108 protein-coding genes, 1 tRNA gene and 1 other RNA gene (2 of these 110 only partly in view) are annotated in these 113,589 nt (G+C 63.7%); 49 read left to right on the forward strand and 61 right to left on the reverse strand.

Translation table 11 applies throughout. The features are described 5' to 3' along the window. The 11 genes from pnp to rimP all read right to left on the reverse strand — a co-directional run. A protein-coding gene (gene pnp, locus XB14_RS17325; RefSeq protein ID WP_077962790.1) for a polyribonucleotide nucleotidyltransferase crosses the window boundary here: on the reverse strand, positions 1-1,085 show its 5' portion. The gene continues 1,069 nt to the left of window position 1, outside the view; only the first 1,085 of its 2,154 coding nucleotides appear in the window; its start codon is at positions 1,083-1,085; its stop codon lies off the left edge, out of view. A gap of 355 nt (positions 1,086-1,440) precedes the next feature. Continuing rightward, the gene (gene rpsO, locus XB14_RS17330; RefSeq protein WP_029742369.1) at positions 1,441-1,710 is read right to left on the reverse strand and encodes a 30S ribosomal protein S15; all 270 of its coding nucleotides are present in this window, start codon (positions 1,708-1,710) and stop codon (positions 1,441-1,443) included. A gap of 169 nt (positions 1,711-1,879) precedes the next feature. Then, entirely contained in the window at positions 1,880-2,263 is a 384-nt protein-coding gene (locus XB14_RS17335; RefSeq protein WP_143348418.1) for an SH3 domain-containing protein, read from the reverse strand. Further along, positions 2,253-3,962, reverse strand: a complete 1,710-nt coding sequence (locus XB14_RS17340) for a sensor histidine kinase (protein ID WP_179119603.1) — start codon at positions 3,960-3,962, stop codon at positions 2,253-2,255. The genes XB14_RS17335 and XB14_RS17340 overlap by 11 nt, the downstream gene beginning before the upstream one ends. 183 nt (positions 3,963-4,145) lie before the next feature. Further along, on the reverse strand, positions 4,146-5,081 hold the full coding sequence (gene truB, locus XB14_RS17345; RefSeq protein ID WP_077962792.1) for a tRNA pseudouridine(55) synthase TruB: 936 nt from the start codon (positions 5,079-5,081) through the stop codon (positions 4,146-4,148). Between the two features lie 8 nt (positions 5,082-5,089). Then, positions 5,090-5,497: a 30S ribosome-binding factor RbfA gene (rbfA, locus tag XB14_RS17350; protein WP_077962793.1), complete on the reverse strand. Its 408-nt coding sequence runs from the start codon at positions 5,495-5,497 to the stop codon at positions 5,090-5,092. Positions 5,498-5,577: 80 nt separating this feature from the next. Then, positions 5,578-6,030, reverse strand: coding sequence for a hypothetical protein (locus tag XB14_RS17355; protein WP_077962794.1), 453 nt, complete (start codon positions 6,028-6,030; stop codon positions 5,578-5,580). Continuing rightward, positions 6,030-8,729, reverse strand: coding sequence for a translation initiation factor IF-2 (gene infB / locus XB14_RS17360; RefSeq protein ID WP_077962795.1), 2,700 nt, complete (start codon positions 8,727-8,729; stop codon positions 6,030-6,032). Before infB ends, XB14_RS17355 begins: the two co-directional genes overlap by 1 nt. 105 nt (positions 8,730-8,834) lie before the next feature. After that, entirely contained in the window at positions 8,835-9,542 is a 708-nt protein-coding gene (locus tag XB14_RS17365; protein WP_077962796.1) for an RNA-binding protein, read from the reverse strand. 5 nt (positions 9,543-9,547) lie between these two features. Then, a complete protein-coding gene (nusA, locus tag XB14_RS17370) occupies positions 9,548-11,167 on the reverse strand; it encodes a transcription termination factor NusA (protein WP_077962797.1) in 1,620 nt (539 codons plus the stop codon). Positions 11,168-11,212: 45 nt separating this feature from the next. Next, the gene (gene rimP / locus XB14_RS17375) at positions 11,213-11,833 is read right to left on the reverse strand and encodes a ribosome maturation factor RimP (RefSeq protein ID WP_077962798.1); all 621 of its coding nucleotides are present in this window, start codon (positions 11,831-11,833) and stop codon (positions 11,213-11,215) included. A gap of 272 nt (positions 11,834-12,105) precedes the next feature. Between rimP and XB14_RS17385 the strand changes: the two genes are divergently transcribed. After that, positions 12,106-13,740 (forward strand): MFS transporter, encoded by a 1,635-nt coding sequence (locus tag XB14_RS17385; RefSeq protein WP_077962800.1) that lies wholly within the window; start codon positions 12,106-12,108, stop codon positions 13,738-13,740. Between the two features lie 166 nt (positions 13,741-13,906). Here the strand turns inward: XB14_RS17385 and XB14_RS17390 are convergent, their stop codons facing one another. The 5 genes from XB14_RS17390 to ffs all read right to left on the reverse strand — a co-directional run bounded on the left by XB14_RS17390 (position 13,907) and on the right by ffs (position 18,574). After that, positions 13,907-15,172 carry a lytic murein transglycosylase gene (locus tag XB14_RS17390; RefSeq protein ID WP_077962801.1) on the reverse strand — a complete coding sequence of 422 codons (1,266 nt, stop codon included), beginning with the start codon at positions 15,170-15,172 and terminating at the stop codon, positions 13,907-13,909. A 211-nt stretch (positions 15,173-15,383) separates the two neighbouring features. Beyond that, positions 15,384-15,989: a recombination mediator RecR gene (gene recR / locus XB14_RS17395; protein ID WP_043611817.1), complete on the reverse strand. Its 606-nt coding sequence runs from the start codon at positions 15,987-15,989 to the stop codon at positions 15,384-15,386. Between the two features lie 210 nt (positions 15,990-16,199). Further along, positions 16,200-16,523: a YbaB/EbfC family nucleoid-associated protein gene (locus XB14_RS17400; protein ID WP_029742357.1), complete on the reverse strand. Its 324-nt coding sequence runs from the start codon at positions 16,521-16,523 to the stop codon at positions 16,200-16,202. Between the two features lie 39 nt (positions 16,524-16,562). Next, the gene (locus tag XB14_RS17405; RefSeq protein ID WP_077962802.1) at positions 16,563-18,431 is read right to left on the reverse strand and encodes a DNA polymerase III subunit gamma/tau; all 1,869 of its coding nucleotides are present in this window, start codon (positions 18,429-18,431) and stop codon (positions 16,563-16,565) included. 45 nt (positions 18,432-18,476) lie between these two features. Next, an RNA gene (ffs, locus tag XB14_RS17410) (signal recognition particle sRNA small type) lies at positions 18,477-18,574 on the reverse strand. A 111-nt stretch (positions 18,575-18,685) separates the two neighbouring features. On the opposite strand from ffs, the gene XB14_RS17415 reads away from it, so the two are divergent. From XB14_RS17415 to XB14_RS17430, 4 genes are all read left to right on the forward strand, one after another. After that, positions 18,686-19,090 (forward strand): HIT family protein, encoded by a 405-nt coding sequence (locus XB14_RS17415; protein ID WP_077962803.1) that lies wholly within the window; start codon positions 18,686-18,688, stop codon positions 19,088-19,090. A gap of 2 nt (positions 19,091-19,092) precedes the next feature. Continuing rightward, complete coding sequence (gene nudC / locus XB14_RS17420; RefSeq protein ID WP_077962804.1) at positions 19,093-20,073, forward strand: NAD(+) diphosphatase; 981 nt, start codon at positions 19,093-19,095, stop codon at positions 20,071-20,073. A gap of 22 nt (positions 20,074-20,095) precedes the next feature. Continuing rightward, complete coding sequence (locus tag XB14_RS17425; RefSeq protein WP_077962805.1) at positions 20,096-20,803, forward strand: helix-turn-helix transcriptional regulator; 708 nt, start codon at positions 20,096-20,098, stop codon at positions 20,801-20,803. Positions 20,804-20,882: 79 nt separating this feature from the next. Next, a complete protein-coding gene (locus XB14_RS17430; protein ID WP_077962806.1) occupies positions 20,883-21,251 on the forward strand; it encodes a VOC family protein in 369 nt (122 codons plus the stop codon). Between the two features lie 63 nt (positions 21,252-21,314). Here XB14_RS17430 and XB14_RS17435 read toward each other — a convergent pair whose 3' ends face one another. The 3 genes from XB14_RS17435 to XB14_RS17445 all read right to left on the reverse strand — a co-directional run bounded on the left by XB14_RS17435 (position 21,315) and on the right by XB14_RS17445 (position 23,536). Continuing rightward, the gene (locus XB14_RS17435; protein WP_064817013.1) at positions 21,315-21,452 is read right to left on the reverse strand and encodes a DUF1127 domain-containing protein; all 138 of its coding nucleotides are present in this window, start codon (positions 21,450-21,452) and stop codon (positions 21,315-21,317) included. 450 nt (positions 21,453-21,902) lie between these two features. Beyond that, positions 21,903-22,754, reverse strand: coding sequence for a prephenate dehydratase (locus XB14_RS17440; RefSeq protein WP_077962807.1), 852 nt, complete (start codon positions 22,752-22,754; stop codon positions 21,903-21,905). 26 nt (positions 22,755-22,780) lie between these two features. Then, on the reverse strand, positions 22,781-23,536 hold the full coding sequence (locus XB14_RS17445; protein WP_077962808.1) for a 3-deoxy-manno-octulosonate cytidylyltransferase: 756 nt from the start codon (positions 23,534-23,536) through the stop codon (positions 22,781-22,783). 156 nt (positions 23,537-23,692) lie between these two features. Between XB14_RS17445 and XB14_RS17450 the strand changes: the two genes are divergently transcribed. Next, on the forward strand, positions 23,693-24,364 hold the full coding sequence (locus XB14_RS17450) for a c-type cytochrome (RefSeq protein WP_077962809.1): 672 nt from the start codon (positions 23,693-23,695) through the stop codon (positions 24,362-24,364). A 147-nt stretch (positions 24,365-24,511) separates the two neighbouring features. On the opposite strand, the gene XB14_RS17455 is transcribed toward XB14_RS17450, so the two are convergent. Then, a complete protein-coding gene (locus tag XB14_RS17455; protein ID WP_077962969.1) occupies positions 24,512-25,456 on the reverse strand; it encodes an AEC family transporter in 945 nt (314 codons plus the stop codon). 243 nt (positions 25,457-25,699) lie between these two features. On the opposite strand from XB14_RS17455, the gene XB14_RS17460 reads away from it, so the two are divergent. The 4 genes from XB14_RS17460 (at position 25,700) to XB14_RS17475 (ending at position 29,308) form a co-directional block, all read left to right on the forward strand. Continuing rightward, positions 25,700-25,981 carry a BON domain-containing protein gene (locus XB14_RS17460; protein ID WP_077962810.1) on the forward strand — a complete coding sequence of 94 codons (282 nt, stop codon included), beginning with the start codon at positions 25,700-25,702 and terminating at the stop codon, positions 25,979-25,981. Between the two features lie 253 nt (positions 25,982-26,234). Further along, the gene (gene cml / locus XB14_RS17465) at positions 26,235-27,431 is read left to right on the forward strand and encodes a CmlA/FloR family chloramphenicol efflux MFS transporter (RefSeq protein ID WP_077962811.1); all 1,197 of its coding nucleotides are present in this window, start codon (positions 26,235-26,237) and stop codon (positions 27,429-27,431) included. A 103-nt stretch (positions 27,432-27,534) separates the two neighbouring features. Beyond that, a complete protein-coding gene (locus tag XB14_RS17470; protein WP_077962812.1) occupies positions 27,535-28,341 on the forward strand; it encodes a MerR family transcriptional regulator in 807 nt (268 codons plus the stop codon). A gap of 37 nt (positions 28,342-28,378) precedes the next feature. Next, entirely contained in the window at positions 28,379-29,308 is a 930-nt protein-coding gene (locus XB14_RS17475; protein ID WP_077962813.1) for a hypothetical protein, read from the forward strand. 279 nt (positions 29,309-29,587) lie between these two features. On the opposite strand, the gene XB14_RS17480 is transcribed toward XB14_RS17475, so the two are convergent. The 4 genes from XB14_RS17480 to XB14_RS17500 form a co-directional block, all read right to left on the reverse strand. Then, positions 29,588-30,211 carry a dihydrofolate reductase family protein gene (locus XB14_RS17480; protein WP_077962814.1) on the reverse strand — a complete coding sequence of 208 codons (624 nt, stop codon included), beginning with the start codon at positions 30,209-30,211 and terminating at the stop codon, positions 29,588-29,590. Positions 30,212-30,223: 12 nt separating this feature from the next. Beyond that, on the reverse strand, positions 30,224-30,700 hold the full coding sequence (locus tag XB14_RS17485; RefSeq protein ID WP_077962815.1) for an SRPBCC family protein: 477 nt from the start codon (positions 30,698-30,700) through the stop codon (positions 30,224-30,226). Position 30,701: 1 nt separating this feature from the next. Further along, positions 30,702-31,034 (reverse strand): ArsR/SmtB family transcription factor, encoded by a 333-nt coding sequence (locus XB14_RS17490; RefSeq protein WP_077962816.1) that lies wholly within the window; start codon positions 31,032-31,034, stop codon positions 30,702-30,704. 197 nt (positions 31,035-31,231) lie between these two features. After that, positions 31,232-31,585: a MerR family transcriptional regulator gene (locus tag XB14_RS17500; RefSeq protein ID WP_077962817.1), complete on the reverse strand. Its 354-nt coding sequence runs from the start codon at positions 31,583-31,585 to the stop codon at positions 31,232-31,234. 105 nt (positions 31,586-31,690) lie between these two features. Between XB14_RS17500 and XB14_RS17505 the strand changes: the two genes are divergently transcribed. Continuing rightward, positions 31,691-32,506 carry an aminotransferase class IV family protein gene (locus XB14_RS17505; RefSeq protein WP_077962818.1) on the forward strand — a complete coding sequence of 272 codons (816 nt, stop codon included), beginning with the start codon at positions 31,691-31,693 and terminating at the stop codon, positions 32,504-32,506. Positions 32,507-32,552: 46 nt separating this feature from the next. Here XB14_RS17505 and XB14_RS17510 read toward each other — a convergent pair whose 3' ends face one another. The 3 genes from XB14_RS17510 to XB14_RS17515 all read right to left on the reverse strand — a co-directional run bounded on the left by XB14_RS17510 (position 32,553) and on the right by XB14_RS17515 (position 34,635). Next, on the reverse strand, positions 32,553-33,191 hold the full coding sequence (locus XB14_RS17510) for a class I SAM-dependent methyltransferase (RefSeq protein ID WP_077962819.1): 639 nt from the start codon (positions 33,189-33,191) through the stop codon (positions 32,553-32,555). Between the two features lie 295 nt (positions 33,192-33,486). Then, a complete protein-coding gene (locus XB14_RS33945; RefSeq protein WP_143348420.1) occupies positions 33,487-33,759 on the reverse strand; it encodes a hypothetical protein in 273 nt (90 codons plus the stop codon). Between the two features lie 786 nt (positions 33,760-34,545). Next, positions 34,546-34,635 (reverse strand) — tRNA-Ser (locus XB14_RS17515). A 383-nt stretch (positions 34,636-35,018) separates the two neighbouring features. Between XB14_RS17515 and XB14_RS17520 the strand changes: the two genes are divergently transcribed. The 3 genes from XB14_RS17520 (at position 35,019) to XB14_RS17530 (ending at position 37,326) form a co-directional block, all read left to right on the forward strand. Beyond that, positions 35,019-35,336: a hypothetical protein gene (locus tag XB14_RS17520; RefSeq protein WP_077962820.1), complete on the forward strand. Its 318-nt coding sequence runs from the start codon at positions 35,019-35,021 to the stop codon at positions 35,334-35,336. A 38-nt stretch (positions 35,337-35,374) separates the two neighbouring features. After that, entirely contained in the window at positions 35,375-36,028 is a 654-nt protein-coding gene (gene msrA / locus XB14_RS17525) for a peptide-methionine (S)-S-oxide reductase MsrA (RefSeq protein ID WP_077962821.1), read from the forward strand. Positions 36,029-36,333: 305 nt separating this feature from the next. Then, on the forward strand, positions 36,334-37,326 hold the full coding sequence (locus XB14_RS17530) for a BMP family lipoprotein (protein ID WP_077962822.1): 993 nt from the start codon (positions 36,334-36,336) through the stop codon (positions 37,324-37,326). A gap of 81 nt (positions 37,327-37,407) precedes the next feature. Here the strand turns inward: XB14_RS17530 and XB14_RS17535 are convergent, their stop codons facing one another. After that, positions 37,408-37,617, reverse strand: coding sequence for a SlyX family protein (locus XB14_RS17535; protein WP_077962823.1), 210 nt, complete (start codon positions 37,615-37,617; stop codon positions 37,408-37,410). A 78-nt stretch (positions 37,618-37,695) separates the two neighbouring features. Then, entirely contained in the window at positions 37,696-38,427 is a 732-nt protein-coding gene (locus XB14_RS17540; protein WP_077962824.1) for a sulfate transporter family protein, read from the reverse strand. 194 nt (positions 38,428-38,621) lie between these two features. Here XB14_RS17540 and XB14_RS17545 point away from each other — a divergent pair, with 194 nt between their 5' ends. Genes XB14_RS17545 through XB14_RS17555 form a run of 3 tightly spaced genes read left to right on the forward strand, consistent with a single transcriptional unit; the run spans position 38,622 to position 41,622 of the window. Continuing rightward, on the forward strand, positions 38,622-39,983 hold the full coding sequence (locus XB14_RS17545; protein ID WP_077962825.1) for an amidase: 1,362 nt from the start codon (positions 38,622-38,624) through the stop codon (positions 39,981-39,983). After that, on the forward strand, positions 39,980-40,891 hold the full coding sequence (locus XB14_RS17550) for an ROK family protein (protein WP_077962826.1): 912 nt from the start codon (positions 39,980-39,982) through the stop codon (positions 40,889-40,891). The genes XB14_RS17545 and XB14_RS17550 overlap by 4 nt, the downstream gene beginning before the upstream one ends. Further along, positions 40,888-41,622, forward strand: coding sequence for a copper homeostasis protein CutC (locus XB14_RS17555; RefSeq protein WP_077962827.1), 735 nt, complete (start codon positions 40,888-40,890; stop codon positions 41,620-41,622). Before XB14_RS17550 ends, XB14_RS17555 begins: the two co-directional genes overlap by 4 nt. An 89-nt stretch (positions 41,623-41,711) precedes the next feature. Here XB14_RS17555 and nagA read toward each other — a convergent pair whose 3' ends face one another. The 4 genes from nagA to XB14_RS17575 are packed head-to-tail and all read right to left on the reverse strand — an operon-like array spanning position 41,712 to position 45,567. Then, a complete protein-coding gene (nagA, locus tag XB14_RS17560) occupies positions 41,712-42,872 on the reverse strand; it encodes an N-acetylglucosamine-6-phosphate deacetylase (protein WP_077962828.1) in 1,161 nt (386 codons plus the stop codon). Then, positions 42,869-43,891 carry an SIS domain-containing protein gene (locus XB14_RS17565; RefSeq protein ID WP_077962829.1) on the reverse strand — a complete coding sequence of 341 codons (1,023 nt, stop codon included), beginning with the start codon at positions 43,889-43,891 and terminating at the stop codon, positions 42,869-42,871. Before XB14_RS17565 ends, nagA begins: the two co-directional genes overlap by 4 nt. 30 nt (positions 43,892-43,921) lie before the next feature. Further along, the gene (locus tag XB14_RS17570; protein WP_043626596.1) at positions 43,922-44,686 is read right to left on the reverse strand and encodes a GntR family transcriptional regulator; all 765 of its coding nucleotides are present in this window, start codon (positions 44,684-44,686) and stop codon (positions 43,922-43,924) included. Further along, entirely contained in the window at positions 44,683-45,567 is an 885-nt protein-coding gene (locus XB14_RS17575; RefSeq protein WP_077962830.1) for an N-acetylglucosamine kinase, read from the reverse strand. Before XB14_RS17575 ends, XB14_RS17570 begins: the two co-directional genes overlap by 4 nt. A gap of 198 nt (positions 45,568-45,765) precedes the next feature. On the opposite strand from XB14_RS17575, the gene XB14_RS17580 reads away from it, so the two are divergent. From XB14_RS17580 to XB14_RS17620, 9 genes are all read left to right on the forward strand, one after another. After that, positions 45,766-46,662, forward strand: a complete 897-nt coding sequence (locus XB14_RS17580; RefSeq protein WP_077962831.1) for an N-acetylmuramic acid 6-phosphate etherase — start codon at positions 45,766-45,768, stop codon at positions 46,660-46,662. A 56-nt stretch (positions 46,663-46,718) separates the two neighbouring features. Beyond that, the gene (locus XB14_RS17585) at positions 46,719-47,978 is read left to right on the forward strand and encodes an ABC transporter substrate-binding protein (protein WP_077962832.1); all 1,260 of its coding nucleotides are present in this window, start codon (positions 46,719-46,721) and stop codon (positions 47,976-47,978) included. Between the two features lie 343 nt (positions 47,979-48,321). Beyond that, entirely contained in the window at positions 48,322-49,272 is a 951-nt protein-coding gene (locus tag XB14_RS17590) for a carbohydrate ABC transporter permease (RefSeq protein WP_034804869.1), read from the forward strand. A gap of 11 nt (positions 49,273-49,283) precedes the next feature. Further along, positions 49,284-50,123, forward strand: coding sequence for a carbohydrate ABC transporter permease (locus tag XB14_RS17595; RefSeq protein ID WP_077962833.1), 840 nt, complete (start codon positions 49,284-49,286; stop codon positions 50,121-50,123). Continuing rightward, positions 50,120-51,184: a Gfo/Idh/MocA family protein gene (locus XB14_RS17600; protein WP_077962834.1), complete on the forward strand. Its 1,065-nt coding sequence runs from the start codon at positions 50,120-50,122 to the stop codon at positions 51,182-51,184. Before XB14_RS17595 ends, XB14_RS17600 begins: the two co-directional genes overlap by 4 nt. Before the next feature lie 13 nt (positions 51,185-51,197). Beyond that, positions 51,198-52,199 carry an ABC transporter ATP-binding protein gene (locus XB14_RS17605; RefSeq protein ID WP_077962835.1) on the forward strand — a complete coding sequence of 334 codons (1,002 nt, stop codon included), beginning with the start codon at positions 51,198-51,200 and terminating at the stop codon, positions 52,197-52,199. A 256-nt stretch (positions 52,200-52,455) separates the two neighbouring features. Continuing rightward, the gene (locus XB14_RS17610) at positions 52,456-53,679 is read left to right on the forward strand and encodes an efflux RND transporter periplasmic adaptor subunit (protein ID WP_077962836.1); all 1,224 of its coding nucleotides are present in this window, start codon (positions 52,456-52,458) and stop codon (positions 53,677-53,679) included. 9 nt (positions 53,680-53,688) lie between these two features. Further along, positions 53,689-56,829, forward strand: a complete 3,141-nt coding sequence (locus XB14_RS17615) for an efflux RND transporter permease subunit (RefSeq protein ID WP_077962837.1) — start codon at positions 53,689-53,691, stop codon at positions 56,827-56,829. A 51-nt stretch (positions 56,830-56,880) separates the two neighbouring features. Beyond that, complete coding sequence (locus XB14_RS17620) at positions 56,881-57,525, forward strand: TetR family transcriptional regulator (RefSeq protein WP_077962838.1); 645 nt, start codon at positions 56,881-56,883, stop codon at positions 57,523-57,525. A gap of 61 nt (positions 57,526-57,586) precedes the next feature. Here XB14_RS17620 and purU read toward each other — a convergent pair whose 3' ends face one another. After that, the gene (gene purU / locus XB14_RS17625; protein ID WP_077962839.1) at positions 57,587-58,441 is read right to left on the reverse strand and encodes a formyltetrahydrofolate deformylase; all 855 of its coding nucleotides are present in this window, start codon (positions 58,439-58,441) and stop codon (positions 57,587-57,589) included. Between the two features lie 237 nt (positions 58,442-58,678). After that, positions 58,679-61,687 (reverse strand): DNA polymerase I, encoded by a 3,009-nt coding sequence (polA, locus tag XB14_RS17630; RefSeq protein WP_077962840.1) that lies wholly within the window; start codon positions 61,685-61,687, stop codon positions 58,679-58,681. 528 nt (positions 61,688-62,215) lie between these two features. Here polA and XB14_RS17635 point away from each other — a divergent pair. The 3 genes from XB14_RS17635 to XB14_RS17645 all read left to right on the forward strand — a co-directional run bounded on the left by XB14_RS17635 (position 62,216) and on the right by XB14_RS17645 (position 65,774). Then, complete coding sequence (locus XB14_RS17635) at positions 62,216-62,659, forward strand: MarR family winged helix-turn-helix transcriptional regulator (protein ID WP_077962841.1); 444 nt, start codon at positions 62,216-62,218, stop codon at positions 62,657-62,659. Between the two features lie 281 nt (positions 62,660-62,940). Then, positions 62,941-64,335 (forward strand): M20/M25/M40 family metallo-hydrolase, encoded by a 1,395-nt coding sequence (locus XB14_RS17640; RefSeq protein ID WP_143348421.1) that lies wholly within the window; start codon positions 62,941-62,943, stop codon positions 64,333-64,335. 479 nt (positions 64,336-64,814) lie between these two features. After that, positions 64,815-65,774 (forward strand): lysylphosphatidylglycerol synthase transmembrane domain-containing protein, encoded by a 960-nt coding sequence (locus tag XB14_RS17645; RefSeq protein WP_077962842.1) that lies wholly within the window; start codon positions 64,815-64,817, stop codon positions 65,772-65,774. A gap of 45 nt (positions 65,775-65,819) precedes the next feature. Here XB14_RS17645 and XB14_RS17650 read toward each other — a convergent pair whose 3' ends face one another. Continuing rightward, positions 65,820-66,308: a hypothetical protein gene (locus tag XB14_RS17650; protein ID WP_077962843.1), complete on the reverse strand. Its 489-nt coding sequence runs from the start codon at positions 66,306-66,308 to the stop codon at positions 65,820-65,822. A 559-nt stretch (positions 66,309-66,867) separates the two neighbouring features. Here XB14_RS17650 and XB14_RS33275 point away from each other — a divergent pair. The 5 genes from XB14_RS33275 to dnaJ all read left to right on the forward strand — a co-directional run bounded on the left by XB14_RS33275 (position 66,868) and on the right by dnaJ (position 73,298). Next, positions 66,868-67,014: a hypothetical protein gene (locus XB14_RS33275; protein WP_179119604.1), complete on the forward strand. Its 147-nt coding sequence runs from the start codon at positions 66,868-66,870 to the stop codon at positions 67,012-67,014. A gap of 72 nt (positions 67,015-67,086) precedes the next feature. Beyond that, positions 67,087-67,218: a hypothetical protein gene (locus tag XB14_RS33780; RefSeq protein WP_268802288.1), complete on the forward strand. Its 132-nt coding sequence runs from the start codon at positions 67,087-67,089 to the stop codon at positions 67,216-67,218. Between the two features lie 236 nt (positions 67,219-67,454). Then, positions 67,455-69,725, forward strand: a complete 2,271-nt coding sequence (locus XB14_RS17660; RefSeq protein ID WP_077962845.1) for a transglycosylase domain-containing protein — start codon at positions 67,455-67,457, stop codon at positions 69,723-69,725. Between the two features lie 261 nt (positions 69,726-69,986). Continuing rightward, entirely contained in the window at positions 69,987-71,909 is a 1,923-nt protein-coding gene (dnaK, locus tag XB14_RS17665; RefSeq protein WP_077962846.1) for a molecular chaperone DnaK, read from the forward strand. Positions 71,910-72,161: 252 nt separating this feature from the next. Continuing rightward, positions 72,162-73,298 (forward strand): molecular chaperone DnaJ, encoded by a 1,137-nt coding sequence (dnaJ, locus tag XB14_RS17670; RefSeq protein ID WP_077962847.1) that lies wholly within the window; start codon positions 72,162-72,164, stop codon positions 73,296-73,298. A gap of 63 nt (positions 73,299-73,361) precedes the next feature. On the opposite strand, the gene XB14_RS17675 is transcribed toward dnaJ, so the two are convergent. The 3 genes from XB14_RS17675 to XB14_RS17685 form a co-directional block, all read right to left on the reverse strand. Beyond that, complete coding sequence (locus XB14_RS17675; protein WP_077962848.1) at positions 73,362-74,237, reverse strand: DUF2182 domain-containing protein; 876 nt, start codon at positions 74,235-74,237, stop codon at positions 73,362-73,364. A gap of 5 nt (positions 74,238-74,242) precedes the next feature. Continuing rightward, positions 74,243-74,878, reverse strand: a complete 636-nt coding sequence (locus XB14_RS17680; RefSeq protein ID WP_077962849.1) for a DUF1326 domain-containing protein — start codon at positions 74,876-74,878, stop codon at positions 74,243-74,245. A 210-nt stretch (positions 74,879-75,088) separates the two neighbouring features. Then, positions 75,089-75,838, reverse strand: a complete 750-nt coding sequence (locus tag XB14_RS17685; RefSeq protein WP_077962850.1) for an SDR family oxidoreductase — start codon at positions 75,836-75,838, stop codon at positions 75,089-75,091. A 133-nt stretch (positions 75,839-75,971) separates the two neighbouring features. Between XB14_RS17685 and XB14_RS17690 the strand changes: the two genes are divergently transcribed. Continuing rightward, a complete protein-coding gene (locus XB14_RS17690; RefSeq protein WP_077962851.1) occupies positions 75,972-76,871 on the forward strand; it encodes a LysR family transcriptional regulator in 900 nt (299 codons plus the stop codon). 141 nt (positions 76,872-77,012) lie between these two features. Further along, a complete protein-coding gene (locus XB14_RS17695) occupies positions 77,013-78,404 on the forward strand; it encodes a serine hydrolase (RefSeq protein WP_210190025.1) in 1,392 nt (463 codons plus the stop codon). Between the two features lie 49 nt (positions 78,405-78,453). On the opposite strand, the gene XB14_RS17700 is transcribed toward XB14_RS17695, so the two are convergent. Then, entirely contained in the window at positions 78,454-79,458 is a 1,005-nt protein-coding gene (locus tag XB14_RS17700; RefSeq protein WP_077962852.1) for an inorganic phosphate transporter, read from the reverse strand. Next, positions 79,458-80,102: a DUF47 domain-containing protein gene (locus tag XB14_RS17705; RefSeq protein ID WP_077962973.1), complete on the reverse strand. Its 645-nt coding sequence runs from the start codon at positions 80,100-80,102 to the stop codon at positions 79,458-79,460. The genes XB14_RS17700 and XB14_RS17705 overlap by 1 nt, the downstream gene beginning before the upstream one ends. A 202-nt stretch (positions 80,103-80,304) precedes the next feature. Here XB14_RS17705 and recF point away from each other — a divergent pair, with 202 nt between their 5' ends. From recF to XB14_RS17720, 3 genes are read left to right on the forward strand one after another with little or no spacing between them, the layout of a single operon-like run. Further along, positions 80,305-81,429 carry a DNA replication/repair protein RecF gene (gene recF / locus XB14_RS17710; RefSeq protein WP_077962972.1) on the forward strand — a complete coding sequence of 375 codons (1,125 nt, stop codon included), beginning with the start codon at positions 80,305-80,307 and terminating at the stop codon, positions 81,427-81,429. A 27-nt stretch (positions 81,430-81,456) separates the two neighbouring features. After that, on the forward strand, positions 81,457-82,218 hold the full coding sequence (locus XB14_RS17715) for a molybdopterin-synthase adenylyltransferase MoeB (protein WP_077962853.1): 762 nt from the start codon (positions 81,457-81,459) through the stop codon (positions 82,216-82,218). A 10-nt stretch (positions 82,219-82,228) separates the two neighbouring features. After that, positions 82,229-82,696: a GNAT family N-acetyltransferase gene (locus XB14_RS17720; RefSeq protein WP_077962854.1), complete on the forward strand. Its 468-nt coding sequence runs from the start codon at positions 82,229-82,231 to the stop codon at positions 82,694-82,696. 57 nt (positions 82,697-82,753) lie between these two features. Here the strand turns inward: XB14_RS17720 and XB14_RS17725 are convergent, their stop codons facing one another. Continuing rightward, on the reverse strand, positions 82,754-83,758 hold the full coding sequence (locus XB14_RS17725) for a 2-hydroxyacid dehydrogenase (protein WP_077962855.1): 1,005 nt from the start codon (positions 83,756-83,758) through the stop codon (positions 82,754-82,756). A gap of 182 nt (positions 83,759-83,940) precedes the next feature. Here XB14_RS17725 and XB14_RS17730 point away from each other — a divergent pair, with 182 nt between their 5' ends. Beyond that, the gene (locus tag XB14_RS17730; protein WP_077962856.1) at positions 83,941-84,492 is read left to right on the forward strand and encodes an SH3 domain-containing protein; all 552 of its coding nucleotides are present in this window, start codon (positions 83,941-83,943) and stop codon (positions 84,490-84,492) included. A 39-nt stretch (positions 84,493-84,531) separates the two neighbouring features. On the opposite strand, the gene XB14_RS17735 is transcribed toward XB14_RS17730, so the two are convergent. Then, positions 84,532-85,524, reverse strand: coding sequence for an adenosine kinase (locus XB14_RS17735; RefSeq protein WP_077962857.1), 993 nt, complete (start codon positions 85,522-85,524; stop codon positions 84,532-84,534). Between the two features lie 87 nt (positions 85,525-85,611). Then, positions 85,612-86,040 (reverse strand): VOC family protein, encoded by a 429-nt coding sequence (locus XB14_RS17740; RefSeq protein ID WP_077962858.1) that lies wholly within the window; start codon positions 86,038-86,040, stop codon positions 85,612-85,614. 68 nt (positions 86,041-86,108) lie between these two features. On the opposite strand from XB14_RS17740, the gene XB14_RS17745 reads away from it, so the two are divergent. Continuing rightward, positions 86,109-86,702, forward strand: a complete 594-nt coding sequence (locus tag XB14_RS17745) for a TetR/AcrR family transcriptional regulator (protein WP_077962859.1) — start codon at positions 86,109-86,111, stop codon at positions 86,700-86,702. A gap of 26 nt (positions 86,703-86,728) precedes the next feature. Here the strand turns inward: XB14_RS17745 and nth are convergent, their stop codons facing one another. Beyond that, positions 86,729-87,514: an endonuclease III gene (nth, locus tag XB14_RS17750; RefSeq protein WP_077962974.1), complete on the reverse strand. Its 786-nt coding sequence runs from the start codon at positions 87,512-87,514 to the stop codon at positions 86,729-86,731. A 22-nt stretch (positions 87,515-87,536) separates the two neighbouring features. Here nth and XB14_RS17755 point away from each other — a divergent pair, with 22 nt between their 5' ends. Together XB14_RS17755 and XB14_RS17760 are read left to right on the forward strand one after the other, a co-directional pair. After that, on the forward strand, positions 87,537-88,034 hold the full coding sequence (locus XB14_RS17755; RefSeq protein WP_077962860.1) for a DUF2244 domain-containing protein: 498 nt from the start codon (positions 87,537-87,539) through the stop codon (positions 88,032-88,034). 103 nt (positions 88,035-88,137) lie between these two features. After that, positions 88,138-89,025 (forward strand): methylated-DNA--[protein]-cysteine S-methyltransferase, encoded by an 888-nt coding sequence (locus tag XB14_RS17760; RefSeq protein WP_077962861.1) that lies wholly within the window; start codon positions 88,138-88,140, stop codon positions 89,023-89,025. A gap of 77 nt (positions 89,026-89,102) precedes the next feature. On the opposite strand, the gene XB14_RS17765 is transcribed toward XB14_RS17760, so the two are convergent. From XB14_RS17765 to mepA, 6 genes are all read right to left on the reverse strand, one after another. Further along, complete coding sequence (locus XB14_RS17765) at positions 89,103-89,738, reverse strand: 2,3-bisphosphoglycerate-dependent phosphoglycerate mutase (protein WP_077962862.1); 636 nt, start codon at positions 89,736-89,738, stop codon at positions 89,103-89,105. A 34-nt stretch (positions 89,739-89,772) separates the two neighbouring features. Next, entirely contained in the window at positions 89,773-90,591 is an 819-nt protein-coding gene (gene dapB, locus XB14_RS17770) for a 4-hydroxy-tetrahydrodipicolinate reductase (RefSeq protein WP_077962863.1), read from the reverse strand. Positions 90,592-90,612: 21 nt separating this feature from the next. Continuing rightward, positions 90,613-92,433, reverse strand: a complete 1,821-nt coding sequence (locus tag XB14_RS17775; protein ID WP_077962864.1) for an ABC transporter ATP-binding protein — start codon at positions 92,431-92,433, stop codon at positions 90,613-90,615. Positions 92,434-92,545: 112 nt separating this feature from the next. Next, the gene (locus XB14_RS17780) at positions 92,546-93,565 is read right to left on the reverse strand and encodes a glucokinase (protein WP_077962975.1); all 1,020 of its coding nucleotides are present in this window, start codon (positions 93,563-93,565) and stop codon (positions 92,546-92,548) included. A gap of 99 nt (positions 93,566-93,664) precedes the next feature. After that, entirely contained in the window at positions 93,665-94,048 is a 384-nt protein-coding gene (locus XB14_RS17785; protein WP_077962865.1) for a methylglyoxal synthase, read from the reverse strand. A 104-nt stretch (positions 94,049-94,152) separates the two neighbouring features. After that, positions 94,153-95,205, reverse strand: coding sequence for a penicillin-insensitive murein endopeptidase (mepA, locus tag XB14_RS17790; RefSeq protein WP_077962866.1), 1,053 nt, complete (start codon positions 95,203-95,205; stop codon positions 94,153-94,155). Positions 95,206-95,438: 233 nt separating this feature from the next. Here mepA and XB14_RS17795 point away from each other — a divergent pair, with 233 nt between their 5' ends. The 5 genes from XB14_RS17795 to XB14_RS17815 all read left to right on the forward strand — a co-directional run bounded on the left by XB14_RS17795 (position 95,439) and on the right by XB14_RS17815 (position 102,293). After that, entirely contained in the window at positions 95,439-97,295 is a 1,857-nt protein-coding gene (locus XB14_RS17795) for an extracellular solute-binding protein (RefSeq protein WP_077962867.1), read from the forward strand. Between the two features lie 172 nt (positions 97,296-97,467). Next, positions 97,468-98,550, forward strand: coding sequence for a microcin C ABC transporter permease YejB (locus tag XB14_RS17800; protein WP_077962868.1), 1,083 nt, complete (start codon positions 97,468-97,470; stop codon positions 98,548-98,550). Beyond that, on the forward strand, positions 98,550-99,686 hold the full coding sequence (locus tag XB14_RS17805; protein ID WP_077962869.1) for an ABC transporter permease: 1,137 nt from the start codon (positions 98,550-98,552) through the stop codon (positions 99,684-99,686). The genes XB14_RS17800 and XB14_RS17805 overlap by 1 nt, the downstream gene beginning before the upstream one ends. Positions 99,687-99,694: 8 nt before the next feature. After that, positions 99,695-101,323, forward strand: a complete 1,629-nt coding sequence (locus XB14_RS17810; RefSeq protein ID WP_077962976.1) for an ABC transporter ATP-binding protein — start codon at positions 99,695-99,697, stop codon at positions 101,321-101,323. 10 nt (positions 101,324-101,333) lie between these two features. Beyond that, positions 101,334-102,293 carry a 2-hydroxyacid dehydrogenase gene (locus tag XB14_RS17815; protein WP_077962870.1) on the forward strand — a complete coding sequence of 320 codons (960 nt, stop codon included), beginning with the start codon at positions 101,334-101,336 and terminating at the stop codon, positions 102,291-102,293. 133 nt (positions 102,294-102,426) lie between these two features. Here XB14_RS17815 and XB14_RS17820 read toward each other — a convergent pair whose 3' ends face one another. The 3 genes from XB14_RS17820 to XB14_RS17830 all read right to left on the reverse strand — a co-directional run bounded on the left by XB14_RS17820 (position 102,427) and on the right by XB14_RS17830 (position 105,116). Continuing rightward, positions 102,427-103,281 (reverse strand): NlpC/P60 family protein, encoded by an 855-nt coding sequence (locus XB14_RS17820; RefSeq protein ID WP_077962871.1) that lies wholly within the window; start codon positions 103,279-103,281, stop codon positions 102,427-102,429. Between the two features lie 6 nt (positions 103,282-103,287). After that, positions 103,288-103,638, reverse strand: a complete 351-nt coding sequence (locus XB14_RS17825) for a MarR family transcriptional regulator (RefSeq protein WP_077962872.1) — start codon at positions 103,636-103,638, stop codon at positions 103,288-103,290. Between the two features lie 86 nt (positions 103,639-103,724). Continuing rightward, positions 103,725-105,116, reverse strand: coding sequence for a leucyl aminopeptidase family protein (locus XB14_RS17830; protein ID WP_077962873.1), 1,392 nt, complete (start codon positions 105,114-105,116; stop codon positions 103,725-103,727). Between the two features lie 130 nt (positions 105,117-105,246). On the opposite strand from XB14_RS17830, the gene XB14_RS17835 reads away from it, so the two are divergent. Beyond that, positions 105,247-106,071: a tetratricopeptide repeat protein gene (locus XB14_RS17835; RefSeq protein WP_077962874.1), complete on the forward strand. Its 825-nt coding sequence runs from the start codon at positions 105,247-105,249 to the stop codon at positions 106,069-106,071. Positions 106,072-106,310: 239 nt separating this feature from the next. On the opposite strand, the gene XB14_RS17840 is transcribed toward XB14_RS17835, so the two are convergent. The 7 genes from XB14_RS17840 to cpaB all read right to left on the reverse strand — a co-directional run. Further along, positions 106,311-107,297, reverse strand: coding sequence for a type II secretion system F family protein (locus tag XB14_RS17840; protein WP_077962875.1), 987 nt, complete (start codon positions 107,295-107,297; stop codon positions 106,311-106,313). Between the two features lie 9 nt (positions 107,298-107,306). Continuing rightward, complete coding sequence (locus XB14_RS17845; protein WP_077962876.1) at positions 107,307-108,317, reverse strand: type II secretion system F family protein; 1,011 nt, start codon at positions 108,315-108,317, stop codon at positions 107,307-107,309. 8 nt (positions 108,318-108,325) lie between these two features. After that, the gene (locus XB14_RS17850) at positions 108,326-109,789 is read right to left on the reverse strand and encodes a CpaF family protein (protein WP_077962877.1); all 1,464 of its coding nucleotides are present in this window, start codon (positions 109,787-109,789) and stop codon (positions 108,326-108,328) included. A gap of 17 nt (positions 109,790-109,806) precedes the next feature. Continuing rightward, positions 109,807-111,093, reverse strand: a complete 1,287-nt coding sequence (locus tag XB14_RS17855; protein WP_077962878.1) for an AAA family ATPase — start codon at positions 111,091-111,093, stop codon at positions 109,807-109,809. An 18-nt stretch (positions 111,094-111,111) separates the two neighbouring features. Continuing rightward, a complete protein-coding gene (locus tag XB14_RS17860) occupies positions 111,112-111,807 on the reverse strand; it encodes a CpaD family pilus assembly protein (RefSeq protein WP_143348422.1) in 696 nt (231 codons plus the stop codon). A gap of 56 nt (positions 111,808-111,863) precedes the next feature. Further along, the gene (locus tag XB14_RS17865) at positions 111,864-113,309 is read right to left on the reverse strand and encodes a type II and III secretion system protein family protein (protein ID WP_077962880.1); all 1,446 of its coding nucleotides are present in this window, start codon (positions 113,307-113,309) and stop codon (positions 111,864-111,866) included. Positions 113,310-113,429: 120 nt separating this feature from the next. Continuing rightward, a protein-coding gene (gene cpaB / locus XB14_RS17870) for a Flp pilus assembly protein CpaB (RefSeq protein WP_077962881.1) crosses the window boundary here: on the reverse strand, positions 113,430-113,589 show its 3' end. It continues 650 nt past the right edge of the window; the window shows 160 of its 810 coding nt (coding positions 651-810); its start codon lies off the right edge, out of view; the stop codon is at positions 113,430-113,432.

Genomic DNA, 113,589 nt, shown 5'->3' on the forward strand with positions numbered 1-113,589 from the left:
TCGCCGGTGCCGAGCGTGGCGACAACGATCGCCTGCGTCTCGCCGCGGGTGAACAGCGCCGAACCGTGGGTGCGCGGCAGCACGCCGACTTCCGAAACGATCGGACGAACGGTTTCAAGGTCGCGGCCGTCAATACGGCTCTTGGTGTCGAGGATGTTCCAGCGAACGATCTTGGCCTGCAGGTGCTTGAAGACGGCGCCGATTTCTTCGGCCGAATGGGCCGGGTTCTCGATGCCCTCAGGCAGGAAGTGCGCCTTCACCTTGGCCTTGACGGCGTCGACGGCAGCGTAGCGGGCAGCCTTCTCGGTGATCTTGTAGGCGTTGCGCAGCTCGTCTTCGGCGAGCGAGAGCATGGCGTTTTCGAGTGCGGAATGATCGTCCGCTTCGAACTCGCGCGGCTCCTTGGCAGCGACTTCAGCGAGCTTGATGATGGCGTCGATGACCGGCTGGAAGCCCTTCTGACCGAAGACGACGGCGCCGAGCATGACGTCTTCCGCCAGTTCCTTGGCTTCGGATTCAACCATCAGCACCGCTTCCTGGGTGCCGGCGACCACGAGGTCGAGGGTCGATTCGTCCATCTCGTCGAGATGCGGGTTCAGCACGTACTGGCCGTTGATGTAGCCGACGCGCGCGCCACCGATCGGGCCCATGAAGGGGATGCCCGACAGCGTCAGCGCTGCAGAAGCGGCAACCATCGACAGGACGTCGGGGTTGTTTTCGAGGTCATGCTGCATGACCGTGACGATGACCTGGGTGTCGTTCTTGTAGCCATCGGGGAAAAGCGGACGGATCGGACGGTCGATCAGGCGCGAAACGAGCGTTTCGTTTTCGCTCGGACGGCCTTCGCGCTTGAAGTAGCCACCCGGGATCTTGCCGGCGGCGTAGGTCTTTTCCTGGTAGTTGACGGTCAGCGGGAAAAAGTCCTGGCCCGGCTTCGGCGACTTGGCCGAAACGACGGTGGCGAGAACGACGGTTTCGCCGTAGGTGGCGAGAACGGCGCCGTCAGCCTGGCGGGCGATCTTGCCGGTTTCGAGCTTGAGCGGACGCCCAGCCCATTCGATTTCAACCTTGTGGGTATCGAACATGTTCTGTCCTTCGTGTGCGGCGGACCTTTCCGCGGCTGTTGCAGCGCGGGCGGTCGAAGGGCCGCATGAAATGGCGCATCACGGGCAAGACAACGGGAGGCTTCACGCTGTAATCGGCTGGTTTCCGCTTTGCCCGACCGCCCGCTTTGAAGCGGCGTTCCGGCAAGCAGGGGCCGAAGCATCCTGCAATCCTGCCCCATGACGGGCCATCGGTTGATCCGCGATACCGGCCCATCCGGTTCGCTGGATTCTCTCCTGGTGCCACGCTTTCTAAGCGGCCGGAGAGCTTAATCGTCGAGCGTTCAACGCTCCATAAAAAAGCCGGCGGGCCGCAATGACCCGCCGGACAAGTCGCTTAGCGACGGATGCCCAGGGCACCGATCAGCTTGGTGTAGCGCGCTTCGTCTTTCTTCTTCAGATAGTCGAGGAGCGAACGACGGCTGGAAACCATTGCGAGCAGACCACGGCGGGAATGGTTATCCTTCTTGTGGCCCTTGAAGTGTTCGGTCAGGTTGTTGATCCGTTCCGTCAGGATAGCAACCTGGACTTCCGGGGAACCGGTGTCGCCTTCAACGGTTGCAAATTCCTTGATGAGCTGAGCCTTACGCTCTGCAGCAATCGACATCGGATGATCCTTTCGATTTCGAGGATTTCGGGACGCCGTCAGCCGGGATGTCGTCCAGCTGCGGCCGTGAATGCAACGGGCATACGCCTTTTGCTGGCGTGCCTATAAACGAATTGGATGAAAAAGGAAAGGGTCATGAACTGGCGCCGGGAAGCGCCGGCAATAGGGTCTAATTGCCCGTCGGGCGCGGGTGCATCGGCGCCGATTTCACCCGGTCGCCATCGGCGGGAACGCAGTCCAGATAGGCGGAGAAAACCCAGCCGAGCGTGCCCTTTTCGTTGGCGACCAGCGACCAGCGTTTGCCCTTGTGCTCCCGCTCGCCGACCTGGCCAAGCCTGGCACCGTTCGGAAGCGTCGCCATCACCCGGCCGTTCGGCGCATCACGCACATTGAGCTCGGTGCCGGTCGGATCCGCGACCGTGCAATCCAGCTCGGCACCGCGCGCCGGCAAGGCATGGCCGGCCTGCAGGACCAGCGCAACGCCGGCGTACATCCCCAGGCGACCGGCCGATCGTTTCACCGCTTCGCCCTCCGGCTGCACGTCATCGGGCATCCTCCTCCGCCTGCCGCGGCACGATGATCCGCCACTCGATGCCATCGGCATGCATCATCCGTTCCAGCGCGGCGTTCAGGGCCATGCCGAGCATGCGTTCCAGCACCAGCGTGCCGAAGCCCTTGCGGATCGGATCCGACGGCTTGCCGTCGAGATCGGCCCCCTCCTCCCGCCAGCGAATGGCGATGCCTTCATCCTCCAGTGACCAGCTCAGCTTGACAACCCCTGACGTGTTGGCAAGCGCGCCGTACTTGGTCGCATTGGTCGCGAGTTCGTGCAGCGCCATGCCGAGCGTCTGGGCGATCTGGGGGTCGAGCCTCAAAGGCGGGCCGGAGAAGATCACCCGCCTCGGATCGTCAGGCGTGAACGGCTGCAACTGGTTCTGGGCAAGCTCGCGGAAATCGACCCCTTGGGCGGCATTGGCGATCATCAGGTCGGTGGAGCGGGCAAGCCCGGCGATGCGCTTGCGGAAGCTGTCGGCAAAGTCGGCGGCACTCTCGGCCGAATAGACCGACTGGTTCAGCATGGACTGGATCACCGTCAGCTGGTTCTTTGAGCGGTGCGCCACCTCGCGCATGAGGAAACGGATTTCGCCCTCCGCCTTGGTGCGCGCGGCCGCCGCCCGCGCCAACGCCGCCGAGACCTGCTCGACCTCGGCGATGATATGCGGGCGCGGCTCGATCCGCTCGCCGGCGCCGAGGCGTCGGGCATCCTCGGCCACGAGCTTGACGCCCTGCGACAAGAGCCGCGCGATTGCGAGCGAACCGGCGATCGCGATGCCGGCAAAGATGATGCCGCCGAGCGACAGCCACAGGAACGACCAGACGGCCGGCGCATCGACGATCGCGCGCGGCGCCCAGGCGATGATCCGCCAGCCGGTGATCACGGAGAATTCGGTCGCCACCCGATACTCCGTGCCGTTCTCCGTGATGTTGCGAACGCCGATGCTGATCGCCGGCACCTTGTCGAGAAAGAACGGCTCCCCGGCCTTGACCGCAGCATCCGATGACGTGATGACCTTTCCCGCACCGTCGACGAGGGCCGCGTTCCAGCCGGGCGAGAGCGTGTCGCGGTTGACGGCCTTGGCCATGTTCTCGGCGTTTTGCGTCAGCGCCAGCAGATACTCTTCACCGGTCGAAAGCTTTGCCGGCAGATAGACGTTGAACACCCATTTCCCGGCGGTTTTGCCGAAGAAGACGTTGGAAACGAGCGGCGCGCCGTTGTTGGTGAAGGCGCGCTCGATGGAACCCGGGTCCGAGCCCTTGCCGAGCTGCGTGCCGAAGGGAACGCGGGTGTTGAGCCGCTGGTCATGTTTGCGATCGATGACGATCAGGTAGGAATCCGTTTGCGCAAGCGCCGTCGAGGCTCTCTCGTAGAACGCCTGCAGGTTGTCCTCTTCGATCGCCCGCGATGTCGACAGAACCTTCAGCGTCGTCAGCATGCCCTCGATGTCACGCTCGACAATACGCGTCACCGATCCGGTCGAGGCCTGCAGCAGCGACGTGATGACCTGTTCCTGCGCGTCGACGCTGCGCTTTAGCACGACGAGCGAAAATATGAAGGCCGGAACGATGGCGACCAGCAGCAACGACGTCAGATAGAAACTGAACGGGCGGGTCAGGCGATGACGGGCGCGATCGGCCATCGCCGCCAGGCTATTGGTTGCCCTGCGCTTTCCTTCTTCCGTCACGCCGGTCACCTGCAACGTCCTCGTCCGTTTCCCGCCGGTGGCATGGACGCCTTCGGCGCACGCCGCCGCATGCGGCGCAACCGCCAAAGGGCAACGAAACGCGACAGGGAAACGGAATCACCTCGGATGGACTGGGAACCCATGCCGGGATCATGCGTCAAGGATCGAGCAAAGGCAAATGGTTCCGGGCGCTTAGCTTCCGGCGAAGACGCGCTTGGGGCGGAATTCGCCCTCGGCGATCTCTCCGATCGCGACCAGCTTGCCGCGCGCCGTGGCATAGGCCTCGGGCGTCGCCAGCGGTGCGTCGCGGCCGCGCAGGATGATGGGATTGCCCATCCTCAGGCGGTGCGCCTGGTCGTCGTTGACAGGCACGTGCGGCAGGTTGGAAAGCGCCTCGCCGGTCTCGATCAGATAGGCATCGAGTGCAGCCAAGCGCTCCTGGTCGTCCTCGATCTTTTCCAAAGCCACGAGGTCGGCAAGCGGCACCATGTCCTCTTCGCCGAAAGGCGCGACGAAGGTCCGGCGCAGCGACGCGATGTGGCCGAAGCAGCCGAGGTCGCGGCCCATGTCGCGGGCGAGCGACCGCACATAGGTGCCCTTGCCGCATTCGATCTCGAAATGGGCGAGATTGGGTGCAGCGCCAAGCAGCGTCAGCCGGTGGACCTCGACCTCGCGGGCCGGAATTTCGACCGTCTCGCCGTCGCGGGCGAGATCGTAGGCGCGCTCGCCGTCGATCTTGATCGCCGAGAACTGCGGCGGCACCTGACTGATGACGCCGGTATATTTCGGCAGCAGCGCGCGGATTGCCTCTTCGTTGGGCCTATCAGCCGAGGAATGCGTGACTTCGCCTTCGAGGTCATCGGTCGAACGCTCTTCGCCCCAGGCGACGGTGAATTCGTAGATCTTGCGGCCGTCCATGACGTATGGGACGGTCTTCGTCGCATCGCCAAGCGCGATCGGCAGCATGCCGGAGGCCAGCGGATCGAGCGTGCCGGCATGGCCGGCTTTCTGGGCCTTGAACAGCCACTTGATCTTCGAGACGGCTTCGGTGGAGCCGAAGTCGAGCGGCTTGTCGAGGATCAGCCAGCCCGAGATCGGGCGGCCCTTGGGCTTACGCGGTTTGGACATGAAATCTACTATTCTTCGTCTTCGCTGATCTGGTCGAGATCGCGGCTGACTTCCGGCGAGCGCAGCAGCTCATCGATCTTCTTGTAGTTGTCGAAGCTCGTATCGTCGCGGAAACGAACGTCGGGCATGTATTTCATCTGCCGAAGCTGCGGGCCGAGGCGGCCGCGAATGTACTTGGCATTGCGGTTCAGCGCCTCGATGACTTCGGCATGGTTGGGCACGCCGAGTGGGGTGACGTAGGCCGTGGCGATCTTGAGATCCGGCGACATGCGCACTTCCGAGATCGCGATGACGGTCTTTTCGATCACGGGATCGCGGACCTCGCCGCGTTGCAGAACCTGGGTGATGGCAGCGCGCACCTGTTCGCCGACGCGCAGCATGCGCTGTGAAGGGGCAGAGGATGTGGCTTTGCTCATGGTCGTTGGCTTTCCAAGGTCTTGTGCCCGCTCGGGCGGCAAACCGTTTTTACTCTTCAGCGTAATATACCTTCCGTGCCTCAGGCACGGGTAGCTCTGATTGACTGCGCCCGCTTTCTTTGGCGCAGCCCCAGAATAACGCCCGTAGCCGTCAACACGAACGCGGAGAGCAGATGGATCAGTTCGAATTGCGGATGAGCGCAACCCTCATTGATGGCGGCCTGCCATACCTGGTGCTCGGCATCTCCCCAGGATGTGATGGCCACCAGCAAGAGGAGGCCGCCGAGAAGGCTCCCGACCCAAAGCAGCGCCCGAAGACGCAAGACCGTGGAACCGATCGCCAGACAGAGAAGCGCCGCCAGGCCGACCCAATTGGTCAGAAAAGCGGCCACCTCGTTGAGAACTGAGAAATCCTGTCCATCCCATTCGGGATAGAACTTGTCGCAGACTTCCGCAAAGGCCGGCTCCCACCAAAACGACACAACAGCGGCCAGGGCCGCCGTTGTGCAGATTTGCCGGGCTTTCAGCCCCATTAGAGCGTCCGGGTGATATGCTCGACGCGGAAGCACTCGATCGTATCGCCGGCGCGGATGTCTTCGTAGTTCTCGAAGGCCATGCCGCATTCCTGACCGACGTTGACTTCCGAGACTTCGTCCTTGAAGCGCTTGAGGGTCTTGAGCTTGCCTTCGTGGATAACGACGTTGTCGCGAACCAGACGGACGCCGACGCCACGCTCGACCTTGCCTTCGGTTACGCGGCAACCCGCGACCTTGCCGACCTTGGTGATGTTGAACACCTCCAGGATCTCGGCGTTGCCGAGGAAGGTTTCGCGACGCTCGGGCGAGAGCAGACCCGACATCGCCGCCTTAACGTCATCCACCAGATCGTAGATGATGTTGTAGTAGCGGATCTCGATGCCGGCACGCTCGGCGGCCGAACGGGCCTGCGAATTGGCACGGACGTTGAAGCCGATGATCGCGGCGTTCGACGCTTCGGCAAGCGAGATGTCGGACTCTGTGATACCACCGGCACCCGAATGCACGATGCGCGCACGCACTTCGTCGGTTCCGAGCTTTTCAAGAGCACCGGCGATCGCTTCGATCGAACCCTGCACGTCACCCTTGATGACCAGCGGGAACTCCTTGAGACCGGAGGTCTGGAGCTGGGTCATCATCTGCTCGAGCGAGCCGCGCGAGCCGGACTGACGGGCAACCTGCTTCTCGCGGGCGAGACGCTGGCGATACTCGGAGATCTCGCGGGCACGGCTTTCGTTTTCGACGACGGCGAACTTGTCGCCGGCAGCCGGCGTGCCCGAAAGGCCGAGAACCTCGACCGGCATGGACGGGCCGGCTTCCTTGACGTGTTCGCCCTTGTCGTTGACGAGCGCGCGCACGCGGCCCCACTGATCACCGGCGACGATGATCTGGCCCGGACGCAGCGTGCCCTTCTGGACGAGGACGGTCGCAACCGCACCGCGGCCACGGTCGAGCTCGGCTTCGACAACCGTACCTTCGGCCGTCCGGTTCGGGTTGGCCTTGAGGTCGAGGATTTCCGCCTGAAGCAGGATCGCTTCGAGCAGCTTGTCGAGGTTGGTGCCGTTCTTCGCGGAGACTTCCACGTCGAGAACTTCACCGCCCATGGATTCGACGAAGACTTCGTGCTGCAGCAGTTCGGTGCGAACCTTCTGCGGGTTCGCCGTCGGCTTGTCGACCTTGTTGATCGCCACGATGATCGGAACACCGGCCGCCTTGGCGTGGTTGATCGATTCGATCGTCTGCGGCATCACGCTGTCGTCAGCTGCAACCACCAGGATCGCGATGTCGGTGGCCTGGGCACCGCGGGCACGCATGGCGGTGAACGCCGCGTGGCCGGGGGTGTCGATGAAGGTGATCTTGTTGCCGTTCTGCTCGACCTGGTAGGCGCCGATATGCTGGGTGATGCCACCGGCTTCGCCGGCCACCACGTTGGCGTGGCGGATCGCATCGAGCAGCGAGGTCTTGCCGTGGTCGACGTGACCCATGATCGTAACGATCGGCGGGCGCGGCAGCAGTTCCTCGTCGGAATCGGTTACGTTGAAGATGCCCTCTTCGACGTCGGATTCCGAAACGCGCTTGACCGTGTGGCCGAATTCGCCGGCGATGAGTTCGGCCAGGTCGGCGTCGATCAGATCGCCGGGCTTCATCATCTGACCTTCCTTCATCAGGAACTTGATGACGTCGACGGCGCGTTCAGACATGCGCTGCGACAGTTCCTGAATGGTGATGGTCTCGGGCAGGATGACTTCGCGCGAGATCTTCTCGCGGGTTTCCTGCATCTGGCTGCGCTTGAACTTTTCCTGGCGGCGACGCATGGCCGACAGCGAACGGGCGCGCTGGCCTGCATCCTCGTCGGCAGCGGTGCTCAGCGTCAGCTTGCCCTGACGGCGACCATCGTCACCCTTGGGACGGGCCGGAACCTTCGCGGGCTCCGGACGCACGACCTTGCCGCGAACCGGACCTGCGCCGGGACGCGGACCACGATCGTCGTCCTTTTCGTTGTCGACCTTGCGGCCGCGCAGAGCGCCGGCCGGAGCCGGGGTCGGAAGTCCAGTTGCCGCTTCGGCGGGCCGTGCAGCCTGCGGGCGGTTGTCGACGCGACGCTCGGTGGAAGCCGGTGTGCGAGCTGCCACGGGGCGCTCTTCGACAACCTCTTCGGCCTTGGCTTCGGGCTCGACAGCCGGGCGGGCTGCTTCTTCAGCGGCGCGGCGTGCGGCTTCCTCCTTCTCCTGAAGGAGACGGGCTTCTTCCTCGCGCTTGCGGCGTGCTTCGTTCTCGGCGCGGATGACCGCTTCTTCGGCATCGCGGATTTGCGCTTCGGCCAGAGCACGGCGGCGCGCATCGATCTCACCGGCGGAAAGCTGGTTCAGAACGACACCGACACGCGGACGGTTGGCCTGGTTGGCCTCCTGGCGCGTCGAGTGCTGCTGCGGCTGCGGAGCCGGGCGGCCGGAAGGCTGCGGCTGGGCCGGACGCTGTTCGACCGGGCGTGCTGCGGGAGCCGCGGCAACCGGCGTGATCGGGCGCTCGTCCTTGGGGCGATGGAAGGGGCGTTTTTTGGTTTCGACCACGACCGCCTTGGTGCGGCCACGGCCCATGTCCTGACGCACGGTCCCCTGCGAAACCCCGTGGGGCTTCAGGGTCAGCGTCTTCTTGCCTGCTGCGCTGCCTGTCTTGTCGTCGTTGTTGTCGGTCATTCCGTTCCGTTCCTAGCGATCAGGGCCGGATGCGTATCACCTGACCCTGTCTTCCAAATTGTCTCAAACAATGTACGCGATGCCGGCCTGTGCCGGTGACGCGGGTCATTGCTGTGGCTTGCCAGCGCCGCCGTCGGCCCGGACCGGGACGGATCCTCGGTACTTTTCGAGCATGATTGCGCGCTTCACTACACCCTCACCCGCCTGCCCTGCAAGCGCTGCGGCATGGATAAAAGCATTACTTCCTAAAAGGCCCTCCATTTCCGCCCCGGTGAAGGGACGGAACGAAGGTATTTCCGTTTCGTCGTCGGCCACGAAGCTCATCGCCTTGCGGGCCTGGTCTATCTTGCGCACGCCGTCGGCCGCAGCGTCGCTCGCATGGAAAACGGCGAGTGCCGCCAGTCCCCTGACGGCCTGCTCCGTCTTCGTCGCGCCGGAGATGAACTGGGCCGCCTTGCGCGCCATGTTCATCATTCCGGCCAGCTGCTCGGCGAGCAGCCGGTCGACATCGTCGGCGAGCGTCGCGTCAGCTTTGACGTCCGCCTTGAGTGCGCGGGCGAAGAACTTCTTCGCCACCGCCTTCTCGATCAGCGCCCGCTCGGCCTTCACCCAGCAGCCGCGCCCCGGAAGCTGACGCTTCAGATCGGGAACGACCCTGCCGTCGGGCCCGGCCACGAAGCGGATCAGCTCGTCGGGCGAACCGCTTTCGCGGGTGACGATGCAGGTCCGCGTGCTGCCGCTGCGATCCTTCGGACCTCCGTCCAGAGGCAGGACGTCCGAAGGCAGGCTGTCGGCATCATCAGAGACGGTCATCGCCCTTAAGCGTCCTGCTCGGCGCCTTCGGCAACGTCGATCGGCTCTTCACCTTCGACCTCTTCGCTCGCAAGGTCCTCTTCCGTGATCCAGCCGGCAGCAAGGCGGGCCTGAACGATCATGGCTTCGGCTTCGGCGCGCGAGACGTCGAACTTCGAGAAGGTACCTTCGAAACGCTTGGTCTCGCCGTCCTTGCGTTCGCTCCAGCCGACGAGATCGTCCGCGGCGCAGCCGGCAAAGTCCTCGATCGTCTTGATGCCTTCCTCGCCCAGCGCAACGAGCATCTGGCTCGTCAGGCCGTCGATCGAGCGCAGCTCGTCGGCAACGCCGAGTTCCTTGCGCTTGGCATCCATTTCCGCCTCGATGCGGTCCAGGTACTCGCGGGCGCGGGTCTGGATTTCGTTGGCGGTCTCCTCGTCGAAGCCGTCGATCGACGAAATCTCGTCAAGATCGACATAGGCAAGCTCCTCGACGGCGGCAAAGCCTTCGGAAGCCAGAACCTGGCCGACCATCTCGTCGACGTCGAGTGCGTCCATGAAGAGGCTGGTGCGCTCGGTGAATTCCTTCTGGCGACGCTCGCTCTCTTCCTGTTCGGTCAAGATGTCGATGTCCCAACCGGTCAGCTGCGACGCGAGGCGAACGTTCTGGCCGCGGCGGCCGATGGCGAGCGACAGCTGCTCGTCCGGAACAACCACTTCGATACGCTCGGCATCCTCGTCGAGAACGACCTTGGCGACTTCCGCCGGCTGCAACGCGTTGACGATGAACGATGCCGGATCCTGCGACCACGGAATGATGTCGATCTTTTCGCCCTGCAGTTCGCCGACAACGGCCTGAACGCGCGAACCGCGCATACCGACGCAGGCGCCGACCGGATCGATCGACGAGTCGTTCGATACCACCGCAATCTTGGCGCGCGAGCCCGGATCACGGGCGACCGACTTGATCTGGATGATGCCGTCGTAGATTTCCGGTACTTCCATGGTGAAGAGCTTCACCATGAACTGCGGATGGGTACGCGACAGGAAGATCTGCGGGCCGCGCTGCTCGCGGCGCACGTCGTAGACGAAGGCGCGGACGCGGTCGCCGTAGCGCATGTTTTCGCGCGGGATCATCTCGTCACGGCGGATGATGCCTTCGCCACGGCCGAGGTCGACGATGACGTTGCCGTATTCGACGCGCTTGACCGTGCCGTTGACGATCTCGCCGACGCGATCCTTGAACTCGTCGAACTGGCGGTCGCGCTCGGCTTCACGCACCTTCTGCACGATGACCTGCTTGGCCGACTGGGCGGCGATACGGCCGAAGTCCATCGGCGGCAGCGGGTCGGCGATGAAGTCGCCCAGCTTGGCGTCCGGGTTGCGATCGCGAGCAAGCTCGAGCGGGATCTGCGTGGAATAATCGTCAGCCTTCTCGACCACTTCCAGAAGACGCTGCAGGCGAATTTCGCCGGTCTTGGAGTTGATGTCGGCGCGGATGTTCGATTCCGACCCATAGCGCGAGCGGGCGGCCTTCTGGATCGCGTCGGCCATCGCGGCCAGAACGATTTCGCGGTCGATCACCTTTTCGCGCGCGACGGCATCCGCGATCTGCAGAAGCTCGAGCCGGTTAGCACTGACTGCCATGTCTTGTCTCCGTTGGGTTGCAGGGGGCTTTACGCACCGCCCGGCTTATTCCTCAATAGGTGAATCTTCGTCTTCGAAATTTTCGTTCGCGGCGCGCGCAGCCTTGGCCTTCTTGTCGGCCGTCAGCGCATCGCGGATCAGGTCGTCGGTCAGGATCAGCCGCGCTTCGGAAAGCGTGGTGAACGGGATGACGACGACGGGCTCCTCGCCGTAGGCAACCTGGTCGCGCTCGAGCCGGAAGCCATCGTCGTCCACGGAAACGATCTTGCCGCGGAACCGCTTGCGGCTGTCGACCAGGACCGACGTCTCGCATTTCAGCAGGTGACCCTGCCAGCGGAAGAAATCGGACTTGCGCACCATCGGGCGGTCAATGCCCGGCGACGACACTTCGAGATGATACGCCTTGTCGACCGGATCTTCCACATCGAGCACCGGCGAAATGGCCTTGGAGATCTCTTCGCAGTCCTCGACGGTCATGGTGCCGTCGGTGCGCTCGGCCATGATCTGCAGAGTCAGGCCGTTCTGGCCGGACATGCGTACGCGCACAAGCTGGTAACCCATCGGCACGATCACCGGCTCGATGATATCGGCAATGCGCTGGTCGAGACCGGTTTCGGTGATCAGGCGCGGTTCAATTGCATTTTCAGCCGTTGTCGTATCGGACAAACGATCATCTCCTCATCGGACCGGCTAATAAAAAAGAGCGGGTCCTGACGGGCCCACTCTTCATCTACCGATCAAGAATTTGAGGCTCATATACGCCCCATCGCCGCAAATTGCAAGGCATTGGGCGGCCCGGCGCAAACGGACGGGCGAGGTGCCGGCGATCATCTTCGCCGACAAGGTCAGTTTCAGCGGGTGGCACTTCGCGTTGTCGGGCCTATAACAGAAAGCGAACCGCTTCGAGACGACAATCAAGAACGAAGAGAGAAGACGAGGTGCCAACCCGTATTTCGCCGCTTGCCCCCTTCAAGCACGACATCTTCCGCACGATCTGGATCGCGAGCCTCGCTTCCAATTTCGGCGGCCTCATCCAATCGGTCGGCGCCGCCTGGCTCATGACCTCGATTTCCTCATCGGCGAACATGGTCGCGCTGGTGCAGGCCTCGACCTCGCTGCCGATCATGCTCTTCTCGCTGGTCTCCGGCGCGCTTGCCGACAATTTCGACCGGCGGCGGATCATGCTGGTGGCGCAGTGTTTCATGCTCTTCGTCTCGGCGCTCCTGACGATCTGTGCCTACGTCGGGCTGATCACGCCCTGGCTGCTCCTGCTCTTCACCTTCCTGATCGGCTGCGGCACGGCGCTCAACAACCCGTCCTGGCAGGCCTCGGTCGGCGACATGGTCCCGCGCGACGACCTGCCGGCGGCCGTCGCGCTCAACAGCATGGGCTTCAACATCACCCGCAGCGTCGGCCCGGCGATCGGCGGCGCCATCGTCGCGGCACTCGGTGCTGCGGCCGCCTTCTTCGCCAACACGCTCAGCTATTTCGCGATCTTGTTTGCGCTGGTGCGCTGGCGTCGCGAGGTGCCGACGAGCACGCTGCCGCGCGAGACGCTGGGGCGCGCAATTTCGGCTGGCCTGCGCTACGTCGCGATGTCGCCGAACATCGGCAAGGTGCTGCTGCGCGGCTTCCTCTTTGGCCTCTCGGCAAGCGCAATCCTCGCCCTTCTACCGCTCGTCGCCCGCGATCTCGTTCAGGGCGGGCCGCTCACCTACGGCCTGATGCTCGGCGCCTTCGGCCTCGGCGCGATCGGCGGGGCGCTGCTCTCCGCCCGGCTGCGCGAGAAGCTTTCGAGCGAAGCGATCGTGCGCATCGCCTTCACCGGCTTTGCCGCCAGCGCCGCGATCACGGCCTGGAGTACCTATGCGTGGCTGAGCTGTCTCGTACTGCTTGTCTCCGGCGCCTGCTGGGTGCTGGCGCTGTCACTGTTCAACACCACGGTGCAGCTTTCGACGCCGCGCTGGGTCGTTGGTCGAGCCCTTTCGCTCTACCAGACCATGACCTTCGGCGGCATTGCCGGCGGCAGCTGGCTCTGGGGTACGGCAGCCGAACAATATGGCGCCGCCAACGCGTTGATGGGCTCCTGTCTGCTGATGTTCGCCGGCGTCGTGGTCGGTTTTCGCCTGCCCTTGCCAGAATTCACCTCGCTCAACCTCGATCCGCTGAACCGCTTCAACGAGCCGCCGCTCGAACTCGACCTGAAGCCGCGAAGCGGCCCGATCGTCATCATGATCGACTACGAGATCGCCGACGACGACATCCCCGAGTTCCTGACCACCATGGCAGAGCGCCGCCGCATCCGCATCCGCGACGGCGCCGGACACTGGGCGCTGATGCGCGATCTTGAAAACCCGACCACCTGGACCGAGACCTACCACGTGCCGACCTGGGTCGAATATGTACGCCACAACCAGCGGCGCACCCAGGCCGACGCCGCCGTCGGCGACAGGCTGACGGCGCTGCACAGCGGCAAGGCACCACCGCGCGTGCACCGGATGATCGAGCGCCAGACGATCGTGCCGACGCATTACGAGCGCTACAAGCGCCAGGTGGATGTGGACATGCACTAGAGTGCCGTGCGTTCATCCGAACGCACAAAACCATCTTTCCGCCCGTAAGTGATTCCACTTGAAGGCAGGATGCTCCAGGGGCTTCCGCCGGCCCCCACATTGACGACCCAAACAACGAAAAGAGGCCCCGTCATTGGGGCCTCTTTTCGTTGAGAGTTGGAATCCTTTAGCGCAGCTTCGCCTTCAGCGAGGCATCGGGGAAGCAGGTGGCGGCAAGGCCGCTCTTTGCCTGCCAGTCGCCGAGCGAGCGGCGCGTCTTGTAGCCGGGGAGGCCATCGACCTTGCCGACATCGTAGCCCTTGGCCACGAGCGCCTTCTGCATCTTGAGGACGTCCGAGCGCAGCATGTTGCCGACATCGCCCCAGCTCCCGCGGAAGGCTCCGCCGCCGCTGGCGATGCGGTCGGCGAGGTTGCCGATGAAGAGCGCGTAAAGATCGGAGTTGTTGTATTCCTTGAGCACGTAGAAATTCGGCGTGACGACGAATTCCGGCCCATGCCGGCCGGCCGGCACCAGCATCATCGAGGATGCCGAAAGCTCGTGCGACGGGAAGGCCTTGCCGGAAATCCTGACGATGCCCTTGTCCGCCCAATGGGACAGAGGTTGAGCGAGATCCGGCCCTTCCTGGGCGCAGGAGACGCTTTCCGGTATCGAGACTTCGAAGCCCCAGTCGCGGCCGCGCTGCCAGCCCTTCTTGACGAGATAATTGGCGATCGACGCAAGGCTGTCCGGCACCGAGTTCCAGATGTCGCGCCGGCCGTCGCCGTCGAAATCGACGGCATATTGCAGGAAGCTCGACGGCATGAACTGCGGCTGGCCCATGGCGCCGGCCCAGGAACCGCGCATCGCCGCCTCGTCGACGTCGCCGCTGTCGAGGATGTGCAGCGCCGCGATCAGCTCGCGGCGGAAAAGGTCGGGCCGCGTCGACATGAACGCCTTGGTCGCGAGCACATCGACGACCGGATAGGGGATCTTGGCGCGGCCGAAGCCGGATTCGCGGCCCCAGATGGCAACGATCACCGAGGCCGGCACGCCATAGGTGCGTTCTATCTTCTTGAGGGTCGACGCATGGGTGGAGGCGAGGCTGCGGCCGGTCGCCGCTAGTCCCTGCAGGCGCTTTTCCGAAAAATAGCTGCCGGGCGAGGAGAACTCCGCCTGGCTCTGCTTCTGCTCCTTCGGCTTGGGGAAGCCGGGCGGCGCCAGATCGGGCAGGTCCCAGTTGAGCTTCACGTCGGCGAAGGCCGCCTTGAACGAACCGGCGGAAATGCCTGATTTCTGCGCCTCCGGCCAGAGGTTATCCTGCAGCCAGGTGCGGAACTGCGCCTCGACATCCGCCTTGGTGGCGGCGTGCACGGGCAGAGAGAGGGCAAAGAATACGGCGACGGCCGCAAGGAGGCGCGCTCGGCGATTACCGCCCTTTGCCCTGCCGGGCATCTCCCCCACTCGGGGGGAGATGGACGTGCAGCGACCGCGCGCCATTGCCGAAGGATCCCCATCTGTCGAACACTTATTGCGGAACTGAAGACCCGCCCCATCCCGATCTCCCCTCTTGTGGGGGAGATGCCCGGCAGGGCAGAGGGGGGCGGTGGCTGCAGAACCGGCAAACCAGGAACGAACCAGAGACTTCAAACGCATCGGTATCCCTTCAGATCGAGGTACGGGCGCGAAGGGCTGCGGCCAGCGTGCCCTCGTCGAGATAGTCGAGCTCGCCGCCGACGGGGACGCCATGGGCAAGCCGCGTGATCTTCACCTCCATGCCTTCGAGCTGGTCGGTGATGTAGTGTGCGGTGGTCTGGCCCTCGACGGTGGCGTTGACGGCGATGATCAGCTCGCGCACGCCGCCATTGGCGACGCGTTGCACCAGCCCCTTGATGTTGAGATCGTCAGGACCGACGCCGTCGAGCGGCGAGAGCGTGCCGCCGAGCACGTGATAGGCGGCGTTCATCGCGCCGGCGCGCTCGAGCGCCCAGAGGTCGGAAACGTCCTCGACGACGATGATGACCGCGTGGTCGCGGCGCTCGTCGGAGCAGACGGTGCAGGGATCGATCGTATCGACATTGCCGCAGCAGGAGCAGATGCGCACCTTGCGGTGCGCCTCGCCCATCGCGTCGGCGAGCGGACCCAGCAACTGGTCCTTCTTCTTGACGAGATGGAGGGCGGCGCGCCGTGCGGAGCGGGGTCCGAGCCCCGGGACCTTCGCCAGGAGCTGGATGAGTTTTTCGATTTCGGGGCCGGTGACTCGTTTTGCCATGCGGCGCTTTTAGCCCATATCGGCCCTAAACGGAATCGTCTTCGAAACGCCAGGACGACGCTTTCCGGGTGTCTCCGGTGCTTTTGGCCGCAAGCCTTGCCCGTGGCGGCGGGGCCACTCTCGTGCGGCCCGAGGCGATGATGTGCGCCCGGGCCGGATGGGCGGGTCAGCGCGGTTACCGGCCTGCGACCGCTTTGACGGCGAAGACGATCAGAACGGCAGCTTCATGCCGGGCGGGATCGGCAGGCCGGCGGTCAGTTCGCGGGTCTTTTCCGCCTGCACGGCCTCAGCCTTGTCCTTGGCGTCCTTGTGGGCGGCGACGATCAGGTCTTCGAGGATCTCGACGTCGTCTTCCTTGAACAGCGAGGGATCGATCTTCAGGCTCTTCAGCGTGCCCTTGCCATCGAGGCGAACCGTGACGAGGCCTCCGCCGGAGGTGCCGTCGACTTCGAGTGCGGCGATCTCCGCCTGCATCTTCTCCATCTTGGCCTGCATTTCCTTGACCTTGCCCATCATCCCCATGATGTCGCGCATCGTCGTCTCCTGTTTTTCTGTTTCTGCTCGCAGACGGGATTATTCGATGTCGTCGCCAGGGACGATATCGCCGTCGGCGGATTCGGCTGTGGCCGGAGCCTGGCTCTCGACCTCTTCTTCAACGGCGCGAATGCGCACGTCGGTGATCTTGGCGCCCGGGAAGCGCGCGAGAATGGCGGCGACATCCGGGTCCTGGCGGGCATCGTTGACGCGCTGCTCCTGCGCCCGCTGCTCCGCCTCGATCAGCGTCGGCTCGCCTGCCTCGCGGCTGTAGCTGACGATCCAGTGGATGCCGGTCCATTCCTTGAGCTTGACCGCCACTTCGCCAAGCAGCGTCTTCGGCGCGTCGTCCGACACGTTGACGTCGAGACGGCCGGGCTCGATATGCACAAGCCGCAGAAACCCGCGCACGAGCGTCTTCAGCTTGATGTCGCGGTTCTTGGCGCAAAGTTCGGCAATGTCTGCGATCGAGTTGACCGGCACCGACGGCTGCGGTTTGGCAGCAGGAGCCACCGCGGGTCGCTCTTCGATACGGCGGACGGTGACGGGCTCGGGTGCCGCATTCGGCACGGCGCGCAGCATGGTCGCGCCGTTGCTCGTCGGGCGCTGCACCGGCATCGCCTGGGTAGCCTGCGCTGAAATCGAGCCTGAGGCGGAAGCCTGCGCGCTGCCGCCGCTGCTGCCGCCCGACGAAGGACGGGCACTACCGCCCTCGCCGCCCGAGAGTTCGAGCAGGCGCCGAGCGGCCTCTTCCGGGGCCGGCAGATGTGCCGCATGCGCCAGGCGGATCAGCACCATTTCTGCCGCACCCGCCGGGCGCGACGAACTTTCGGCCTCCGGAATGCCCTTCAGCAGCATCTGCCAGATGCGCGAGAGCGCCGTGACCGCGACGCTTTCGGCAAAGACGGCGCCGCGGGTGCGCTCGATCTCGCTCAAGGACTGGTCGTTGACCGCCTCCGGCACGTATTTCATGCGGGTGACGAGATGGGTGAAATCCGCAAGATCGGTCAGCACCACGGTCGGATTGGCGCCGGCCTCGTACTGCGCTGTAAACTCCTGAAGTGCGGCGGCGACGTCGCCTTTGACGACGTGCTCGAAGAGGTCGACGATGCGGGCGCGGTCGGCAAGGCCGAGCATCGAGCGCACGGTCTCCACTTCGACGGCGCCGCCGCCATGGGCGATCGCCTGGTCGAGCAGCGACAGGCCGTCGCGCGCAGACCCTTCGGCAGCGCGGGCCACCATCGCAAGAGCTTCCGGATCGAAGGAAACGCCTTCCTTGCCGAGGATCGTCGAAAACAGGCCGACGAGATCCGACGCGCTGATGCGGCGCAGGTCGAAGCGCTGGCAGCGCGACAGCACCGTGATCGGGACCTTGCGGATTTCTGTGGTGGCGAAGATGAACTTCACATGCTCCGGCGGCTCTTCGAGCGTCTTCAGCAGGCCGTTGAAGGCCTGTGTCGAGAGCATGTGCACTTCGTCGATGATGTAGACTTTGTAGCGTGCCGACACCGGGCGATAGCGGACCTGCTCGATGATTTCGCGGATATCGTCGATGCCGGTGTGCGAGGCGGCGTCCATTTCGATGACGTCGACATGACGGCCATCCATGATCGCCTGGCAATGTTCGCCGGGAGCGCGAAGATCGATCGTCGGCCGGTCGATCTCAGGTGTCTTGTAATTCAGCGCGCGCGCCAGGATGCGGGCAGTGGTGGTCTTGCCGACCCCGCGCACCCCGGTCAGCATGTAGGCCTGGGCGATACGGCCGGTCTCGAACGCGTTGGTGAGCGTGCGCACCATCGGTTCCTGGCCGACCATCAGGTCGGAGAAATCCTTGGGGCGGTACTTGCGCGCCAGAACACGGTAGGCGGCTGGTTTCTCAACGGATGAAATGGACGTATCGTCGCTCATCGACCCTGCCGCTGTTCGAACTCTTGTCCCGACAGGACGGAGAAGGTGGGAGGCTGGCACGATGACCCGTGCCGGAGCTCGTTGGGGCTGCTTCCTTCCGGACCTGACCCGGTTGGCGAGTGGCTCGTCCACCACCAACCTCCCGGCTTCCATATCGGCAATATCGAAAGCAAATGCAAGCCAAGCCATCAAAAAACTGATATCGATATGCAAAACAAGGCGAATCCGACATTCTCTTTCCCGAGGAGACCCAGTTGACGACCTTCACCCTCGATGAGCGGCTCGAGCGCGACGGCATCCCGATCGCCTCGATCGGCCTTTGCCAGATGCGGCTGATGAACGACCGCCGCTGGCCCTGGCTCGTGCTCATTCCCCAGCGTGAAGGTGTTTCGGAGATCTTCGACCTGACGCCGCTCGACCAGACGATGCTGACCTTCGAAACGAACATGGCGGCGACGGCGCTGAAGAAAGTCACGGGCGCCGAGAAGATCAATATCGGCGCATTGGGCAACATTGTCCGGCAGCTTCATGTGCATATCATCGCCCGCAGCGACGGCGACCCGAACTGGCCGGGACCGGTCTGGGGTTTCGGCAAATCGGAGCCATGGGACGAGAAAGAGCATCAGACCTTCGCAGCCCGCATTCTGGAAAATCTCTGAACATGACGAAATCGATCTTTGACCTTCGCAGCCCGCATCCAGAGCCAAGTACCCTCGTCGCCTTCTCGGAGAATCATCTCGATCGCCAGTCGGAGCACCGCTCGGACGATTGCGTCGAGGTGGCTCTGAAGCATCCGGGCGCGCATTTCCTGGCCTTCTCCGGATCGAAGCTCATCGTCAAGCACGACGAGAAGATCATCGATCCGCTGTTTGCGCCGTACGAGCTCGACGGACTGGAACCGGTTCTCGACGAAACGATCCTGCTCGGCTATCTGTCGAACGGCGAGCCGCGGCTGGCCGTGCCGACGGGCCTCACCGAAGAGACGGTCACCGAGCCCTTCAAGATTGCCGACGGCCGCACCCTCTATCGCCAGCAGATGCTGCCGGAGGAACTGCTCGGCCAGTTCGCGCAGGGCTCGAGCCTGATCACCTGGAATGCCAACAACCGCTTCTGCGGCCGCTGCGCCGGGCCGATGGAAGGCAAGGCGGGCGGCTATCGCCGCGTCTGCACCGCATGCGGCAGCATGGTGTTTCCACGCACCGACCCTGTCGTCATCATGATGACGATCGACCTCGAACGCGATCTTTGCCTGCTCGGCCGCAGCCCGCATTTCGCACCGGGCATGTATTCCTGCCTTGCCGGCTTCGTCGAACCGGGCGAAACGATCGAGAACGCCGTGCGGCGCGAAACCCACGAGGAGTCCGGCATCCACATCGGCCGGGTGCGCTACCATGCCTCGCAGCCCTGGCCGATGCCGCACACGCTGATGATCGGCTGCTATGCCGAGGCGAAATCGACCGTCATCAGGCGCGACGAGCAGGAGCTGGAAGACGTGCGCTGGTTCACGCGCGAGGAAACGATCGCGATGCTTGAACGGTCGACCGGCGTCGCCGACACCGGCGATGCGCATATTCCGCCGCCGAAGGGCGCGATCGCGCACCAGCTCATGCGCGACTGGCTCGCCTGGGGCGAGCGAGAATAGCGCGCTTTAGAGGAGGCCGGCCTTGTCCCGCTCCGAACGGCTGCTCGATCTTCTGCAGGTGCTCCGTCGCTATCGCCAGCCGGTGAGCGGCCAGCGACTGGCGGAAGAAACCGGCGTCAGCCTCAGAACGCTCTATCGCGATATCGCCAGCCTGCAGGCCCAGGGCGCGCATATCGAGGGCGAACCGGGGCTCGGCTATGTGCTCAAACCCGGCTTCATGCTGCCGCCGATGATGTTCTCCGCCGAGGAAATCGAAGCGCTTGTGCTCGGCTCGCGCTGGGTATCCAAGCGCACCGACGACGATCTTGCCGGTGCTGCGGCGAACGCACTCGCCAAGATCGCGGCCGTACTGCCTGCCGAGCTCCGCGAGGAGCTCGACAGTTCGACGTTGCTCGTGGGCCCGAGCCCGCCGGCCACCAACGGCATCGATATTGCGGCGCTCCGGCGCGCGATCCGCAACGAACGCAAGGTGGAACTCGACTACGTCGACAATGACGGAAGCGCGACGCAGCGGACCATCTGGCCCTTTGCGCTCGGCTTCTTCGAGAATGTCCGCATGGTCATGGCCTGGTGCGAGCTGCGCCTGGACTTCCGGCACTTTCGCGCCGACCGCATGCAGCAGATGACGGTGACCGAGGCGCGCTATCCCCGCCGCCGCCAGGTGCTGATGAAGGACTGGCGCGCCAGCCAAACCATGCCGGCGTCCAGCCGCCAGAAGGTCGGCTCCTGACACCGCCTTTCGCGGCGATGCTGACAGAATTTGGCAGCCACCACGCCTAGCCTGAACTTCCTGCAACAGGAGGAAGACCATGGCCAAGGCAAATCTCATCGTTCTCTATGTCAAAGACCCGCTGGCGAGCGTGACGTTCTACCGCAAAGTGCTCGAACAGCAGCCGCTGGTCGAATATCAAACCTTCTCATCCTTCGAGCTGCCCGGCGGTTTCACGCTCGGCCTGTGGGCCGAGCATACGGTCGCGCCGGAGCCGGCGGCATCGGGCAGCCGATCGGAACTGGCCTTCATGGTGGAGGACGAGAGCGCGGTACGCGCGCACTACGAGGATTGGAAGGGGAAAGGCCTGCCGATTGCGCAGGAATTGACCGAGATGGATTTCGGTCCGACTTTCGTCGCGCTCGATCCGGATGGTCACCGGCTGCGCGTCTGCCTCTACGATTCTTAAGCGAGAGGGTATGCAGCGCGCATCCCGCCAGCGTGAAGCGGCGGGATGCGCGAATGGTACGGATTAGCGGCCGTAAACGGCGGCCTGGATCTGCGAACGGGACAGACCGATATCGCTCAGTGCGTGATCGTCGAGAGCGTTCAGCTCGCGGATCGCACGGCGGGTCTTCGCATATTCCATGATCTTCTGACGGATCTTCATCTTTAACACTCCTTACTTGACGAGCGTCAAATAGGCATTTGCCTAAAATTTGTGTAGCGCCACGATTGCAAACTAGGCATGCACCAGACGCGTAGCCGGTTAACGAATTTTTGCCACTTTCACCCCCGTAGGGCGTGGCGAAACCAATGATTCTCTCGGAAAATTGCAGCGAGCGTCACGCTCGTCGCCTGATCGCACGCACGCAATAATGTTAGCCAGATGGCAGGTCCAGGAATGCGTGTCGCGAGAAGATCACAACCACAGGCTTTATCTTGATCAGAAATCAGGCGTAAACTGAGCTTGCAGCCCGAGCGGCAGGGCATGGAGTGTCCACGTCCGCCGCTTCAAGCGGCTCGACGGGCGGCAGCAGCGTCTCGCCGCTTGAACGAGGCCGTCGAGGCTTGCCTGCGCAAGCCTCTTTTCAAGGTTTTGGCGTGGGGCCATGCTCGCTCAGAGCACGCCGCGCATCGGGTGCGCCTTGTAGGTGCCGAGGATGCGGACCTTCTCGGAGAAGAAGCGCAGCTCGTCCATGGCGTGGCGAACGCCAACATCATCAGGGTGCCCCTCGATATCGGCGTAGAACTGCGTCGCCACGAACCTGCCGCCGAGCTGGTAGCTCTCGAGCTTGGTCATGTTGATGCCGTTGGTGGCGAAACCGCCCATGGCCTTGTAGAGCGCTGCCGGAATGTTGCGGACGTTGAAGACGAAGGTGGTGATGATCAGCTCTTCGTCGGTGCGTGCCATGCGCTGCTCTTCGCGGGAAAGCACGACGAAGCGAGTGACGTTGCTTTCGGTGTCCTCGACGTTCTCGGCGATGATTTCGAGACCGTAGAGATCGGCTGCAAGACGCGGCGCCAGCGCCGCCATCGAGCGGTCGCCCTTTTCGGAGACGAGCTTGGCGGCACCGGCGGTATCGCCGGCGACGACCGGCTTCCAGCCGTTGGAGCGCACGATCTTGCGGCACTGGCCGAGCGCATGGATGTGGCTGTGCACGGTGCGGATCTCGTCGCGCGTGACGCCGGGCAGCACCATCAGCTGGAAGCGGATGGGCATGAAATACTCGCCGACGATGTGCAGGCGCGATTCCGGCAGGAGGTGATGGATGTCGGCGACGCGGCCGGCGATCGTATTCTCGATCGGGATCATCGCCAGATCGGCGTCACCGTTCTCGACCGCGACGAAGGCATCTTCGAAGGTCTGGCAGGGCAGCGGCTCCATCGACGGGAACATGTCGCGGCAGGCCATGTCGGAATTGGCGCCATAGTCGCCCTGGAAGGAAATCCTGTTGGTCTTGACGGTCACGGTAGCGTCCTTCTCGGGTTCTGATATCAGCGGATACGGGCGGACAGGATACGGCGGGCCTTTTCCAGCTCCACCGGTGTGTCGACGCCAAGTGGAACCGAATCGACGATCTCGACGTCGATGCGCATGCCGGCTTCGAGCGCACGCAGCTGCTCCAGCGATTCGCGCCGTTCGAGCACGGAGGGCTGAAGCGAAACGAAGCGTTCCAGCGCCTGCCGCCGATAGGCGTAGAGGCCGATGTGGTGATAAAGCGGCCCTTCGCCATGAGGCGCGGTCGCGCGGGTGAAATAAAGCGCGCGCAGGCGCGTGTCCGAAAGCGGCGAACCGACCACCTTGACGATGTTCGGGTTGGTCTTTTCGCTCTCTTCGGTGATCGCCACCGTCAGCGTGGCGATATCAACGCTAGCGTTCTCAAGCGGGTTCAGCGCGGCGCGGATCGCGGCCGGCTCGACCGTCGGCAGGTCGCCCTGGACGTTGATCACGATCTCTGCCTCGCCGTTCGGATCGGCCTTCGTAAGCGCTTCGTAGATCCTGTCTGAGCCGGACTGGTGGTCGATGCGGGTCATGATCGCTTCGAAGCCGGCCTCGCGCACGACGTCGAAGACCTCTTGGTCGTCGACGGCTACGACGACGCGTCCGACGTCCGCTTCCTGCGCACGGGTCGCTACCTGGACGATCATCGGCAGGCCGCAAATATCAGCGAGCGGCTTTCCGGGCAGGCGTGTCGAGGCCATGCGCGCCGGAATGAGTACGATGACTTTTGCTGAATTTTCGCGATTCATGATCTGGCCTTCAAAAACCCCGCCGAAAGTGTCAATAAGTCTCAGTTAGGGGCCGATAATCACTGTTGCAACGCAGAGCCAAAAGACATAGGTTCCGCGCGATTTCAAGATAGGCCGGGTTTTTGTTTGCGCCGGTGGCAAAGGGAGCGTTTGCAGATGAATTCATATGTGAACATGGGCGTGGGTGCCTTTTTGGGGACGGTCTTCGTTCTGATGTCCGTGTCCATTGCGTCGGAAGGCATTTTCCACTCCGAAGCTCCCGAGAAGGAAGGCTTTGCGATCGTGGCCGAAGAAGGCACGTCTGAAGCGGGAGCCGGCGGCGCCGCGGAAGTCGAAGTCGACATCAAGCCGCTGCTGCTCACGGCCGACGCTGCTGCCGGCGAAGCCGTGTTCAAGAAATGCGCGAGCTGTCACACCGCCGACAAGGGCGGCGCAAACAAAGTCGGTCCGAACCTCTGGAGCCTCGTCAACCGTCCGATCGCTTCGCATGAGGGCTTCAGCTACTCGGCAGGCATGAAGACGTTCGCCGAAGGCGGCAAGGTCGTCTGGGACTACGACCACCTCAGCTACTTTATCGAAGCACCGAAGAAGCACGTTCCGGGCACCGCCATGGGCTTTGCCGGCGTCAAGAAGCCGGACGAACGCGCCAACCTGATCGCCTGGCTGCGCGAGCAGGCCGACGCTCCGGCTCCGTTGCCGGATGCGGCTGGCGCCGCCGCCGAAGCCGCACCGGCTGCTGGCGCCGAAGGCGCAAAGCCGGCTGAGGGCCAGGCCGCTCCGGCGACCGAAGCCAAGCCCGCCGAAGGCCAGCCGGCTCCGGCTCAATAAGTTCTGCGGTCGTAAAAGACCCCATGCAAAAGGCCCGGCTCGCGCCGGGCCTTTTCGTATTCGGGAATAGGCGACAGCTACCAGCGCACGAAGCGATGCGGCGGATCCACCGCGTCCGGCGAAACAGCTTGCCGGATTCGGCGGCAATCACATCAGCAGATAGGCCCAGACCGAAACACTGACGACGCCGAGCGCGGTCGTCAGCGTGATCGTCGAGGACGCCAGCGCGTGGCCGACATTGAAGTGATTGGCGATCAGCCAGGCGTTGACGCCCGTCGGCACCGCCGACGTCAGCACCAGCGCCGTCGTCCAGTTGTCGTTGAGGCCGAGCAGGTGGCAGCTGGCGAAGACGACACCCGGCATGACAAGGAGCTTCAACGCACTTGTGAACGAGGCAAGCCCGAGATTGCCGGCAAGGCCGTATTTATCCAGCGCCATGCCGATCGAGATCAGCGCTGCGGGTGCTGCCATCGACGCCAATTGATCGACGACGGTCTTGACCGGCCCGCCAAGCGGCTGGCCGACAAGATGGAACGCGGCGCCGCACGCAAGCCCGATCACCAGCGGATTGCGCACCAGATTGCGGGCGACGCCGGCCAGAAGCTGAAGCGGGCTTTGCCCCGGCTTGCCGCCGGCGCGCCGCTCCGCACGCTCCATCAAGAGAGTACCGGCAATCATCATGACCGGCAGATGCACGGAAAGCAGGATCGAGATCGCGACGATGCCCTCCTCGCCGACGATGCGCGAGACGAGCGGCAGGCCGATGAAAACGGTGTTGGCGAAGGCGGAGGACACGCCGGCGAGAACCCCCATGCGCGCGTCGCGCCCGAAGAGAAACGTTGCCGCCACGTGTCCCAGGGTCCAGGTGACCGCGACGCCCGAGAAATAGGCGACCCAAAGCGGCCAGGGCGAACCGTCCTTGAAATCCGCCTCGGCGATCGTTCGAAACAGCAGAATGGGGACGGCGACGCGAAAGACGAAATCGCCGAGCGCCTCGCCGACAGCCGGTTTCAGATAGCCCAAGCGAACCAGCAGCCAGCCGGCAAGGATCAGGATGAAGATGGGCAGGACGTTCTGGAAGATGTCGGACATGCGCGGGCCCTGGATCACGCCGAGTTCAAGCCGGATCGGCTGAAGATCATCGCGATCGGTTCTCATGAGGTAGAGCGGGAAACGGGCGGAAAACCACGAACTCTTTTCCTCATCCCGCTCCTGGAATGGTGCTGCCAGCAATAACGTTGTTCGTGCCCGCGCCGCAAGCACGCGAACAGCGGAGTGCAGGGAGAGGAACATTCACCGACCGCAGGCGTTCCGCAACAGTATGAGGAACGAACCATGCCGACAGAAAAGCCCACCTACGCGCATCGGGACGATGACCCGCATCTCACCGATGATGCACTTGCCGACAAGGTGCTGCGCTACATCCAGTATGCGGCGATGATCGATACGCGCGACATCTCGGTGATGGCGCTCGGCGGGATTGTGGTGCTTTCCGGCCATGTGGCGCAGGTATCCGACATCGCCTGTGCCGGTGATGCGGCAGCGTCGGTGATCGGCGTCGCCAGTGTCGAGAACCGGCTGTCGGTGAAGCCGGGTGCGGCCGAGCCCGATCCCTGAACCGCAACGGCAATGGTTGCCGCGCAGGGGGCTGGATGATAGGACATACGCCACCATGAGGTATAGGTGTGGCCCGGCGTTACCGCCGGAAGGCCGGCACAGGAGCCGCAGATGAGGACCGAAACGTCAGCAACCAGGTAAGCCGCAACAACGGTTGAATAAGTTGTTGCGGCGTCTGTCGGCTCACAGTCCCAAGATTTGATGAAGTGGCAGTTCGCCGCCGAATGTTTTCCATTTGCGCGGATGTCTCATCATGCCCGATCATAACTCACCCACCTGGTCCTATTCGCTGCCGGCAGCCCTGCTGCTGATGGCGCCCTTCGATATTTTGGCCTCGCTCGCCATGGATATCTACCTGCCCGTCGTGCCTCAGATGCCGGCAATCCTCGGGACGTCGCCGGCGGTCGTCCAGCTCACGCTCAGCCTTTACATGCTGCTTTTGGGGCTGGGTCAGCTGCTGTTCGGCCCACTGTCTGACCGCTTCGGCCGTCGACCGGTGCTTCTTGCCGGCGCGACGCTGTTTGCGCTGTCGTCGCTGGGTCTGGCCGCAACCACCTCGGCGCCGGTCTTCGTTGCGTTGCGGCTCATCCAGGCGGCCGGCGCCTCGGCCGCTCTGGTCGCGACCTTCGCCACCGTGCGCGACATCTATGGCGCGCGCCCGGAGGGCGTGACCATCTACAGTCTCTTCAGCGCCATGCTCTCCTTCGTGCCGGCACTCGGGCCGATTGCCGGCGCGCTGATCTCGGGCGCCTTCGGATGGCGGGCGATCTTCCTGGCGCTCGGCATCCTTGGCCTTGCAGCACTCGGCCAGGTAATGCCGCGCTGGTCCGAAACCCGGCCGGTTACTGCGGCGCAGGTAAAGCCGAGCTTCACGCCCATGCTCAAAAGTGGTGCTTTCTGGACCTATACGCTTGGGTTCAGCACGGCGATGGGCACGTTTTTTGTGTTCTTCTCCACCGCGCCGCGCCTGCTCATCGATCGCGCCGGCTATTCGCAGTTGGGCTTCAGCCTGGCCTTCGCCACGGCCGCCGTCGTGATGATCATCGCCACGCGCTTTGCCAGGGTCTTCGTCGCCCGCTACGGAACCTCCGGATGCCTCGCCCGCGGCATGGCGTTGATCATTCTCGGCGGGCTGCTGCTGGCCGCAGGCGAAGCCATGGCGCCTCCGTCGTTCCAGAGCTTCGTGCTGCCGATGTGGGTGATCGCCTTCGGCATCGTCATGAGCGCCTCGATCACGGCCAACGGCGCGCTCAAGGCCTTCGACGCCATCGCCGGGACGGCCGTGGCGCTCTACTTCTCGATCCAGAGCCTGATCGTCAGCCTCGTCGGCACCGGCGCTGTGCTCCTGCTGGGAGGAGACACAGCATGGCCGCTCGCCGGCTATTGCCTGGGCATGGCGACGATCACGCTGGTGGCGCTGGCGTTTCTCAACCGGCACGAAAAGCGATAGCATTGCGCCTCCCGGAGCAGTCACCTGCTCCGGGAGGCTTCAACCTGAAAGATGGCAAGATGGCTCTTGACCTCGCCCCTGGGGCAGGCCCCAGACTGAATTCATGACCGATTCCTATTTCCTCGCCGGCCGCTTCGGCGCCGCCACAAGACTGTCCCCAAAGGCGCTGAGGCTCTATGCCGAGCAGGGCCTGCTGGTGCCCGCCCATGTCGATCCCGTAACCGGCTACCGCTATTACGCCGCTGCGCAGGCAAGCCGCGCCCGGCTGATTGCCCGGCTGCGCCAACTGGGCCTGCCGATCGCCCGGATCGCGCGGCTGATCGATCTACAGCCCGACGTTCGCCTGACGGAGCTGCGCGCCTGGCTGGAGGTGCAGAGCAAGCGGCTCGAAGATCAGCGCGAACTGGTGGAGGCGATCATCCGGCAATCGGACGGCGGCGACGATGCGCTCGTTGCGACCGTTGCCGTCCGCGACGTCGCGCCTTCGAAGATCGTCTATCGGCAGCACCACGTAACGGTGGACGCGCTCGAGGCCTTCACCGAGACTGCCGAAGCGGAGATCCGCGGCTATCTTGCGCAATCCGGCAAGAGCGACGACGGGCCGATGACGCTGCACTTCCACGAGCCGGTCAATCACGACGGCAAGGGGCTCGTCGAGGTCGCGATCGGCTATGACGGCAGTCTCGAACCTTCCGGCGACCTGCGCATCCGCCTTCAATCGGCGGGACGCGAAGCGTTCCTGGCCGTGGCTGAACCGTTCGAGACCTTTCCGGCCGTGCTTCGCGTCTATGACGCGATCGAAACCTGGTTCGAACAAAGCGACGATCTCAACTGCTTCGGCAGCCCCTACGAAATCTATCCCGGCAGCGGCAGCGCCCGCTTCGATGTCGCCTACCCCATCGTGCGCTGAAATCCCCCGCACGCCCCAATCACTCAAGGACCAACCGATGCAGCACTTTTCCTATGTGGGCTCCGGCCCCTATTGCTACGCCAACTCCTTCGCGATGATGTTCGGCGAGGCCGCGCCTTCGACCGCGATCATCGAGCTTGCCACCGGCAGCCCCTTCGGCATGCAGCTCGTCGGCGGCACGCTACCGTTCTTCGACCCTTACGGCTGGGATCCGGAGGCCGGTTTCGACGGCGCGCTTCAGGCACTCGGCTGGACGTCGCAGGTCAGCAGCGGCGGCGATGCCGAGGATGCGCTTTCGCGTCTGCGCTCGGCGTTGAAGGATAGCCCCGTCTGGGTCGGTCCAGTGGAAATGGGGCATCTTCGGCACCAGCCCGGCATGACGGGACCGATCGAGGCCGATCATTACGTCGTGGTCCTCGCAGTCGATGAGACGCGCGTGCTCATGCACGACCCGCAAGGCTATCCTTACGCCTCCCTGCCGCTCGTCGATTTTATGACCGCCTGGGGCGCCGAGACGCTCAGCTACGGCGACCCCTACACCATGCGATGGGGATTTTCCCGCGTGGCCGACGTGACCGAGGTGGAGGCGATCCGCGCCTCGGTGCCGGCGGCAATCCACTGGCTCTCGATGACGACGGACCGGCTGGTGCCGGTGGGCAGCCTCGGCAACGCCGACGCGGCCGAAGCGCTCGCCGCGCAGATCGAAGAGAATTGCGACAAGAACCTGCGGGCTCACCTCGTCCATTTCGCCGTTCGCGTCGGTGCGCGGCGCGCCGGCGACGCGGCATCCTGCCTGGCGCGGGCGGGCCTTAGCAAATCCGCCGCCATCGCCGGCGAACAGGCACGGCTGATCGGCGCACTGCAGTACCCGCTGGTCCTGCGCAGGGATGCCGAGGCGGCCGAAAGCCTGCGCCTGCTGGCGCCGACCTACGACCGGCTGCTCACCGCTCTGCAAAACGGGGAGTGATCTTAAGGCTAGCGCAATTCCGGACGGAAAACCGCTTCGCACTTTTCCTGGAATTAGTCTCTTAAGCCGCAATTCCGGACGGAAAACCGCTTCGCACTTTTCCTGGAATTGGTCTCTTAGGCCGCAATTCCGGACGGAAAACCGCTTCGCACTTTTCCTGGAATTAGTCTCTTAGGCCGCAACTCCGGACGGAAAACCGCTTCGCACTTTTCCTGGAATTAGTCTCTTAGGCCGCAACTCCGGACGGAAAACCGCTTCGCACTTTCCCTGGAATTGCTTTTAGGCAATGAGCTCCGAGAAACTCTTCGGTCGTGCCGACTTCGCGTCGCGCACCGTCGCGTAGTGAAGACCGACGACGCCGTTGTCGTATCGCTCGCTGCCGATCAGCTGCAGCTCGTTCTTGTCGCGCAGCCGGGCGAACCATGGTTCGCCCGGCGAGACGACCGGGTAGACGAAGAAGTGGTAGCGGTCGACGAGGCCGAGGCCGATCACCGTCTGCGCCAGGCTCGCGCCGCCCGACAGATGGATATCCCGGCCGGGCTCAGCCTTCAGGTCGCTCAGGTAGCGCGAGAGCGCCACGTCATCCGGAACCACTGCCCGCTCGGCATTGTGCCAGGGGCTGATCGCCTGCTCGTCGGTGCGGGAAAAGACGATCTTGCGGTAGTCGCGCATGCGCTTGGCCATGGCGCGATTGGTCTCGCCGCCCGCCTCGTCGTCGAGTGCGCCGGGCCAGTAGCCGACCATTTCCTCATAGGTGGTGCGGCCGACCAGAACCGTGTCGTAGCCGGCGTAAAGGCGGTCGATCGCCCGGTATTGCTCCTCGACGACAGTCCCCATCCAGGCAAGCGGATCGTCGAGGCGGCCATTCAGTGTCGTCATCATCTGCAGCACGATATCGCGCATGGGATCGTCTCCTCAGTGAGATTGCTCGACGAACCGGGCCAGTTGCTCGGCGACCGTCCCCCAGCCGTCGTGGAAACCCATCTCCTCGTGCATCCTTTTATCCGCGCCGCTCCGGTGCATCACATGGGCGGCGTACTCAGTACCGACCGGATGATCGCTGAGTGTGATGATCGCCGTCATGAAGGCGTTCTCCGCCGGCCGCCAGCCGGCAACGAGCGTGTCGGTGAAAACGATGCGCGAGAGGTCGTCGACCGCGAGGAAACAGGCATCGATATGCGGCACGAAATCGCCGCCGCCTTCACTGATCCGCGTCACGAAACTGCCGCCGGGCCTCAGGTCCATGTCGACCACCTTGCATCTTGCCGGCTCAGGAACCCACCATTGCTCGAGCCGCGTGGGGTCACTCCAGGCGCGCCAGACGGTCGCGCGCGGCGCTTTGATGATGCGCGCCATCGTCAGGTCGAGTTCAGGATCAGGAGAGCGGGTCATGTCATTCCTCCTCGTGTTCAGTGACGAACTTTTCCAGCCGGTCGGCACGACCCTCCCAGAGCGCGCGCTGCGCCGAAAGCCAGGTCTCGACCGCGGCGAATTGCGCCTTCTCGATGGCGCAGGTGCGTACTCGGCCCTGCTTGTGCGTGCGGATGAGCCCGCTGCCTTCGAGGAAGTGAATGTGCTTCATGAAGGACGGCAGGGCCATGTCGAAGGGTCTGGCGAGATCGCTGATGCTCGCCGGACCGCGGCCAAGCCGCGAAAGTACCGCGCGCCGGGTCGGATCGGCGAGCGCCTGAAAGATCACGTCCAATCGGTCTGAATACTGTTCCATAAGGCTAAGTATCACGCTCGAACACTTAGCGCAACAGCTAACTATTTGATCGGTCCTGTGCCGCCAGGCAACGCACCATCCCGGTCGCCATTCGTTCTGGCTGAAGCAGGGCGAAGAGGCCTTCCGCGACATGGCCGTGGCGCTGGAGCACGTCTCGGTGATCGGCGGCCTCGCGCTCGTATCGATCCTGTCGCGGCTCAGCCCTCGCCGATCTCGGCCAGAAAGCTCGTCAGCACATTGTGGTTCTGCGCCAGCTTTTCCGTCCTTTCTTCGACAAGGCGGATCTGCTGGCGCAGGGTGACGCGCAGTTCGTCACAAGGCTCGAAGATCGGCCCCTCGCCACGCACGCAGGCGAGAAACTGCAGGATCGTCGGAAGGGTCATGCCGCCGGCGCCGAGCAGCTTGATGCGCTCGACCGTGCGCACCTCAGCCATGTCATAGTCACGGTAGCCACTCTCGGTGCGTCCCGGCTTCAACAACCCTTCCGCCTCGTAGTAGCGCAGCATCCGGATGCTGACGCCGGTGCGTTTCGAAAGCTCGCCGATCTTCATGCAATCACCCTTGAAAGCGCCCCTGAAAGCCCCCTTGACTCTGACAGCGCTGTCAGACCTTAAAGCTATGGCTCCTTCATGCAACCCGCACCCAGGAGCAAGATCATGGCGATCGAAACCACCCACTATCCGGCAGCAATCGACGGCCGCCCGGCCGACGCGGCAGAGATGACAGCGCTCGCCTTCGCCGGCTTCGCGCACTTCACGGCGATCCAGGTCAGGGACCGCAGGATCAAAGGCCTGGACCTGCACCTCCAGCGCCTGCACGGCGCTTCGATCGAATTCTTCGGCCGCGCCTTACCGGACGAAACCCTGCGCGCCCGCATCAGGGCCGCCGTAGACGCAGGCCCGGCGGACCAGTCCCTGACCGTCACGGTGTTTTCGCCGGACGGCGAATTTACCGCCAACAGCATGCAGGGAGACCTCTCGGTTCTCGTGCGCAGCAGCCCGCCCTCCAATGGGCCGAAGGGTCCCTTGCGGCTCACCGTCGTGGCGCACGAACGCCCGCTCGCGGCCATCAAGCACGTCGGCGAATCCGGCAAGACCTATTATCTGCATCAGGCGATCAGGCAGGGCTTCGACGATGCCGCCTTCATCGACCGGCGGGGGCATTTCAGCGAGGCGACGATCTGGAATCTCGCCTTCTGGGATGGCGAAACCGTCATCTGGCCCAAGGCCGAGATGCTGACCGGCACGATGATGGGCACGATCCAGCGGCAACTGGAGCGCCTCGGCGTTCCCCAGCGGCACGAAGAAATCACGCTCGACCGGCTCAAGGAGCTCTCCGGCGCCGCGGTGCTGAATTCCTGGACACCGGGCATCGCCGTCAGCGCCATCGGCTCGACCGCAATCCCGCAAGCCAACACGTTTCTGGATCTGCTGCATCGGGCACACGCAGCCGAGCCGGCAGAGCGGGTCTAGGACGCGTCAAGGCCAGGGCGGTGCGCGAGCCCCCTGGCCTTCAGCCTCAGCGCTTGCGGGCGACGATATAGGGGCGGTTGTCGTTGCTCTTCGACGCGTGATTTTCCGCGGAAAGAATTTCGAAGCCGGCGGCCGCTATGTGCCTGCTCAGCTCAGCCGCGCTGAAGGTTCCCGCATAGGGCGCCAATCCGATTGCGCGCATCGCCGGCAACAAGGCCAGCCGGATCAACGGATTCATGTCTCCGACGCAGGGCGTCTTGGAGATGAGCAGCCCCCTCGACGCAAGCAGGGTGTGGATGCTGTCGAGCGTGGTCGCAAGGTCGCGCACGAGATGCAGATAGTTGAAGCCGAGGACCGCATCGAACTGCCCGCGTTCGGCCGCAAGCGTTTCTGCCGTGGCCGTGCGGAAGGCGAGGTTCGGGACCAGGTCGACGGCATACCTCTCCCTTGCAATGGCGATCATCTCGGCTGAAAAGTCGGTCGCAAGATAGTCGCGCACATCGCCCGCCAGCCGAAACGCAGTCGTTCCGGTGCCGCAACCGAGTTCGAGCACCCGGTCATCGGGCAGAAGCAGGGCGCGGGTTCGGTCAAGCGTGTGCTCATAGCCCGCCGGGTCCGCAATCGTTCCCTTGGCGTATCGCCGCGACGTCCGGTCCCAGAAACGCGCGTCGCTCGCCAAACTCATGCTGCCCTCCCCAGGTCGCAACCAGACCCCCCCCGCGCGATGGTCGGAGCCGGTGCCACGCCGGCCAGGGAAAACCTGCCGAGATCCAACGGCTACCGATACCAACGAAGGTCGCCAGATAGCGCGGAAACGTCAACACCTGGCGGAGAACCGGCCTTCGATCGCCAAAGAGCCGGCCGCGCAACTCAAGCCAGGCGAGCCCAATCGACGCTTTCAAACAAATCTATTGATACGCTTGCTACTCTCACGGAACTCCGGCCCGTTTCGTGGGTTGGACACTTACCGCCATGTCTTGCTAGAATGATGAATTGAGGCGCGGAAGTAAATTTCCCATGATCTCGGCACAAGCTGATGAAAACTGCCGGCGTAGCGGATAAGTAGCGCCATCGCCGATGACATCAGCGTAAAGCTTTTCGCATTGTGACTTTTGCGGTTCATTCGCAAGCGAAACGTCATGTTCATGCCCAAATGCGTTTCGGATACTGCGAACCAAAGTTAAATGATTGAATTCGTCATCACTGATGATTGTGTTGCGTTTTGCCAAAGCAATCCGATTGGCAAAACTCATGTCAGATGTCGTCCCGTTTTGCGCGTGCAATCGCTTCAGTACGTGGTCCAAGATGCTCGCGAAAGCGATAACTACACCAGTCTCGGAGCCGCTTCGATTTTCGCGATTGTGCCGCGCTATATAAGTTTGGAGCAGTTGGAATGGAGGTCCCCAACAACGTGCTGCGTCAATCCGTTCTCGGAGCGCGGCAGGCGACGTATTCTTTCCGGGGAAGCGGGCATTATCCAGCCAAAGTCTCCGCGCTTGCACCGTTCAAATATCTCTCTGCCGTGCGGCATCTCGTCGAAAGGCGTTGCCAGGAAATCTTGTGCTGTAGGGTGGTTATCAAATTTCACTCGGCAAACAATTGCTTGATAGCTGTTGTCAATCCATTCAGGATCTTCAACCGAAGAATACACAAATACTTCATCTTGTGGACGCATAGAAAATCTAGATTATAACTAGTATTGGACGTACTAAAATTCCTGAAATAATTGTTAAACCATCCTATACTTCCGTGCAATCGCTAGGATTCTCCTAATAATCCAAATCCCGCGCTTTAGGCAAACTATGGAGCAAATCCCGATGACCTGCGACAATCTCGGTCTTCGAATCGCAGCCCCCCCCGGAGCCGGATACACTGAGACGATTCGCGCCGTCACTAGCGCAAAAGGATGCGGGCCGACGGCGAGTGTGTGCAGCTTATCGAGGCGGCATGGCGCCAAGTGTTCGTCATCGTATCGTAGGGCGATGCTTCCAGCACGTTTCCCACTCGCGATGCAGGAGATCAATGCCGGTTTGGAGAAATGGCGGACAGAGAGGGATTCGAACCCTCGATACGCTTTCACGTATACACGCGTTCCAGGCGTGCGCCTTCAACCACTCGGCCACCTGTCCATCCGTCAGCAGCCGATGGTCAATCCGGCTGGATGGGAAGGGCGGGGCCCTTCGGCGTCAGCCGGCTGAGAACCGGCGGACGCGCGTCTATATACCGATGATTTGCCCGGGATCAACTGCTTTCTGACAGATTATTGACATCTTGTGAGACGAGCGGGTTCCCGGTTCCCGTTGTGCATGCCGGGCAAGGCGATTATCTCTTGGGCCAGGACCTGTCCGTTGCGCCCGGCCAGTCTCAGGCATCTCCCCCGGCGTGCACAGGTTGTCGCATATTTTCCTTGCCGGGCCTTGTCCGAAGCACGGGCGATCGGAGAAGATGCGGCAGGGCGACGCGCCAAGCTGATGACGGGCGCCAACCAGTGAATGGAAGGGAATGCAGTCCGATGCGATTTCTATTGAGGCTGGCGAGCGCCGTCGTGTTGTTTGCCGCCGTGCTTGCCGGCGCCGTCGACGCGATCCAGTCGGTCGCCGCATCGGAGCTGGTCATGACGTCGCTCGGCGACGATCTGGAGGCGCTTGGCGCCGACACGGCAAGCTGGGTCCAGTTTGCGCAACGCTCCGACACGGCACCGACAATCTGGCACGGAATTCTGCATTGGCTGCTGCAGCAACCGGCTTTCGCCGTGCTGGCGCTGATTGCGCTCGTGCTTTGGATGACCGGCTACAAGAAACGGCCGGCGGCCGGACGCTTCGCCGCCTGACCGTCACGGGCCGCCTTCGCATCGAAAGGAGTTTGCTGATGTTCCTGATCGACATGTTCAACAAGAAGACTATCATGCCCGACGCGCAGACCGCGCTGCCGGGCCGCGACGCGGCGATCCCGACGGCCGAGACGCATTTCGTTTCCGGCCGGCCATTGAAAGGCCCCTACCCCGATGGCACCAAGAGCATCCTTTTGGGCATGGGCTGCTTCTGGGGCGCCGAACGGCTTTTATGGAACATCCCCGGTGTCTACGTCACGGCGGTCGGCTATGCCGGCGGGCTGACGCCCAACCCGACCTACCAGGAAACGACGACCGGGCTTACCGGCCATGCCGAAGTGGTGCTGGTGGTCTATGATCCCGGTAAAGTGATGCTCGCGAGCCTGCTCCGGACTTTCTTCGAGGAACACGATCCGACGCAGGGCATGCGCCAGGGCAACGATATCGGTACCACCTACCGCTCGGCGATCTACGCCTATGACGACGAACAGCTGGCGGAAGCCAGGGCCGCGCGAACCACGTTCCAGACGGCGCTGAAGCACGCCAATCATGGCGGCAGGATCACCACCGAGATCGGCAAGGCCGGACCGTTCTATTTCGCCGAGGACTACCACCAGCAATATCTGGCGAAGAACCCCAGCGGCTATTGCGGCCTGCGGGGCACCGGCGTCAGCTGCCCGATCGGCCACTAGACGCATACCCCGCGGGTGGTATCCCGCGTGCGGTCGCGATACCCACAACCCTGAGGCCGCGCCGGACCGGCCGGGACGCCTTTCCAGGATCCTAAAAAATGCAACAGAACCGGTGCCTTACGGGTGCCGGTATCCGTGGCTTCAATTTTTACCATCTGAAAAATTTTGAGTGTTTTTTTGCCGTGACCGTGCAAGGATGCGCCACCCTAGCCCCAAGGAGAAGGGGGTGGGTTCCGCAGACAGGCTTCCGTCAGGAAGTCGGCGGGAGGACCCAATAAGATCAATAGCGACAACAGGGCTGCACGATGAAAAAAACAATTCTCGGTCTCTTTGCCTTTTCGATGATGTCCGCGACGGCACTGGCCGCCGACATCAAGCCGGCGATCATCTACGATCTCGGCGGCAAGTTCGACAAATCCTTCAACGAGGCTGCCTTTAACGGCGCCGAGAAGTTCAAGACGGAATCGGGCGTCGAATACCGCGAGTTCGAAATCGCCAACGATGCCCAGCGTGAACAGGCGCTGCGTCGCTTTGCCAGCGACGGCAACAGCCCGATCGTCATGGCCGGCTTCAACTGGGCGGCTTCGCTCGAAAAGATCGCGCCGGAATACCCGGATATCAAGTTCGCGATCATCGACATGGTCGTCGAGAAGCCGAACGTCAAATCGGTCGTCTTCAAGGAACAGGAAGGCTCCTACCTCGTCGGCGTTCTCGCCGGTCTCGCTTCGAAGTCGAAGACCGTCAGCTTCGTCGGCGGCATGGACGTTCCGCTGATCCACAAGTTCGCCTGTGGCTACGTTGGCGGCGCCAAGTCGACGGGCGCTGACGTCAAGGTTCTGGAAGCCTACACCGGCACGACGCCGGACGCCTGGAACGACCCGGTCAAGGGCGGCGAAATCGCCAAGTCCCAGATCGACCAGGGCTCGGATGTCGTCTACCACGCAGCCGGCGGCACCGGCGTCGGCGTTCTGCAGGCGGCCGCAGATGCGGGCAAGCTCGGCATCGGCGTCGATAGCAACCAGAACGCCCTGCAGCCGGGCAAGGTGCTGACCTCGATGCTGAAGCGCGTCGACGTCGCCGTCTACGAAGCCTTCACGGCGGCCAAGAACGACAAGTTCGAATTCGGCATTTCCAACCTCGGCCTCAAGGAAGACGGCGTCGGCTACTCGCTCGACGACAACAACAAGGCGCTGATCACGCCCGAGATGCTCGACGCGGTGGAGAAGGTGAAGGCCGAAATCATTGCCGGCAAGGTTCAGGTCCACGACTACATGAGCGACGAGTCCTGCCCCTACTAAGAGCAGCACGCGCGTAACAAAAAAGGCCGCCGGTTCGTTGGACCGGCGGCCTTTTTGCTTGCCCTGGCTCCGTCGCCGCAATCAATAATGCGGCGGCCGGGTGATCGCTGGCGCGTCGAGCGACTGCTCTTCGAGCGACAGGAAGCGCTCGGTCAGCCGGTCAAGCTTGGCGCGCGTCTGCTCAACCACCTTCCACTGCTCGGCCAGCTGATCGGAAAGCTCCTCGATGGTCTTGGCCTGGTGGGCCACGGTCTCCTCGAGCCGGGTGATCCGTTCGTCCGTGTTGCTCATTCTTGCAAACTCCATGGGCACGTGGCGCCGTTTGCCGGCAGATTGGCCACAGCCGGCCTTATGTCAAGCAAGAGGCTGTCAGGCCTTGGCTGCAACGCCAAGTGAAAACCCGGGATCCTTCGCCGAGAGCCGCTTGTGCAGGTGCACCATCAGGCCGGCGGCAAAGAGCGGCGTCAAAAGGTTGACGAAGGGCACCGCCAGGAAGCCTGCGAGCAGCAGCCCGGCGAGAAACACGGTCGAGCGGTGCTTCTCGCGGAAGAGCCGCGCTTCCGCCGGCGCGCGATAGCGCATCGCCGCGAACTCGAAGAATTCACGCCCAAGCAGGTAACCGTTGACCAGAAAGAAGGCGACGAGATTGACACCCGGTACGAGCAGCAAGAGGAGCGCGAGCAGGTTGCCGAGGATGACGACGCCCAGGAACTTCAGCGATCCGGAGATCGCCTCGCCGAGCGGCAGCGGCCTTCCCGCCGGCTCGTTCGGATAGTCCCGCCTCTCGATCACCTCGGCGACGTCGTCGAGGAAGAAGCCGGCGATCAGGGCCGTGACCGGAGCCAGAAGCAATGCGAGCGCCAGGGCCAGGCCAAGGCTTGCGAAGATGCCGAGAACGAAGGTCAGCCAGCCGGCCCATACGGGCGTGCCCGGCATCAGCGTGTCGATCCATGGAAGCGCGAGCCAGACGAACAGTTCGCGCACCGCAAACCAGAGGGCGACGAGCGCAAGGATCGTCAGCCCCAACACCTTCCAGAAGACCGATCGGGTCTCGGGCGCAAACAGGTTGGCAAGCGACAGTCGCGCCGCGTCCAGGATCATCATCGCTCTCCAGCATGGGCCAAGGTTCGATGGTGCATGTAGGCAGGGGCGCTGCCGGCGACAAGATATTGCCGGCCGATGCTCGTCTTTATGCAAGATTCATACGCCTCACCTAAGGGAAGCATGGAAAACGCCGGGGGCGGCGATATTGTAGACATACGGGATGCCGAAAGCAGCGGTCCGCGGAGGATGACATGACAGAACAAAAGACACTCGCCAGCCTTTCCGTGCTGGTACAGAGCGGCAAGCTGGATCCGGTGGACCTCGCCAAGCAGACCTATGCGGCGATCGACGCGCACGGAGACTACGCCATCTTCGTCGAACTGACGCCCGAGCGGGCGACCCGGGATGCCGAGGCCGCCTCGAAACGCCTCAAGGCCGGGCGTTCGCTCGGTCTGCTCGACGGTCTGCCGGTTGCCTGGAAGGATCTGTTCGACGTGGCCGGCAGCATCACCACCGCCGGCTCAACCGTGCTTCGGTCGAACGCGCCGGCAACGAGCGATGCGCCCGTCGTCGCGGCTGTCGCCGCCGCCGGCATGGTCAATGTCGGCCGCACCAATTTGAGCGAGTTCGCCTTTTCCGGCCTCGGCATCAACCCGCATTACGGCACGCCGCGCAACCCGGCGGCCACCGATGTCGAGCGCATTCCCGGCGGTTCATCGTCGGGCTCGGCCGTCGCGGTCGCGGCGGGTCTGGTACCGGCGGCCATCGGCACCGACACCGGCGGCTCCGTGCGCATTCCCGCAGCCTTCACCGGCATCGTCGGCTACAAGGCAACACGCGGCCGCTACGCGATGAAGGGCATCTATCCGCTGGCGGAAAGCCTGGATTCGCTCGGGCCGCTCTGCCACACGGTAAAGGACGCGGTCTGGATCGACGCCGCCATGCACGGCCTGACGGCCCCGACCGTACGCCGCGCCGACCTCTCCGGCGTGTCCCTGGTGATCCCGGAAACGGTGGTCTTCGACGATGCCGAACCGGAAGTGGTCGAGGCCTTCGAGGATGCGATCAAGCGGCTCGAAAAGGCGGGCGTTACCGTCAGCCGCCGCGCTTTCCCCGCCTTTTCGGCGGTCTTCGGGCTAATGGCCCGCCATGGTGCCCTGGTGACGGCGGAGGCCTATGCGCTCCACCGCGAGCGGCTGGCAGGCCCCGAGGCCAATCAGATGGATCCGCGCGTCGTCGCCCGCACACGGCTCGGCGAGAAGATCACCATGCCCGACTACATTGCGCTCCTCGATGCGCGCGACCAGCTGATCCATGAGACGGTCGAAAGCCTGAAGCCCAACGAGCTGATCGCCCATCCGACGCTGCCGCATGTCGCCCCGCCGATCGCGCCGCTTCTCGAAGACGACGAGCTGTTCTTCAAGATCAACGGAAGAACACTGCGCAACACCTCGATCGGCAACTTCCTGGACTTCTGCGGCATCTCCATTCCCTGCGGGCTCGGCGCTGCGGAAATGCCGGTCGGTTTCCAGCTGGCGGCCCCGCATCACCAGGACGACCGGCTGCTTTCGGTCGCGCTTTCGGCCGAGGCGATCATCCGGGGTGAAGCATGATCGTCTGTTTCGATATCGGCGGTTCGGCGATCAAGGGCGCGATCGTGCATTCGCGTGACCGGATCTTTCCGCTGCCGCGGCGAGCGACTCCGCTCAACGACTTCCGCCAGTTCGTGCAGGCGCTCGAAGAGGTGCTGGACGAAGCGGGCGGACACCCGGCTTGCGTGGCGATCTCGATCACGGGCGTGATCGATCCCGAGACGCGGCGCATCAAGTGCGCCAACATTCCCTGCATCGACGGTCGCGAACTGGTCGCCGAGCTGGAAGCGGCACTGCATCTTCCGGTCAAGATCGCCAATGACGCCGACTGTTTTGCGCTGGCCGAGGCCGGTGCGGGTGCGGGGCGTGGTCACCGCATCGTCTTCGGCGCCATTCTCGGCACCGGCGTCGGCGGCGGCCTGGTCATCGATGGCCGGCTGATCAATGCCGATGGCGGCTTTGCCGGCGAGTGGGGCCATGGCCCGGCGATCGCGGCCGAGGCCGGCGATCCGCCGATCGCAATCCCTGCCTATGCCTGCGGCTGCGGCCAGAAGCGCTGCGTCGATACCGTCGGCGGCGCCCGTGGGCTGGAACGGCTGCACCAGACAGCCCACGGCAAGACGCTGTCGAGCCACGAGATCATCGAGGCCTGGAAGCTTGGCGATGCCGAGGCGAAACGCACGGTCGACCTGCTGGTGGATCTCGTCAGTTCCCCCTTGGCGCTGGTCATCAACATCACGGGTGCTACGATCGTGCCCGTCGGCGGCGGCCTTTCCAATGCCGAGGAGCTGCTCGCCGAGATCGACAGGGCGGTGCGTAGCCGGATTCTGCGGCAGTTCGACCGGCCATTGGTCGTGCGCGGCGAATGCCGGATCGAGCCCGGCCTGATCGGTGCGGCACTGCTCGGACTTTCGGGAGACAAGGCATGATCGACATCAAACTCGAAGTCTGCGTCGACGATGCCGACGGGCTCTACGCGGCCATCGAAGGCGGCGCCGACCGGATCGAGCTTTGCGCCGCCCTTTCCGTCGGCGGCCTCACGCCCAACCCCGGCCTGATGACGCTCGCTGGCCCGCCGCCGGTGCCGGTCTACGCGATGATCCGGCCGCGGCCCGGCGATTTCGTCTTCTCTCCGACCGACCTCGACGTCATGCGTCGCGATATCGACGCGGCGCGGGATGCAGGTCTGGCAGGCGTCGTGCTCGGCGCCTCGCTTGCCGATGGCCGCCTCGACACGTCGATGCTCACCAAGCTCACCGGCCATGCGGCAGGTCTCGGCATGACGCTGCACCGGGCGTTCGATCTCGTGCCGGATTTTGTCGATGCGATGGAGGCGGCGGTCGAGCTCGGCTTCGAACGCATCCTGACATCAGGCGGCGCAAAGAGCGCACCGCAAGCGATCGACCGCCTGGCCGAAATCTTCGAGCGCGCGGCCGGGCGACTGTCGATCATGCCCGGGTCCGGCGTAACGCTCGATACCGTCGACGCCCTTTTAAGCAAGTTGACCGTCGGCGAGGTTCATTCCTCCTGCTCCGTTCGTGAGCCGGCTCAGGATCCGCGATTGGTGGAGATGGGCTTCGTTTCCGCCGACCGGCGCCGCACCGATGCGGCGACGGTGCGGACGATGAAGGCGAAGCTTGCGGCGCGCAGCGCGCGCTGATCGGCAACTCTCCTCCCCCAAAAAAAGACCCGGAGAGCGAAGCGCTTTCCGGGTCTTCCTGTCAAATCGTCCCGTCAGTGGCGCAGCAATCAGGCCGCGTAGACCTGCGTGCCGCCGATCCAGGTGGAGCCCATACCGAGATCCGGCGTGAGCAACACGAAATCGGCGTCCGTTCCGGGCTTCAGCCGCCCCTTGTGCGTGGCAAGCCCCATGGCATCGGCCGGGTAGGCGGACGCCATGCGCAGGGCTTCCTCGACCGGCAGGCCGAGCTTTTCGTGCACGAAGCGGACCGAGGACAGCATGTCGATGTCGGCGCCGGCAAGCGTGCCGTCGGCAAGCGTCAGGCGACCGCCTTCGCGCAGGATCTCGCGGCCGTTGAGCTGGAAGCTCTTCATATCGGTTCCGATCGGCGACATCGCGTCGGTGACCAAGAAGATCTGGCCCGGACCGACCTTGGCGCGGAGCGCCACGCCCATCGACGCCGGCTCGACATGGTAGCCGTCGGCGATCAGGCCCGCATGCAGCGTGCCGGTGGCGAGCGCTGCACCGACCACGCCCGGTTCGCGATGGCCAAGGCCGCTCATGGCGTTGAAGAGATGCGTCACCGTGCGCGCACCCGCCTTGGCATAGGCGACCGCGGTCTCGTAACCGACATCCGTATGGCCGAGGCTGACGACGGCGCCGGCGTCCGTGAGCGTGCGCACCTGCTCCCTGGTGGCGTTTTCCGGCGCGACCGTGACCATCAGGACGCCAAGCGCCCTGGCGCAATCGAGCATTTCGGCGAGATCGGCATCGTCCATCGGGCGGATCAGCTTCGGATCATGAGCACCTTTGCGGGCGACCGAGAGATGCGGGCCCTCGAGATGCAGGCCGAGGAAGCCCGGCACTTTTTGCGCCTTCGCTTCAAGACCGGCCTTGATCGTTGCAGTCCGCACCTCACGCGTGTCGGTGATCAGCGTCGGCAAAAGCGCCGTCGTGCCGAACTTGGCATGGGCCGAACAGATCTGCCGGATGCCCTCGACGGTCGACTGCTCGTTCAGAAGCGCACCACCGCCGCCATTGACCTGCAGGTCGATGAAGCCCGGCACGAGCAGCATGCCGTGGGCATCGATCCTTTCGGCATCGGTCGGGACGTCCACAGCGGCCACGATCGCCTTGACGCGGCCGGCCTCGATCACGAGGGCGCAGCCATCGTGCCATTCGACGCCGTCGAACAGGCGGGCGCCGGTGATTGCCTTCCTCTCGCTCATCTCGTCTCCGTTACCTTCTTGAGGCTTGCCGGTGCATCGGGGTTGAGACCGCGCGAACGCGACCAGGCCTCGACGAAGCCGTAGAACGGCAGGATCAGCGTCAGCGCGTCGGTGATCGGGTGACCGGTCGCGACGAAGGGCAGACGCTTGGCCTTGGCCGCAAGGCTCGAGGTAGCATGAACCACCGCGCCCTTTTCCGCCATACCGTCGGCAATGCCGGCAACCGACGTCTCGGCCGCATCGCGGGCGGCAAGCGTCAGAACCGGGAACTTGGCACCGACAAGCGCCACCGGTCCGTGCAGCACTTCGGCCGCCGAATAGGCTTCCGCATGCATGCCGGAGGTTTCCTTGAACTTCAGTGCTGCCTCGCTGGCGATCGCCAGCGCCGGGCCGCGGCCAAGCACATAGAGCGATTCGGCCTCGCCGAGATCGTCGGCAAAGGCCTGCCAGTCGAGCTTGACGGCCTTGGCAAACTGGTTCGGCAGGTCGGCGACCGCGCGCTGAAGCGCTGCGTCACCCGTCCATTCGCCAAGCACCGCAAGGCCGGCGACGATCGAGTTGACGTAGGACTTGGTGGCGGCAACGGCGAGTTCCGGGCCGGCCAAGATGTCGAGCGGGTTGGTGCAGGCCTTAGAGATCGGCGAGGGCAGCGTGTTGGTGAGCGCGATCGAGACGGCGCCGGCATCGGTCGCAGCCTGCGCCATGGCGACGATATCCGGGCTCTTGCCCGACTGCGAAATCGCGATCGCCGCGGCACCCCCGAGCTTCAGCTTGGCGCCATAGATCGAGGCGAGCGACGGGCCGAGCGAGGCGACGGGCACGCCGGCCTGCAGCTCGATCGCATATTTGAGGAACAGCGCCGCATGGTCGGAGGAGCCACGGGCGATCGTGACCAGGAAGGCCGGATCCTTGGCGCGAAGGGCCGCGCCTGCCGCCTTGAGCTGATCGGCGGAGCGCTCCAGCAGACGCTGGGCGGCATCGGGGATCTCGTCGATTTCTCGGCGCATATTGGTCTGCATGATCAATTCCTCTCTTGGCGGTTCCGTCGGTCAGGATTCCGACAGCGTCAGTTCCGCGACAAAGTCATAGGCATCGCCCCGGTAGAGCGAGCGGGTGAATTCGACGACGCGTCCCGATGCGAGATAGGAGACGCGTTCGATGGAAAGGCCGGCCGAACCGACGGCGACGCCGAGCATCGAGGCATCCGGATCCTTGATGTTGCAGGCGGAGATGCGCTGCACGGCGCGAACCGGACGGGACCGGGTCTTGTCGAGGGCGGTGTAGAGCGACGACGTCACCGTCTGCGGGTCCGGCAGGAACTCCGCCGAAATGCTGGCGCGCTCGATCGCGAGCGGCATGTCATCGGCGATGCGCAGGCGCCCGAGGCGGGCAACCAGGGCATCGGCGGGCAGGCCCAGCGCCATCATCTCGTCCGGCGAGGGATGAAACAGGCCGCGCTCCAGCCAGCGCGCATGGGTGTTGAGGCCACGGCGCGCCATATCTTCGGTGAACGAGGTCAGCCGCGACAGTGACTGCTGCACCTTGGAGACAGGCTTGACGACGAAAGTGCCGGAGCCGTGGCGGCGAACGAGCAGACCGTCGCGCACGAGGTCGTCCACCGCCTTGCGCACGGTGACGCGGCTGATATTGGCATAATCGGCAAGGTCACGCTCCGGCGGCAGCGCGTCGCCGTGGTTCAGCTTGCCCGACTGGATCGCGTCTTCGAGCGATTGCCTGAGCTTCAGATAGAGCGGCCCAGACCCTCCGGACTGCAGGCCCTCGAGCGGCAGAATGGAAGCGAGCTGGTGCGTCATGCGCCGGCCCTCGCCTGGGTGCCGAAACGTTGGGCGGCGAGTGCCACCGAGCCGGTCAGCGCGTCGGCTTCGGCCTCGACGAGCAATGGCTGATGCCGATCGGCGAGCCAGGGGCGATAGAGCGGCGCCAATCCGCCGAGAAGACACAATCTCTCGCAGCCCCTTGCGACGACGACGTCAAGCGCTTCGTCCACCGTGAGCGCCGCGGCTTTCAGGATGCGCACGGCAACCGGATCGCCGGATGCGGCCCCTTCGAAAACGCGCGGCGCGTAGCGGCCGAACTCGCCGGGCTTGGCAAGGCGGGCGAAATCGACGACGTCGCGCGCATCGTTGTTGAACTCGGCGAGGACGGAATCGGTGATGGCGGAAGCTTCATGGATATTGTCGAAGGCAAGCAGACTTTCCTGCAGGAGAGCATGGCCGATGCGCGCACCGCTGCCATGGTCGCCGATGGTGAAGCCCCAGCCGCCGACATAGCTGACCGTTTCGCCCTGGCGCAGGATATAGATGGTGCCGGTGCCGAGAATGGCGACCGCGCCGTCGCGATTGCCGAGCGCTCCCTGAAGGGCGATCAAGCCATCCGATTCGATGTCTGCGGCGGCAAACGGCAGGCGGCGCTTCACATAATGCACGGCGTCGCCGACATTGTGTCCAGCGACCCCGACGATCGCCTTGGCGGCGGCAATGCCCTCAGGATCAAGGCCCGCCTCGACGAAGGCAGCACGCGCGGCTTCACCGATATTGGCAAGCGCAGTTTCCGGGTCCGTCAGGATATTGGCCGCACCGGCCTTGCCGCGCCCGAGAATGCGCCCATCCGCCGACGCCACGGCAGCCCGGCAGCTCGTTCCGCCGCCATCGATTCCGATCAGGTAGTTTGTCATGAGTACCTCCGCCCATTGAGGATACCAAAAAAATACCAATAACCAAGCCTGAATCCGCCCGCAGTTTCGATTTCGTTGCAATACGTTGAAATTTAAGGGCTAATTTAGCTGTTTAGTTTTTTCAGGCGCCAAAACTTAAATTCTGCTGGACAATTGGTATTTTTTTGGCATTAATTTGACCAAGAGGAGATACGACCCATGCCGTCAGCAAAGACCGAAGAGCGCCACGACAACGCCAAGGGCCTGGATCTCATGCATCCGGCGCTGGCGCTGCGGCTGCTTGCGTCCGGCCAACAGGCGGCCGCCAAGGCCGTCGACGCGGCAATCGAGTCGATCTCGGCTGCCGCATCGATCGCAGCGGAAGCCCTCGCATCCGGACGGCGTCTCGCCTATGCCGGCGCCGGCAGTTCCGGCCTGATGGCGATGGCCGATGCACTCGAACTGCCCGGCACCTACGGCATTCCCCAGGACCAGATCGTCGTTTTGCTTGCCGGCGGCACCGCCAGCCTCGGCGACCTTGCGGGCGGCTACGAAGACGACATGGACCTTGCTCGCGAAGATGTGCGCAAGGCCGGCATCGGCGCAGGCGACTGTCTCGTTTCCGTCTCCGCCAGCGGTTCCACCCCCTATGCGCTTGCCGCGGCCGACGAGGCCCACAAGCGCGGCGCCAAGGTAATCGCCGTCGCCAACAATCCGGGTGCCGCGCTCTTCAATGACGCCGACGTTTCGATCCTCTTGCAGACGCCGCCGGAAGTGGTTTCCGGTTCGACCCGCATGGGCGCCGGCACGGCGCAGAAGATCGCCTTCAACATGTTCTCGACGCTGGTCGGCATTCATCTCGGCCATGTGCTCGATGGCCACATGGTCAACCTGCGCGCCGACAATATCAAGCTGCACGGCCGTGCGATCCGCATCGTCACCGACATTACCGGCATCAGCGCTGCCGAGGCCGGCCGGCTGATCACCAGCGCCTCCGGCTCGGTCAAGGTCGCGATCCTTCTCGCCTCGGGCGCGAAAGACGTTGCGGCTGCCGATGCGGCGCTGAAGCAAGCAAGGCAGAACCTGCGCCAGGCGATCGATATCGTCTCGGCCTGAACAAAATCTGGGATCCAAACCGCGCCGAAGGGCGCTTATAAAGAGGGAGAACCTGCATGACCCGTACGACAATCAAAGGCCTGCTGCTCGCTTCGAGCATTCTCGGCACGGCCGGGCTGGCGCACGCCGAGGACGTGACGCTGACCATCGAAAGCTGGCGCAACGACGACCTGGCGATCTGGCAGGAAAAGCTGATCCCGGCCTTCGAAGCCAAGAACCCGGGCATCAAGGTCAAGTTCGCCCCGACCGCGCCGACCGAATACAACGCCGCGCTCAACGCCAAGCTTGACGCCGGCTCGGCGGGCGACCTCATCACCTGCCGTCCGTTCGACGCCTCACTCGAGCTTTACAACAAGAAGCATCTCGCCGACCTGACGGGACTGGCCGGCATGGAGAACTTCTCGCCGGTCGCCAAGTCCGCATGGACCACGGACGACGGCAAGGCCACCTTCTGCGTGCCGATGGCCTCGGTCATCCACGGCTTCATCTACAACAAGGACGCCTTCGACCAGCTCGGCATCCAGATCCCGACGACGGAAGCCGAGTTCTTCGCGGCTCTCGACAAGATCAAGGCCGACGGCAACTACATCCCGATGGCGATGGGCACCAAGGACCTCTGGGAAGCCGCCACCATGGGCTACCAGAACATCGGCCCGACCTACTGGAAGGGCGAAGAAGGCCGCGCCAAGCTGATCAAGGGCGAAGAAAAGCTGACCGACGCAGCTTGGGTCGAGCCCTACAAGGTGCTGGCCAAGTGGAAGGACTATCTCGGCGACGGCTTCGAAGCCCAGACCTACCCGGACAGCCAGAACCTCTTCACGCTCGGCCGTGCAGCGATCTACCCGGCCGGCTCGTGGGAAATCGGCCTGTTCAACACGCAGGCCCAGTTCAAGATGGGCGCATTCCCGCCGCCGGTTAAGAACGCCGGCGACACCTGCTACATCTCGGACCACAACGACATCGGCGTCGGCCTGAACGCCAAGAGCGCGCATGCGGAAGAAGCCAAGAAGCTTCTGACCTGGATCTCCTCGCCGGAATTCGCCGAGATCTACGCCAACGCGCTGCCGGGCTTCTTCAGCCTGAACTCGACCCCGGTGAAGATGGCGGATCCGCTCGCCCAGGAATTCGTCTCCTGGCGCGAAAAGTGCAAGCCGACGATCCGCTCGACCTACCAGATCCTGTCGCGCGGCACGCCGAACCTCGAAAACGAAACCTGGGTCGAATCGGCCAACGTGATCAACGGCACCGATACGCCTGAGGTTGCTGCCGAGAAGCTGCAGAAGGGCCTCGACGGCTGGTACAAGCCGGCGAAATAAGACGGACGTAAGCGCAACAGGTTCCCTCCCCTTCTTGGGGAGGGTCGGCCCTACACCGCCGCGTCCCGGACGCGCAAGCAGCATCTCGGATCGACTGAACTCGAGGATGCGGTAGGGACCGGGCGGGGCGACATGCCGGATAAGGCACTCCCCCAGCCGAAGCGTCACCGGCCTCCCACAGTGGGAGGCCACCGACGCAGTCGTTTGCAAAAGAACGCGATAGACTTAACCTTCGTCATGAGCCCTCGATACAGGGGCAGACGGCATGCGGCGCGACCGGCCGCGTGGCGCCGGTGCGCATCATGATTGTCTGGGGACCGGTCTTCTAGAAACGGATGGATCCATGAGTGACGCTCTTTCAGTGCAAGAGGGACAGCCGACCGCAAGGCGGCCGAAACGCTGGCACATCCTCGTCTTCCTGCTGCCGGCCTTCCTGGTCTATTCGGCGGTGATGATCCTGCCGTTGATCGAGACGCTCAGGCTTTCGCTGTTCAACACGGTCGACGGCCAGTCGACCTTTGTCGGCCTTGCGAATTTCCAGACGCTGTTCGGCGAAGAGCGCTGGGCGCACGACTTCTGGAACGCGCTGAAGAACAACGTCATCTTCTTCATCATCCACATGTGCGTGCAGAACCCGATCGGCGTTGCGCTCGCCGCCATGTTGTCGATCCCGAAGCTACGCTTCGTCACCTTTTACCGCACGGCGATCTTCCTGCCGACGCTGCTCTCCTTCGTGATCGTCGGCTTCATCTGGAAGCTGATCCTGTCGCCGATCTGGGGCGTGGCACCCGGGATGCTCGACCTCGTCGGCCTGAAGTCGCTGTTTGCCCCCTGGCTCGGCAAGCCAGGCTCGGCGCTCATCACCGTATCGCTGATCTCGGTCTGGCAATATGTCGGCATCCCGATGATGCTGATCTATGCCGCCCTGCTCAACATTCCGGATGAGGTGATCGAGGCTGCCGAATGCGACGGCGTCACCGGCTGGAGCCAGTTCTGGAAGATCAAGCTGCCGCTGATCCTGCCGGCCATCGGCATCATCTCGATCCTGACCTTCGTCGGCAACTTCAACGCCTTCGACCTGGTCTACACGGTGCAGGGTGCACTTGCCGGTCCCGACGGCTCGACCGACATTCTCGGCACACTGCTCTACCGCACCTTCTTCGGTTTCCAGCTGCAGCTCGGCGACCGCTCGATGGGCGCGACGATCGCGACGGTGATGTTCCTCATCATCCTCGCCGGCGTTTCGCTCTACCTCTTCGTCATCCAGCGCCGCATGCGCCGCTACCAGTTCTGAGGAGACCGGAGATGTCGAAAGCACGCGATTCATTTCTCCGCACCGGCTTCGTGCATGCAGCGCTCATCGCCTACACGCTCGTGTCGCTGTTCCCGGTGTTCCTGACGATCATCAACTCGTTCAAGGATCGCAACGCGATCTTCAGGGCGCCGCTGACGATCCCGACGCCGCAAACCTTCAGCCTGATCGGCTATGAAACGGTCCTCGGCCAGGGCGACTTCGCCACCTATTTCCAGAACAGCTTCATCGTCACGATCGTCTCGATCGCGCTGGTGCTGCTCTTCGGGGCGATGGCCGCCTTCGCGCTGTCGGAATACCGTTTCCGCGGCAACACCGTCATGGGCCTCTATCTCGCGATCGGCATCATGATCCCGATCCGTCTCGGCACCGTCGCCATTCTCCAGGGCATGGTCGCTGCCAACCTGGTCAACACGCTGACGGCGCTGATCCTCGTCTACACCGCGCAAGGGTTGCCGCTCGCGATCTTCATTCTCTCGGAGTTCATGCGCACGGTCTCGGATGACTTGAAGAACGCCGGGCGCATCGACGGCCTGTCGGAATACTCGATCTTCTTCCGCCTGGTTCTGCCGCTCGTCCGGCCGGCGATGGCGACGGTCGCGGTGTTCACGATGATCCCGATCTGGAACGACCTCTGGTTCCCGCTGATCCTGGCGCCGGCGGAGGCGACGAAGACCGTGACCCTCGGCTCGCAGATCTTCATCGGTCAGTTCGTCACCAACTGGAACGCGGTGCTTGCGGCCCTGTCGCTCGCCATCCTTCCGGTTCTCGTCCTCTACGTCATCTTCTCGCGGCAACTGATCCGCGGCATCACGGCAGGAGCAGTCAAGTGAGTGCAAGCAGCAAACCGGTCCGGGTCCTCGTCGCGGGACTCGGCAACATGGGGCGCAGCCACGCGCTCGCCTATCACAACAATCCCGGCTTCGAGATCGTCGGCCTCGTCAACCGCTCGAAGGTGCCGCTGCCGGAGGAGCTCCGCGGCTACACGATCCATCCGGACTTCAAGACGGCCCTTGCCGAGCTGAAGCCCGAGCTCTGCTCGATCTGCACCTATTCGGACAGCCATGCCGACTTTGCCGTGATGGCGTTTGAAGCCGGCGCCGACGTCTTCGTCGAGAAGCCGCTCGCAACCACGGTCGCCGACGCCGAGCGCGTCGTTGCGGCTGCGAAGAAACACGGCCGCAAGCTGGTGATCGGCTACATCCTGCGCCATCACCCCTCGTGGATCCGGCTGATCGCCGAAGCGCGCAAGCTCGGCGGTCCCTATGTCTTCCGCATGAACCTGAACCAGCAGTCGAGCGGGCCGACCTGGGAGACGCACAAGTCGCTGATGAAGACGACGTCGCCGATCGTCGATTGCGGCGTGCACTATGTCGACGTCATGTGCCAGATCACCGACGCCAAGCCGGTCGAGGTGCGCGGCATGGGTCTGCGCCTCTCCGACGAGATCGCGCCTGATATGTACAACTACGGCCACCTGCAGGTGATCTTCGAGGATGGCTCCACCGGCTGGTACGAAGCCGGTTGGGGCCCGATGATCTCGGAAACCGCCTTCTTCGTAAAGGACGTGATGTCGCCGAAGGGATCGGTGTCGATCGTCATGGACCAGAACGCCAAGTCCGACGACATCGACATGCACACCAAGACCGCTGTCATCCGTCTGCACAGTGCCGAAACCGGCCCGGACGGCCGCTTCCTCAAGGCCGACGAGGACCTGAAGATGGACGGCGAACCCGGCCACCAGGAACTCTGCGACCGCGAGCAGGCCTATGTGCTGAAGGCCGTTCGCGAAGACATCGACCTCGACCGTCACATGAACGACGCCGTCCAGTCGCTACGCATCTGCCTTGCGGCAGACGAAAGCGTGCGCACCGGCAGACCAGTCAAACTTTAAAGGGGGCAACCAGGTGGGATCGCTTCAACTCAAATCCATCCGCAAGGCCTACGGCAGCCATGAGGTGCTGAAAGGCATCGACCTCGAGGTGAAGGACGGCGAATTCGTCATCTTCGTCGGCCCGTCCGGCTGCGGCAAGTCGACCTTGCTGCGCACCATCGCCGGCCTCGAGGACGCGACCTCCGGCAGCGTGCAGATCGACGGCACGGAAGTCGGCCATGTGGCGCCCGCCAAGCGCGGCATCGCCATGGTGTTCCAGTCCTATGCGCTCTACCCGCACCTGACGGTGAAGGACAATATGGGCCTTGGCCTGAAGCAGGCCGGCAAACCGAAAGCCGAGATCGAAGACAAGGTCGGCAAGGCGGCAAGCATGCTGTCGCTCGACCCCTACCTTGCCCGCCGTCCGGCCGAGCTTTCGGGCGGCCAGCGCCAGCGCGTGGCGATCGGCCGCGCGATCGTGCGCGAACCGAAACTCTTCCTGTTCGACGAGCCGCTTTCCAACCTCGACGCGGCGCTGCGCGTCAACACCCGGCTCGAGATCGCCCGTCTGCACCGCAGCCTGAAGGCGACGATGATCTACGTGACCCACGACCAGGTGGAGGCGATGACGCTCGCCGACAAGATCGTCGTGCTCAACGCCGGCCAGATCGAGCAGATCGGTTCGCCGATGGATCTCTACAATCGCCCGGCCAACGTCTTCGTCGCCGGCTTCATCGGCTCGCCGCAGATGAACTTCATCGAGGGTGCGCGGCTCGGTGACACCAGCGCCAAGACGATCGGCATCCGCCCCGAGCACATGGCGCTGTCGCGCGAAAGCGGCGACTGGAAGGGCAAGGTGGTGCATGTCGAGCACCTCGGCGCCGACACCATCGTCTACATCGATTCCGAGCAGGCCGGCACCATCACCGTCCGCCTCTTCGGCGAACATCGCTACGCGCCGGACGACATCGTCTATGCGACGCCGACGGTCGGCAGCATGCACCGTTTCGGCGACGACGACCGCGTTCTCGCCTGATCCGTTTTGAGGCCCAGGCCTCATCACAGCTACGTGAAAACCAGCCGCCACGGGGCTAACCCCCTGTGGCGGCTGAATTATTTTTTGATTCGGTGCGCCGCATCACGCTGTTGCGCTGCAAGGCAAATTAACATACATTTGTGTTTGTATATTAGCTTTCCGGTATTTGCCGAACCTGATACCGGTTCCGCTCCCCTTCACTTCCGGACCGCACGGGCACCTTGCGAGATGCACCTGTCGCCTGCGGTCACCGAATATGGACATCGCTATGCGCATGAACCGACCAACACTGGCCGCCGCCTTGGCAACTGTGATTCTTCTTTCCGGCTGCCAGAAAGAGGAAGCACAACAGGGCGCTGCCGCATTCCCGCCGTCCGCCGTCGCGGTCTTCACGACCAAGACCGAAACCCTGCCGATCACCAACGAGCTGCCCGGCCGCATCGCCGCGACCCGGGTCGCCGAGGTTCGTCCGCGCGTCTCCGGCATCGTGATCGAGCGCGTCTTCCAGCAGGGCTCCAAGGTCAATGCCGGTGACGTGCTCTACCGCATCGATCCCGCGCCGTTCCGCGTGCAGGTCGAAAAGGCGGAGGCAACGCTCAGGCGTGCCCAGTCCATTCGCGTCCAGGCTCAGCAGAAGGCCGACCGCCAGGAACAGCTGAAGAAGGCGAATGTCGTCGCCGCGCAGCAGCTGGAAGATGCGGCTGCGCTGCTTGCGACCGCCGACGCCGATGTCGCGATCGCCGAGGCCGGCCTCGCGGCAGCCAAGCTCGACCTGCAATATGCCGACGTGACGGCACCGATCAGCGGCCGCATCGGCCGTGCACTGATCACCGAAGGCGCGCTCGTCAGCACCAACAGCTCGGAGAATCTCGCGACGATCCAGCAGCTCGACCCGCTCTATGCCGACTTCACCCAGTCGGCGACCGACCTCATCCGCCTGCGCAAGGCGCTCGAGGACGGCCAGATGATGAACGGCGACGGCGAAGAGGCCGAAGTTCAGCTCATGCTCGATGACGGCACGGCCTACGAGCACAAGGGCAAGCTCCTGTTCTCCGAAGCCGCCGTCGACGCGACCACCGGCCAGGTGACGCTGCGCGGCGAGTTCCCGAACCCCGAAAACGACCTGCTTCCGGGCATGTATGTCCGCGTGCTGGTGCAGCAAGGCGTCGAGAAGGACGCGATCACCGTTCCGCAGCAGGCCGTCCAGCGCAACAATGCCGGCCAGTCGCAGGTCTACGTCGTCGGCGCCGACAACAAGGTCGAGTTCCGTAACGTGACGCTCGGCCGCACGATCGGCACCCGCTGGCAGGTGACCTCCGGCCTCAAGGCCGGCGAGAAGGTCATCGTCGAAGGCTTCCAGAAGATCGGCCCCGGTGCTCCGGTCGAACCGACCGACTGGAACCCGGATGCCAAGCCGACTGCCGAAGCGGCGCAGACGACGGCCGCTGCCGACGAAAAGCCTGCCGAAGCTACAAAGTGAGTTTGATTGATGCCTAGTTTTTTCATCGACAGGCCTATTTTTGCCTGGGTGGTGGCGATCTTCATCATGGTCGCCGGCGTCATTGCGATCCCGCTTCTGCCGGTATCGCAATATCCTGACGTCGCGCCGCCGCAGATCTCCATCAACACGAGCTACCCCGGCGCCTCGTCGCAGGATACCTATCAGAGCGTCACCCGACTGATCGAAGACGAGCTGAACGGCGTCGAAGGCCTGCTCTATTTCGAATCGACGTCGAGTGCTTCCGGTTCAGTCGAAATCAGCGCCACCTTTGCGCCCGGCACCGATCCGGGACAGGCGGCCGTCGACATCCAGAACCGCGTTCGCCGCGTCGAACCGCGCCTGCCCGATTCGGTCAAGCGCCAGGGCGTTCAGGTCGATGAAGCCGGCTCCGGCTTCCTGATGATCGTGGCGCTCACCTCGACCGACGGCTCGATGGACGCCATCGGCCTCGGCGACTATCTGAGCCGCAACGTCTTGAGCGAAATCCAGCGCGTGCCCGGCGTCGGCCGTGCGCAGCTGTTTGCGACCGAACGCTCGATGCGAGTCTGGCTCGATCCGGACAAGATGCTGGGTCTGAACCTGACCGCCGCCGATGTGACCAACGCGATCCAGGCGCAGAACGCCCAGATCGCCTCCGGTTCGATCGGCGCGCAGCCGAACCCGATCACGCAGCAGGTCAGCGCGCCCGTCGTCGTCAAGGGCCAGCTCGAGAGCGCCGAGGAGTTCGGTGCGATCGTGCTTCGCGCCAACCCGGACGGTTCCTCAGTCCGGCTGCGCGACGTTGCCCGCATCGAGATCGGCGGCGAAAGCTATGCCTTCTCGACGCGTCTGAACGGCAAGCCGTCGGCGGCTATCGCCGTCCAGCTCTCGCCGAGCGGCAACGCCATGTCGACCTCGGCCGCCATCAAGGAACGCATGGACGAACTGGCGAAGTTCTTCCCGCAGGGCCTCGAATATTCGGTTCCCTACGACACCTCGCCCTTCGTCGCCGTCTCGATCGAGAAGGTCCTTTCGACGCTGGTCGAGGCGGTCGCGCTGGTGTTCATCGTGATGTTCCTGTTCCTGCAGAACATCCGCTACACCATCATCCCGACGCTCGTCGTGCCGGTCGCCCTGCTCGGCACCTGCGCCGTCATGCTGGCGATGGGCTTCTCGATCAACGTTCTGACGATGTTCGGCATGGTGCTGGCGATCGGCATTCTCGTCGACGACGCGATCATCGTCGTCGAAAACGTCGAACGCATCATGTCCGAGGAAGGGGCAACGCCGAAGGAAGCGACCCGCAAGGCGATGAAGCAGATCACTGGCGCCGTCATCGGCATCACGCTGGTTCTCGCCTCGGTGTTCATTCCGATGGCCTTCTTCCCGGGCGCCGTCGGCGTGATCTATCGCCAGTTCTCGCTGACGATGGTCGTCTCGATCCTGTTCTCCGCACTTCTCGCGTTGTCGCTGACACCGGCGCTTTGCGCGAGCTTCCTGAAGCAGGTGCCGAAGGGCCACCACCACGCCAAGCGCGGCTTCTTCGGCTGGTTCAACCGCTCGTTCGACAAGACGTCGCACGGCTATAGCGGCATCGTGAAGCGCCTGGTCCACCGGACCGGCCGCTACATGATCGTCTATGTCGCCGTGCTCGCCGGTCTCGGCTGGCTGTTCATGAAGCTGCCGTCATCGTTCCTTCCGGACGAAGACCAGGGCTTCGTGATCGTCATGATGCAGCTGCCGTCGGAAGCGACCGGCAACCGCACGACCGAAGTGGTGGAACAGGCCGAGAAGATCTTCGGCCAGGAGCCGGCTGTCGAACGCATTATCACGATCAACGGCTTCTCCTTCTTCGGTACCGGCCAGAACGCAGCGCTCGCCTTCGTGACGCTGAAGGACTGGAAGGAACGTGACGCCGACAATGCCGCACAGTCGATCGCCATGCGGGCGACGATGGCGATGAGCCAGATCAAGGATGCGATCAGCTTCGCGCTGTCGCCGCCGGCGATCCAGGGCCTCGGCACCACGGGCGGCTTCTCGTTCCGCCTGCAGGACCGCGGCGGTCTCGGTCAGGCGGCGCTGTCGCAGGCCCGCGACCAGCTTCTCGGCATGGCGGCTGAGAGCAAGGTGCTCTCCGGCGTCCGCTTCGAGGGCATGCCGGATGCGGCCCAGGTCAGCGTCACCATCGACCGCGAGAAGGCCAACACCTTTGGTGTCACGTTCGCCGACATCAACTCGACGATCTCGACCAACCTCGGCTCGTCCTACGTCAACGACTTCCCCAATGCCGGCCGCATGCAGCGCGTGACGGTGCAGGCGGACGAGGGTCAGCGCATGCAGACCGCCGACCTGTTGAACCTCAACGTCCGCAACGCCAATGGCGGCATGGTGCCATTGTCGGCCTTCGCGACGGTGGAATGGGTCAAGGCGTCGACCCAGACGATCGGCTACAACGGCTATCCGTCGGTCCGTATCAGCGGCGAAGCCGCCCACGGCTACTCCTCGGGTGACGCGATCGTCGAGATGCAACGGCTGGCGGGCCAGTTGCCTGCAGGCTTCGGTTACGAATGGACCGGCCAGTCGCTGCAGGAAATCCAGTCCGGCACCCAGGCGCCTCTCCTGATCGCGCTGTCGTGCCTTCTGGTGTTCCTGTGCCTTGCAGCCCTCTATGAGAGCTGGTCGATTCCGGTCGCGGTCATCATGGTCGTTCCGCTCGGCGTCATCGGTTCGGTGCTCGCCGTGATGATGCGCGACATGCCGAACGACGTGTACTTCAAGGTGGGCCTGATCGCGATCATCGGCCTCTCGGCGAAGAACGCGATCCTGATCATCGAGTTCGCCAAGGAACTGCGCGAGCAGGGCAAGTCGCTGATCGACGCGACGCTGGAGGCGGCACACTTGCGCTTCCGGCCGATCCTGATGACGTCGCTCGCCTTCACGCTCGGCGTTCTGCCGCTGGCGATCGCCACGGGTGCCAGCTCCGGCAGCCAGCGTGCCATCGGCACGGGCGTCATGGGCGGCATGATCTCGGCAACGGTGCTCGCCATCTTCTTCGTTCCGGTGTTCTTCGTGTTCGTCACGAAGCTCTTCAGCCGCAAGAAGGTGGAAAGCACACCGACAGCCGCAGAAAACCCGACACCCGCCGAGTAAAACAAGACTGGACGGCCCGCCTCTGGCGGGCCGTCGCATGAGGAGGAACGAATGCGCCGAACAAAGGCCGATGCAGAAGCAACCCGTCAGAAGATCCTGTGCGCCGCCGAGCGCGTCTTCTACGAAAAGGGCGTCTCCAATACGACGCTCGAAGAAATCGCCAAGGCCGCCGGCGTGACGCGCGGTGCCATCTACTGGCACTTTGCCAACAAGACCGACCTGTTCCTCGCGCTGCACGATGCCGTGCCTCTGCCGCAGGAAGACATGGTCGCCCGCGAGATCGAAGCGGAAGCCGCCGATACCCTTTCCATCCTCGAAGGCGCCATGGGCGACTGGCTGGATGTTCTCGCCGCGGACGAACAGCGCCAGCGCATTCTCACGATCATGCTGCGCACCAACTACGACGGCGACATGAGCGAGGTGCTCGCCCGCCAGAAGGAACTCGACGAGCGCCACAACGTCCTGTTGGAACTCGCTTTTTCCCGCGCGCTTGCCAAAGGGCAGATGCACGAGACCTGGACCCCGGCCTCGGCGACCAGAACGCTGCACTGGATGATGCTGGGGCTCTGTACGGAATGGCTGCTGTTCGGCCGCCGCTTCGACCTGACCGCCGAGGGACGCGAGGGCCTGAGCCGGCTGTTTGCCAGCTTCCGCGCGCCGGCCGTCACCGCGACCGCGGTTGGGGCACGGCCTTAGCAGCCTTGGCCGGCGCCGCTGCGGACACCGGCTCAATCCCCTTTCGAAAACGCCTGGCCGATTAGCTGAACACCACCGTCTTGTGGCCGTTGAGCATGACGCGCCGCTCCAGGTGCAGCTTGACGGCGCGCGCCAACACCCGGCTCTCGATGTCGCGGCCGGTGGCGACGAAATCTTCCGCCGTCAGCGCATGGCTGACGCGTTCGGTTTCCTGCTCGATGATCGGACCTTCGTCGAGGTCCGGCGTGACGTAGTGCGCCGTCGCGCCGATCAGCTTCACGCCGCGCTCATGCGCCTGGTGATAGGGCTTGGCGCCCTTGAAGCTCGGCAGGAACGAATGGTGGATGTTGATCGCCTTGCCGTAGAGGCGCTTCGACAGATTGTCCGAAAAGACCTGCATGTAGCGGGCGAGGATGACGAGATCGGCGCCGGTCTCCTGGACCAGCCGCAACAACCTTTCCTCCTGCTCGGCCTTGTTCTCCTTCGATACCGGCCAACAGTGATAGGCGAGCCCTTCGGCCTCGGCCGTGCGCCGGCTGTCCTCGTGGTTGGAGACAATGGCGACGACTTCCGCGTTCAGCCAGCCCACGCGGATCTGGTAGATGAGGTGCAGCAGCGCGTGATCGAACCTGGAGACGAGGACCAGGATCTTCGGCTTGACCGTGGCGTCCGAAAGCGTGGTCCGCATCTGGAAGCGCTCGACGGCCGGGCGCAGCGCCCGCTCGATATCCCCGGTCTCAACGCCCGCCTGAACCTGGAAGGCGATGCGCATGAAGAAGCTGTTGGTCCTGATGTCCCAGAACTGGTTGCTCTCGGCGATGTTGGCGCCAAGGGCGGCAAGCTCCGTGGTAACCGCGGCGACAATGCCGGGTTTGTCGTCGCAGGACAGGACAAGAATGAAGGTCTTCGGCGCCATGATCTCCTCCGATTGCAGCCGTTCCGGACGAGGCTTCAAGCCCCTTCCCAACCGCTGCCTATGAGGAGTTGACCGCGCCGGCAATCGTTCCGGCTGCGCCGGCTGACGCTTTCTATCATCCTGATGGAAAGGCGCCCGGGGGCATTCAATGCCCCCGGGCGCTGCAAGATTCGTCGCATATGACTCTTGAGGTTTTCTGAGAGGTTTCCATCAAAAACCCGGTGTGCACCGGCTAGATCAGTGTGCCTCGTCCCAGTTGGTGGCCGCGCGCGCATCGACCTTCAGCGGCACCCTCATGTCGAGCGCCGGCATGGCGGCGTTCTCCATCACCGAGACGACGACCGGGATGGTCTTTTCGACCTCGGCGTCCTCGACCTCGAAGATCAATTCGTCATGGACCTGCAGGAGCATGCGGGCCGAGAGCTTCGCCTCGGCCAGCGCCGGCTCCATCTTGACCATGGCGCGGCGAATGATGTCGGCGGCCGAGCCCTGGATCGGCGCGTTGATCGCGGCGCGTTCGTTGAAGGCACGGTGCGACGGGATCGACGAGCGGATATCCGGGTAATGCGCGCGGCGTCCGAAGATGGTCTCGACGTAGCCGTGCTCGCGGGCGTAGGCCTTGGTGCCTTCCATGTAGTCGCGAATGCCAGGGAAACGCTCGAAGTAGCGCTTGATGTAGTCGCTGGCTTCGGAGCGCTCGATCGACAGCTGGTTGGCAAGGCCGAAGGCCGAGATGCCGTAGATGATGCCGAAGTTGATCGCCTTGGCGCGGCGGCGGATTTCGCCCGGCATGCCTTCAACCGGAACGCCGAACATTTCCGACGCCGTCATTGCGTGAATGTCGACGCCATCGGCAAAGGCCTGGCGAAGCTGCGGAATGTCGGCGACGTGGGCAAGCACACGCAGCTCGATCTGGCTGTAGTCGGCCGAGACCAGCTTGTGGCCGGGCGCTGCGATGAAGGCGGTGCGGATCTTGCGGCCTTCGGCGGTGCGCACCGGAATGTTCTGCAGGTTCGGGTCGGAGGACGACAGGCGCCCGGTGGTGGTGGCGGCGAGCGCGTAGGACGTGTGCACGCGCTTGGTCTCCGGATGAACGAAACCCGGGAGCGCATCGGTATAGGTGGACTTGAGCTTGGTCAGCTGCCGCCAGTCGACGATCTTGCGCGGCAGTTCGTGGCCTTCGGCGGCGAGGTCCTCAAGCACCTGCGCAGAGGTCGACCATTGCCCGGTCTTGGTCTTCGAACCGCCGGCAAAGCCCATCTTGCCGAACAGGATATCGCCGAGCTGCTTCGGCGAGCCGATGGTGAAGGTCTCGCCGGCGAGCTTGTAGATCTCGTCTTCGAGCCCGGCAGCACCTTGCGCCAGCTCGCCCGAAAGCCGCGACAGGATCTGGCGGTCGATGGTGATGCCGCGGTCTTCCATGCGCGCGAGCACGGCGACCAGCGGCCGCTCCAGCCGCTCGTAGACGCGGGTGAGGCCCTTGGCGGCAAGCCGCGCCTTCAGGATGTGCCAAAGCCTCAGCGTGACGTCCGCATCCTCGGCCGCATAGGCCGTCGCCCGGTCGATATCGACGAAGTCGAAGGTGACCGATGATTTGCCGGAGCCTGTAATGTCCTTGTAGGGGATCGGCTTGTGGTTCAGCCAGCGCTCGGAGAGCGAGTCCATGCCGTGCGTGCCGTTGCCGGCATCGACCACGTAGGACATCAGCATCGTGTCGTCGAAGCTTTCGACGGTGATGCCGTGCCGCTTCATCACGAGGTAGTCGTATTTCAGGTTCTGGGCGACCTTGAGGACCGAGGGGTCCTCCAGCAGCCGCTTCAAGCGGCTCAAGGCTTCCCCGACCGGGATCTGGTTTTCGGCAGGGCCGCCGCCGAGGAGATCGCCGACGCCGGTCTTGTGGATCAGAGGCACATAGGCTGCCCGGATGACGGTGCCGGTCGGGTTCGCCTTGTGGTCGGCGATTGCCAGGGAGAAGCCGACGAGATCGGCCTGCATGGCATCGAGCGACGTCGTTTCCGTGTCGAAGCCGACGACGCCCGCGTCGCGCGCAGCGGATATCCACCGGTCGAGCGTGGCTATGTCGCGGATCGTGACATAGGCGCTGTGATCGAACGGGGCCTTGGCGAACACCTCGGCGCGGGCCGCTGCCAGCGCCTGCGGCGTGGCGTCCGTTGCATCGGCTTCTCCGGCACGGGACAGGACAGCGGCGGCCTCCGCGGCCTCGCCGCGGCTCACGGCCGCAGCAGACGAGCCTTCGCTGACGGCCCCCGCCGCGTCTCCCTTGTCGAGATCGGGGCCGCGCGCATCCGCACCCCATTCCACCGGAACGGAGGCAGCCTCGACGGCGTCAGCGTCGGTGCCGGTCGCGGCCGCCACACGGCGCGTCAGCGTGGTGAATTCCATCGCCTTCAGGAACGCGATCAGCTTCGGCCCGTCCTGTGGGTCAAGGCTCAGCTCTTCCAGCGGAACGTCGAGCGGCGTGTCGGTCTTGAGCTCGACAAGCTGGCGCGACAGGCGCGCGAGATCGGCATTGGCGATGATGTTTTCGCGGCGCTTGGCCTGCTTGATCTCGCCGGCGCGGGAAAGCAGCGTTTCGAGATCGCCATATTCTTCGAGCAGCTGCGCCGCCGTCTTCGGACCGATGCCGGGAATGCCGGGGACGTTGTCGGTGGAATCGCCGGTCATCGCCTGCAGGTCGATCATCTTTTCCGGCGGCACGCCCCATTTCTCGATCACTTCGGGGATCGAGATTTGCTTGTCCTTCATGCTGTCGTACATCGACACATTCGGGGTGACGAGCTGCATCAGGTCCTTGTCGGACGAAACGATGGTGACGCCGGCGCCGGCCGCCTCGGCGAGCCTTGCATAGGTGGCGATCAGGTCGTCGGCCTCATAACCTTCCTTCTCGATGCAGGGCAGGTTGAAGGCGCGGGTCGCGTGGCGGATGAGGCCGAACTGCGGGATCAAATCTTCCGGCGGCGCCGTGCGGTTGGCCTTGTACTGGTCATAGAGCGCGTTGCGGAAGGTCTTCGAGGAATAGTCGAAGATGACGGCGAAATGCGTCGGCGTGACCCCGACGGACGTGTCGCGCGCATCGGTGAGCAGCTTCCACAGCATGTTGCAGAAACCCGAGACCGCGTTGACCGGGAGGCCATCGGACTTGCGGTTGAGCGGCGGGATGGCGTGGAACGCCCGGAAGATGAATCCGGAGCCGTCGACGAGGAAGAGATGATCACCGTTTTTCATGGGCAAATGGATAGCGCGGGGCAAGCCAAAGGTCCATTGCGGTTTTCCCGCCAGACACTACATTCTCCACCTGTTGGCATCGCCCGCGGTCGCCACCGCGGATTGCGGGAACGGGGTTCGATTTCGCCTTGCGATCGAACGCCCGTACGCTTCGCCAGCGGGTATTCGGCTTCACGCAAACGTTACGTATTTGTAATGTCCGATTCGGCCCTACTATCCTTGAAAAGCCACATTTGACTCCTCAAATCTTAGTCAACGGCACCGAGTGATGCCGTCTTCTGGTGATTGGCCTGTCCCCCGCCCGCACCAGATGAGGACAAAGGCCTTATCCCCCTCTCCGGGCCTTTGTCCCGTTTTCGAAAGACCGTCACGGCGCAGCCTCCGCGCCGTGACGGTTTTTTGTTTCCATGACACCGGACCAACGACGCCCGATCAACTCCGCTCAAATCCAGGTGAATCCCGACAGTCTCCAGGTCCATCGCCTGCATTGTAACTTGTCTTCATGGCGGTTCGGGCGTACCGATAGCTATGGCCTTCAATCGTATGGAATCTGCGACCTACCTGGCCAGCCTGCTGGCGAAGAGCTTTTCGCGCGCGCTTCATGAGCGCGGCCAGAAGCTTGGTTTCGCACCCGGTCAGTTTCCCATTCTGCTCGAACTCTGGGCCGAGGAAGGCCTGACGCAGAAGCAATTGCTCGATCGGCTCGATATTGAACAGGCGACGATGGCCAATACGCTCTCACGCATGGAGCGCGACGGGCTCATTGTCCGGCGCAAGCATCCGCAGGACAAGCGCTCGCAGCAGATCTACCTCACCGAAAAGGCGAAGGAGATGGAGGCAGCCGCCAAGGAGGCAGCCCTTGCGGCCGACCAATCGCTGCTTGCCGGCCTCAGGAATTTCGAGCGCGAGCTGATGCTCGAATACATGCGCATGGCGCTCGCCAGCGTGGCACGCGGCGACAGCCGCGCCTGACCCAGACAATCGCCCTTCTGATCGTCCCATCAAAAAATTTGGCTTAATCCGGACGCTGGCCCGCTCTAAAGCAGGGGCAGACGCGCCGTTCCGGGCGCCTACTGCAAAGTGCTACAGCGACCATTGCGCATCTGACGCGCGGCGCTGTAGATGCCGACTTTTACCGAAGCGCCAGGCTCCCCGTTCACCGTCTCCTGAAACCTCTGGGCATTCCGCTCAAATCGATTTCGCTTTGGCGGCACATGCAGTAGGTTCCGGCGAAACCTGAAGCAAGGATACGCATGATGGCTGACATCACCCCCGTTCTCGAACGCGCAGACGCCAATCTGCCAAAGAGCCTGGACCGGCTTTTCGACCTCGTTCGGATCAAGTCGATCTCGACCGACCCGGCTTTCAAGGCGGAATGCCGCAAGGCGGCCGAATGGCTGGTGGCCGAACTCGACAGCCTCGGCTTTACCGCCTCCGTGCGCGACACGCCCGGCCATCCGATGGTCGTCGCCCATCATGACGGCGCCAAGCCCGATGCGCCGCATGTGCTGTTCTACGGCCACTACGACGTCCAGCCGGTCGACCCGCTCAACCTCTGGGACACGGACCCGTTCGAGCCCGGCATCAAGGAAATCGAACCGGGCCGCAAGGTGATCACCGGCCGCGGCACGGCCGACGACAAGGGCCAGCTCCTGACCTTCGTCGAGGCGGTGCGGGCCTACAAGGACGTGCACGGCGGCCTGCCCTGCCGCGTCACCATTCTGTTTGAAGGCGAAGAGGAATCCGGCTCGCCGTCGCTGAAGCCGTTCCTGAAAGCCAATGCCGCCGAGCTCAAGGCCGACTATGCGCTGGTCTGCGACACCAGCATGTGGGACCGCGATACGCCGGCGATCTCCGCGGGCCTGCGCGGCCTCGTCGGCGAAGAGGTGATCGTCAGGGCTGCCGACCGCGACCTGCATTCCGGCTATTTCGGTGGCGCTGCCGCCAATCCGATCCGCATCCTCACCACCATTCTCGCCGGCCTTCACGACGAAAACAGCCGCGTGACGCTGCCGGGCTTCTACGAGGGCGTCGAGGAGACCCCGGCCCAGATCAAGGCAGCCTGGGAAACGCTCGGCCAGACGGCCGAGAAGTTCCTCGGCGAAATCGGCCTGTCGATCCCCTCGGGCGAAAAGAACCGCTCGGTGCTGGAACTGACCTGGGCGCGCCCGACCGCGGAAGTCAACGGAATCACCGGCGGCTATACCGGCGAAGGCTTCAAGACGGTGATCGCGGCCGAGGCTTCGGCGAAGGTTTCCTTCCGCCTCGTCGGCAACCAGAACCCGGAAAAGATCCGCGAGGCCTTCCGCGCCTATGTGCGTTCCAAGGTTCCGGCCGATTGCTCGGTCGAGTTCCACGCGCATGGCGGCTCACCGGCCATTCACCTGCCGTACGAGTCTCCGCTGCTCAATACGGCGAAGGTCGCCCTTTCAGACGAGTGGCCGAAACCAGCCGTCATCATCGGCATGGGCGGCTCGATCCCGATCGTCGGCGACTTCCAGAAGATGCTCGGCATGGAATCGCTGCTCGTCGGCTTCGGCCTTTCCGACGACCGCATCCATTCGCCGAACGAGAAGTACGAGCTGCAGTCCTACCATAAGGGCATTCGCTCCTGGATCCGCATCCTGGACGCGCTCGCCGCTCGATGATCGGAGCGGGACGGGAGAAACCTGCGTATTCTTCGCACGCCTCCCGCCCAACTTGATTTGATCCCGGAAGCCGTGGCGGAACCTCCGCCGCGGCTTCTTCGATTTGGTTGCGGGCCTGCCGATGCTGCAGCCGTCACGGGCAAGAGATCCGTCGATGCGCGTGCCTCGCTGCCCCGTTGGCGAAGCGTCGGCGTTTTACCGTTTCCCCTTCACTGTTTCCCGGCGGTTTCTCCGTTGTCGTTAGGCCGTCAATCCTTGACCTGCGGGGTCTCAGGTGCTTCCTTTTTGTGAAACAAATCACAAAGGGAAATCGGATCGTTGGCAAGGGTAAGGACCGAAGCGTCGCGCTGCGGGCGTGATGCTATGACAAAGCGGCTCAGAATAGAGAACGTCTCCGCTCGGAGAATCCCTCCGGCCGCTGCAATGGAAGTGTCCTTCAAGCAGCCCTTGAACGCCCTCGCACCGACCTCGGCGCCGGCATGAAGCGGCTGCAGACCTATTTCTGGCCCGTTATCGGCCTTCTCGCGATCCTCTTCTCGGTCAACGCGCTCTATCATGAGCTGCGCGGCCTGTCGTTCGACGAGTTTCTCGCAAGCTTCAATGCGATTTCGCTGAAGAGCTGGCTGCTTGCGATCGGCTCGACGCTGCTCGCCTATGCGGCGCTGGCCGCCTACGACCGGCTGGCGCTCGACCATCTCGGCCACCGCATCTCGCTCTGGTTCATCACGCTTTGCTCGTTCACGACCTACGCGTTGTCCCATAACCTCGGCGCCTCGGTGTTCTCCGGTGCGGTCGTGCGTTACCGCGCCTACCGTTCCAAGGGGCTTTCCCCGGGCGAAGTCGGCGTGCTCGTCGCCTTCTGCTCCTTTACCTTCACGCTCGGCACGCTGGTGCTTTCCGCCGTCGTCCTCCTGGTGCGGCCCGACATCATCGAACGTTTTGCGGAATTCCTGCCGGTGGAAATGTCGCTGACCACGGGCGTGCTCATTCTTGTTGTCATCGGGCTCTACGTCATCGGCAGCCTCGTCGGGCTGCCGTCCTTCCGCACGCGCTGGTTCCAGCTGCACTACCCGAAACCGAAGATCGTCTTCCGGCAGCTGGTGATCGCGCCGGTGGAACTGATCGGTGCCGCCGGGATCATCTATTTCGCCCTGCCGGAAGCGGGAAATCCGGGCTATATCGTCATCCTCGGAATCTTCCTCGCGTCCTTTTCGGCGGCGCTTCTGTCGCATGCGCCCGGCGGGCTCGGCGTGCTCGAACTGATCTTCATCGCCGCCCTGCCGGAAATGGATCCGGCCGCCGTGCTTGCGGCACTCGCGATCTTCCGGCTGCTCTACCTGGTCATTCCCTTCATCCTGGCGCTGGTGGTGATCCTGGTGTTCGAACGGGCGCGCTTCGTAGCGGAGCGCCCCCCGCCGAAGGGAACCGACCTTCCCTAGAGCGAGTCCTTTGCGCGGCTTGCTCCAGGCGGAACGCGCGCCGCCTCAGGGCGCGTTGCAGACGGCAGGCACCGCCTGTTCAAGCGGCCCCTTGACCTCATGCAGGCGCGCCGCCTCGATCTGGTAGGGCGTGAACGGCGGCACCTGCAGCGACGGATTGATGATCCGGGTGACGTAGCAGCCGGCAAAGAACCGCACCCGCCCCCGCTTCTCGATCGATTTCACCGCAACCGGAACGGCGGAATAGATGCTGCCGGCCCCGGCCTCCGTCTTCACCTTGCCGACCATGACCTCGACCGACACCGTGCGCTCATAGCCGCCTGTGAAGGACTTGAAGCTGCCGACAGGTTTTTTATCGCCGAAGTAGCCGTAGGCGCGGGCATATTCCTTGCGGTTGACGGCGTTGTAGAGCGAGCGGACGAGCGCCGCCCCATCGGACCGGTCGTCGACATAGGCAACGCTATCTTGCGCCAGAGCCTCGCCATTCAAGGCTGCAAAGGCGCCGAGGGCGAAGACGGTGGATCGAAGCTTCATGGCAGTCCTCCTGTGTCGTGCGGCAGCCGAACACAACAATGAGGCGAAGCCATAGCAGGATTCGTGACTGGATTGATAACGGCATAGGCCAGCGACCCTCCGGCGCGGCGCCGGCGATCCCTTTGACGTCAGGACAATTGGGAGGCGGTGGGAGCGATGGCACCGATCGACCACAAAGCCACGGGCGCAGGCGCAAAAATGAAAAGAGCCCCGTGTGGGAGGAGGTACACGGGGCTCTCGAACTTGATCGGAGGCTGGGAGGAGGAGTGCCGCCGATCCGCATCGGGCGCCGCGGGAGGAGGTGCAGCGCTTCGATAAGTCATATAATAATTATGCATCGCAACAATTTCAAGGCATCATTTTTGCATTGCACAAAATCGTGATGAAAGGCTGGGGCAGCCTGCCTGCCTCGAGGTCCGAAGCCGGCCGTGGAAAGGCCGCGCCGCGGTAACTCGAGAGACACAACCACTGATGGCTTTTTCCCTTTTGTTCATCTTTTTTGATATACCACTATGTGGAGTTCACGAATAGATTTTCACTTATTAATTGTAGGCATTCAATGAAATTGCTGCTCCAGATTCCGACCGTCCTCATCGGCGTCCTGATCCTTGCGACCTGGTTCGCCAGCCTCCGTCTCGTGGTGCTGCCGCCCGGCTCCTTCAAGCTCCGAGCGATGACAGCGCTCGTCTATCAGGGGCACGGCTAACGCCTGATCGACAGTCCGCTCGCCATGTGCGGCCGGCAGGCCTACCCGGCCGCCGACTGCGAGGAGGTGGCCGTGAACCATCTGGGCAAGCGGCGGCTGCTGCGGCTGCCCTTCAGCCAGTGGCTCTACGATTTCACCGACCCCGATCCGGTGAGCCCCACGGCTTCGATCGAAGATACGCCACTTCGAAACTCGATCCAGTAGGGGACCGGCGCGCACGGGCGGGGATGCGAGGGCGCGAACGAGCTCCCGGTCAAGGTTTTGAACCATCAGGCTTTTTCACAGCGACTTTCTTAACTCCCCCTTAAATTGCCGCATTTAAAGTTCACCCGGTCGCCGTGGCGGATGGGCGTGGGACGCCGTTACCGCCGTCGAAATCGATTGGCCGCAACAATAGCGCCAAGGGCCACCGCTGCGCGGTGAGGGATAGATCAAACGGCATGGCAGCAAGCGGCAGGTCAGGACAGCGGATCGAGCCATCGTTCGGCGGACACGAGGACGATGATGACGACGATTTTCGCGTCGAGGCCAGCGACCGCGTGACCACCAGCCGCAAGGCGCCCCGCGGCAAATCTTCCGGCCAAGGCAACAGGAACAGCGGCAAGAAGAAGGCAGCTAGCAAGCGCGGCGGCGGCCGTCGCGGCTCCGGTGGCGGTGGCCTTGTCGGTCTCGTTCGCACGCTGTTCTACTGGTGCATCGTGCTCGGCATCTGGGGCGCCATGGGCGTCGGCGGCCTGGTGCTCTACTACGGCGCGCGCATGCCGAGCGCCGAAAGCTGGTCGATCCCCGAGCGTCCGCCGAACGTCAAGATCCTCGCCGTCAGCGGCGACATCATCGCCAACCGCGGCACCACCGGCGGCGAAGCGCTGTCGCTCGAAAACATGTCGCCCCATATTCCTCAGGCGGTGATCGCGATCGAGGACCGGCGCTTCTATTCGCATTTCGGCGTCGATCCGCTGGGCCTCGCCCGCGCGATGCTGACGAACGTCACCACCGGCCGCATGGTGCAGGGCGGCTCGACGCTGACGCAGCAGCTGGCCAAGAACCTGTTCCTGTCGCCCGAGCGCACGCTGGAGCGCAAGGTGCAGGAAGTGCTGCTCGCCTTCTGGCTCGAGCAGAAATATTCCAAGGACCAGATCCTGGCGATGTATCTCAACCGGGTGTTCTTCGGCTCCAACGCCTATGGCGTCGAGGCGGCCTCGCGGCGCTACTTCAACAAGTCGGCGCGCGACGTGAACCTCGGCGAAGCAGCCCTTCTCGCCGGCCTGTTGAAAGCCCCTTCCCGCCTGTCGCCGGCGCGCGACCCGAAGGCGGCGGAAGAGCGCGCACAGGTCGTGCTCGGCGCCATGCGCGAGGAAGGCTACGTCACCGACAGCGAGATCAAGACGGCAATGTCGCAGACCCCGACCAAGGCCAAGAGCTATTGGTCGGGTGCCGAGCACTATGTCGCCGACATGGTGATGGACCAGCTTCCCGGCATGATCGGCGAGATCAAGGAAGACCTCGTCATCGACACGACGATCGATCTCAACCTCGAAAAAAAGGCCGAGGAAGTGATCTCCGCCACGCTGGACGCCGAGGGCAAGAAGCTCGACGCCTCGCAGGCAGCCCTCGTTTCGATCGACGGCACCGGCGCCATCCGGGCGCTCGTCGGCGGCAAGGACTACGCCGAGAGCCAGTTCGACCGCGCCTCCAAGGCCAAGCGCCAGCCGGGCTCGGCCTTCAAGCCTTTCGTCTATGCCGCGGCCATGGAGATCGGCCGCACGCCGATGTCGATCCGCAATGACGGGCCGGTCCGGATCGGCAACTGGACGCCTGAAAATTACGACCAGAAGTATCGCGGCGAAGTGACGATCGCCGACGCGCTCGCCAACTCGCTGAACACGATCGCCGCGCAGCTCGTCATGGAGGTGGGTCCGTCGAACGTCGTCAAGGTCGCCCATCGCCTCGGCATCGATTCCGAGATGCAGGCCAATGCCTCGATCGCGCTCGGCACGTCGGAAGTGAGCCTGGTCGAGCTCACCTCGGCCTATGCCCCGTTCATGAACGGCGGCTTCAAGGCGACGCCGCACGTCATCCGCCGCATTTCCAAGGCGGATGGCACAGTGCTCTACGAGAACACCTACGACAACCCGCCGCGCGTACTGGACCCGGCGATCGTCAGCGAAATGAACCAGATGCTGGTGCGGGTGCTGACCAAGGGCACCGGCAAGAAAGCACAGATGAAGGGCTGGGAAGCGGCCGGCAAGACCGGCACGACGCAATCCTTCCGCGACGCACTGTTCGTCGGCTACACCTCGAACCTCACGACCGGCGTCTGGTTCGGCAACGACGACGGCAAGTCGATGAAGAAGGTGACCGGCGGCGGCCTGCCGGCCAGGGCCTGGCACGATTTCATGATGGCGGCCCACGAGGGCCTCTCGCCCTCGCCGCTGTTCGGGACGGCCGGCGTGCAGCCGGTCTTCGATGACGGCACCGCGCCGCCTTCCGGCGACCTGATGTCCGGCGATCCGGAAGCCTTCCCGGAGGCGCCTGTCGGCGTCGATGGCGGCGTTGCCGTCGGACAGCGTCCGGTGGACCAGGGCGGCGATCCATGGGGTGGCCAGAGCGTCGACCAGGGTAACGGCGGCATGGTGCCGCCGGCCGATGTCGGCCAGACGACCGGAGCCACGCGCCGCACCACGCTTTTCGATATTCTGACCGGCGGCTGAGCCGCCCGCGAACCTTGATTTGACAGGGGATCCGGCCTGTAGGCAGGCTGCGGCCGACGGCCCATTTCGGGCTAGACAAATCCCGGGCTTGCTTTTGCCCCCAAACGCCCCGCAGAATGCCTTGCAGTCCGAAACGCCGGTCCTTATATACGCCGCATCGGCGCAGTCTCAGCTGCGAAGAAATCCAAAGACCATCCCGTTAGGGGCTGTCTCACGAATGCCTGACCGGGTTCCGACAGTCCGCTGCAAGGAGAGAACGACATGGCTAAAGTAATTGGTATTGACCTGGGAACGACCAACTCCTGCGTCGCCGTCATGGACGGAAAAGACGCGAAGGTGATCGAAAATGCCGAGGGTGCGCGCACGACCCCCTCGATGGTGGCATTCAGCGAAGACGGCGAACGTCTCGTCGGCCAGCCGGCCAAGCGCCAGGCAGTCACCAATCCGGAAAACACGCTTTTTGCGATCAAGCGCCTGATCGGCCGGACCTTCCAGGACCCGACCACGCAAAAAGACAAGGACATGGTTCCTTACAAAATCACCAAGGCCGACAATGGCGACGCCTGGGTCGAAGCGCACGGCAAGGATTATTCCCCGTCGCAGATCTCCGCCATGATCCTTCAGAAGATGAAGGAAACGGCCGAATCCTACCTCGGTGAAAAGGTCGAAAAGGCCGTCATCACCGTTCCGGCCTACTTCAACGACGCCCAGCGCCAGGCAACCAAGGATGCCGGCAAGATCGCTGGCCTCGAAGTGCTGCGCATCATCAACGAGCCGACCGCGGCAGCGCTCGCCTACGGCCTCGACAAGAAGGACGGCAAGACGATTGCCGTTTACGACTTGGGTGGTGGTACCTTCGATATCTCGGTTCTGGAAATCGGCGACGGCGTCTTCGAAGTGAAGTCGACCAACGGCGACACCTTCCTCGGCGGTGAAGACTTCGACATGCGTCTCGTCGAATACCTCGCCGGCGAATTCAAGAAGGAACAGGGCATCGACCTGAAGAACGACAAGCTCGCTCTTCAGCGCCTCAAGGAAGCCGCCGAAAAGGCCAAGATCGAGCTGTCCTCGTCGCAGCAGACCGAAATCAACCTGCCGTTCATCACGGCTGACGCTTCCGGTCCGAAGCACCTGACGATGAAACTGTCGCGCGCCAAGTTCGAAAGCCTTGTCGACGACCTGATCCAGCGCACCGTTGCCCCGTGCAAGGCAGCCCTCAAGGATGCCGGCGTCTCGGCTGCCGAGATCGACGAAGTCGTTCTCGTCGGCGGCATGAGCCGCATGCCGAAGGTTCAGGAAACCGTGAAGCAGCTGTTCGGCAAGGAGCCGCACAAGGGCGTGAACCCGGATGAAGTGGTCGCCATGGGCGCCGCCATCCAGGCCGGCGTTCTGCAGGGCGACGTCAAGGACGTTCTCCTGCTCGACGTTACCCCGCTGTCGCTCGGCATCGAAACGCTCGGCGGCGTCTTCACCCGCCTGATCGAACGCAACACGACGATCCCGACCAAGAAGTCGCAGACCTTCTCGACCGCCGACGACAACCAGTCGGCCGTGACGATCCGCGTTTCCCAGGGCGAACGCGAAATGGCCGCCGACAACAAGCTGCTCGGCCAGTTCGACCTCGTCGGCATTCCGCCGGCACCGCGCGGCATGCCGCAGATCGAAGTGACCTTCGACATCGACGCCAACGGCATCGTGCAGGTTTCGGCCAAGGACAAGGGCACCGGCAAGGAACACCAGATCCGCATCCAGGCATCCGGTGGTCTCTCCGACGCAGACATCGAGAAGATGGTCAAGGACGCCGAGGCCAACGCGGAAGTCGACAAGAAGCGCCGCGAAGGTGTCGAAGCCAAGAACCAGGCCGAAAGCCTGATCCACTCCAGCGAGAAGTCGCTGAAGGATTACGGCGACAAGGTTTCGGAAACGGACCGCAAGGCGATCTCCGACGCGATTGCCGCGCTGAAGACCGCCGTCGAAGCGTCCGAGCCGGACGCCGAAGACATCAAGGCCAAGACCAACACGCTCATGGAAGTTTCCATGAAGCTCGGCCAGGCGATCTATGAAGCCCAGCAGACGGAGGCCGCGCATGCGGATGCCGCCGCTGACGCTGCGCGCGACGGCGATGTCGTCGATGCCGACTACGAAGAAGTCAACGACGAGGACGACCGCAAGCGCTCGGCCTAAGTCGCCCCTGGAAACAGACGAAGAAGCCCGGGTTCGCCCGGGCTTTTTTGTTGCCGGGCTCTCCCGGCGTGACCGGCAATATCGGTAATCGGCACCATGACCTGCCGCAAACGTACCTTTTCCGACAAAAAACCGTATCTACCGTCGTTCGGGCTATGGTATCGCGCTTCAAGGTTTACTAAATCGGTGGCAAGGTAAACGGGCAGCCGCCGAGCCATCGCGCTGGCACGCCAACAGGATAATCTTCTACGAATGAAACGTGATCTCTACGAAACGCTTGGTGTTGCCAAGAACGCCGACGAAAAGGAGCTGAAGAGCGCCTTCCGCAAGCTCGCGATGAAGTATCATCCGGACAAGAATCCCGGCGACGCAGCAGCGGAAAAGACCTTCAAGGAAATCAACGAAGCCTACGAGATGCTCAAGGACCCGCAGAAGCGGGCGGCCTACGATCGTTACGGTCACGCTGCCTTCGAGCAGGGCGGCATGGGCAACGGCTTCGGCGGCGCTGGGGCGGGCGCGGGCGGCTTCTCCGACATCTTCGAGGACATCTTCGGCGAGATGATGGGCGGTGGACGCCAGCGGCGCTCGTCGGGCGGCCGCGAACGCGGCGCGGATCTTCGCTACAACATGGAGATCTCGCTCGAGGAAGCCTTCAGCGGCAAGACCGCACAGATCCGCGTTCCGACCTCGATCACCTGCGACGTCTGCACCGGCTCCGGCGCCAAGCCGGGTACGAGCCCGAAGACCTGCGGCACCTGTCATGGTTCCGGCCGCGTGCGCGCCGCTCAAGGCTTCTTCTCGATCGAACGCACCTGCCCCACCTGCGGCGGCCGCGGACAGACGATCACCGATCCCTGCGGCAAGTGCCACGGACAGGGCCGGGTTACCGAAGAGCGCACGCTCTCGGTCAACATTCCGGCCGGCATCGAGGACGGCACCCGCATCCGCCTTTCGGGCGAAGGCGAAGCCGGCCTTCGCGGCGGACCATCGGGCGACCTCTACATCTTCCTCTCGGTCAGGCCGCATGAGTTCTACCAGCGCGACGGCGCCGATCTCTATTGCAGCGTGCCGATCTCGATGACGACGGCTGCCCTTGGCGGCAAGTTCGACGTGACCACGCTCGACGGCACCAAGTCGCGCGTCACGGTTCCCGAGGGCACACAGGCCGGCAAGCAGTTCCGCCTCAAGGGCAAGGGCATGCCGGTGCTGCGCTCGGCGCAATCCGGCGACCTTTACATCCAGATCCAGATCGAAACGCCGCAGAAGCTGACCAAGCGCCAGCGCGAACTGCTGCAGGAATTCGAGCAGATCTCGTCCAAGGACAACAATCCGGAATCGACCGGCTTCTTCGCCCGGATGAAGGATTTCTTCGATACGCTGAGCGACTAAGGCTTCCAGCCTGACGAGTTCTGCAGCGCCGCGCGCCGGAAACGGTTGCGCGGCGCTTTTGCTTCAGATCGAGGCCGCGAGCTGCCACAGCCCGGCCAAGACGAGCCCCGCCCCGGCGACACGGGAGAGGATCTTTCCGCCGGGCACGACCTTTTCCGCCAGAACGAAGATGGCGATGGCGGCGATCCACAGCACGTTCATCACCCCGCCAACGAACAGAAGCGCCATCAGCGCCCAGCAGCAGCCGACGCAATAAAGGCCGTGCCGTACGCCGAGGCCGAAGGCGCCGCCCGCTTCCTTGCGAAAGCCGCCGTGTTTCTGGATGAAGAGCAGCGGCGCCTGGCATTGGCTAAGACAGCGGTCCTTGAGCGGCGTGAACTGGAACAGGCCGGCGGCGACCAGCACGGTGCCGCTGAGCACCACACTGGCGCTTGCAAACGCCGGCGTGAGCAACAGGGCGTGATCGAGCAACCATTGCCCGAGAACGGCTGCGAGCGCGAACAGGATCCACGCCGACAGATAGCCGGCGGCGAAGAAGCCGGTCGCGGCAAAGGGTTTGCCCTGTTGGGCCGCCTGGCGGCCGACGCGGGCATAGAGGAGGATCATCGGCGTTGCCGACGGCACCATCATGCCAACCATCATCACGGCCCACATGACGAAGGCATAGGCGAAGGTCGTAGCGTTCCAGGGAGCGGCAACCGCGCTCGCCATCGATGCCATCGAGCCCTCTTCAGTCCCCATGGTCATCGGCATCTCCATGGACATGTCCATGCCGGAGCCCATATCCATGCTGTCGGAAGGTGCCGCAGGAATGGTCATCTCCATGGCCGACGCCAGCCACAGGACATAGAGCCAGCTGACCGCCGTCAGGATGGCCAGCGCCGCCACGACGACGACGCGGTCACGTCTGAGCAAGGTTTCGAGCACCGTATCCTTCATCGACGTCAGTGGACCACGCCGCTTTCGGTCAGATGCATGCGGGCGAAATGGGCATGCGAATCCGCAAGCGCCAAGGTCAGCGGCCCCTTCGTATCGGCCCATCCGCGTCCGACTTCGCAGAGGTCGTATTCGAAGCCATGGGGGAGATTGATGCGCGCCTGATGGGTGGCGCCGGTCACCGGATTGAGGATCGGCTCGCCGCGCGCGACGATCCAGCCCGGCACGTTCAGCCGCGCCGTTCGAGCGCCGATGTCGACCTCGAAATCGATCTCGGCGAAGACCGGATCGTGCATGGTTTCGAAGGTGGTCGCAAAGACCTGGAAGAAGGTCGCGCCGGGCTCCGTATCTTCGCCGCTCATGATGCGCAGCAACGCGCCTCGCTGCTCGTCGGACGCGCGGCTATCGACGATCGGCACCACCTGTCCCCGCCCCTCGTGGATCGCGCCCGGCCAGGCGGCGATCAGGCCTCCACGAAGCCCGTCGAGCCGCGTGTCGCCATGATAGCCTTCCTCGATCTCGAAGGCGCCGACGGCGCTGCAATGGCCTTGTGTCGGCAGGGCATTGAACTGGCAGGGGCAGCCATAGGCGCAATTGCAGTGAATGAACTCGCGCCCCTTCATCATCCATCTGACACTCGTCATCGTCTCCTCCCGGGATCTGATCGGTGTTCGTCTCGCGGTCTCCCCGCAAACGGATGCTTTCCATTAGAGCTCAAAAATATACACTTCTCCACCGCCGATGCCAACGGCAGCCGAAGGCCGGGAGACCGAAACGCGAGAGCGCCGCGGGTTGGCTGGACCCACGGCGCTTCGATGATCGGACTTTCGCGTCCCCCCTGGATGAAACGCTGCTCAGAGCGTCGCCATGCCGCCATCAACGATCAGCTCGGCGCCGACGGTAAAGGTGGCTTCGTCGGAGGCTAAGAAGACAACGGCCTTGGCGATCTCGCTCGCATCGCCGAAGCGGCCGAGCGGGATCTGCGCGGCGATCGCATCGACCACCTGCTTGTTTTCCTCGGGCGTTGGGGCGTGGCCGTCATGGAGCGGGGTGCGGATCGGGCCGGGGCTGACGGCATTCACCCGGATGCCGCGGCCGATGAGTTCGCCTGAGAGCGTGCGTGCCAGCGACAGCAGGCCTGCCTTGGTCAGCGCATAGACGCTGGAAGTCGGCATGCCGATATGGGCGTTGATCGAGGTGTTGAGCACGACCGAGGCACGCTTCGAGAACACCGGCAGCAGCGCCTGGATCAGGAAATACGGCCCCTTGAGGTTGATGGCGATCGACCGGTCGAAGCTTGCCTCGTCCCACTGTTCGATCGGCTGCAGCTTGGCGATGCCGGCATTGACGAAGAGGATGTCGAGCGTGCCGAAGGCGGCGCGGATCTTTTCGGCAACGGCGGCCTGTCCGGCGACGTTGCCGGCGTCTGCCTCGATGATCAGTGCTGCCTCGCCGAGGATGGCGCGGGCTTCGACGATGTTCTTCGGATTGGTACCGGTGACGGCGACCCGTGCGCCTTCGGCGATGAACTGCCGTGCGGTTTCGAGACCGATACCGCTGGTGCCGCCGGTGATGAGTGCCGTCTTGTTCTCTAAACGTGACATGATGAGATCCTCTTGTTGGGTTGAGGAGGAAGCCGGTTCGATTGGCCATCCTCCGTTGCCAACAGATATGGCGGAAAAGGATCGTTCGGATTAGTCTTCCAATCCTGGAACTCGAATTCGGGAAAGCCGAACGATGATGAAAATCGAGGGAATAGCCGCCTTTGTCGCCGTCGCCGAAGCCGGTTCGATCAGCGAGGCAGCGCGGCGCCTGCGGCTGTCGAAATCCGTCGTCAGCGAAAGGCTGGCAGAACTGGAACGCGGGCTCAACGCCAGCCTGCTTCATCGAACCACGCGCAAGCTGACGCTGACCGAAGACGGCATCGCTTTTCGCGAGCGGGCCATCCGGATCATCAGCGAGGTGCAGGCGGCGGCAAGCGACATCGCCGAGCGCCGCGGGCTGCTGACGGGACCGCTCCGGATCGCAGCCCCGGTCAGCTTCTGCCGCCGGCACCTCGGCCCAGCGCTCTATCCGTTCCTCGCGCAGCATCCGGAGATCGAGCTGACGCTCGATCTCGACGACCGGCGGGTGGATGCCGCCTCCGAGGGCTACGATGCGATCGTGCGTCATGGCGTCATCGCCGATTCGCGCCTGGTCGTCTGGAAGCTCGCCAGAAGCCGACGCCTGCTCGTCGCTTCGCCCGACTATCTCGACCGGCACGGCATGCCGGCGTCTATCGACGAGCTCGAGAGCCATCGCGGCATCTTCTATACCAACCGCGGTGCGGCCGACTGGCGCTTCGAAGGACCTTCCGGTGCGACGGTCGTACGAGCCCGCCTGGCGCTCGGCATGAACAATGGCGACATGCTGCACGATGCCGCGGTCGCCGGGCTCGGCATCGCGCTCCTGCCCGCCTTCATCGCCGGCCCTTCGGTGCGCGAAGGGCAACTCAAGGAGATCGACGTCGGGCTGCACCCGGAGCCGGAGTTCATCTACATGGCGCATCCGGAGGGCCGGCGCGTCTCCACCAAGCTCAGAGCCATCGCCCGGCACCTGAAGGAAGCCTTCGGCGATCCGCCCTATTGGGACCCGTGAAGGTCCCGCAATCCCGGCACAATCGTTGCCGGCGACGGTATCGCGCCGATCACCGGCCAAGTCTTGACCAAGGCTTGACCGAAACCGGCTGCCATCAGCAGCGCATCCCCTGACAACCGAAAATCGGATTCCTATTTCTTCATGCGGAACCTCTTTCTGAACTGGATCGTCCTCATGGCGCTTGGCACTACCGCTCACGCAAGCCCGCTGTCCCCTGCCCCCACCGATGCCGAAATACAGGCGATCCTGACCGACCGGATCGACAAGCAGCAACAGTCGATCGGCATCGTCGTCGGCATCGTCGATGCCAATGGCCGCCGCGTCGTTGCGCATGGCCATCCCGCCATAGGCGATCCACGCCCCGTCGACGGGCGGACGGTGTTCGAGATCGGCTCGATCACCAAGGTCTTTACCGCACTGCTGCTTGCCGATGCGATGGAGCAAGGCACGCTCAGCCTCGGCACACCCGTGGCCACCCTCCTACCGATGAGCGTCATCATGCCCGAGGACAAGCAGACTCCGATCACGCTCGGCGACCTCGCTACGCACATGTCCGGCCTGCCGCGCCTGCCCAGCAATCTGGTGCCCGCCGACATGAGCAATCCCTATGCCGGCTACGACGCGGCAAAGCTCCATGCCTTCCTTTCCAGCCACAAGCCGTTGCGGCGCCCCGGCGTCGAGCATGAATACTCCAATCTCGGCGCCGGGCTTCTCGGCCACGCGATCGCCTTGCAGGCAGGGATTTCGTATGAGGAGCTCGTCGTCAGCCGCATCGCCGCGCCGCTCGGCATGAAGGACACGGCGATCACGCAGCAGCCTGAGTGGGCCGAACGCCGGGCAAAGGGCCACGATGCGGCCATGGAGCCGGTAAGGGATTGGGATCTCGACGCGCTGCAGGGCGCGGGCGCCCTGCGCTCAACCGTGGACGATCTCCTGCTTTTCCTTGAAGCCGCCATGGGCAAGACGGCGTCGCCGCTCGCTCCCGCCTTCGCCACGCTGCTGGCAACCCGCCAGCCACTCGGCAACGGCGACGGCGACCAGCAGGCGCTCGGCTGGGTGATCTCGGGCAAGGGCGACGACCAGTTCATCTGGCACATTGGCGGAACCGGCGGCTATCGATCCTTCGTCGGCTACCGTCCGTCGACCGGTGTCGGCGTCATCGCCCTCTCCAATGCGTCGACCGAGGTCGGTGTCGACGACATCGGCCGCCATCTGCTCAATCGAAACGCGCCGCTCGCGCCGCCAATCGTCAAGCGTACGGCCATGACGATCGATCCGGCGCGCTATGACGCCTATGTCGGCACCTACAGGCTGGCGCCGGATTTCGAGCTCACGATCTTTCGGGATGGTGACAGCCTGTTTGCCCAGGCGACCGGACAGGACCGGCTCGAGATCCTGCCGGAGGCCGAGCATCGCTTCTTTACCAAGCTCATCGATGCCCAGATCAGCTTCACGCTCAAGGGCGACCGAGCCCAAAGCCTGACCTTGCATCAGGGCGGGCGGGAGAGCCCTGCACCTCGGGTCTCGAAATGATCGGCGTCTCCCGCCTGCTCCTGAAGGCGGGAGACGGTTTCCCAATCGATCAGAACAGCAGATCGATGGTGAAGTAGGCGAGCGCCGAAATCGCCGCCGCCGCCGGCATGGTGATGAACCAGGCAATGACGATATTGCCGGCAAGCCCCCAGCGCACCGCCGAAACGCGGCGCGCAGCACCGACGCCGATGATCGCGCCGGTGATGGTATGGGTCGTCGAAACGGGAATGCCGAGCCAGGTGGCGGCAAAGAGCGTGATCGCCCCACCGGTTTCGGCGCAGAAGCCCTGCATCGGGTTCAGCTTGGTGATCTTCGAGCCCATCGTGTGGACGATGCGCCAGCCACCGAACAGCGTGCCGAGCGCGATCGCCGCCTGGCAGGTGATCACCACCCAGAAGGGCACGTAGAATTCCGAGCCGAGATACCCTTGCGAAAACAGGAGCACGGCGATGATGCCCATGGTCTTCTGCGCGTCGTTGCCGCCATGGCCGAGCGAATAGAGCGAGGCCGAGATGAACTGCATCACGCGGAAGGTGCGGTCGACGGCAAAGGGCGTCTGCCGCACGAAGATCCAGGAGACGATCAGCACCAGGAGCAGCGCCAGGAAGAAGCCGATCGCCGGCGACATGAAGATGGCACCGACGGTCTTCAAAAGGCCCGTCCAGACGATGGAACTGAAGCCGGTGCTGGCAAGGCCGGCGCCGACAAGGCCGCCGATCAGCGCATGCGACGAACTCGACGGGATGCCGAAAAGCCAGGTGACGATGTTCCAGACGATCGCACCGATCAGCGCCGAGAAGATCACCAGCGGCGTGACGATGCCCGGGTCGATGATGCCCTTGCCGAGCGTTTCGGCCACATGCAGGCCGAAGAACAGGAAGGCGATGAAGTTGAAGAAAGCCGCCCACATGACCGCATATTGCGGCCGGAGCACCCGTGTCGAGACGATCGTCGCGATCGAGTTGGCGGCATCGTGCAGACCGTTCAGGAAGTCGAAGAACAGCGCGATGCCGATCAGCCCGACGAGCAACGGAAAGGCGAGCGTCGCATCCATCAGACGTTCTCGATCACGATGCCGCTGATTTCATTGGCAACGTCCTCGAAGCGGTCGACGACCTTTTCCAGTTCGCCATAGATCTCGCTGCCGATGATGTAGGCCATCGGGTTGTCGGCGCCATGGCGGCGGAAGAGATCCTTGAGGCCCTTGTCGTGCAGTTCGTCGGAACGGCCCTCGATGCGGGTGATCTCTTCGGCAATGGCTATGAGGCGGTCGTGATTGGTGCCGATGCGGTCGAGCAGCGGAATGGCCTCGGCGATCAGATGCGCAGCCTGGCCGACGATCGCCCCCATTTCGCGCATGCCGGGATCGAAGCTCTTCTGCTCGTAAAGCCGGATCGTCTTGACGGTCTTGTGCATCATGTCGATGGCATCATCCATCGACTGGATCAGATCCTTGATGTCGCCACGGTCGAAGGGGGTGATGAAGGACCGGCGCACGGCCAGCAGCACTTCGGCGGTGATGTGGTCCGCTTCGTCCTCGAGCGCGACGATCCGGTCGCAGTGCTTCTCCATGTCGTCGCCGCCGGAAAGCAGCTTGTCGAGCGCATCGGCGGCGCCGACGACGGTTCTCGAGTGTTTGGCGAAGAGGTCAAAGAAGCGATCCTCGCGGGGAAGCAGTTTGCGGAACCAAGTCAGCATCAGAAATATGTCCATCCATGGATTGTCATAAAACTGTCATATTTGACGGAGGCGCTCAAGAAAAGCACCTGTTTCAAGGGGTTTTCCGCCTTTCCCCTGCCGATATCGACCAACGGCCCCTATATGGACCAGCGTGCCGTTTCGCCTTGCCTTGGCGGTGGCTTTCGTCCTAGCTGCGCCCAACGTCGAATCCGGACTGCCGATGCCACAAAAGGTCTTTCTCAGCCGCCTGAAGCTCATGGAGTTCCGCAACTATGCGGCGCTGTCGCTGGAGCTCGACCAGCGCCATGTGGTGCTGACCGGGGAGAACGGCGCCGGCAAGACCAACCTCATGGAAGCCGTCTCCTTCCTCTCGCCCGGACGGGGCCTCAGGCGTGCCGCTTATGCCGACGTCACCCGCGTCGGCGCCAATGACGGGTTTTCCGTCTTCGCCGAGGTCGAGGGCATGGAAGGGTCGGTGGAGATCGGCACCGGCACGGCCGGGGTGGCGGAGGGCCAATCACGGCGGCTCAGGCTCAACGGAACGCCGGCGGCGACCGTCGATGAGCTGACGGACCACCTGCGCGTCCTCTGGCTGACACCATCGATGGACGGGCTGTTCACCGGCGCCTCCTCCGACCGGCGGCGGTTCCTCGACCGGCTGGTGCTTTCGCTCGATCCGGAACATGGGCGGCGCGCCAGCGAATTCGACCGGGCGATGCGCAGCCGCAACCGGCTGCTCAGCGAATTTCGCCCGGACCCGGCGTGGCTGACGGCGATCGAGCGCGAGATGGCGGGCCTTGGCGTGTCGATGGCGCTGGCGCGCCAGGAAATGCTCGGGCTGCTGACGGCGCTTGTCGAGCGGAATGTCGACGAAAGCGTCTTTCCGTCGGCCCGCCTGGCGCTATCAGGGTTTCTCGACGACGAGGGGCATCGCCCGGCCTATGATCTCGAAGAACAATATCTGACGATGCTGCGCGACGGTCGTCCGCGCGACGCGGCAGCCGGTCGCACGCTCGACGGGCCGCATCGCAGCGACCTCATCGTTCGCCACCGGGAGAAGGACATGGAGGCGTCGCGCTGCTCGACCGGGGAGCAGAAGGCGCTGCTCGTCGGCCTGGTGCTGGCACATGCGCGCCTCGTCGGCGACATGACCGGCCACGCGCCGATCCTGCTGCTCGACGAGATCGCGGCCCATCTCGACGTCAACCGGCGCGCCGCCCTGTTCGATCTCGTCGATGGCCTTGGTGGCCAGGCTTTCATGACGGGCACGGATCAGGCGATGTTCGAGGCGCTTGGCGACCGTGGTCGATTCCTGACGGTTTCGCATGGCAGCGTTACGGGATAAGCAAAGAGCCACCGAGGAGGATTTGCCATGACCGGTGAGAACAAGCTCGACCAATCGGAGATCGCCCGCTACGCCCGCCATATCGTGCTGCCGGAAATCGGCGGTGCCGGGCAGCAGAAACTGAAGGCAGCGCGCGTGCTCGTGATCGGTGCCGGCGGGCTTGGCGCTCCGGTGCTCGTTTATCTCGCTGCCGCCGGCATCGGCCGGATCGGTATCGTCGACGACGACACGGTGGCACTATCCAATCTGCAGCGGCAGATCATCCACCGCACCGAGGACATCGACCGCGCCAAGGTCGAGCGGGCAGCCGAAGCGATCGCCTCGCTCAATCCGCATGTCGCCGTCGACGAACACGGCCTTCGCCTCAACCCCGACAATGCCGAGGCGCTGTTGCGGCAATACGATCTGGTGATCGACGGCTCGGACAATTTCGACACGCGCTATCTCGCCGCCGATACGGCGGCAACGGTCGGCATCCCGCTGGTGACCGGCGCCGTCGGCCGCTTCGACGGGTCGCTGACGGTACTGATGCCGTACAAGGCAGGCGCCGATGGACGGCCGAACCCCTCCTACCGCGATCTCTTTCCGGAGCCGCCACCGGCCGGCGTCGTGCCCTCCTGTGCGGAGGCCGGCATCGTCGGCGCATTGACGGGCGTCATCGGCACGCTGCAGGCGATGGAAGCGATCAAGGTGATTGCCGGGTTCGGAGAACCGCTGGTCGGGCGACTGTTGATGTATGACGCGCTGACGGCGCAGTTCAACACCATCCGCTACCGGCGCAGAGCGTAGGCCGACGACAATGCAGGTCTTCCGCATCGATGAAACATTCGGCCGGCAGGAGGAGTTGCTGAGGCTGATCCTTGCCGCCTTCTCCTACATGGACGGGCGGATCGACCCGCCGTCTTCGGCGCACGCTTTGAACACCGAATCACTTCGAGAGAAGATTGCCGATGAGATCGCCTTCGGCGTCAGCGATGGCGAGCGGCTCGTGGGCTGCATCTTCTGCAAGCCGGAGATCGATTGCCTCTATATCGGCAAGCTCGCGATCGCGCCGGAGACGCAAGGAAGGGGCATCGGCCGGCTGCTGCTCGCGGAGGCGGAGGCAACGGCGCGCGCGCTCGGCCTTCCCGCGCTGCGGCTGCTGACCCGCATCGAACTCGCCGACAATCACCGCGCCTTTGCCGCCTGGGGCTTTGTTCAAAGCGGCACGATGTGCCATCCGGGATTTAACCGACCGACGGCGATCGAGATGCGCAAGACGCTTTAGCGCTTCGAACAAGCCATTCCCGACGGACCGCACGGCAGGGCGTGCGGCGCCCGGCGATCAGTCGCGCCCGGGAAGTACCCGGTCCGGCGGACGGTGGCCATCGAAGAAGGTGCGGATGTTGATCACCACCTTGTCGCCCATGTCGATGCGGCCCTCGAGCGTCGCCGAACTCATGTGCGGCAACAGCACGACCTTGCCTTCGCCCGCAAGCTTGATCAGCTTCGGGTTGACCGCCGGCTCGTTCTCGAAGACGTCGAGGCCGGCGCCGGCGATCTTGCCCTCGCGCAGGCACTTGATCAGCGCCGTCTCGTCGATGATGCCACCGCGGGCGGTGTTGACGATGTAGCTGTCCGGCCGCATCAGCGCCAGCCGCCGGGCCGAGAGCAGGTGATAGGTCGCCGGCGTCGAGGGGCAGTTGACCGAGACGATGTCGACGCGGGCGAGCATCTGGTCGAGGCTGTCCCAGTAGGTCGCCTCCAGCATCTCTTCGGTCTCGGCCTTCACCCGGTGGCGATTGTGGTAGTGGATCGAAAGGCCGAAGGCCTTGGCACGACGGGCGACGGCCGTGCCGATGCGACCCATGCCGACGATGCCGATGCGCTTGCCGGCAATGCGCCGGCCGAGCATCCAGGTCGGCGACCAGCCGGCCCATTCGCCCTTGCGGTCGGTCAGGATCTGCGCACCTTCGGCAAGTCTTCTCGGCACCGCCAGGATCAGCGCCATCGCCATGTCGGCGGTGTCTTCCGTCAACACGTTGGGCGTGTTGGTGACGGTGATGCCCTTGCGGGCTGCGGCATCGACATCGATGTTGTCGACGCCGTTGGAGAAGCTGGCAATCAGCTTCAGCTGCGGGCCGGCCTGTTCGATCAACGCCGCGTCGATGCGATCGGTGACGGTCGGAACCAGCACGTCGGCGCGCTTGACCGCTGCCACGAGCTCCGGCTGGCTGCGCGGCGTGTCGTCGATGTTCAGCTCCGCATCGAAGAGTTCGCGCATGCGCGTCTCGACGATGTCAGGCAATTTGCGGGTGATGTAGACCGTGGGCTTCTTCTTGCTTGTCATTGCTGCGACGGGCCTTGTTGACGGGTCCTTAACCAAGTTGGGCGATACTTTCTCCCTGTAGCCGCAATTTCTACCAGACCCCACCGGGAAGACAAACAAAACTCGCGTCGTCGTCCCCGCGATTTCCGCCCGCCCCATGGGCCTCAAGTGAACTGCGCCTGCAAAAGCTAGTGCCACGGAAAATGGGCTTCGTCATGCGTCACGTCATTTCCAGATTTTCGCTCTCTTTGATCGCCGCCTGCCTTGGCGCCGGGATCATGGCGTCTGACGCCTACGCGCAGGCTGCCAAGGGCGCCAGCGGGCTGCCGCTGCCACGCTTCGTCAGCCTCAAGTCGAAGAGCGTCAATCTGAGAATCGGTCCAAGCGTCGATTACGCGGTGGCCTTCCGCTACATGAAGCCGGGCGTGCCGGTCGAGATCATCCAGGAGTACGACAACTGGCGCCGCATCCGCGACGCCGACGGTACCGAAGGCTGGGTCAACCAGGCGCTGCTTTCCGGCGATCGCACCGCCGTCACAGCCCCTTGGATGCGCGGCAAGGGCGAAGGCGTCTTCGTCAACATGCGCCGCGATGCGCAGGGCAACTCCCCGATCGTCGCCCGCATGGAGCCCGGTGTCATCGTGAAAGTCGGCGAGTGCAATGGCGACTGGTGCCATGCCGAAGCGCAAGGCGTCGAGGGCTGGATCGCCCAGGGCGAAATCTGGGGCGCCTATCCGGGCGAGGCCTTCAAGTAAGGCCGCGCCCTTCCTTCACAAAAATGCAGTCCGTGCGAATCAGGCGAGACCAGCCTGTTTGGCGGCCGTTTCCAGCGAGACCATCGGCCGCGGCCCGATCTGGCCGATGACGATGCCGGCAGCGAGATTGCCGAGCTTGCTGCAGTCTTCGAGAGAACGCCCCGCCGTGTAACCATAGAGGAATCCCGCAGCGTAGAGATCGCCGGCACCGGTCGTGTCGACGACCTGGGCGATCGGCTTCGCGGCAACGCGAACCCGTTCGGAACCACGAACAACAACGGAGCCTTCTTCGCTCAGCGTCACGGCCGCGAGCTTGCAATCCTTCGAGAGCTTTTCCAGCGCCAGGTCGAAATCCTCGGTCTCGTAAAGCGCCAGCGCCTCCTGCTTGTTGGCGAAGACGATATCGACCGTGCCGGAACGCATGAGCTCGAGGAACTCGTCGCGGTAACGATGAACGCAGAAGCTGTCGGAGAGCGTGATCGCGGTTTCGCGACCATTTGCGTGGGCGATCCGAGCGGTTTCGCGGATCGCATCCTTGGCGCGCGGCGGATCCCAGAGATAGCCTTCGAAATAGGTGACCTTGGCTTCAGCGACGACCTCGGGTTCCACGTCCTCGGGGCCAAGCTCGACACAGGCGCCGAGATAGGTGTTCATCGAGCGTTCGCCGTCTTCGGTGACGAAGATCATCGAGCGCGCCGTCGGCGGCACGCTTTCAAGCGGCTTCGTCTGGAAGTAGACGCCCTGGGCGCGGATATCGTGGGCGAAAATCTCGCCGAGCTGGTCGCTCGCGGTCTTGCCGAAATAGGCGGCACGGCCACCGAGGCTGGCGACACCGGCCGCCGTATTGCCGGCGCTGCCGCCGGAGGCTTCGACCGCCGGGCCCATGCGCGAGTACAACAACTCGGCCCGCTCGGCGTCGATGAGGTTCATGGCGCCCTTTATGATGCTGTTTTCATTCAGAAAAGCGTCGTCGCAGCGCGCGATGATATCGACGATGGCGTTGCCGATCGTCAGCACGTCGTATTTTGTCATGAACCTCGTCCGGTCTCCGTGATGGCCGGTGTTCGTTAATACCGGTTTTCCGGCCATTTGGAAGACAAAAGACGCGCGCCGGCCGCTTCACGCTGTAGGAAGCGCGCTTTCGTCATAGGCGGCGGCGAATTCGGCACTTGGCGGGATGGGCTTGATGATGTCGATCAGCACGCCGTTCGGGTCGGCGGTGATGAAGTGGCGCTGGCCGAAGTCCTCGTCGCGCAAGGTCTTGAGGATCGGCAGGCCAGCGGCGAGCGATCGCTCATAAATCGCGTCCGGGTCCTCGACCTCGAAGTTCAGGAGAAGGCCACGGGTCGGCGCACGCGCCTCTTCGGGGATCGTCTCGTGGCGATAGTCGAGCACCGCCAGCGTCACGTGCTCGTCCTCGATCGACTGGAGATGCACATACCAGTCGCTGGTGAAGAGCGCCTGGAAGCGGAAGTGCTCGATGTAGAAAGCGGCTGTCGTTGCGACATCGGCTGTCATGATGACCGGGTAGTAGCTCGTCGATTTCATGGCTTTTCCTCGCTCGGGCAATATCATACAATCTGTATGTTTCTTTAATTAACATACAGGCTGCATGTATGCAACAGGAAATGCCTCGCCGTTCCAATCGCGAACGGTCGGACACGACGCGCGCCGCGATCCTCGATGCCGCCCGCGGTCTTTTCGTTCGTCGCGGCTATGCCGATACCTCGACGCCCGACATCGTTTCCGCCGCCGGCCTGACCCGCGGCGCGCTCTATCACCACTTCGAGGACAAGAAGGCGTTGTTCCGCGCCGTGGCGGTACGGGAAGCGGGCGCGGTGGCGGCGACCATCGAGCAGAAGACGGCCGGCGATCTCACGCCGCGCGAGGCGCTGAAAGTCGGTGCGCGCGCCTACTTCGACGCCATGCGCGAGCCGGGGCGCATCCGCCTGCTGCTGCTCGATGGGCCCGCCGTGCTCGGCAAAGAGGAGATGATGGCGATCGATGCCGCCCATGCCCAGAGAACCCTGGAGGAAGGCATTGCCGAAGCAATGGCGCCGGCTGCCCCCGATGCGGCAACGCTATCGGCCATGGCCTCGCTGCTTTCGGCCGCCTTCGATCGCGCCGCGCTCGACATTGCCGACGGCGCGCCGAGCGAGATCTATGTCGAAACGATCGGCACGCTGATCGACCGGATGGTTTCGGCCTGACGCCAATGCCGGATTTCGCCCCAGGCTCAGCCTGCGGCGGAGATCATCTGCGGCGGCAATTCGACGAGCGGCGCGGGGATGTCGCAGGTCTTTTCCGGCGACTTGCAGATGTCGGCGATGACACAGCGCTCGCATTCTGGCTTGCGCGCCTTGCAGCAGTAGCGCCCGTGCAGGATCAGCCAATGATGGGCGTGATAGAGATATTCGTCCGGAATGATCCGGATCAGCTTGTCTTCCACCTCGTCCGGGGTCTTGCCCGGCGCCAGACAGAGCCGGTTGGCGATGCGCAGGATGTGGGTGTCGACGGCGATCGTCGACTGGCCGAACGCCATGGAGAGCACGACATTGGCGGTCTTGCGCCCGACGCCCGGCAGGGTCACCAGCTCTTCGCGCGTGCGCGGCACTTCGCCGCCGAAGTCGCGGATCAGCTTCTCGCTGAGCGCAATGACGTTCCTGGCCTTGTTGCGGTAAAGGCCGATGGTCTTGATGTAGTCCCGGACCTTCTCTTCGCCGAGCGCCAGCATCTTCTCGGGCGTATCGGCGATGGCAAAAAGCGCGCGCGTCGCCTTGTTGACGCCGGCATCGGTCGCCTGCGCCGAAAGGGCGACGGCAACGACCAGCGTGAACGGATTGACGTGCTCCAGCTCACCCTTCGGTTCGGGGCGCTGGACTGAGAAGCGGCGGAAGATCTCCTTGAGATCGTCCTGGCTGTAGAGGCTCTTGACCCGCGGCGTGGCGCGCCGGCTCGTCTTCGGTTTTGCGGCGCCCAGTTTCGCAACGCCCGTGGGCAATTTCGGCTTCACGTTTTTCATGATGCATCTATAGTCAAAGGTCATGATCAATGGCAACGCCACCACTCCGCCCGAGGATGCGCCGGTCTTCACCGCCGAGCTCACGCCCTATCGCTCACTCGGGCGCCGCGGCGTCAAAGTCTTCTTCCTGATCGCCGGGCTTCTGAGCCTGGTGCATGCTTTCGTCTTCCTCGTCATTGGTGCCTGGCCGGTCGTGTTCTTCTTCGGGCTCGATTATCTCCTGCTGTTCGGCGCCTTCCGGCTGAACAACCGATCGGCTCTCAGCCGCGAGGAGGTCAGCGTTTCCAAGACCGATGTCTCCGTGCGCAAGTTCACGCCCTCGGGCCAGATCACCGAACATCGGTTCAACCCGTTCTGGGCGCGCTTCAACGTCGCTCGACACCAGGAAATCGGCATCGTTTCGATGACCATCAGCGGCGGCGGGCGGCGGACGGACATCGGTTCGTTCCTCAACCGCGAGGAACGCGAGACCTTTGCGCTGGCGCTCTCGGGCGCGCTTGCCACCGTTCGCCGCCGCTAACGCCTGACGATTGGAATGCTGCGCCAGACGATCGCATGTTTTCAAGTTTCGGGTGGTTGACGGGCCAGCAAATGGTTACCTGTGACATGACAGGAGAAGAGCCATGAACATTGCGACATCCGTACCCGCCGACATCACGCCGAAGGGCACCGACTACGATACGGTCAGCCGCGTGATCGAAATGCTCACCGAAGACTATCGCGACCAGCCGTCACTCGAAACGGTGGCGCAACGCCTGAAGCAGTCGCCGACGCAGCTCCAGAAGGTGTTCACCCGCTGGGCCGGGCTTTCACCGAAAGCCTTCCTGCAGGCCGTCACCCTCGACCACGCCAAGCGCCTGCTGCGCCAGGAAGACATGCCGCTGCTCGAAACAAGCATCGAGGTCGGCCTGTCAGGACCGAGCCGCCTGCACGACCTGTTCGTCACCCACGAGGCGATGTCGCCGGGCGAATGGAAGGCGCGCGGCGAGGGCCTGACGATCCGCTACGGCTACCACCCCTCGCCCTTCGGCACGGCGCTCGTGATGATCACCGAACGCGGCCTTGCAGGCCTTGCCTTCAACGATGCCGGCGGCGAGCAGGCGAGCTTCGAGGACATGGCGCAACGCTGGCCGAACGCCCGCTATATCGAGGACAGTGCGGCGACGTCCCAATACGCCGCGCGCATCTTCGACCCCTCGCGCTGGCGCCAGAACGAACCGTTGCGCATCTTCCTGATCGGTTCCGACTTCCAGATCCGGGTCTGGCAGGCGCTGCTGAAGATCCCGCTCGGCTGCGCGACCACCTATTCGAACATCGCCGGCAACATCGGCCAGCCGACGGCATCGCGTGCGGTCGGTGCTGCGGTCGGGCGTAACCCGATCTCGTTCGTGGTTCCGTGCCACCGCGCGCTTGGCAAGAGCGGAGATCTCACCGGCTATCACTGGGGCCTGACGCGCAAGCGCGCCATCCTCGGCTGGGAAGCCGGCAAGGCGGCCGACGGCACGATCTGATCGCCGGGCATCCCGCATCATCGGAGACAAAAAAGGGGCGCCCGGCGCCCCTCTTTTCATTCCCTGCCTGCCACCGCTCAATGCGCGGCAGACATGTCGCCGAGCACTTCCTTGGAAGCGACGGTCGAATTGGCGTTGAGCTTGTAGACCATCGGAACGCCGGTCGCGAGATTGAGTTTCAGGATCTGTTCCTTCGTCAGGCGGTCGAGCACCATGACCAGCGAGCGCAGCGAGTTGCCGTGGGCAGCGACCAGCACCTTCTGGCCGGAGAGCACGCGCGGCAGGATCTCGGTCAGGTAATAGGGCCAGACGCGGGCGCCGGTGTCGCGCAGGCTCTCGCCGCCCGGAGGCGGGATGTCATAGGAGCGGCGCCAGATGTGCACCTGCTCCTCGCCCCACTTCTCGCGTGCATCATCCTTGTTGAGGCCCGAGAGATCGCCGTAGTCGCGTTCGTTCAGCGCCTGGTCGCGGATGGTTTCCAGCGACGACTGGCCGACGGCATCGAGCACGAACTGGCAGGTGCGCTGAGCGCGCACGAGATCCGAGGTGAAGGCGATGTCGAACTTGATGCCGTAGTCGGCCAGCGCCTTGCCGCCGGCCTTTGCTTCCTCGACGCCGAGTTCCGTCAGGTCCGGATCACGCCAGCCGGTGAACAGGTTCTTCAGGTTCCAGTCGCTCTGGCCATGCCGGACGAGGACGAGAGTACCGCTCATGTCGAATTCCCCTTGAGACTTGAGAGTGGAAAGGTCAGTTGAGCCCGAGAACGTCGAGCATCGAATAGAAGCCGGGTTTCTGGCTGCGGGCCCAGAGCGCTGCGGTGACGGCACCACGCGCGAAGATCGAACGGTCCGTGGCGCTGTGCGACAGAGTCACCTGCTCGCCTTCGCCGGCAAGAATGACGGAGTGCTCGCCGATGACCGAGCCGCCGCGCAGGGTGGCAAAGCCGATCGTGCCTGCCGGACGTGCACCGGTATGGCCGTCGCGCACGCGCACCGAATGCTCGGCAAGGGTGATATCACGCCCCTTCGCAGCCGCGGCACCCAGAAGCAGGGCCGTGCCCGAGGGGGCATCGACCTTGTGCTTGTGGTGCATTTCGAGGATTTCGATGTCCCAGTCGGCCGGACCGAGCGCCCGCGCCGCCTTCTCGGTCAGCACGCCGAGCAGATTGACGCCGAGGCTCATATTGCCCGACTTGACGATACGGGCATGGCGGGCGGCGGCGCGGATCTTCGCCTCGTCGTCCGGCGAACAGCCGGTGGTGCCGATGACATGGACGATGCGGGCCTGGGCGGCGAGGCCGGCAAACTCGACGGAGCCTGCCGGTGCGGTGAAATCGAGAACGCCTTCGGCCTCGACGAAGGCTTCGAGCGGCTGATCGGTGACCGGCACGCCGATCGGGCCGAGGCCGGACAATTCACCAGCATCGCGGCCGATAAAGGCAGATCCGGGGCGCTCGACGGCCGCATGCAGGCGAACGCCGTCCATCGCGTGAACGGTCCTGATCAGCGTCTGGCCCATACGGCCGGCCGCACCCACCACCACGAGCTTCATATCGTTTGCGCCCATCGGTGATTTCCTTCTTGTCCGCTAGTGGATTTCGACGCCGGCCGGCGCTTCGGACGTTTCGCCATCCGGCGACTGGCCCTGGAGATTGTGGAGGCGAGCGTAGAGACCGTCCGGCCGCCGTGCAAGATCGGCATGCGTGCCTTCCTCGACGACGGAGCCATCCTTCATGACGATGATCTTGTCGGCATTGACGACGGTCGAAAGACGGTGCGCGATGACGATGACGGTGCGCCCGCTCATGGCGTGGTCGAGCGCCTTCTGCACGGCCGCTTCCGATTCGGTGTCGAGCGCGGAGGTGGCCTCGTCGAGCAGGAGGATCGGGGCGTTGCGCACGAGCGCGCGCGCGATCGACAGCCGCTGGCGCTGGCCGCCCGAAAGCGTCATGCCGTTCTCGCCAACCGGCGTATCGTAGCCCTGCGGCTGCGCCAGGATGAAATCATGGGCGTAGGCGAGGCGGGCCGCTTCCTCCACCTCGGCATCCGTCGCTTCAATGCGACCGTAGCGGATGTTGTCGCGGATCGAGCCTTCGAAGAGGTAGGGTTGCTGCGAAACATAGGCGATGCCCTTGCGCAGCGACTGCTTGGTGACGTCGGCGATGTCCTGCCCGTCGATCAGGATCTGGCCGGATGCCGGATCGTAGAAGCGCGGAATGAGGCTGATGACGGTCGACTTGCCGGCACCGGACGGACCGACGAGCGCTGTCGTCTTGCCACCCTCGGCCACGAAGTTGACGCCCTTCAGCACCTCGTCGCCATTGGCATACTTGAAGCGCACGTCGCGCAGCTCGACCGCCGCATTCGTGAAGGCCAGCTCCTTGGCGTCAGGCTTGTCGCGCTGGTGCGGCACGGTGTCGAGGATCTCATAGACCATGCGGGCGTTGACGGCTGCACGCTCGAGCGAGACCTGAAGCCGCGCCAGGCGGCGGGCCGGATCATAGGCCATCAAGAGCGCGACGACGAAGGCGAAGAAAGCGCCGGGCGGCACGTCGGCATAGATGGCGCGGAAGGCCGAATAGGCAAGCACGGCCGAGATCGCGAGGCCGGCAAAGGTTTCGGTCATCGGGGCCGTGCGCTCGCTCAGCCGCGCAATGCGGTTTGCCCGGTTCTCGGCGCGCTCGATGATCGACTCGACCTTGCCACGGAGCTCACCCTCCATGGTGAAGGCCTTGACGATGGTAATGCCCTGAATGGTTTCCTGCATCGCGCCGAGAACGCGGCTGTTGACTTCGATCGCTTCGCGCGTGGCCGAGCGCAGGCGCCGGGACACATAGCGCAGGCCCAAAAGCAGGGGCGGTGCTGCGACAAAGACGATGATCGACAGCAGCCAGTCCTTGGCGAACATGACGCCGACCAGGCCGATCAGCGTCAGCAGGTCGCGCGCGATCGAGGTCACGGTCAGGTTGAGCACGTCGCGGATGCCGCTGACGTTCTGGCTGATCTGGGCTGCAAGCTGGGCCGAGCGGGTTTCGTTGAAATAACCGACGCTGAGCGCCATCAGATGGGCATAGAGACGGCGCTGGTAGCGCGCGACGATGTTGTTACCGATCTTCGACAGGGCGACGGCCTGGCCGTAAGTGGCAAAGCCGCGCAATATGAAGGCGCCGAGGATCGCGCCGCAGACAACCAGAACGATGTCCGCCCGCTTGTTGGCGAAGGCTTCGTTGATCACGGTTTCCATGATCGAGGCGGTAAAGCCGGTCGTCGCAGCGACCACGGCAAGGCAGCCGATGGCGAAAGCATAGCCGCGAATGTGGTCACGACCGTTTTCCGCAATGACCCGCTTCAGAATTCCGCTGATCGTATCGGAGTCGACCGCGTGCTGTTTTTTACTGCTGGCGCTCAAAAAGCCCGTCTTCCCTGGAACCAAACTGGCGAGCCGATATACGGCCCGATCTTTCCCGGCGCTCTATAGTGGTTTGATGTCGCTTTGGCGAGTCTTTGCGCAGGAAACGGGCTCAGCTTCTCCAGCGGCGTCCCTCCGTTGCCACACCGAAATCCCTGGGCGTGCGGGCAAAGGCGGCCAATCCCGAGAGCGCCGCCATCGGGTGAATGACGGCGAAGGTCGGGATCGTCCGCATCAGCGCCGAGTGCGGCGCCTTGTCCTCGAAGGCCGCGCGGAAGGGCGATTTCAGGAGCGCCGGCAGAATCTTCTGCGAGATGCCGCCCGCCAGGAAAACGCCGCCGCGGGCCATGAAGATCAGCGCCATGTCGCCGGCAACCCGCCCGAGATAGGTCGAAAACAACGAGATGGTCTCGATCGCGGCGCGGTCGCTTTCGGCGAGCGCGTGCGTCGTCACTTCGGCAGGATCGGTCAGAACCGGATCCACACCATCGGCGGCGCAGACGGCGCGATAAAGGTTCATGATGCCGCGACCGCAGAGGATCTGTTCGCCGGCCATGCGGCCTTCGATCGGCTCGAGGAACGGCCAGATCTGGAAGTCGCGCTCGCTGCGCGGGCCGATATCGACATGGCCGCCTTCGCCCGGCACTGGAAACCAGGTGTTCTGTGCAAAGACCAGGCCACCGACGCCGAGGCCGGTTCCCGGACCGAGCACGACGCGCGAGGTCAGCGGCCGGATGCTGCCACCGCCGATCTGCACCAGGTCCTCGTCCGCAGGGGAGGCCACGGCGAGCGCCTGCGCCTCGAAGTCGTTGATGATCAGCACGTCTTCGAGGCCGAGGCTCGAAAGCATGTCCTTCGGCCGGATCACCCAGCCGGCATTGGTCAGCGGAATTTCGTCGCCACGGATCGGACCGGCTACCGCCAGGATCGCCGAGCGCGGCTGCACCGAGGTCTTGTCGAGGATGCTCTTCTGCATCGCCTCCTCGATCGTCTCGAAATCGCCGGTCTTGATCGGCGGCAGTTGCTTCGGCTCGGCAAAGGCGTCGAGCAAGAGCGCGAAGCGGGCATTGGTGCCGCCGATGTCGCCGATCAGGATTGGAAAAGGAAAGCTGTTTTCACTGGTGCCGGACATCGCAAGATCCATCCTGATCGTCATCTTGGGTTGCGGAACTGTCTATCAGACAGAACGGGAAGAGGAAAAGCGTCGGATTTCAGCGCCCTTCCCGTCCGCTCATGACCTGAGGTTCAGGTCGATCAACTGCTCGGCGGTCGCACGATTGAGCGCCATCGGAATGTCATAGACGATCGCCAGGCGCATCAGCGCCTTGACGTCGACATCATGCGGCATGGCGGTCAGGGGATCGACGAAGAAGATCAGCAACTGCACTTCGCCGGTAGCGATCAGCGCGCCGATCTGCTGGTCGCCACCGAGGGGTCCGCTTTTGAGCCGGGTGATATCGAGACCGGGGCAGACATCGAGGACGCGGCCGCCGGTCGTGCCGGTGGCGACGATACGCCAGTCGCTCAGAACGTCTTCGTGCGCCTTGGCAAAGGCGGCAAGATCGTCCTTCTTCTGATCATGCGCGATCAGCGCAACGCATTTCCGATCCGCCATTCCGGGCCTCGCATCAATATTTAAATCGATTTGATAGCCCTATATATGAGCGCCGCGGGAATGGGAAGGCTGATGCCTCCCAGTCCCGCTCGTGCATCCCTGCCCTATTGCAGCGCCGGACGCGCCATCGGCACCGGGATATCGGCCGGAGGAACGTCGCCGGAAGCGCCGATCACCTGCTCGATGCTTTCGGTTGCCGCGACTGGTGCGGCAGCCCGGTAGGCCGTGCCATAGGTGGCGGCCGCTTCCGAGGCGGGCGCCGGACCGTTCAGCACCAGTGCGCAGGCCTTCGGCAAATCGGCAAGCGTCGTCACCTTCGGCTTGACCGGCTTTGCGTCCGGCTTCTTGGTCGGCTTTGCCCATGGCTCGTCCGTGAACCACCAGGCCAGCGACTTGTCGCAGCCATCGCCTTCCGGCACCGCCGCCTGGTCCTTGCAGGTCGAAGCGCCCGCCGGGCACTTGATGCGGATGTGGAAGTGATAGTCGTGACCGTAGATCGGCCGGACCTTGCCGAGGTTGGTGCGGTCACCCCTCCAGGTATCGCAAAGCTTCTTCTTGATCGCCGGATTGACGAAGACGCGCTCCACCTGCGGATAGCTCGCCGCCAGCATGATCAACTGTGCGTGCTTCGGCGTCCAGATCGACCGATCGACCGTCAGGAACTTGTTCTTCTGCAACATCGATGTCGCGGAGATGTCTTCGCGCTCGCGGTAGGTGAGCGTGCGCTGCGGCATCGGTGTCAGCCAGATATCGGCATCGAGCCCGATCTGGTGCGAGGCGTGGCCCGACAGCATCGGGCCACCGCGCGGCTGCGAGATGTCGCCGAGCAGCAGACCGGACCAGCCGACCTTGTCGGCCGCGTCGTGGGAAAACTGCTCGATCAGCGCGATCATTTGCGGGTGACCCCAGCGACGGTTGCGCGACAGCCGCATCGCCTGCCAGGTGGGCCCGTCCGTGGGAATTGCGACCCCGCCGGCAAGGCACCCCTTCGCATAGAAGCCGTAGGAGTTTGCCGCCATTTCGGCAGGCAGAGCCTTGGCGCCGAAAAGCGCCTTGGCCGGCGTTTCATCCGCCGCGGCGTGGTCGGCGATGAGAAGGCTGGTTCCGAGCACCAGCGCAAGAAGCACCGAGCCGCAACGTCGAAGAGGAGCAATCATTGAATTTCGTCCCGTTTGTCTCGCGAACAGCAGCGCTGATGTGCAGTATGCTCTGTCCGGCGAACCCCGATCCTAAGGCTCCGTCTTTGCCTCAGCCTTACGTATCCCGCGCTTGTGAATCACCGGGATGTGACTCAAAAATTTGGCCTGATTTGCGGCGGTGCCTGTCAATTGCCCTGATTTCGCCTATGCTCTCGCAAAAGAAGTTTGAAATATAAAGGGGTAAGGGCGGGATGCCAAACGTCTGCAGGACCATGAAATCAGGCCTCGCCGCCACGCTTCTCACAGCGATCTTTATCTTTCCTGCTGCAGCCAATGCCCAAGAACAACCGGTCTGGCGTCACGGAACGTCGTCGATCGGCGAACTGAAATACAAACAAGGCTTTGCCCGCTTCGACTACGTCAATCCCGACGCTCCCAAGGGCGGCGAACTGCGTCTCTCGGAAAACGGCACCTTCGACACCTTCAATCCGATCCTTTCCAAGGGCGAAGCGGCGAGCGGCGTTACCTCGCTGGTCTTCGATACGCTGATGAAATCGGCGGAGGATGAAATCACCACCGCCTATGGACTGCTGGCCGAGGGCGTATCCTATCCCGACGACATTTCGTCGACGACGTTCCGGCTGCGCGCAGAGGCCAAGTGGGCCGACGGCAAGCCGGTCACGCCGGAGGACGTCGTCTTCTCGTTTGAAAAGGTCAAGGAGCACAATCCGCTCCTGTCCAACTACTATCGCCACGTGGTTTCGGCGGAAAAGACGGGCGAGCGCGACGTCACCTTCCGCTTCGACGAGAAGGACAATCACGAACTGCCGAACATTCTCGGCCAGTTTCCGATCCTGCCGAAACATTGGTGGGAAGGACAGGACGCCAAAGGCAACAAGCGCGACATCAGCCGCACGACGCTGGAACCGGTCATGGGCTCAGGCCCCTACAAGATCGCGTCGTTCCAGGCCGGAGGCTCCATCCGCTTTGAACGCAGGGACGACTATTGGGGCAAGGACCTCAACGTCAACGTCGGCCAGTATAATTTCGGCGTGATCAGCTACGCCTTCTTCAGCGACAGGAATGTGCAGTTCGAGGCCTTCCGCGCCGGCAACGTCGATTTCTACCAGGACAACAGCGCCAGCCACTGGGCGACCGCCTATGACTTTCCGGCGATGAAGGATGGCCGCGTGATCCGCGAGGAGATCGAGAATCCCTTGCGCGCAACGGGCATCATGCAAGCCTTCGTGCCGAACATGCGCCGCGAGAAATTCAAGGATCAGCGCGTGCGCGAAGCGCTGAACTACGCCTTTGATTTCGAGGATCTGAACCGCAGCCTCGCCTACAATGCCTTCCAGCGCGTCGACAGCTATTTCTGGGGCACCGAGCTTGCCTCCAGGGCTTTGCCGGAAGGACGCGAGAAGGCCATTCTGGAGGAACTGAAGGACAAGGTTCCGGCCGAAGTCTTCACCACGCCCTATACCAACCCGGTCAACGGCGACCCGCAGAAGGTGCGCGACAACCTGCGCAAGGCGCTCGCGCTGTTCAAGGAGGCGGGTTATGAACTCAAGGGCAACCGCCTGGTCAACGTCAAGACCGGCGAGCCCTTCAGTTTCGAATTGCTTTTGTCCAACCCGTCCTTTGAGCGCACGGTTACCCCCTTCATCAACAGTGTGAAGAAGATCGGCATCGATGCCCGCATCCGCACCGTCGACGACTCGCAATACACCAACCGTGTCAGAAGTTTCGACTATGACATGATCTACGGCATCTGGGCGCAAACGCTGGTACCCGGCAACGAGCAGATCGACTACTGGGGTTCGGGTTCGGTCAATCAGCAGGGATCGCGAAACTATGCCGGCATTGCCGATCCGGCGATCGACGAACTCATCCGGAGGATCATCTTCGCGCCCAACCGCGAGGAACTGGTCGCAACGACGCGGGCCCTCGATCGCGTTCTTCTCGCGCACCACTTCGTGGTTCCGCTGTTCTACTCGCGCTCGGTTCGTGTGGCATACTGGAACCAGCTCGCCCGTCCGCAGGAACTGCCCTACTACGGAATAGGCTTCCCGGATGCCTGGTGGTCGAAAAACGCACCCCCCAAATGAAGTCCTTGCGCTCGGATGGCGTCTCGATTCCAAATGCAAAAAAACGAATCACTGAAACAAGCCCCGATCCGGGCCCCCGCAAGGAGACACAGGGATTGAGACACCATAGACGGCATGCCGACGCTTCGCCGGTCCGGGCCTACGCCCACACGTCGATCGAAAGGCTCGCCTGATGGGTGCCTATATCCTGCGCCGCCTGCTTTTGATGATCCCGACGATCTTCGGCATCATGGCGATCTCCTTTGCCATCGTTCAGTTTGCCCCGGGCGGCCCGGTCGAGCAGGTGATCTCGGACCTCACAAATGCCGGCGGTTCCGATCGCCTGTCGGGCAGCAGCGGCGACCTGATGCAGGCCGGAGGCGACGAAGGCGGGCGCTATCGCGGCGCCCAAGGGCTTGACCCGGAATTCATCGCCAAGCTCGAAAAGCAGTTCGGCTTCGACAAGCCGCCGCTCGAACGCTTCGCCACCATGATGTGGAACTATCTCCGCTTCGATTTCGGCGAGAGCTTCTTCCGCAACACCTCGGTGATCGATCTCATCAAGGAGAAGATGCCGGTCTCGATCTCGCTCGGGCTGTGGATCCTTCTATTCTCCTACGCGATCTCCATCCCGCTCGGCATCAAGAAGGCGGTCTCCGACGGCTCGGCCTTCGATGTGTGGACCTCCGGCATCATCGTCATCGGCTATGCCGTGCCGAGCTTCCTGTTCGGCATCCTGCTTATCGTCGTCTTTGCCGGTGGCTCGTTCTTCGACTGGTTCCCGCTGCGCGGCATCGTCTCCGACAATTTCTGGGATTTGCCCTGGTGGCAGAAGATCCTCGACTACATCTGGCACATGACGCTGCCGCTGATCACGCTCTTGCTTTCGGCCTTTGCGACGACGACGCTGCTCACCAAGAATTCCTTCATCGACGAGATCAAGAAGCAGTATGTGACGACGGCGCGGGCCAAGGGTCTCACCGACAGTCAGGTGCTCTATGGCCACGTCTTCCGCAACGCCATGCTGATCATCATCGCCGGCTTTCCCGGTGCCTTTATCTCGGCCTTCTTCACCGGCTCGCTTCTGATCGAATACATCTTCTCGCTCGATGGCCTCGGGCGCCTCGGCTATGATTCGATCGTCAAGCGCGACTATCCGATCGTCTTTGCCACCCTCTTCATCTTCTCGCTGATGGGCCTGCTCGTCAGCCTGCTGTCGGACCTCATCTACACCTGGGTCGACCCGCGCATCGATTTCGAGCGGAGGGACGTCTGATGGCAAGCGTCTCAACCTCCCCGACCGCTGCGGCGCCCCGTGGCCGGCTCACGCCGGTCAACCAGCGCCGCTGGCAGAATTTCAAGGCGAACCGGCGCGGCTACTGGTCGCTCTGGCTCTTTCTCGCGCTGTTCGGGCTCAGTCTCGTCGGCGAGCTCATCGCCAATGACCGGCCGATCGTCGCCTCCTACAAAGGCGAGCTTCTCTTCCCCGTCGTCATCGACTACCCGGAGGAAAAGTTCGGCGGCTTCCTTGCCGAGACCGACTACCGCTCCGACTTCATCCGCGACGAGATCGAGGCCAACGGCTGGATGGTCTGGCCGCCGGTGCGCTATTCCTATCAGACGGTCAATTCCAACATTCCGCATTCGGCGCCGACCAAACCCTTCTGGCTGATGGACAAGGAGGAGCGCTGCTCGGCCTATCCGGAAAAGCTCGAAGATCGAAACTGCATCGTCGGCAATCTCAACTGGCTCGGCACCGACGACCAGGCCCGCGACGTCTTTGCACGGATGATCTACGGCTTCCGCATCTCGGTGCTCTTCGGCCTGACGCTGACCATTGCCTCGGCGGTGATCGGCGTCACCGCCGGTGCCATCCAGGGCTATTTCGGCGGCTGGACCGATCTCCTGATGCAGCGCTTCATCGAGATCTGGTCGTCGATGCCGGTGCTCTACATTCTATTGATCATCGCTGCGATCCTGCCGCCCGGCTTCTTCATCCTGCTCGGCATCATGCTCCTGTTTTCCTGGGTCGGCTTCGTCGGTGTCGTGCGCGCCGAGTTCCTGCGGGCGCGCAATTTCGAATATGTGAATGCGGCGCGCGCGCTCGGCGTCGGCAACGGCACGATCATGTATCGCCACCTCCTGCCGAACGCGATGGTCGCGACCCTGACCTTCCTTCCCTTCATCCTCTCCGGCTCGATCACGACGCTGACCTCGCTCGACTTCCTCGGCTTCGGCATGCCGCCGGGATCTCCCTCGCTCGGCGAGATGATCGCCCAGGGCAAATCCAACCTGCAGGCGCCCTGGCTGGGGCTGACGGCTTTCTGCGTCATGTCGCTGATGCTGTCGCTGCTGATCTTCGTCGGCGAAGCGACGCGCGATGCCTTCGATCCGAGAAAGACGTTCCGGTGAGCGCGACGATGACAGATCCCATCCTCTCCGTCCGCGACCTCTCGGTCGCCTTTCACCAGGGCGGCAACACCTCCGTTGCCGTCGACCACATCTCCTTCGAGATCAAGCGCGGGGAGACGGTGGCGCTCGTCGGCGAATCCGGTTCGGGCAAGTCGGTCTCGGCCAATTCGATCCTGAAGCTCCTGCCCTACCCGTCGGCCAGCCATCCGAGCGGCGAAATCGTCTTCAACGGCAAGGACCTGCTGAAGGCCAGCGATGCGGAGCTGCGCCATGCGCGCGGCAACGACATCACCATGATCTTCCAGGAGCCGATGACCTCGCTCAACCCGCTGCATTCGATCGAGCGGCAAATCGGCGAAATCCTCGAATTGCACCAGGGTCTGGAGGGGGCTGCCCGGCGCACGCGCATCCTCGAACTCCTGCACCAGGTCGGCATCCGCGAGCCGGAGAAGCGGCTCAGCGCCTACCCGCACGAGCTCTCGGGCGGCCAACGCCAGCGCGTCATGATCGCCATGGCGCTCGCCAACCGCCCCGAACTCTTGATCGCCGACGAGCCCACGACGGCACTCGACGTCACCGTGCAGGCGCAGATCCTCGAGCTCCTGAAAAAGCTCAAGGATGAGCACGGCATGTCGATGCTGTTCATCACCCATGACCTCGGCATCGTGCGCAAGATCGCCGACCGGGTCTGCGTCATGACCAAGGGCAAGATCGTCGAGACCGGGCCAACCGCCGAGATCTTCGCCAACCCGCAGCACGCCTATACCCGCCACCTGCTCGCGTCAGAACCGAAGGGCAATCCGCCGCCATCCGACGCGTCGAAGCCGATCGTGATGGAAGCCTCCGAGATGAAGGTCTGGTTTCCGATCAAGGCCGGGTTCCTGCGCAAGGTGGTCGACCACGTGAAGGCGGTCGACGGCATCGACCTCAAGCTGCGCGCCGGCCAGACGCTGGGTGTCGTCGGCGAATCCGGTTCCGGCAAGACGACGCTCGGCCTGGCGCTGACGCGGCTGATCTCGTCCAAGGGCCGCATCGCCTTCGTCGGCAAGGACATCGACCGCTACAGCTTCAACGAAATGCGGCCGCTTCGAAACCGGATGCAGATCGTCTTCCAGGACCCCTTCGGCTCGCTCAGCCCGCGCATGTCGGTGGCCGATATCATCGCCGAGGGCCTGAAGATCCACGAACGCTCGCTGTCGGACAACGAGCGCGACGCCAGGGTCGCAGCCGCGCTGGAAGAAGTCGGCCTCGATCCCTCGACCCGCTGGCGCTATCCGCACGAGTTCTCGGGCGGTCAGCGCCAGCGCATCGCCATTGCCCGCGCCATGGTGTTGAAGCCGCAATTCGTCATGCTCGACGAACCGACCTCGGCGCTCGACATGAGCGTGCAGGCGCAAGTGGTCGATCTCCTGCGCGACCTGCAGAGCAAACACGACCTCGCCTATCTGTTCATCAGCCACGATCTGAAGGTCGTGCGCGCCCTGGCCAACGAGATGATCGTCATGCGCATGGGCAAGGTGGTGGAACAGGGGCCGGCCGAGCGCATCTTCAACGCGCCCAGTGAAGACTACACGAAGGCGCTGATGGCCGCCGCCTTCAACCTCGAAGCCGTCAATCTCACCGCGATCCGCCAGTAGAGAGTCCGCCATGTCCGCCAAGAGCCCCGTTATCGTCGACCTGAAGTTCATTCCGGAAGAAGTGGAGGCGGCGCTCCGCGGTGCCTTCCCCGATCGCGAGGTGATCAACCGCGCCGATGCGGTGCATCACAATCGCGATCTCTCCGGCATCGACTATGCGGTGGTGTGGAAATCGGCACCGGACCTCTTCGACAGAGCGCCGGATCTCAAGGTGGTCTTTTCCGGCGGCGCCGGCGTCGATCACGTGCTGACGCTGCCCGGCCTTCCCGAGGTGCCGCTGGTGCGCTTCGTCGACCAGACGCTGACGACGCGCATGAGCGAGTGGGTGGTCATGCAGTGCCTCATGCACCTGCGCCAGCACCGCGCCTACGAGGCGCTGGCGGCAAAGCGCGAATGGCGCGACCTGTCCCAGCCCGAAGCCGCCGACATTACCGTCGGCGTCATGGGCATGGGGATCCTCGGCCAGGATGCTGCGCGCAAGCTCTCGACCATGGGCTTCAAGGTGATCGGCTGGTCGCGCAGCAAGCGCGACGTCGCCGGCATCGAGACCTTCGGCGGCGATGAGCTCGACGCCTTCCTGGCCCGCACGGACTTCCTCGTCGGCCTGCTGCCGCTGACCCCCGACACCCGCGGCATCTTCAACCTGCGCCTGTTTGCCAAGCTCAGCCGCAACGGCCCGTTCGGCGCGCCTGTCTTCATCAATGCCGGCCGCGGCGGCAGCCAGGTGGAAGCCGACATTCTGAAGGCGCTCGACAGCGGCGTTCTCGGCGGCGCCTCGCTGGATGTCTTCGAGCAGGAACCACTTTCGGCCGACAGCCGCTTCTGGACCATGCCCAACGTCTATGTCACGCCGCATGTGGCGGCATCCTCCGACGTGAAGGCGCTCTTCCGCCATGTGGAGCAGCAGATCGCCCGGTTCGAGAGCGGACAGGCGCTCGAACATGTCGTCGATAAAGTAGCCGGCTACTGATTTAGCGAGGGTGTGGCGCTTGCCGCGCCGTGCCTCCTGGCAGAGCCGCAGCGTCGCTTCAGCAACTCGCATGCGAGATTTTGACCTCGATCGGCGACGATCAAGGGGGCGGCTCCTTGCCTTGAACGGGCGATCAGGGACGGCGATAGCCCGTCGGCTGCTCATAGAGCCAACCAATCCGCTCGATCGAGGCTTCCAGCCCCTCTCGCGCAACCGTCATCGTGTGACCGTTGGCGTGGATCAGGGTTTCGTCGTCCTCCATCAGCGCGACGTGGCCTTTCCAGAAGACGAGGTCGCCGCGCTTGAGCTCTTCGCGCGCAATCGGCGTTCCGAGACCCGTTGCCTGCATGTCGGAATCGCGCGGCGCTTGCCTGCCGACCATCATCATCGACAATTGCACAAGGCCTGAACAATCAATGCCGAAGCCGGAACGGCCGCCCCAGAGATAGGGCGTTTCGACGAAGCGGGCAGCGACCGAGACATAGTCTCCCGGCACGAGACTGCCGACCTCGATGCAGTGATTGGCGATGACCGCCTGGCCGCCGTCGAGCAGGAAATAGCGCGTTCCCCGGGTTTCGCGCTCATCGACAACCGTCAACCGGCTGCCCATCGAAAGCGGATAGACCGTCGGGAAGCGCAGATCATGGCCGGTGTAGACGAAGGTGCGCGGCGCCGTGACGATATGGGTCGGGCTCTTGACCACCGGCGCGAGGCAATATTCCGGAAGGTAGCCGACATAGCCGTCGAGATCGGCCTTCACCCAGCACCAGCTCTCGTTGGTGTCGAGCACTCGCACGGATTCGCCGAGCAAGAGTTCGGTATCGGTGCCGCAGGCGAGATCGGGCTTGGCGCGCAGCGGCGCAACCGGAACCGAGATGCGGGCAACGCTGCCCTCGACGTAGCGCTCGGCCTCCACGACGCCGCGAAGGCGGCTTTCAGCAAGGTCTGGTCTATAGGCATTCAGGCGGCGATCGGGCAGTGTCGACATATCTACTCACTTGGGCTGTTTGCGGCCCTGATCAATGATCAGGTCACCGAATTTTTCAAGATAGAGAGCACCCTCGACTGTCCTTTTGATGACGACGTTGCGGCGATCACGGTCATCGCGGGCGCGATCGACCAGGCCAAGCGCACCCATGGTATCGAGCGCACGGGTAATGACCGGCTTGGTGACGCCGAGCGTCGCCGCCAGCCCGCGCACGGTGTGCGGCGGCGGCACGAGGTAGATGTGCAGGAGGATCGCCAGTTGCCGCAAGGTCAGATCGCGGCTGTCGACGCGAACCTGGGCGAGCGACACCGAATGCCAAAGCCCGAGGGCCTGGGAGGGCGTTAGCTCTATCGGCAAGGGCGGCTCCTACGCGTGATACTGATCCGCCACGATAGCGGCGGATCGTTACGCAAGCGTTTCTTTTGCCGTTTTGCCGGGTACGGCTACTTCGCCATCTTCTGGATGTGCTGGTAGAGCGCCCGGATCGCCTGCGCCTCGCCGCCGACGGGCGAATGCGGCCGTTCGGACTGCGCCCAACCGAAGATGTCGAAATGCACCCAGCTCTTGGCGTTGGTGACGAAGCACCTGAGGAAGAGCGCGGCGGTGATCGACCCAGCCATGCCGCCGGCCGGCGCATTGGTCAGATCGGCGATGCGCGCCGAGACATCCTTGTCGTAGCCGTTGTGGAGCGGCATCCGCCACATCGGATCGTCCACCTCGAGGCTTGCTTCCGTGAGATCATGGGCGAGATCGGCATCGTCGGTAAAGAAGGGCGGCAGGTCCGGGCCGAGCGCGACGCGGGCAGCACCGGTGAGCGTCGCCATGTCGACGAGCAGGTCGGTCTTTTCTTCATCGGCATAGGCGAGCGCGTCGGCGAGGATCAGCCGGCCCTCGGCATCGGTATTGTCGATCTGCACCGTCAGGCCCTTGCGGCTGCGGTAGATGTCGCCGGGCCGGAACGCATTGGCCGAGATCGAGTTCTCCACCACCGGCACGATGACGCGCAGATCGACCTTGAGCTTGGCGTCCATGATCATCAGCGCCAGGCCGAGGACGTTGGCGGCACCGCCCATGTCCTTTTTCATCAGCAGCATGGAGGAGGCCGGCTTGATGTCGAGACCACCGGTATCGAAGCACACGCCCTTGCCGACCAGCGTTACCTTCTTGTGGCCCTTCTTGCCCCAGCGCAGTTCCAGCAGGCGCGGAGCCTCGGCGCTGGCGCGGCCGACGGTATGAACCAGCGGGAAGTTCTGCGTCAGCAGCGCCTCACCGGTAATGACCGAAACGTCGGCTTTGTAATGGGCGGCGAGCGCGCGGAATGCGCCTTCGAGCGCTTCCGGCCCCATGTCGTTGGTCGGCGTGTTGATGAGGTCGCGCGCCAGGAACACGCCGGCGAGCTGGCGCTTGATGTCGGTCGCGTCCGCGTCGGCGGGGATCAGCAGCGTCGGCGGTTCGCCCTTGGCGGACTTGTAGCGCTCGAAGCGATAGGAGCCGAGGCCGTAGCCGAGCGCCAGCCGGTTGGCGGTGAGCGGCGCGGTCTCGATGTGCCACTTGCCCGCCGGCAGCGCCCGCGCCAGCTTGCCGGCAAGGAACGGCGCTTCAGACGGGTTGCTGCCGAGGCCGAAGAGCGCGCCGCCGAGATGGCCGTCGGCGGACGGGATCAACAGCACCGCGCCGGATTCGGCCGTGAAGCCAGCCTTGCGCGCCCAGTCCAAAGCGATCGGGTCGATCGTCCCCGTCTCGATATGCGCCGGCGTGACGGCGAAGATCGGCAGGGTCTTGCCGGCGCTGGTGTTGAACGGCGACGGCCGCTCGATGAACTGATAGGGAGCCATGAAAGTCCTCGGCTGACAGAGATGAATCGCGACATTAACGCTCTGTTAGGGTTAACAGATTATTGCTGGAGTGAAAGTTGCGCCGGTGTTGTCTGAAGTTCAGGTGCGCGAATGCATGCTGGGGACACCTATGGCCAAACGCACGATCTCATCCTTCAACGCCGCTCGCCTGTGCCAGGGTGCTGCCCTCGCGCTGCTGGCGCTGTCGCTTGCGGGCTGCGCCAACCAGCCGAAGAAGGAACTGACGACGGGCTCGATCTCGCGGACGTCGAGGCCCGTGCAGTCGATGACGGCGACCGAATTGTCCCAGGCGGCCGAAAGCATCGGCCAGGCCTATGAGAAAAATCCGAAAGACCGCGAAGCGGGGCTCAACTACGCCAATCTGCTGCGCATGACCGGCCGCAACGAGCAGGCGCTCGCCGTGATGCAGCAGGTCGCAATCAACCATCCGGCCGACCGTGAGGTGCTCGGCGCCTACGGCAAGGCACAGGCCGCCGCCGGCCAGCTCGAACAGGCGCTTGCGACGATCGGCCGGGCGCAGACGCCGGACCGGCCGGACTGGAAGCTGAAATCGGCCGAGGGCGCGATCCTCGACCAGCTGGGCCGCGCACAGGAAGCGCGCCTGCGCTATCGTGAAGCCCTCGATCTCAAGCCGAACGAACCGTCGGTGCTCTCCAATCTCGGCATGTCCTACCTCCTGACCAAGGATCTCCGTACGGCCGAAACCTATCTCAAGTCGGCGGCCAGCCAGCCCGGCGCCGACAGCAGCGTGCGCCAGAACCTTGCGCTCGCCGTCGGCCTTCAGGGACGCTTCCAGGAAGCCGAGACGATCGCCCGCCAGGAGCTTTCCAGCGAACAGGCGGAAGCAAACGTCGCCTACCTGCGCTCGATGCTTTCACAGCAGGGCGCATGGAAAGAGCTCGCCAAGGCCGACGAAAAGAAGGTCGCCAACTAGGCCGCGTCGCGACGCTTCAGGCACACGCCCGGCGCTTTGGGCTTCCGATTTATCGTCACTCGGGGACCGCCGCGCGGACCTGCACGGCTCGCCTGGTCCAGCCGAGCGCCCAAGCAATCTTCCCGGCCGATTACTATTGAGAAGCGATCGCCGCGCCGCCGGAATGTCGGGCGACATGGTCGCATGCGTTCGGTACTTTCAGAGGGAATGACAACCGGAACGCCTTCGGTCGCTGTGACCTAGAACTTGTCGGCGACCTGAATGCCTGCCGGTCCAAGAATGACGGCGACCAGCACCGGCAGGAAGAAGAGGATCATCGGCACGGTCAGCTTCGGCGGCAGGGCTGCGGCCTTCTTCTCGGCGGCCGTCATGCGCTGGTCGCGACTTTCCTGCGCAAGGACGCGCAGGGCCTGGGCGATCGGCGTGCCGTAGCGGTCCGCCTGGATCAGCGCCTGGACCACGGATTTGACCTCTTCGAGACCGGTGCGCTGCCCGAAGTTTTCAAGCGCCGCCCGGCGCTCGGGCAGGAACGACAGTTCCGCCGTCGTCAGCACCAGCTCTTCCGCAAGCGGCTGCGACTGCGAAGCCACCTCGTCGGCGACACGACGCATGCCCAGTTCCATCGACACGCCCGATTCGACGCAGATCAGCAAGAGATCCAGTGCATCCGGCCAGGCCCGGCGTATCGACGCCTGGCGCTTGGAGATGGCGTTGGTCACGACGATGTTCGGCGCGTAGAAGCCCAGATAGGCAAACCCGATCGCAAAGAACAGCCGCACCATGAACGGTTTGTCGACAAAGTTGCCGAGCACGAAGATATAGACGAGCGCGACGAGCAGGAACAGGAAGGGCAGGCAGAAGCGCGCGAACAGGAAAGTGTTGAGAGCGTTCTGCGAGCGGAAGCCGGCCATTTTCAAGCGGTTGACCGTGTTGTCGTCGACGAGGGCGGAGCGCAGGTTGAGGCGTTCGACGATCTGCCGGATGGAGGCGTTGTTCTGCCCGCGCAGGTTCGCCCTGCCGTTTTGAACTTCGGCGGCAAGCCGTGCGCGTTCGCGTGCCCGGATCTGCTCGCGTTCGGTTGCAACCGACTTCATCCGCTTGCCGAGGTCGCCGCGCTCGAACAACGGCACGATCAACGAATAGAAGGTCGCGAGCACGGCGAGTGAAACCAGAACGGCGATGACGACGTTGGGATCTGTCAGGGTCTTGATCAGGTTCGTGCTCATCGACGCCCCTCAGATGTCGAAGTTGATCATGTTGCGCATCACCCAAATGCCGATGCTCATCCAGAACAGGCCGGCACCGATGATCAGATGACCGCGCGGGTCGGTGAACAGCACCATCAGGTAGGCTGGCGATGTCAGGTGAACCAAAAGCGCGACGATAAACGGCAGGGAGCCGATGATGCAGGCCGACGCCTTGGCCTCCATCGACATGGCGCTGACCTTCGCCCGCATCTTCTTGCGCTCGCGCAGAACCTTCGACAGGTTGCCGAGGGCTTCGGACAGGTTGCCACCTGCCTGCGCCTGGATGCTGATCACGATGGCGAAGAAATTCACCTCCGGCAGCGGGATGCTGTTGACCATGCGGGCGCAGGCCTCGGACACGCTCAAGCCGACCTGCTGGGATTCCACCACGCGACGAAACTCCGTCCTTACCGGCTCCTGGCCGTCCGAGGCGATGAGGCGCAGCGCGTCGTTGAGGGGAAGCCCCGATTTGATCGAGCGAACCATGACTTCGAGCGCATTGGGGAACTCTTCGAGGAACTTCTTGCAGCGGCGCTTGATCAGGAAGCCGACAAGCCAGCGCGGCAGGCCGAGAGCTGCAATCAGGGCGATGCCGACGCCGACGGCGACCCCGGTTCCCAGCATCAGCACGAGCAGAAAGGCGAACAGGCCGAAGAGCGCGCTGAACAGGTAGAAGCGCTCGATGGAGACCGACAGGTCCGCCTGGGTCAGTCGCACCTTCATCGAAGGTGCTGCCTTGGTCGAGCGCTCCTGCTGTTTCTTTTCCAGTTCCTTCAGCGAATCCTGGACGGATTTTCGCCGTTTCGACAGTTCGCTCACGCGGTCACGCGCGGCCTTCACCTTGGCACGGTCGGTTTCCGCGGCGCTGATCCTGCGCACCCGGCCTTCCGCCTTCTTTTCGCTTTCGATGCGCGAGAACAGCAGGCCGTAGGCAAGTGCGGCCGCCGAAATGGCGACCAGGGCGGCCAACGCCAGGACGGTGATGTCTATCCCGAACATCGCAGCTCCTAGCCCTTGTCCATCGCGTCGAGGGTCGCGGCCAGCCGCTTGTCCTCGTTGAAGTAGCGGGCGCGGTCCCAGAAATGCGGCCGGCCGATGCCGGTCGAAACGTGGCGGCCGATGATCCGTCCGCCTGCATCCTCGCCGTCGATCTCGTAACGCATCAGGTCCTGCGTGATGATCACATCGCCCTCCATCCCCACGACCTCGGTAACGTGGGTGATGCGGCGCGAGCCGTCGCGAAGGCGGGAGGCCTGGATGATCACGTCCACCGAGCCTGAGATGATCTCGCGCACGGTCTTGGCCGGCAGCGTGTAACCGCCAAGCGCGATCATCGATTCCATACGGCTCAGGCATTCGCGCGGCGTGTTGGCGTGGATGGTTCCCATCGACCCGTCGTGGCCGGTGTTCATCGCCTGGAGCAGGTCGAAGACCTCCGCTCCGCGCACTTCGCCGACGATGATCCGCTCCGGCCGCATGCGCAGGCAGTTCTTGATGAGATCGCGCATGGTGATCTCGCCCTCGCCTTCGATGTTCGGCGGGCGGGTTTCGAGGCGCACGACATGCGGCTGCTGCAGTTGCAGCTCGGCGGTGTCTTCGCAGGTGATCACCCGCTCGTCCGTGTCGATGTAGCGCGTCAGGCAGTTGAGCAGCGTCGTCTTGCCCGAACCGGTGCCGCCCGAAATGACGATGTTGCAGCGGACGCGGCCGATGATCTGCAGGAGAACGGCGCCCTCGGGTGTGATCGAACCGAAGCGGACGAGCTGCTCGAGCGTCAGCTTGTCCTTCTTGAACTTGCGGATGGTCAGCGCCGTGCCGTCGATGGCGAGCGGCGGGGCGATGACGTTGACGCGGGATCCATCCGGCAGGCGGGCGTCGCAGATCGGGCTCGATTCGTCGACGCGGCGGCCGACCTGGCCGACGATGCGCTGGCAGATCGAAAGCAGCTGCGCGTTGTCGCGGAACCGGATCTCCGATTCCTGGACCTTGCCGGCGACTTCGATGAAGGTCTGGCCGGCACCGTTGACCATGATGTCGGCGATGTCGTCACGGGCGAGCAGTGGCTCGAGCGGACCATAGCCCAGAACGTCGTTGCAGATGTCATCGAGCAGTTCCTCCTGCTCGGAGATCGACATCGCGAAGTTCTTGATGGTGATGATGTCGTTGACGATATCGCGGATTTCCTCGCGCGCGCTCTCGGTGTCGAGCTTGGCGAGCTGCGACAGATCGATCGTATCGATCAGCGCGGAAAAGACCTGCGATTTCGTGTCGTAGTAGTCTTCCGTACGCGCCTGACGCCGCCGTGCCGGCGGGGCCGGCGGCTGCGCCCTCGAACCTGCGGACGGTGTATCGGCCAGAACCGGGACGGCGCGCTCGACGACCGGCGCCTGCACCGCAGTCACGATCGGCGGAGGGGCGGAACCCGGGGTGCCGCCTTTGCCGAAGCCTTCGTTTCCGCGTTTGCCAAACATCTCAGTAACCCTACGTCCTATTTCCTGCCGAGCGCTGCGAGCATCTTGCCAAGGCCGCCACGCCGGGCCTTCTTCATCGTCACACGGCCGGTCAGAAGATGTGCAAGCTGCGAGAAGGTTTCGGCGGCGGGCGCCTTCTTGTCGATCTCGGCGATCATCCGGCCGCTATTCGACGCATTGCCGAACAGGGCTGCGTCGAAGGGAATGATGGCGGCCGCTTCGATTTCCAGGGAATCGCAGAACTCGTTCGCGGCGATCTCCGGACGTTTCGGCATGCCGACCTGGTTCAGCACCAGGTGCGGCGGCTTGTCGTTGGGACGCAGCTTCTTCATCGCGTCGAGCAGGTTCTTGGCGTTGCGCAGGCTCGCAAGATCGGGGATGGCCGTGATCACCACTTCGTCGGCCTCGCCAAGCACGGACCGCGTCCAGTCGGTCCACAGATGCGGAATGTCGAGAACGGAAACCGGGGCGCTGCGCTGCAGGATCTCGAGGATCGGGTGGAAAGCTCCGGTCTCGAAATCATAGGCACGGTCGAGCATCGAAGGGGCGGCAAGCAGCGAAAGGTGTTCGGAGCACTTGGTCAGCAGGCGATCGAGGAACACTTCGTCCAGGCGCTCCGGCGCAAAGACCGCCTCGGCAATGCCCTGCGGCGGATCCTGGTCGAAGTCGATGTTGGCGGTGCCATAGGGCAGGTCGAGGTCGGCAAGGATAGTCTCGGTCGAGAACAGGCTGGAGATGCCCCAGGCGCAATTGTGCGCGATCACGGACGAGCCGCAGCCACCCTTCGCGCCGATGAAGGCGATGCTGCGACCGAGCGGCTCCGCATCGGGATCGACGAAGATTGCCGATACGGCAGTCAGAATGTCCGGCATCGACACCGGCGCGACCATGTATTCGGAGATGCCGTTGCGGATGAGGTCGCGGTAGAGCCCGATATCGTTGTGCTTGCCGACGAGGATCACCTTGGTGCTCGGGTCGCAGACCTCCGCCAGCGGCGCCAGTTCCGCCAGCAGCGACTGCGGCTCCGTCGTCGTCTCGAGAATGATGAGGTTGGGCGTCGATACGGTTGCAAACATGTTTGCGGCAGCATCGATGCTGCCGCTGTTGATGCGCAGGCTCACCTTCGCCATGCGCCGATCCTGCCCGCACCGCTCCATCAGCCGCAGCATCGCGTTGCTTTCGCAGAACGCATGGATCGAAATCCGCGGCAGCGGCCGAACCTGTTCCAGGTCGCTCATACGCGCATCGAAGGACGGTTCGTCCCTGTCGCCGCCGGTCTCGATCCTGTAATCGATCGTGCTCATCTCTTCATCCAGCCGATATCAGTTGGTGGGGACGGTCGAGCCGCCCTTCTTCTCGGTTCCACGCCAATCCGAGATCACCTTGCCGCGCTGCGTGGCGTCGATCGGCGACATCTGGCGCGGACCGAGGAGGTCCGTGGGGTTGGCAAGCTGGGCCGCAAGGTTCGATTGCGAGGCGCAGCCGAAGTTGTAGTAGTTGTTGTTTTCCAGGGTGTTGAGGTTCAGGTCCTCCGGCCAAGTGCCGCAAGGCCCCGTCTGCGCGGTAATCGCCACATAGCTCAGGCGGATGGGTGCCGCGTCGCCATAGGGTCCGGCATCGTAGCTCGTCTCCAGCAACCTTTTGGCCGGCACGCCGGCGGCAGCGAGCACGCCGCGGATTTCCCGGCGCATCGCCTGGGCTGCGTGGCTGTTGGCCGCACCGCGCGGCATCATGATCTGCACGACGCCGCTTGCCGAATTGCGATAGTCGGCCGCAAAACCGGCGATGACGTCACGCGTGCCCTGGGTCAGACGGCGATCGCCCGAGGCGATCGGGATATCGATGACGCGTTCGCCTTCGGCAAGCACGATCGGATGTCGGGTGCGGTAGTCGTCGGGGATGGAGCCGGTCGCAAGGTTGTCCTTCGTGCCGCAACCGGCGAGCAAGGCGCCGGCCAGCGCCAGGACGGCCGCCCGGCTCGTACGACGAAGCAATACTCTGGACGGGCTTGAGGACATGGCATTCGGCCTTTCGGAATTCGCGTGGGAATCGGTTCGAAGCGTCATGACCCAGCCTATTTGTAGATGAAGCCAACGTTGCCGTGGTAGCGGCCCGCAGGCGCCGCTGCCTCCGGCCGGCCGTAGATGCGGTTCACGCGGCCGAGGAAGAAGCTGTCGAGATCGTTGACCGGGTTGAAATTATCATCGGGCCGGGCAATCGCGCTTCTGGCGACCGGGCGAACCAGGTAGGGCGTGGCGATGATGACCAGTTCGGTCTCGTTGCGCACGAAGTCCTTGCTGCGGAAGAGGGTTCCGAGGATCGGGATCTTCGCCGCACCCGGCAGACCGGACATCGCCTGGCGAATATTGTCCTGAACGAGACCGGCGATCACGATCGAGCCGCCGGACGGCAGTTCGACGCTGGTGGAGGCCTCGCGCTTGCGAATCCCGAGGAAGGTGTTGCCGGGGATGGTGGTTCTGCCGTTGCCGGTGACGACGGAACCCTCGTAGGTCGGCTCGGAAACGTTCGTCTCGATCTTCAGGCTGATGCGCCCAGGCCCGAGCACGACCGGCTTGAAGTTCAGGCGGATACCATATTCGACATCATTGACTTCGCGAGTGACTGAGTCTTCCCGGACTTCTTGCGTTCCCGCCAGGCGGAACTCGCCGCCGACATAGAACTTGGCTTCCTGTCCCGAAATCGCCGTGAGGCTCGGCTCAGCGAGCGTCCGCATCACGCCGGCCTGCTCCATCGCGTTGATGTAACTGGAGATCGTGGTGCCGCCGACGGTCTTGCTAATGATGGCGTTCACGCCGACGCCGACCGCGTCGCCAAGGTTGGCCGGGTTGCGGAAGGCGATGCCGCTTTCTCCGTCGCCGACGCGGCCGTTGAAGCCGAGCTGTTTCAGGACCTGCCGGCTGACCTCGGCCACGGTGACCTTGAGATTGACCTGGTCGTCGCCATCGATGGTCAGCAGGTTGACGATCTGCGACACCTGCCGGTCTTCGGCGAAGATGTCGGCGTCACCATTGTTGCCCTGGGCGGTGATATTGCGCGTGGTCGCCTCACCGCCCTGGAGGAAGGCCTTGGCGAGGTCGACCGCTCGGCTGGAATCGAGCGGCGTGCGCACGGTCCCGGTCAGGACGATGTTGTCCGAGATGATCTCGACGTTGATGTCGGCGTCCGGAATGAAGCGGCGCAGGTTGGATTGGAGGTTGGCGATGTCGCGCTCGACCTCGATGTCGAGGGAAACGATCTCCTCGCCGTTGGGGCCGAAGACGAAGATGTTGGTTTGGCCGACGGACTTTCCGAAGAGGTAGATGCGTCGCGAGGTGCGGGTCACGGCGTCGGCGAGCGTCGGGTCGGCGACGAGGATGTCATGCGCGTCGGCAGGCAAATCGACGACCACGGCTTTGTTCAAGCCGAGGCTCACCTTCTTCTTCGCGCCGGGACCACTCTCGACGATCCGCACGACCGAAGACGCAGCCGCCAGTGCCACCGTCGGCGCCGGCAGATACATGCCGGTAACCGCCAGGCAGAATGATAGGCCGGCTGCGACAGACGCCCGAAATGTATTTCCGCTCCGTTTCACCTTGTGCCCCGTTCTAACCTGGTTCCCGCTCGTGTTTCTTGCTGCTGCTTATTGCTGTGCCTGGCCGACCGAGCCATCACTCTTGACGATGGAACCGGACTTGATGACCTGAATGTTCGGTTGGCCGTCGCCGCTCAGCAGATAGTCCGCGGCGTCCGTGTCGGGCTCCTGCGCATCCGCGACGCTTCTGAGCGCCAGCGAAATGCGT

This window comes from Ensifer adhaerens (assembly GCF_002007205.1).
Taxonomy (GTDB): domain Bacteria; phylum Pseudomonadota; class Alphaproteobacteria; order Rhizobiales; family Rhizobiaceae; genus Ensifer; species Ensifer adhaerens_D.

Coding starts and splice junctions, on each gene's coding strand:
- XB14_RS17445 (WP_077962808.1), bottom strand. CDS start 23,536: ATGAATCGCGAAAATTCAGCAAAAGTCATCGTACTCATTCCGGCGCGC.
- XB14_RS17725 (WP_077962855.1), bottom strand. CDS start 83,758: ATGACAAGCAAGAAGAAGCCCACGGTCTACATCACCCGCAAATTGCCT.
- XB14_RS17785 (WP_077962865.1), bottom strand. CDS start 94,048: ATGGCGGATCGGAAATGCGTTGCGCTGATCGCGCATGATCAGAAGAAG.
- XB14_RS17730 (WP_077962856.1), top strand. CDS start 83,941: ATGGGCTTCGTCATGCGTCACGTCATTTCCAGATTTTCGCTCTCTTTG.
- XB14_RS17335 (WP_143348418.1), bottom strand. CDS start 2,263: ATGCCCGATGACGTGCAGCCGGAGGGCGAAGCGGTGAAACGATCGGCC.
- XB14_RS17570 (WP_043626596.1), bottom strand. CDS start 44,686: ATGACGCACCAGCTCGCTTCCATTCTGCCGCTCGAGGGCCTGCAGTCC.
- recF (WP_077962972.1), top strand. CDS start 80,305: ATGCCACAAAAGGTCTTTCTCAGCCGCCTGAAGCTCATGGAGTTCCGC.
- XB14_RS17780 (WP_077962975.1), bottom strand. CDS start 93,565: ATGTCCGGCACCAGTGAAAACAGCTTTCCTTTTCCAATCCTGATCGGC.
- XB14_RS17455 (WP_077962969.1), bottom strand. CDS start 25,456: ATGTCCGACATCTTCCAGAACGTCCTGCCCATCTTCATCCTGATCCTT.
- XB14_RS17485 (WP_077962815.1), bottom strand. CDS start 30,700: ATGACCCGCTCTCCTGATCCTGAACTCGACCTGACGATGGCGCGCATC.
- dnaJ (WP_077962847.1), top strand. CDS start 72,162: ATGAAACGTGATCTCTACGAAACGCTTGGTGTTGCCAAGAACGCCGAC.
- XB14_RS17645 (WP_077962842.1), top strand. CDS start 64,815: ATGAAGCGGCTGCAGACCTATTTCTGGCCCGTTATCGGCCTTCTCGCG.
- XB14_RS17585 (WP_077962832.1), top strand. CDS start 46,719: ATGACCCGTACGACAATCAAAGGCCTGCTGCTCGCTTCGAGCATTCTC.
- XB14_RS17810 (WP_077962976.1), top strand. CDS start 99,695: ATGACAGATCCCATCCTCTCCGTCCGCGACCTCTCGGTCGCCTTTCAC.
- XB14_RS17430 (WP_077962806.1), top strand. CDS start 20,883: ATGGCCAAGGCAAATCTCATCGTTCTCTATGTCAAAGACCCGCTGGCG.
- XB14_RS17705 (WP_077962973.1), bottom strand. CDS start 80,102: ATGCTGACTTGGTTCCGCAAACTGCTTCCCCGCGAGGATCGCTTCTTT.
- infB (WP_077962795.1), bottom strand. CDS start 8,729: ATGACCGACAACAACGACGACAAGACAGGCAGCGCAGCAGGCAAGAAG.
- XB14_RS17390 (WP_077962801.1), bottom strand. CDS start 15,172: ATGCCCGGCAGGGCAAAGGGCGGTAATCGCCGAGCGCGCCTCCTTGCG.
- nagA (WP_077962828.1), bottom strand. CDS start 42,872: ATGAGCGAGAGGAAGGCAATCACCGGCGCCCGCCTGTTCGACGGCGTC.
- XB14_RS17635 (WP_077962841.1), top strand. CDS start 62,216: ATGGCCTTCAATCGTATGGAATCTGCGACCTACCTGGCCAGCCTGCTG.
- XB14_RS17480 (WP_077962814.1), bottom strand. CDS start 30,211: ATGCGCGATATCGTGCTGCAGATGATGACGACACTGAATGGCCGCCTC.
- XB14_RS17720 (WP_077962854.1), top strand. CDS start 82,229: ATGCAGGTCTTCCGCATCGATGAAACATTCGGCCGGCAGGAGGAGTTG.
- XB14_RS17740 (WP_077962858.1), bottom strand. CDS start 86,040: ATGAAATCGACGAGCTACTACCCGGTCATCATGACAGCCGATGTCGCA.
- XB14_RS17835 (WP_077962874.1), top strand. CDS start 105,247: ATGGCCAAACGCACGATCTCATCCTTCAACGCCGCTCGCCTGTGCCAG.
- mepA (WP_077962866.1), bottom strand. CDS start 95,205: ATGATTGCTCCTCTTCGACGTTGCGGCTCGGTGCTTCTTGCGCTGGTG.
- XB14_RS17575 (WP_077962830.1), bottom strand. CDS start 45,567: ATGACAAACTACCTGATCGGAATCGATGGCGGCGGAACGAGCTGCCGG.
- XB14_RS17850 (WP_077962877.1), bottom strand. CDS start 109,789: ATGTTTGGCAAACGCGGAAACGAAGGCTTCGGCAAAGGCGGCACCCCG.
- nusA (WP_077962797.1), bottom strand. CDS start 11,167: ATGGCAGTCAGTGCTAACCGGCTCGAGCTTCTGCAGATCGCGGATGCC.
- polA (WP_077962840.1), bottom strand. CDS start 61,687: ATGAAAAACGGTGATCATCTCTTCCTCGTCGACGGCTCCGGATTCATC.
- XB14_RS17450 (WP_077962809.1), top strand. CDS start 23,693: ATGAATTCATATGTGAACATGGGCGTGGGTGCCTTTTTGGGGACGGTC.
- XB14_RS17545 (WP_077962825.1), top strand. CDS start 38,622: ATGACAGAACAAAAGACACTCGCCAGCCTTTCCGTGCTGGTACAGAGC.
- XB14_RS17680 (WP_077962849.1), bottom strand. CDS start 74,878: ATGACGAGTGTCAGATGGATGATGAAGGGGCGCGAGTTCATTCACTGC.
- rpsO (WP_029742369.1), bottom strand. CDS start 1,710: ATGTCGATTGCTGCAGAGCGTAAGGCTCAGCTCATCAAGGAATTTGCA.
- XB14_RS17760 (WP_077962861.1), top strand. CDS start 88,138: ATGAACATTGCGACATCCGTACCCGCCGACATCACGCCGAAGGGCACC.
- XB14_RS17685 (WP_077962850.1), bottom strand. CDS start 75,838: ATGTCACGTTTAGAGAACAAGACGGCACTCATCACCGGCGGCACCAGC.
- XB14_RS17700 (WP_077962852.1), bottom strand. CDS start 79,458: ATGGATGCGACGCTCGCCTTTCCGTTGCTCGTCGGGCTGATCGGCATC.
- XB14_RS17690 (WP_077962851.1), top strand. CDS start 75,972: ATGATGAAAATCGAGGGAATAGCCGCCTTTGTCGCCGTCGCCGAAGCC.
- cml (WP_077962811.1), top strand. CDS start 26,235: ATGCCCGATCATAACTCACCCACCTGGTCCTATTCGCTGCCGGCAGCC.
- dnaK (WP_077962846.1), top strand. CDS start 69,987: ATGGCTAAAGTAATTGGTATTGACCTGGGAACGACCAACTCCTGCGTC.
- XB14_RS17695 (WP_210190025.1), top strand. CDS start 77,013: ATGCGGAACCTCTTTCTGAACTGGATCGTCCTCATGGCGCTTGGCACT.
- XB14_RS33275 (WP_179119604.1), top strand. CDS start 66,868: ATGAAATTGCTGCTCCAGATTCCGACCGTCCTCATCGGCGTCCTGATC.
- XB14_RS17765 (WP_077962862.1), bottom strand. CDS start 89,738: ATGAGCGGTACTCTCGTCCTCGTCCGGCATGGCCAGAGCGACTGGAAC.
- XB14_RS17615 (WP_077962837.1), top strand. CDS start 53,689: ATGCCTAGTTTTTTCATCGACAGGCCTATTTTTGCCTGGGTGGTGGCG.
- XB14_RS17660 (WP_077962845.1), top strand. CDS start 67,455: ATGGCAGCAAGCGGCAGGTCAGGACAGCGGATCGAGCCATCGTTCGGC.
- rbfA (WP_077962793.1), bottom strand. CDS start 5,497: ATGAGCAAAGCCACATCCTCTGCCCCTTCACAGCGCATGCTGCGCGTC.
- XB14_RS17550 (WP_077962826.1), top strand. CDS start 39,980: ATGATCGTCTGTTTCGATATCGGCGGTTCGGCGATCAAGGGCGCGATC.
- XB14_RS17400 (WP_029742357.1), bottom strand. CDS start 16,523: ATGCGCGACATCATGGGGATGATGGGCAAGGTCAAGGAAATGCAGGCC.
- XB14_RS17555 (WP_077962827.1), top strand. CDS start 40,888: ATGATCGACATCAAACTCGAAGTCTGCGTCGACGATGCCGACGGGCTC.
- XB14_RS17365 (WP_077962796.1), bottom strand. CDS start 9,542: ATGACCGTCTCTGATGATGCCGACAGCCTGCCTTCGGACGTCCTGCCT.
- recR (WP_043611817.1), bottom strand. CDS start 15,989: ATGGCAAAACGAGTCACCGGCCCCGAAATCGAAAAACTCATCCAGCTC.
- XB14_RS17540 (WP_077962824.1), bottom strand. CDS start 38,427: ATGATCCTGGACGCGGCGCGACTGTCGCTTGCCAACCTGTTTGCGCCC.
- XB14_RS17650 (WP_077962843.1), bottom strand. CDS start 66,308: ATGAAGCTTCGATCCACCGTCTTCGCCCTCGGCGCCTTTGCAGCCTTG.
- XB14_RS17860 (WP_143348422.1), bottom strand. CDS start 111,807: ATGTCCTCAAGCCCGTCCAGAGTATTGCTTCGTCGTACGAGCCGGGCG.
- XB14_RS17800 (WP_077962868.1), top strand. CDS start 97,468: ATGGGTGCCTATATCCTGCGCCGCCTGCTTTTGATGATCCCGACGATC.
- XB14_RS17840 (WP_077962875.1), bottom strand. CDS start 107,297: ATGAGCACGAACCTGATCAAGACCCTGACAGATCCCAACGTCGTCATC.
- nth (WP_077962974.1), bottom strand. CDS start 87,514: ATGAAAAACGTGAAGCCGAAATTGCCCACGGGCGTTGCGAAACTGGGC.
- XB14_RS33945 (WP_143348420.1), bottom strand. CDS start 33,759: ATGAGTTTTGCCAATCGGATTGCTTTGGCAAAACGCAACACAATCATC.
- XB14_RS17755 (WP_077962860.1), top strand. CDS start 87,537: ATGATCAATGGCAACGCCACCACTCCGCCCGAGGATGCGCCGGTCTTC.
- XB14_RS17500 (WP_077962817.1), bottom strand. CDS start 31,585: ATGAAGATCGGCGAGCTTTCGAAACGCACCGGCGTCAGCATCCGGATG.
- XB14_RS17715 (WP_077962853.1), top strand. CDS start 81,457: ATGACCGGTGAGAACAAGCTCGACCAATCGGAGATCGCCCGCTACGCC.
- XB14_RS17610 (WP_077962836.1), top strand. CDS start 52,456: ATGGACATCGCTATGCGCATGAACCGACCAACACTGGCCGCCGCCTTG.
- XB14_RS17795 (WP_077962867.1), top strand. CDS start 95,439: ATGCCAAACGTCTGCAGGACCATGAAATCAGGCCTCGCCGCCACGCTT.
- XB14_RS17565 (WP_077962829.1), bottom strand. CDS start 43,891: ATGCAGACCAATATGCGCCGAGAAATCGACGAGATCCCCGATGCCGCC.
- XB14_RS17535 (WP_077962823.1), bottom strand. CDS start 37,617: ATGAGCAACACGGACGAACGGATCACCCGGCTCGAGGAGACCGTGGCC.
- XB14_RS17805 (WP_077962869.1), top strand. CDS start 98,550: ATGGCAAGCGTCTCAACCTCCCCGACCGCTGCGGCGCCCCGTGGCCGG.
- msrA (WP_077962821.1), top strand. CDS start 35,375: ATGTTCCTGATCGACATGTTCAACAAGAAGACTATCATGCCCGACGCG.
- XB14_RS17735 (WP_077962857.1), bottom strand. CDS start 85,524: ATGACAAAATACGACGTGCTGACGATCGGCAACGCCATCGTCGATATC.
- XB14_RS17820 (WP_077962871.1), bottom strand. CDS start 103,281: ATGTCGACACTGCCCGATCGCCGCCTGAATGCCTATAGACCAGACCTT.
- XB14_RS17470 (WP_077962812.1), top strand. CDS start 27,535: ATGACCGATTCCTATTTCCTCGCCGGCCGCTTCGGCGCCGCCACAAGA.
- truB (WP_077962792.1), bottom strand. CDS start 5,081: ATGTCCAAACCGCGTAAGCCCAAGGGCCGCCCGATCTCGGGCTGGCTG.
- XB14_RS17510 (WP_077962819.1), bottom strand. CDS start 33,191: ATGAGTTTGGCGAGCGACGCGCGTTTCTGGGACCGGACGTCGCGGCGA.
- XB14_RS17405 (WP_077962802.1), bottom strand. CDS start 18,431: ATGAGCGACGATACGTCCATTTCATCCGTTGAGAAACCAGCCGCCTAC.
- XB14_RS17745 (WP_077962859.1), top strand. CDS start 86,109: ATGCAACAGGAAATGCCTCGCCGTTCCAATCGCGAACGGTCGGACACG.
- XB14_RS17435 (WP_064817013.1), bottom strand. CDS start 21,452: ATGAAGATCCGTCAGAAGATCATGGAATATGCGAAGACCCGCCGTGCG.
- XB14_RS17530 (WP_077962822.1), top strand. CDS start 36,334: ATGAAAAAAACAATTCTCGGTCTCTTTGCCTTTTCGATGATGTCCGCG.
- XB14_RS17815 (WP_077962870.1), top strand. CDS start 101,334: ATGTCCGCCAAGAGCCCCGTTATCGTCGACCTGAAGTTCATTCCGGAA.
- XB14_RS17475 (WP_077962813.1), top strand. CDS start 28,379: ATGCAGCACTTTTCCTATGTGGGCTCCGGCCCCTATTGCTACGCCAAC.
- XB14_RS17355 (WP_077962794.1), bottom strand. CDS start 6,030: ATGGGGCTGAAAGCCCGGCAAATCTGCACAACGGCGGCCCTGGCCGCT.
- purU (WP_077962839.1), bottom strand. CDS start 58,441: ATGGCGCCGAAGACCTTCATTCTTGTCCTGTCCTGCGACGACAAACCC.
- nudC (WP_077962804.1), top strand. CDS start 19,093: ATGACGAAATCGATCTTTGACCTTCGCAGCCCGCATCCAGAGCCAAGT.
- XB14_RS17490 (WP_077962816.1), bottom strand. CDS start 31,034: ATGGAACAGTATTCAGACCGATTGGACGTGATCTTTCAGGCGCTCGCC.
- dapB (WP_077962863.1), bottom strand. CDS start 90,591: ATGGGCGCAAACGATATGAAGCTCGTGGTGGTGGGTGCGGCCGGCCGT.
- XB14_RS17505 (WP_077962818.1), top strand. CDS start 31,691: ATGGCGATCGAAACCACCCACTATCCGGCAGCAATCGACGGCCGCCCG.
- XB14_RS17580 (WP_077962831.1), top strand. CDS start 45,766: ATGCCGTCAGCAAAGACCGAAGAGCGCCACGACAACGCCAAGGGCCTG.
- XB14_RS17590 (WP_034804869.1), top strand. CDS start 48,322: ATGAGTGACGCTCTTTCAGTGCAAGAGGGACAGCCGACCGCAAGGCGG.
- XB14_RS17620 (WP_077962838.1), top strand. CDS start 56,881: ATGCGCCGAACAAAGGCCGATGCAGAAGCAACCCGTCAGAAGATCCTG.
- XB14_RS17865 (WP_077962880.1), bottom strand. CDS start 113,309: ATGTATCTGCCGGCGCCGACGGTGGCACTGGCGGCTGCGTCTTCGGTC.
- XB14_RS17460 (WP_077962810.1), top strand. CDS start 25,700: ATGCCGACAGAAAAGCCCACCTACGCGCATCGGGACGATGACCCGCAT.
- XB14_RS17595 (WP_077962833.1), top strand. CDS start 49,284: ATGTCGAAAGCACGCGATTCATTTCTCCGCACCGGCTTCGTGCATGCA.
- XB14_RS17845 (WP_077962876.1), bottom strand. CDS start 108,317: ATGTTCGGGATAGACATCACCGTCCTGGCGTTGGCCGCCCTGGTCGCC.
- XB14_RS17855 (WP_077962878.1), bottom strand. CDS start 111,093: ATGAGCACGATCGATTACAGGATCGAGACCGGCGGCGACAGGGACGAA.
- XB14_RS17520 (WP_077962820.1), top strand. CDS start 35,019: ATGCGATTTCTATTGAGGCTGGCGAGCGCCGTCGTGTTGTTTGCCGCC.
- XB14_RS17830 (WP_077962873.1), bottom strand. CDS start 105,116: ATGGCTCCCTATCAGTTCATCGAGCGGCCGTCGCCGTTCAACACCAGC.
- XB14_RS17640 (WP_143348421.1), top strand. CDS start 62,941: ATGATGGCTGACATCACCCCCGTTCTCGAACGCGCAGACGCCAATCTG.
- XB14_RS17675 (WP_077962848.1), bottom strand. CDS start 74,237: ATGAAGGATACGGTGCTCGAAACCTTGCTCAGACGTGACCGCGTCGTC.